This is a genomic window from Lacinutrix chionoecetis (assembly GCF_053604665.1).
The window spans coordinates 288,358-403,700 of record NZ_JBSHNQ010000086.1 but is presented as its reverse complement, the minus strand read 5'-3'; the positions used below and the strand labels follow the sequence as shown (position 1 = coordinate 403,700).

90 protein-coding genes and 2 tRNA genes (2 of these 92 only partly in view) are annotated in these 115,343 nt (G+C 33.9%); 36 read left to right on the top strand and 56 right to left on the bottom strand.

What is annotated here, in order from left to right; all coding sequences use genetic code 11:
- The 4 genes from tig to ACVC43_RS14005 all read right to left on the bottom strand — a co-directional run.
- Positions 1 to 1,086 carry the 5' portion of a trigger factor gene (gene tig, locus ACVC43_RS14020; RefSeq protein ID WP_452225159.1) on the bottom strand. The gene continues 243 nt to the left of window position 1, outside the view, so only the first 1,086 of its 1,329 coding nucleotides appear in the window; its start codon is at positions 1,084 to 1,086; its stop codon lies off the left edge, out of view.
- 103 nt (positions 1,087 to 1,189) lie between these two features.
- Complete coding sequence (locus tag ACVC43_RS14015; RefSeq protein WP_452225158.1) at positions 1,190 to 1,537, bottom strand: phage holin family protein; 348 nt, start codon at positions 1,535 to 1,537, stop codon at positions 1,190 to 1,192.
- A 63-nt stretch (positions 1,538 to 1,600) separates the two neighbouring features.
- Positions 1,601 to 2,365 (bottom strand): alpha/beta fold hydrolase, encoded by a 765-nt coding sequence (locus ACVC43_RS14010; protein WP_452225157.1) that lies wholly within the window; start codon positions 2,363 to 2,365, stop codon positions 1,601 to 1,603.
- Positions 2,365 to 3,078, bottom strand: coding sequence for a pyridoxine 5'-phosphate synthase (locus ACVC43_RS14005; RefSeq protein ID WP_452225156.1), 714 nt, complete (start codon positions 3,076 to 3,078; stop codon positions 2,365 to 2,367). The genes ACVC43_RS14010 and ACVC43_RS14005 overlap by 1 nt, the downstream gene beginning before the upstream one ends.
- A gap of 94 nt (positions 3,079 to 3,172) precedes the next feature.
- On the opposite strand from ACVC43_RS14005, the gene ACVC43_RS14000 reads away from it, so the two are divergent.
- The 8 genes from ACVC43_RS14000 (at position 3,173) to murI (ending at position 11,521) form a co-directional block, all read left to right on the top strand.
- Positions 3,173 to 3,832, top strand: a complete 660-nt coding sequence (locus ACVC43_RS14000) for an acetoin utilization protein acuB (protein ID WP_452225155.1) — start codon at positions 3,173 to 3,175, stop codon at positions 3,830 to 3,832.
- Between the two features lie 2 nt (positions 3,833 to 3,834).
- Positions 3,835 to 4,710 (top strand): NAD kinase, encoded by an 876-nt coding sequence (locus ACVC43_RS13995; RefSeq protein WP_452225154.1) that lies wholly within the window; start codon positions 3,835 to 3,837, stop codon positions 4,708 to 4,710.
- Positions 4,711 to 4,852: 142 nt separating this feature from the next.
- Positions 4,853 to 5,551 carry a type IX secretion system protein PorG gene (gene porG / locus ACVC43_RS13990; protein WP_452225153.1) on the top strand — a complete coding sequence of 233 codons (699 nt, stop codon included), beginning with the start codon at positions 4,853 to 4,855 and terminating at the stop codon, positions 5,549 to 5,551.
- Between the two features lies 1 nt (position 5,552).
- Entirely contained in the window at positions 5,553 to 6,290 is a 738-nt protein-coding gene (locus ACVC43_RS13985; protein WP_452225329.1) for an isoprenyl transferase, read from the top strand.
- On the top strand, positions 6,262 to 8,871 hold the full coding sequence (gene bamA / locus ACVC43_RS13980; protein WP_452225152.1) for an outer membrane protein assembly factor BamA: 2,610 nt from the start codon (positions 6,262 to 6,264) through the stop codon (positions 8,869 to 8,871). Before ACVC43_RS13985 ends, bamA begins: the two co-directional genes overlap by 29 nt.
- A 237-nt stretch (positions 8,872 to 9,108) precedes the next feature.
- On the top strand, positions 9,109 to 10,116 hold the full coding sequence (locus ACVC43_RS13975; RefSeq protein ID WP_452225151.1) for an OmpH family outer membrane protein: 1,008 nt from the start codon (positions 9,109 to 9,111) through the stop codon (positions 10,114 to 10,116).
- 37 nt (positions 10,117 to 10,153) lie between these two features.
- Positions 10,154 to 10,663: an OmpH family outer membrane protein gene (locus tag ACVC43_RS13970; protein WP_452225150.1), complete on the top strand. Its 510-nt coding sequence runs from the start codon at positions 10,154 to 10,156 to the stop codon at positions 10,661 to 10,663.
- 75 nt (positions 10,664 to 10,738) lie between these two features.
- A complete protein-coding gene (murI, locus tag ACVC43_RS13965) occupies positions 10,739 to 11,521 on the top strand; it encodes a glutamate racemase (protein WP_452225149.1) in 783 nt (260 codons plus the stop codon).
- A 58-nt stretch (positions 11,522 to 11,579) separates the two neighbouring features.
- On the opposite strand, the gene ACVC43_RS13960 is transcribed toward murI, so the two are convergent.
- The 4 genes from ACVC43_RS13960 to ACVC43_RS13945 all read right to left on the bottom strand — a co-directional run bounded on the left by ACVC43_RS13960 (position 11,580) and on the right by ACVC43_RS13945 (position 15,713).
- Complete coding sequence (locus ACVC43_RS13960) at positions 11,580 to 12,095, bottom strand: gamma carbonic anhydrase family protein (protein WP_452225148.1); 516 nt, start codon at positions 12,093 to 12,095, stop codon at positions 11,580 to 11,582.
- Positions 12,096 to 12,311: 216 nt separating this feature from the next.
- A complete protein-coding gene (locus ACVC43_RS13955; protein WP_452225147.1) occupies positions 12,312 to 13,049 on the bottom strand; it encodes a LytR/AlgR family response regulator transcription factor in 738 nt (245 codons plus the stop codon).
- A 2-nt stretch (positions 13,050 to 13,051) separates the two neighbouring features.
- Entirely contained in the window at positions 13,052 to 13,570 is a 519-nt protein-coding gene (locus tag ACVC43_RS13950; protein ID WP_452225146.1) for a hypothetical protein, read from the bottom strand.
- 1 nt (position 13,571) lies between these two features.
- Positions 13,572 to 15,713: a tetratricopeptide repeat-containing sensor histidine kinase gene (locus ACVC43_RS13945; protein WP_452225145.1), complete on the bottom strand. Its 2,142-nt coding sequence runs from the start codon at positions 15,711 to 15,713 to the stop codon at positions 13,572 to 13,574.
- A 278-nt stretch (positions 15,714 to 15,991) separates the two neighbouring features.
- Between ACVC43_RS13945 and ACVC43_RS13940 the strand changes: the two genes are divergently transcribed.
- From ACVC43_RS13940 to rpe, 4 genes are all read left to right on the top strand, one after another.
- Positions 15,992 to 17,008 (top strand): SIMPL domain-containing protein, encoded by a 1,017-nt coding sequence (locus tag ACVC43_RS13940; RefSeq protein ID WP_452225144.1) that lies wholly within the window; start codon positions 15,992 to 15,994, stop codon positions 17,006 to 17,008.
- Between the two features lie 5 nt (positions 17,009 to 17,013).
- On the top strand, positions 17,014 to 18,180 hold the full coding sequence (locus ACVC43_RS13935) for a vWA domain-containing protein (protein ID WP_452225143.1): 1,167 nt from the start codon (positions 17,014 to 17,016) through the stop codon (positions 18,178 to 18,180).
- A gap of 289 nt (positions 18,181 to 18,469) precedes the next feature.
- On the top strand, positions 18,470 to 19,333 hold the full coding sequence (locus tag ACVC43_RS13930; RefSeq protein ID WP_055446804.1) for a sigma-70 family RNA polymerase sigma factor: 864 nt from the start codon (positions 18,470 to 18,472) through the stop codon (positions 19,331 to 19,333).
- Positions 19,334 to 19,517: 184 nt separating this feature from the next.
- Positions 19,518 to 20,189 (top strand): ribulose-phosphate 3-epimerase, encoded by a 672-nt coding sequence (gene rpe, locus ACVC43_RS13925; protein ID WP_452225142.1) that lies wholly within the window; start codon positions 19,518 to 19,520, stop codon positions 20,187 to 20,189.
- Here the strand turns inward: rpe and ACVC43_RS13920 are convergent.
- Both ACVC43_RS13920 and ACVC43_RS13915 read right to left on the bottom strand, forming a co-directional pair.
- Positions 20,178 to 21,113: a pyridoxal-phosphate dependent enzyme gene (locus tag ACVC43_RS13920; protein WP_452225141.1), complete on the bottom strand. Its 936-nt coding sequence runs from the start codon at positions 21,111 to 21,113 to the stop codon at positions 20,178 to 20,180. The genes rpe and ACVC43_RS13920 overlap by 12 nt on opposite strands.
- 56 nt (positions 21,114 to 21,169) lie before the next feature.
- Positions 21,170 to 22,066, bottom strand: coding sequence for a hypothetical protein (locus ACVC43_RS13915; protein ID WP_452225140.1), 897 nt, complete (start codon positions 22,064 to 22,066; stop codon positions 21,170 to 21,172).
- A 136-nt stretch (positions 22,067 to 22,202) separates the two neighbouring features.
- Here ACVC43_RS13915 and ACVC43_RS13910 point away from each other — a divergent pair, with 136 nt between their 5' ends.
- Positions 22,203 to 22,703 carry a MarR family winged helix-turn-helix transcriptional regulator gene (locus ACVC43_RS13910; protein ID WP_452225139.1) on the top strand — a complete coding sequence of 167 codons (501 nt, stop codon included), beginning with the start codon at positions 22,203 to 22,205 and terminating at the stop codon, positions 22,701 to 22,703.
- A gap of 8 nt (positions 22,704 to 22,711) precedes the next feature.
- Here ACVC43_RS13910 and ACVC43_RS13905 read toward each other — a convergent pair whose 3' ends face one another.
- The 16 genes from ACVC43_RS13905 to mraZ all read right to left on the bottom strand — a co-directional run bounded on the left by ACVC43_RS13905 (position 22,712) and on the right by mraZ (position 40,125).
- On the bottom strand, positions 22,712 to 23,455 hold the full coding sequence (locus ACVC43_RS13905; protein WP_452225138.1) for a zinc-dependent peptidase: 744 nt from the start codon (positions 23,453 to 23,455) through the stop codon (positions 22,712 to 22,714).
- Between the two features lie 159 nt (positions 23,456 to 23,614).
- Positions 23,615 to 23,688: transfer RNA gene (locus tag ACVC43_RS13900), tRNA-Arg, on the bottom strand.
- Positions 23,689 to 23,698: 10 nt separating this feature from the next.
- Positions 23,699 to 24,148, bottom strand: a complete 450-nt coding sequence (locus tag ACVC43_RS13895; RefSeq protein ID WP_452225137.1) for a GatB/YqeY domain-containing protein — start codon at positions 24,146 to 24,148, stop codon at positions 23,699 to 23,701.
- Positions 24,149 to 24,311: 163 nt separating this feature from the next.
- Positions 24,312 to 26,300 (bottom strand): cell division protein FtsZ, encoded by a 1,989-nt coding sequence (gene ftsZ, locus ACVC43_RS13890; RefSeq protein WP_452225136.1) that lies wholly within the window; start codon positions 26,298 to 26,300, stop codon positions 24,312 to 24,314.
- Between the two features lie 95 nt (positions 26,301 to 26,395).
- Entirely contained in the window at positions 26,396 to 27,718 is a 1,323-nt protein-coding gene (gene ftsA / locus ACVC43_RS13885) for a cell division protein FtsA (RefSeq protein WP_452225135.1), read from the bottom strand.
- 3 nt (positions 27,719 to 27,721) lie between these two features.
- A complete protein-coding gene (locus ACVC43_RS13880; RefSeq protein ID WP_452225134.1) occupies positions 27,722 to 28,441 on the bottom strand; it encodes a cell division protein FtsQ/DivIB in 720 nt (239 codons plus the stop codon).
- Positions 28,431 to 29,822, bottom strand: a complete 1,392-nt coding sequence (murC, locus tag ACVC43_RS13875; protein WP_452225133.1) for a UDP-N-acetylmuramate--L-alanine ligase — start codon at positions 29,820 to 29,822, stop codon at positions 28,431 to 28,433. Before murC ends, ACVC43_RS13880 begins: the two co-directional genes overlap by 11 nt.
- Positions 29,823 to 29,863: 41 nt before the next feature.
- Positions 29,864 to 30,961, bottom strand: coding sequence for an undecaprenyldiphospho-muramoylpentapeptide beta-N-acetylglucosaminyltransferase (gene murG / locus ACVC43_RS13870; protein WP_452225132.1), 1,098 nt, complete (start codon positions 30,959 to 30,961; stop codon positions 29,864 to 29,866).
- Positions 30,962 to 32,161, bottom strand: a complete 1,200-nt coding sequence (locus ACVC43_RS13865) for an FtsW/RodA/SpoVE family cell cycle protein (RefSeq protein ID WP_452225131.1) — start codon at positions 32,159 to 32,161, stop codon at positions 30,962 to 30,964.
- 65 nt (positions 32,162 to 32,226) lie between these two features.
- On the bottom strand, positions 32,227 to 33,564 hold the full coding sequence (gene murD / locus ACVC43_RS13860; RefSeq protein ID WP_452225130.1) for a UDP-N-acetylmuramoyl-L-alanine--D-glutamate ligase: 1,338 nt from the start codon (positions 33,562 to 33,564) through the stop codon (positions 32,227 to 32,229).
- Positions 33,565 to 33,610: 46 nt separating this feature from the next.
- Positions 33,611 to 34,843: a phospho-N-acetylmuramoyl-pentapeptide-transferase gene (mraY, locus tag ACVC43_RS13855; protein WP_452225129.1), complete on the bottom strand. Its 1,233-nt coding sequence runs from the start codon at positions 34,841 to 34,843 to the stop codon at positions 33,611 to 33,613.
- A gap of 53 nt (positions 34,844 to 34,896) precedes the next feature.
- Positions 34,897 to 36,360, bottom strand: a complete 1,464-nt coding sequence (locus ACVC43_RS13850) for a UDP-N-acetylmuramoyl-L-alanyl-D-glutamate--2,6-diaminopimelate ligase (protein ID WP_452225128.1) — start codon at positions 36,358 to 36,360, stop codon at positions 34,897 to 34,899.
- A complete protein-coding gene (locus ACVC43_RS13845; protein ID WP_452225328.1) occupies positions 36,357 to 38,306 on the bottom strand; it encodes a penicillin-binding protein in 1,950 nt (649 codons plus the stop codon). Before ACVC43_RS13845 ends, ACVC43_RS13850 begins: the two co-directional genes overlap by 4 nt.
- 60 nt (positions 38,307 to 38,366) lie before the next feature.
- A complete protein-coding gene (locus ACVC43_RS13840) occupies positions 38,367 to 38,690 on the bottom strand; it encodes an FtsL-like putative cell division protein (RefSeq protein WP_452225127.1) in 324 nt (107 codons plus the stop codon).
- An 81-nt stretch (positions 38,691 to 38,771) separates the two neighbouring features.
- Positions 38,772 to 39,668 (bottom strand): 16S rRNA (cytosine(1402)-N(4))-methyltransferase RsmH, encoded by an 897-nt coding sequence (gene rsmH, locus ACVC43_RS13835; protein WP_452225126.1) that lies wholly within the window; start codon positions 39,666 to 39,668, stop codon positions 38,772 to 38,774.
- The gene (gene mraZ / locus ACVC43_RS13830; protein ID WP_452225125.1) at positions 39,655 to 40,125 is read right to left on the bottom strand and encodes a division/cell wall cluster transcriptional repressor MraZ; all 471 of its coding nucleotides are present in this window, start codon (positions 40,123 to 40,125) and stop codon (positions 39,655 to 39,657) included. The genes rsmH and mraZ overlap by 14 nt, the downstream gene beginning before the upstream one ends.
- 294 nt (positions 40,126 to 40,419) lie before the next feature.
- On the opposite strand from mraZ, the gene ACVC43_RS13825 reads away from it, so the two are divergent.
- The 4 genes from ACVC43_RS13825 to ACVC43_RS13810 all read left to right on the top strand — a co-directional run bounded on the left by ACVC43_RS13825 (position 40,420) and on the right by ACVC43_RS13810 (position 43,552).
- Positions 40,420 to 41,184, top strand: coding sequence for an alpha/beta fold hydrolase (locus ACVC43_RS13825; protein ID WP_452225124.1), 765 nt, complete (start codon positions 40,420 to 40,422; stop codon positions 41,182 to 41,184).
- A gap of 198 nt (positions 41,185 to 41,382) precedes the next feature.
- On the top strand, positions 41,383 to 41,994 hold the full coding sequence (gene yihA, locus ACVC43_RS13820; RefSeq protein ID WP_452225123.1) for a ribosome biogenesis GTP-binding protein YihA/YsxC: 612 nt from the start codon (positions 41,383 to 41,385) through the stop codon (positions 41,992 to 41,994).
- A 40-nt stretch (positions 41,995 to 42,034) separates the two neighbouring features.
- Entirely contained in the window at positions 42,035 to 42,670 is a 636-nt protein-coding gene (locus ACVC43_RS13815) for a hypothetical protein (protein WP_452225122.1), read from the top strand.
- Positions 42,671 to 42,688: 18 nt separating this feature from the next.
- A complete protein-coding gene (locus tag ACVC43_RS13810; RefSeq protein ID WP_452225121.1) occupies positions 42,689 to 43,552 on the top strand; it encodes an RluA family pseudouridine synthase in 864 nt (287 codons plus the stop codon).
- Between the two features lie 3 nt (positions 43,553 to 43,555).
- Here the strand turns inward: ACVC43_RS13810 and ACVC43_RS13805 are convergent, their stop codons facing one another.
- Together ACVC43_RS13805 and ACVC43_RS13800 are read right to left on the bottom strand one after the other, a co-directional pair.
- Positions 43,556 to 44,647, bottom strand: coding sequence for an ABC transporter permease (locus tag ACVC43_RS13805; RefSeq protein WP_452225120.1), 1,092 nt, complete (start codon positions 44,645 to 44,647; stop codon positions 43,556 to 43,558).
- A gap of 6 nt (positions 44,648 to 44,653) precedes the next feature.
- On the bottom strand, positions 44,654 to 46,795 hold the full coding sequence (locus ACVC43_RS13800; RefSeq protein WP_452225119.1) for a carboxy terminal-processing peptidase: 2,142 nt from the start codon (positions 46,793 to 46,795) through the stop codon (positions 44,654 to 44,656).
- A gap of 187 nt (positions 46,796 to 46,982) precedes the next feature.
- Here ACVC43_RS13800 and surE point away from each other — a divergent pair, with 187 nt between their 5' ends.
- Genes surE through ACVC43_RS13775 form a run of 5 tightly spaced genes read left to right on the top strand, consistent with a single transcriptional unit; the run spans position 46,983 to position 51,735 of the window.
- A complete protein-coding gene (surE, locus tag ACVC43_RS13795; RefSeq protein ID WP_452225118.1) occupies positions 46,983 to 47,759 on the top strand; it encodes a 5'/3'-nucleotidase SurE in 777 nt (258 codons plus the stop codon).
- Positions 47,752 to 48,039 (top strand): hypothetical protein, encoded by a 288-nt coding sequence (locus tag ACVC43_RS13790; RefSeq protein ID WP_452225117.1) that lies wholly within the window; start codon positions 47,752 to 47,754, stop codon positions 48,037 to 48,039. Before surE ends, ACVC43_RS13790 begins: the two co-directional genes overlap by 8 nt.
- 3 nt (positions 48,040 to 48,042) lie before the next feature.
- Positions 48,043 to 49,164 (top strand): lipid-A-disaccharide synthase, encoded by a 1,122-nt coding sequence (gene lpxB, locus ACVC43_RS13785; RefSeq protein WP_452225116.1) that lies wholly within the window; start codon positions 48,043 to 48,045, stop codon positions 49,162 to 49,164.
- The gene (locus ACVC43_RS13780) at positions 49,165 to 49,695 is read left to right on the top strand and encodes a C40 family peptidase (protein WP_452225115.1); all 531 of its coding nucleotides are present in this window, start codon (positions 49,165 to 49,167) and stop codon (positions 49,693 to 49,695) included.
- A gap of 21 nt (positions 49,696 to 49,716) precedes the next feature.
- Positions 49,717 to 51,735 carry a ComEC/Rec2 family competence protein gene (locus ACVC43_RS13775; protein ID WP_452225114.1) on the top strand — a complete coding sequence of 673 codons (2,019 nt, stop codon included), beginning with the start codon at positions 49,717 to 49,719 and terminating at the stop codon, positions 51,733 to 51,735.
- A 7-nt stretch (positions 51,736 to 51,742) separates the two neighbouring features.
- Here ACVC43_RS13775 and ACVC43_RS13770 read toward each other — a convergent pair whose 3' ends face one another.
- The 4 genes from ACVC43_RS13770 to ACVC43_RS13755 all read right to left on the bottom strand — a co-directional run bounded on the left by ACVC43_RS13770 (position 51,743) and on the right by ACVC43_RS13755 (position 57,805).
- On the bottom strand, positions 51,743 to 52,294 hold the full coding sequence (locus ACVC43_RS13770) for a thioredoxin family protein (RefSeq protein WP_452225113.1): 552 nt from the start codon (positions 52,292 to 52,294) through the stop codon (positions 51,743 to 51,745).
- A 92-nt stretch (positions 52,295 to 52,386) separates the two neighbouring features.
- Positions 52,387 to 53,961 (bottom strand): peptide MFS transporter, encoded by a 1,575-nt coding sequence (locus ACVC43_RS13765; protein ID WP_452225112.1) that lies wholly within the window; start codon positions 53,959 to 53,961, stop codon positions 52,387 to 52,389.
- A 37-nt stretch (positions 53,962 to 53,998) separates the two neighbouring features.
- Positions 53,999 to 55,588: a peptide MFS transporter gene (locus ACVC43_RS13760; protein ID WP_452225111.1), complete on the bottom strand. Its 1,590-nt coding sequence runs from the start codon at positions 55,586 to 55,588 to the stop codon at positions 53,999 to 54,001.
- A 15-nt stretch (positions 55,589 to 55,603) separates the two neighbouring features.
- Entirely contained in the window at positions 55,604 to 57,805 is a 2,202-nt protein-coding gene (locus tag ACVC43_RS13755; protein WP_452225110.1) for a S9 family peptidase, read from the bottom strand.
- A gap of 180 nt (positions 57,806 to 57,985) precedes the next feature.
- On the opposite strand from ACVC43_RS13755, the gene ACVC43_RS13750 reads away from it, so the two are divergent.
- Both ACVC43_RS13750 and ACVC43_RS13745 read left to right on the top strand, forming a co-directional pair.
- Complete coding sequence (locus tag ACVC43_RS13750) at positions 57,986 to 59,284, top strand: hydroxymethylglutaryl-CoA reductase, degradative (RefSeq protein ID WP_452225109.1); 1,299 nt, start codon at positions 57,986 to 57,988, stop codon at positions 59,282 to 59,284.
- The gene (locus ACVC43_RS13745; protein ID WP_452225108.1) at positions 59,284 to 60,198 is read left to right on the top strand and encodes a GYDIA family GHMP kinase; all 915 of its coding nucleotides are present in this window, start codon (positions 59,284 to 59,286) and stop codon (positions 60,196 to 60,198) included. Before ACVC43_RS13750 ends, ACVC43_RS13745 begins: the two co-directional genes overlap by 1 nt.
- Before the next feature lie 73 nt (positions 60,199 to 60,271).
- On the opposite strand, the gene ACVC43_RS13740 is transcribed toward ACVC43_RS13745, so the two are convergent.
- From ACVC43_RS13740 to ACVC43_RS13710, 7 genes are all read right to left on the bottom strand, one after another.
- Positions 60,272 to 62,413 carry a peptidylprolyl isomerase gene (locus ACVC43_RS13740; RefSeq protein ID WP_452225107.1) on the bottom strand — a complete coding sequence of 714 codons (2,142 nt, stop codon included), beginning with the start codon at positions 62,411 to 62,413 and terminating at the stop codon, positions 60,272 to 60,274.
- A gap of 157 nt (positions 62,414 to 62,570) precedes the next feature.
- Positions 62,571 to 63,863, bottom strand: coding sequence for a hemolysin family protein (locus ACVC43_RS13735; RefSeq protein WP_452225106.1), 1,293 nt, complete (start codon positions 63,861 to 63,863; stop codon positions 62,571 to 62,573).
- Positions 63,864 to 64,058 (bottom strand): hypothetical protein, encoded by a 195-nt coding sequence (locus ACVC43_RS13730; RefSeq protein ID WP_452225105.1) that lies wholly within the window; start codon positions 64,056 to 64,058, stop codon positions 63,864 to 63,866.
- A 141-nt stretch (positions 64,059 to 64,199) separates the two neighbouring features.
- Positions 64,200 to 64,754 carry an LPS export ABC transporter periplasmic protein LptC gene (gene lptC, locus ACVC43_RS13725; RefSeq protein WP_452225104.1) on the bottom strand — a complete coding sequence of 185 codons (555 nt, stop codon included), beginning with the start codon at positions 64,752 to 64,754 and terminating at the stop codon, positions 64,200 to 64,202.
- On the bottom strand, positions 64,754 to 66,085 hold the full coding sequence (locus ACVC43_RS13720) for a hypothetical protein (RefSeq protein ID WP_452225103.1): 1,332 nt from the start codon (positions 66,083 to 66,085) through the stop codon (positions 64,754 to 64,756). Before ACVC43_RS13720 ends, lptC begins: the two co-directional genes overlap by 1 nt.
- A 19-nt stretch (positions 66,086 to 66,104) precedes the next feature.
- Positions 66,105 to 67,421 (bottom strand): hypothetical protein, encoded by a 1,317-nt coding sequence (locus ACVC43_RS13715; protein ID WP_452225102.1) that lies wholly within the window; start codon positions 67,419 to 67,421, stop codon positions 66,105 to 66,107.
- Entirely contained in the window at positions 67,421 to 68,149 is a 729-nt protein-coding gene (locus tag ACVC43_RS13710) for a type III pantothenate kinase (protein ID WP_452225101.1), read from the bottom strand. Before ACVC43_RS13710 ends, ACVC43_RS13715 begins: the two co-directional genes overlap by 1 nt.
- A gap of 107 nt (positions 68,150 to 68,256) precedes the next feature.
- Between ACVC43_RS13710 and ACVC43_RS13705 the strand changes: the two genes are divergently transcribed.
- A tRNA-Phe gene (locus tag ACVC43_RS13705) sits at positions 68,257 to 68,332 on the top strand.
- Between the two features lie 110 nt (positions 68,333 to 68,442).
- On the opposite strand, the gene ACVC43_RS13700 is transcribed toward ACVC43_RS13705, so the two are convergent.
- From ACVC43_RS13700 to ACVC43_RS13665, 8 genes are all read right to left on the bottom strand, one after another.
- Positions 68,443 to 69,864 carry an alpha-amylase family glycosyl hydrolase gene (locus ACVC43_RS13700; protein WP_452225100.1) on the bottom strand — a complete coding sequence of 474 codons (1,422 nt, stop codon included), beginning with the start codon at positions 69,862 to 69,864 and terminating at the stop codon, positions 68,443 to 68,445.
- An 11-nt stretch (positions 69,865 to 69,875) separates the two neighbouring features.
- Positions 69,876 to 71,546: an alpha-amylase family glycosyl hydrolase gene (locus ACVC43_RS13695; protein WP_452225099.1), complete on the bottom strand. Its 1,671-nt coding sequence runs from the start codon at positions 71,544 to 71,546 to the stop codon at positions 69,876 to 69,878.
- Positions 71,547 to 71,553: 7 nt separating this feature from the next.
- Positions 71,554 to 75,030 carry a TIM-barrel domain-containing protein gene (locus ACVC43_RS13690; RefSeq protein WP_452225098.1) on the bottom strand — a complete coding sequence of 1,159 codons (3,477 nt, stop codon included), beginning with the start codon at positions 75,028 to 75,030 and terminating at the stop codon, positions 71,554 to 71,556.
- A gap of 49 nt (positions 75,031 to 75,079) precedes the next feature.
- A complete protein-coding gene (locus ACVC43_RS13685) occupies positions 75,080 to 76,999 on the bottom strand; it encodes a glycoside hydrolase family 13 protein (RefSeq protein WP_452225097.1) in 1,920 nt (639 codons plus the stop codon).
- A 56-nt stretch (positions 77,000 to 77,055) separates the two neighbouring features.
- Positions 77,056 to 79,362: a glycoside hydrolase family 65 protein gene (locus ACVC43_RS13680; protein ID WP_452225096.1), complete on the bottom strand. Its 2,307-nt coding sequence runs from the start codon at positions 79,360 to 79,362 to the stop codon at positions 77,056 to 77,058.
- Between the two features lie 84 nt (positions 79,363 to 79,446).
- On the bottom strand, positions 79,447 to 80,106 hold the full coding sequence (pgmB, locus tag ACVC43_RS13675) for a beta-phosphoglucomutase (protein WP_452225095.1): 660 nt from the start codon (positions 80,104 to 80,106) through the stop codon (positions 79,447 to 79,449).
- A gap of 6 nt (positions 80,107 to 80,112) precedes the next feature.
- Complete coding sequence (locus tag ACVC43_RS13670; RefSeq protein WP_452225094.1) at positions 80,113 to 81,630, bottom strand: MFS transporter; 1,518 nt, start codon at positions 81,628 to 81,630, stop codon at positions 80,113 to 80,115.
- Positions 81,631 to 81,761: 131 nt separating this feature from the next.
- The gene (locus ACVC43_RS13665) at positions 81,762 to 82,802 is read right to left on the bottom strand and encodes a LacI family DNA-binding transcriptional regulator (protein WP_452225093.1); all 1,041 of its coding nucleotides are present in this window, start codon (positions 82,800 to 82,802) and stop codon (positions 81,762 to 81,764) included.
- A gap of 270 nt (positions 82,803 to 83,072) precedes the next feature.
- Here ACVC43_RS13665 and ACVC43_RS13660 point away from each other — a divergent pair, with 270 nt between their 5' ends.
- The 4 genes from ACVC43_RS13660 to ACVC43_RS13645 all read left to right on the top strand — a co-directional run bounded on the left by ACVC43_RS13660 (position 83,073) and on the right by ACVC43_RS13645 (position 92,045).
- The gene (locus ACVC43_RS13660) at positions 83,073 to 86,180 is read left to right on the top strand and encodes a SusC/RagA family TonB-linked outer membrane protein (RefSeq protein WP_452225092.1); all 3,108 of its coding nucleotides are present in this window, start codon (positions 83,073 to 83,075) and stop codon (positions 86,178 to 86,180) included.
- 10 nt (positions 86,181 to 86,190) lie between these two features.
- Complete coding sequence (locus tag ACVC43_RS13655; RefSeq protein ID WP_452225091.1) at positions 86,191 to 87,735, top strand: RagB/SusD family nutrient uptake outer membrane protein; 1,545 nt, start codon at positions 86,191 to 86,193, stop codon at positions 87,733 to 87,735.
- A 16-nt stretch (positions 87,736 to 87,751) separates the two neighbouring features.
- Positions 87,752 to 89,083, top strand: a complete 1,332-nt coding sequence (locus ACVC43_RS13650; RefSeq protein ID WP_452225090.1) for a SusE domain-containing protein — start codon at positions 87,752 to 87,754, stop codon at positions 89,081 to 89,083.
- A gap of 79 nt (positions 89,084 to 89,162) precedes the next feature.
- On the top strand, positions 89,163 to 92,045 hold the full coding sequence (locus tag ACVC43_RS13645; RefSeq protein ID WP_452225089.1) for an alpha-amylase family glycosyl hydrolase: 2,883 nt from the start codon (positions 89,163 to 89,165) through the stop codon (positions 92,043 to 92,045).
- A 141-nt stretch (positions 92,046 to 92,186) separates the two neighbouring features.
- Here the strand turns inward: ACVC43_RS13645 and ACVC43_RS13640 are convergent, their stop codons facing one another.
- Positions 92,187 to 93,734, bottom strand: a complete 1,548-nt coding sequence (locus ACVC43_RS13640) for a hypothetical protein (RefSeq protein WP_452225327.1) — start codon at positions 93,732 to 93,734, stop codon at positions 92,187 to 92,189.
- 146 nt (positions 93,735 to 93,880) lie between these two features.
- On the opposite strand from ACVC43_RS13640, the gene ACVC43_RS13635 reads away from it, so the two are divergent.
- The 5 genes from ACVC43_RS13635 to ACVC43_RS13615 are packed head-to-tail and all read left to right on the top strand — an operon-like array spanning position 93,881 to position 100,755.
- Entirely contained in the window at positions 93,881 to 95,056 is a 1,176-nt protein-coding gene (locus ACVC43_RS13635) for a 2-isopropylmalate synthase (protein ID WP_452225088.1), read from the top strand.
- Positions 95,057 to 96,454, top strand: a complete 1,398-nt coding sequence (gene leuC / locus ACVC43_RS13630) for a 3-isopropylmalate dehydratase large subunit (protein WP_452225087.1) — start codon at positions 95,057 to 95,059, stop codon at positions 96,452 to 96,454. It abuts the gene before it with no gap.
- A complete protein-coding gene (gene leuD / locus ACVC43_RS13625) occupies positions 96,455 to 97,045 on the top strand; it encodes a 3-isopropylmalate dehydratase small subunit (protein ID WP_452225086.1) in 591 nt (196 codons plus the stop codon).
- A 5-nt stretch (positions 97,046 to 97,050) separates the two neighbouring features.
- Positions 97,051 to 98,169 carry a 3-isopropylmalate dehydrogenase gene (gene leuB, locus ACVC43_RS13620; RefSeq protein WP_452225085.1) on the top strand — a complete coding sequence of 373 codons (1,119 nt, stop codon included), beginning with the start codon at positions 97,051 to 97,053 and terminating at the stop codon, positions 98,167 to 98,169.
- 6 nt (positions 98,170 to 98,175) lie between these two features.
- On the top strand, positions 98,176 to 100,755 hold the full coding sequence (locus ACVC43_RS13615; RefSeq protein ID WP_452225084.1) for a phosphoenolpyruvate carboxylase: 2,580 nt from the start codon (positions 98,176 to 98,178) through the stop codon (positions 100,753 to 100,755).
- An 81-nt stretch (positions 100,756 to 100,836) separates the two neighbouring features.
- On the opposite strand, the gene ACVC43_RS13610 is transcribed toward ACVC43_RS13615, so the two are convergent.
- The 3 genes from ACVC43_RS13610 to ACVC43_RS13600 form a co-directional block, all read right to left on the bottom strand.
- Entirely contained in the window at positions 100,837 to 102,084 is a 1,248-nt protein-coding gene (locus tag ACVC43_RS13610; RefSeq protein WP_452225083.1) for an ammonium transporter, read from the bottom strand.
- Between the two features lie 6 nt (positions 102,085 to 102,090).
- Positions 102,091 to 102,429 carry a P-II family nitrogen regulator gene (locus ACVC43_RS13605; protein WP_111658440.1) on the bottom strand — a complete coding sequence of 113 codons (339 nt, stop codon included), beginning with the start codon at positions 102,427 to 102,429 and terminating at the stop codon, positions 102,091 to 102,093.
- A gap of 62 nt (positions 102,430 to 102,491) precedes the next feature.
- Positions 102,492 to 103,475 carry an outer membrane beta-barrel protein gene (locus ACVC43_RS13600; protein ID WP_452225082.1) on the bottom strand — a complete coding sequence of 328 codons (984 nt, stop codon included), beginning with the start codon at positions 103,473 to 103,475 and terminating at the stop codon, positions 102,492 to 102,494.
- 447 nt (positions 103,476 to 103,922) lie between these two features.
- Here ACVC43_RS13600 and gltB point away from each other — a divergent pair, with 447 nt between their 5' ends.
- Entirely contained in the window at positions 103,923 to 108,419 is a 4,497-nt protein-coding gene (gltB, locus tag ACVC43_RS13595) for a glutamate synthase large subunit (protein WP_452225081.1), read from the top strand.
- Positions 108,420 to 108,499: 80 nt separating this feature from the next.
- The gene (locus ACVC43_RS13590) at positions 108,500 to 109,966 is read left to right on the top strand and encodes a glutamate synthase subunit beta (protein WP_452225080.1); all 1,467 of its coding nucleotides are present in this window, start codon (positions 108,500 to 108,502) and stop codon (positions 109,964 to 109,966) included.
- Between the two features lie 64 nt (positions 109,967 to 110,030).
- Here ACVC43_RS13590 and argH read toward each other — a convergent pair whose 3' ends face one another.
- The 5 genes from argH to ACVC43_RS13565 form a co-directional block, all read right to left on the bottom strand.
- Positions 110,031 to 111,308, bottom strand: a complete 1,278-nt coding sequence (gene argH, locus ACVC43_RS13585; protein ID WP_452225079.1) for an argininosuccinate lyase — start codon at positions 111,306 to 111,308, stop codon at positions 110,031 to 110,033.
- A gap of 86 nt (positions 111,309 to 111,394) precedes the next feature.
- Positions 111,395 to 112,456: a M20 family metallo-hydrolase gene (locus ACVC43_RS13580; protein WP_452225078.1), complete on the bottom strand. Its 1,062-nt coding sequence runs from the start codon at positions 112,454 to 112,456 to the stop codon at positions 111,395 to 111,397.
- A complete protein-coding gene (gene argB, locus ACVC43_RS13575) occupies positions 112,453 to 113,229 on the bottom strand; it encodes an acetylglutamate kinase (RefSeq protein WP_452225077.1) in 777 nt (258 codons plus the stop codon). Before argB ends, ACVC43_RS13580 begins: the two co-directional genes overlap by 4 nt.
- Before the next feature lie 139 nt (positions 113,230 to 113,368).
- Positions 113,369 to 114,304: an N-acetylornithine carbamoyltransferase gene (locus tag ACVC43_RS13570; RefSeq protein ID WP_452225076.1), complete on the bottom strand. Its 936-nt coding sequence runs from the start codon at positions 114,302 to 114,304 to the stop codon at positions 113,369 to 113,371.
- A 93-nt stretch (positions 114,305 to 114,397) separates the two neighbouring features.
- Positions 114,398 to 115,343 carry the 3' portion of an aspartate aminotransferase family protein gene (locus ACVC43_RS13565; RefSeq protein ID WP_452225075.1) on the bottom strand. It continues 185 nt past the right edge of the window, so 946 of the gene's 1,131 nt are visible here — the last part of the coding sequence; the start codon falls outside the window, past its right edge; it ends in the stop codon at positions 114,398 to 114,400.

Here is a 115,343-nt window from a genome sequence, read left to right as displayed (position 1 = left end):
GTCTTCGAAATCTACTTTTATGCCGTTAGCTTCCATTAACTTCGCTTCTATAAGCTGGTAACGTAAACTTTTTTCAGACTTTTCGTATTCTTCTTTTGCCGTAGCATCGTCCATTGGATTTTCTCCCGCAGTTTGCATCCATTTTGTTAAAAATTCTGCTGGTAAATCGAATTTAGTATTTGCAACTAAATGCTCTGTAACATCATTTAACAATTTTTGATCAGATTGTTGTACGAATTGCTTTTCGGCATCTTCTTTAATCTTTTCTTTTAATTCTGAAACCGTTTTTACTTTGCCTTCTCCAAACAACTTATCGAATAATTCCTGATCTAAATCTGCTAATTCGCGTGTGTTAATTTCTGTGATAGTAAAAGTAACCTCTATTTCTAATCCATGTGCTTTATCGTGTTCTACTTTTAAAGCATGCATTAATTCGTGGTCGTCTTCGTAAAGGCCTTTTGTTTTTAAAGTGATAACATCGCCTACCTTAGCACCAATAAATTTCTTTTCGGTTGCTTTTCCTTTAAACTTATCTAAAGTTAACGTTACAGTATTTTCAATATCTTCCTCATCATTTTTATAAACTCCAGTAATTTCACTGTCTTTAGCAACTTCTTTTTCAGAAATTAACTTTCCGTATTGCTTCTGGATATTTTTAACCTGATCATCAATCATTTTATCGTCTGCAACGATATTATAATGTGTAATGCCTTTTTTTCCTGCTAAATCCACTTCGAATTCTGGCGCTAAACCTAATTCAAATTCAAAAGAAAACGTGTCGCCTTCCCAATCAATATCATCTTGAGGCTTTGGTAATGGCTGACCCAGTACATCTAGTTTTTCTTCAGTAAGGTATTTATTTAATCCTTCTTGAATTAATTTATTTACCTCATCAATTAATACTGCTTTACCGTATTGCTTTTTTACCATTCCCATTGGCACGTGACCTTTTCTAAATCCAGGAATGTTAGCTGTTTTTCTATAATCTGTTAAGATTTTTTCAACTTTAGTAGCATAATCATCTTTCTCAATTGCTACTGTTACTACAGCATTTAATGCATCTTTATTTTCTCTTGTAATATTCATTTTGAATAATCTATTTAATGTAACCAAAAACGGAGTGCAAAAGTACTAATTTTTTACAGTTTATCAAAGTTTTTAAGGTATTGAATCTCAATAACTATAATGCCTACTTTTTATCTTTTTTCAAGAAAGATTGCAACAGCGATTGAAGTACAGAAAGTAGAATACTAAATAAAATAGCCCACCAGATATTATTAACCGAAAAACCGTCGATTAACTTATCGGCCAACAATATTAATAACGCATTAATTACAATTAAAAACAACCCTAAGGTAACAATGGTAATGGGTAAAGTTAAAATTACAAGAATAGGTTTTACCAGAAGATTTAAAATTGAAAGCACCAATGCCACAATTATGGCAGAACCATAACCATCTACGTTAACCCCATTTAAAACATGGGCTAAAACGAATACTGCAACAGCGTTTAAGAGAAGTCTAATTATTAAATTCATAGTTTTTATATTTTAATTTATAGGGTTTGTAAGATTTTAATAACCTTACTTTACAATGTTTTTTTATTTAATGAACTGCATTACTGCTTTATAAAATGCCTCGGGATTTTCGGCATGCAACCAATGGCCTGCATTAGCAATCGTTTCTATTTTTGCATTAATAAAATGCGACGTGATTGTGGCTTCGTCCTGTGGCGAAATATATTCACTTTTATCTCCTTTTAAAAAAAGCGTATCCCCTTGAAAAACAGCATGCACTGGCAGCGCTTCGCCTACTTCGCCTACGTGCTCAGTTAGCGCTTGTAAATTTATACGTAATCCCAAGGTCCCTTTTTTTACCCAATATAAATTTTTTAATAAAAATTGTCGCGTTCCAAAATCGCTAACGTAGTTGGATAATTGCTCGTCTGCTTCTCCTCTACTTGCTAAAGTGTTAAAATCTAAGCTATTTAAACCTTCTAAAATAGCATCGTGATGCACTGGGTAAAAGCGCGGTGAAATGTCTGCCACAATTAATTTACTCACATAATCTGGATGTTGTGTTGAAAATAACATGGCTGTTTTTCCACCCATAGAATGCCCAAGTAATATAACGTCTTTTAATTTGCGTTCGTCGCAATACAGTTTTAAATCCTGTACTAAAGCATCGTAATTAAAGACGTCGCTATGGAAACTTTTACCATGGTTTCTTTGGTCTATTAAGTGCACTTCGTAGCCTGCTTTAGCAAATTGTTTTCCTAATGTTTTCCAGTTATCACTCATCCCTAAAAACCCATGAAGAATTAAAAATGGTTTTCCTGCTCCTATTATGTTAGCATGTAACTGCATTATTTAAGTTTATTTAAATACATATTAACCACATTTTCAATACCTAAATATAAACTTTCCGAAATTAATGCATGGCCAATTGAAACTTCTAATAATCCTGGAATATTATCTTTAAAAAATTTAATATTATCTAATGATAAATCATGCCCAGCGTTAACACCTAATTTTAGGTCATTAGCAACTTCAGCACAATTTTTATATGGGTTAATTGCTTCTTTATGTCCTAAACTATATTCGTGAGCAAAAGCTTCTGTATACAATTCAATTCTATCTGTTCCTGTTGCTTTAGCGCCTTCAATTTGCTTAATGTTTGGGTCTACAAAAATGGAGGTACGAATATTATTTCGTTTAAATTCATTAATTACTTCAACTAAAAAATCTTTGTTTTTAATGGTGTCCCAACCTGCGTTGCTGGTTATAGCGTCTATACTGTCTGGCACCAAAGTAACTTGTGTTGGCTTAATTTTTAAAACCATATCTACAAATTTTGGAATAGGATTACCCTCTATATTGTATTCTGTGCTAACTACTGGTTTTAAATCGTATGCGTCCTGGTAACGAATATGCCTTTCATCTGGTCTTGGATGGATAGTAACACCTTCTGCACCAAATCGTTGCACGTCTTTTGCAAACTGAACGACATTAGGCAGATCTCCTCCTCTTGAATTTCGTAAAGTTGCTATTTTATTTATGTTTACGCTTAGTTTCGTCATTTTTTAGTAAAAATATTAAATACAAAAATACAAAGTAGAAGCACGGAATTGTTCTTATTTTTAATTATTTTGCATAAAATTGAAACAGACAAGGATGAATCTTTTAGATTACGTTATAAACGACATAAAACCACTTTTAAATACTGATAAAGTAAAGGAAATTCAATTACTTTTTAATCAGCTAACCTATTCTCACATTCCTATTAAAAACAAGGAAGGTGTTTATTTAGGTTGCATATCAGAAAACGATGCGCATTGTTTTGATAGCGACAAAGCCATTGAAGATTACAGGTATGCTGGTGAAGGTTTTTTTGTTAGAGAAGATACTAACTGGCTTGATATTTTAGAGGCCTTTGCTCAAAATTCGGCTAATATTATGCCTGTTTTAAGTAATAAAAATGTGTATTTAGGCTATTATGAATTAAATGATGTTATAGGCCTTTTTAACGAAACGCCTTTTTTTGCTGAGGCTGGTGCAATATTAATTATTGAAAAAGGCACACCAGATTATTCTTTTGCAGAGGTCAGCCAAATTGTTGAGTCTAATGATGGGAAACTTTTAGGTGCTTTTCTTTCTAAAATTGAAAATGACGTGACCCAAATAACCCTTAAAATAGGGAACGCTAATCTTAATGAGATTATGCAAACCTTTAGGCGTTACAGTTATAATGTTATTTCTGGTCATGAGGATGACAGCTATTTAATAAGCTTAAAAGAACGCTCAGATTATTTAAATAAATACCTAAATATTTAAATATGAAGGTTGCTATTTATAGTCAATACCCAAAAAAACAATCTAAAGATTCTTTAGAAACATTAACAGAAGAGCTGTTAAAACTTAACGCTACTCTTTTTCTTGAAGACGAGTTTTTTAACGATATTAGAACACAACTTTCTAATCCTGAAGTTTATAAAAGTTTTACAGCCTTAGACAAAAGTTTCGATTTGTTTGTAAGTATTGGTGGAGATGGTACCATTTTAAGAGCCATTACTTTTGTTAAAGATTTAAACATTCCAATTATAGGAATTAACACTGGCAGACTTGGTTTTCTTGCGACTATCCAACCGGAAGATATAAAACAAGCCATTAAACTTATTAAAGAAAAAACTTATTCTCTTAGCAAACGCACCTTACTGTCAATTACAACCTCTCCAGAAAACGACACCATAAAAGAATTAAATTTTGCTTTAAACGAGATTGCAATCAGCAGAAAAAACACCACTTCCATGATTACGGTGGAAACCAAATTAAATGGTGAGTTTTTAACTTCTTATTGGAGCGATGGTTTAATTATTTCGACACCTACAGGTTCTACAGGCTATTCTTTAAGTTGCGCTGGACCTGTAATTACGCCAGACACCACAAGTTTGGTGCTAACACCTATTGCTCCTCATAATTTGAGTGCAAGGCCTTTGGTTATTGAAGATTCCACAACCATAGAGTTAAAGGTTAGTGGCAGAGAAGACAACTACTTAGTATCGCTGGACTCCAGAATAGCAACACTGGCTAACGAAACCATAATAACTATAAAAAAAGCTCCTTTTACTATTAGTATGATCGAATTAAATACTGAAAGTTTTCTTACTACATTGCGTAAAAAGCTACTTTGGGGAGAAGACAAACGAAATTAATTGTCCCACAATGTCCACGCTTAGCTTCAAAACATTAAATTTTTACAATAATTCCGAGTAATTACTGTTTTAACCTGTAACTAATTAGCTCAAATTGTTATAGGCTAATCTTATTTATTATATTTGCAAACTTTTAAACTTTATGAGGCATATTACGCTTTTACTAATACTATTTTTAAGCTCACAATTAAGTAGTGCTCAAATTAACGAATTTGGTGTTTTTATTGGAGGCAGTAACTTTATTGGAGATGTTGGTGCTACCAATTACATTGCACCGAAACAACTGGCTATTGGCGCACTTTACAAATGGAATAGAAGCACAAGACATTCTTACAGGATTTCATTAACATATACGGAGTTAGAAGGCATTGATAACGATTCGGACGACCCGAGCAGACAAGTAAGAGGTTATGAATTTAACAACAGCATTATCGAGCTTTCCGCAGGAATGGAATTTACTTTTTTCGATTTCGATTTACATGATGGAGGCAATGTATCTACACCTTATTTATATTCTGGCATCACTGTAGCAAAACATGATAACTTCTATTTTAATCCTACAAATGGAAATATAGTTGACGAAAACACTTCAAGCTACGCCTTTGGCATCCCTATGGTTTTAGGCTACAAAGCTGCCGTTTCTCCAGAATTTATAATTGCTTTAGAAATTGGTGCACGCTATACTTTTAGTGATGAATTAGATGGTAGTGTCCCTGATTTTGGAGGTGCAGATTCTCCAGTTAGTTTTGGAAACGTTAATAATAATGACTGGTATACCTTTACAGGTATTACAATAACATATACATTTGGCAGAAACCCTTGTTTTTGCCCAGGAAAATAAATTGGATTCTACGCAAATAAATACAAGCAAACTACCTAAACATATCGCCATAATTATGGATGGTAATGGGCGTTGGGCTAAACAAAAAGGATTAATTCGAGCTATAGGTCATGAAAACGGCACAAAATCTGTTCGCGAAACAGTTGAAGCCTCCGCAGAGTTAGGTATAGAAAACCTTACACTTTATGCCTTTTCAACAGAAAACTGGAATAGACCAAAACTTGAAGTCGATACATTAATGAAACTACTGGTGTCTTCATTAAAAAAAGAAATAAAAACATTACAGGATAATAATATAAAACTTAATGCTATAGGTAAACTTTCAACGCTGCCAAAGAAAGTTTATAAAGAATTAAACGAAGTTATCCAGCTTACTAAAAACAATAATAGAATGACATTAACTCTGGCATTAAGCTATGGATCCAGAGAAGAAATTCAAAATGCTGTCAAGGAAATAAGCGATAAAGTTAAAAATAATATAATTTCTTTAGAAAATATTGACGAATCGATTATTAATGAGCATCTTTACACGCAAAATTTACCAGATGTAGATTTGCTTATTAGAACAAGCGGAGAACAACGCATTAGTAATTTTTTGTTATGGCAAATTGCCTATGCCGAATTATACTTTACAGAAGTATTGTGGCCAGACTTTACCAAGCAGCACCTATGTGATGCTATTATAGAATATCAAAACAGAGAACGACGCTTTGGGAAAACAAGTGAACAAATTAGTTAAAATTTTACAATTGAAAACATTTTTAAAGTACACACTATCAATTCTTTTTTTAGTGTCCGGTTATTTTGCTCAAGCTCAAGATTTATCTTACGAAGACGGAAAAAAGTACACCATAGCAGAAATTAAAGTAGTTGGAAACACAAGTTTTAGTGAGCAAACCATTATCACCTTTTCTAAACTTAGAAAAGGAGACGAAATTCTAATTCCTGGAGAGGAAATTAGTGCGGCTATTAAAAAGCTATGGAATACAAACTTATTTAGTGATATTGAGGTTTACTTAGCTAAAGTTGAAGATGATGGTGCCTATCTTGAAATTAGACTATCGGATTTACCAGAATTAAACGAACTCAAAATTAACGGTGTAAAAAAGAGTAAAAAAGAAGCATTAATTAAAGAGAATAAGCTTCAAGAGGGTGTTAAAGTTACAGAAAACCTTATTACTACAACAAAAAACTATATTCAAAATAAGAATAAAAAAGCAGGCTTTTTAAATACTAAAGTTAGCATTAACACAATTCCTGTAGAAGATTCAATACAGAAAGCCCGAGTGAATATGGTGCTTAATGTAGATCGAGGAGAAAAAGTTAAAGTAAAAAATATAAATTTTGATGGCAATACAATTTTAAGTGATAAAAAGCTTAGAAAAGCCATGAAAAACACCAAACAGAAAAACCCTATCCGCATTTTAAAACGCTCGAAATTTATTGAAGCAGATTTTAAGGAAGACTTAAATAGCGTTGTAGATAAATATAAGGAAAACGGATATCGTGATGCTCGTATTATTTCCGATACATTAATAGTGAATGATGCTAAAACAGTAGATTTAAATATTAAAATTGAAGAAGGAGAAAAATATACCTTTGGTGATATTACATTTATAGGTAATACGGTTTATACAGACGAATTTTTAAAGCGCCAGTTGCGTATAGAAAAAGGAGATACTTATAATGGTGTTTTATTAGAAAAGCGCATTGCCGACAATTCCAGACCAGATGGTGATGATATTACAAATTTATACCAAGATCATGGTTACTTGTTCTCTACTATTAATCCAGTAGAAGTAAGTGCAGATGGTAATGTTATTGATATGGAAATTAGAATTATAGAAGGTAAACCCACTTATTTTAATAAAATTTCTGTAGTAGGTAATGAAAAGACTAACGACCATGTTATTTACAGAGAAATAAGAACACGTCCAGGCGAATTATACAGTAAAGCAAATGTTGTACGTACCGTTCGAGAATTAAGTCAATTAGGCTTTTTCGATGCCGAGCAAATAGATCCTCGATTTAAAAATGCCAATCCAGAAGATGGCACTATTGATATAGAGTATGGTGTAGTAGAAGCTGGATCAAGCCAAATAGAACTGCAAGGTGGTTATGGAGGAGGCGGTTTTATAGGTACTTTAGGTTTATCTTTTAACAACTTCGCATTAAAAGACATCTTTAAAAAAGATGCTTATAAACCTATTCCTACTGGTGATGGTCAAAAATTAGCACTACGTTTACAAGCAAGTCGATTTTATCAAACGTATAGCTTTCAATTTTCAGAGCCATGGATGGGTGGAAAAAAACCAGTACAATTCTCCACATCGTTATCGCATACAAAACAGTTTTTATTTAACCCACTTACTAATAACGCAGATAAAGACAGACGTTTTAATATAACAGGTATAACCTTTGGATTAGCTAAACGTCTCTCTGTTCCAGATGATTTTTTCACGTTATCGCAAGCAGTTAGTTTTCAGCATTATAACTTAAAAAATTATAATACAGGACTTTTTACATTTGGAGATGGTTACTCAAACAACCTATCTTATACTATAGGCCTAAGCAGAAACAATACCTTTAATGATCCAGTATTTCCAACAGGAGGTTCCAGTTTCTCAGCAACAGCTAAACTATCCTTACCTTATTCGCTATTTAACGGTACAGATTACGAAGCTTTAAGTAATGAAAGAGAGGTAAATCAAAATATAATTGAAACCTCTAGCGATACTGACGCTGTACTAGCTGCTCAGGCAAGACGTTCAGAAATCGACCAGGAACGTTTTAAATGGTTAGAGTTCTATAAAGTTAAATTTAAAGGAGATTGGTACACCAAGTTAGTAGATAAATTTGTTTTTAAATCTACTGTAGAATTTGGTTTCTTAGGTGCTTATAACCAAGATAGAGGTATTATTCCTTTCGAGCGTTTCTTCCTTGGAGGAGATGGGTTAGGCAGTTATAGTTTAGATGGTAGGGAAGCTATCGCATTAAGAGGATACCCAAACCAATCTTTATCTGATGTGGATGGAGGGACAATTTATAATAAATTTTCTTTAGAGTTACGTTACCCAATTACATTAAAACAATCGGCAAAAATCTATGCTTTAGGATTCTTAGATGCTGGAGCATCTTATAGCAATTTTAAAGATTATAATCCATTTAACGTACAGCGTTCGGCAGGATTAGGTATTAGAATCTTTATGCCTGCTTTTGGTTTATTAGGAATTGATTTTGGTCATGGATTCGATCCTTTACCAGGAAGCACAATTAAAAATGGGTGGGAAACACATTTTATAATTGGTCAACAATTTTAATACGTAAACAACTGCTTTGAATACTATAAAAAGACTAAAAATGTATTCAAGTTTCAATTAATTTTTATTTTTGGCACGATATTTTCAATATTGATTTTGAGGATTTGATTCGAGAATTAAAATTTTTACAATTAAAATTCGTTATTTTGAAAACTAATGCATTCAAAATAAGACAGAATAAAATCCTAAACTGTCGGTTTTTTTGAATTTATGTTATTAAATATAAAAATATACCAGATGAAATTTAAAGTTCTTTTTTTATTGATGTTAATATCAATGCTATCTTTTCAAGCCAACGCACAGCGTGGTGTAAGAATAGGATATATAGATACCGAATACATTTTACAAAACGTTCCAGAATATGCAGAGGCAACTACACAATTAGAGTCTAAAGTGCAAAAATGGAAAGGTGAAATAGAGCAGCAATTAAGTACAATTGAACAAAAACGTACGAGCTTAAATAATGAGAAAGCGCTATTAACTAAAGAATTAATTGAAGAACGCGAAGAAGATATTACTTTTGAAGAGAAAGAAATTTTAGATTATCAGCAAAAGCGATTTGGACCAAATGGTGATTTAATGATCCAGAAAAGACAATTAATGCAGCCGGTTCAAGACCAGATTTTTCAGGCTGTTCAAGATATAGCAAAAGCAAAGAAATACGATTTTGTTTTCGATAAATCTGCCGATGTTGTAATGTTGTATTCAGCAGAACGCTTCGATATTAGTGAGCAGGTTTTAAGGACGATTACACGCTCTTCAAAAAGAAAGCAACTCAACTCTAAAAAAGAGAGAAATGAGGCTAAAGAGGAAGACGTTACAGTAGAAATAGACGACAGTAAAGATGCCAGACAAGAAGCTTTGGATAAGAGAAAAGCAGAAAGAGAAGCATTAGTCGAAGCCAGAAAGAAAGCGATTGCAGAAAAAAGAGCAGCAGCAATTGAAGCAAGAGAAAAAGCTAGACAAGAAAAATTAGACGCCAGAAATAAAACTAATGATACGGAAGAGAAAAGTGCTGAGGAGCAAATGATGGAAGGCGAAACCACAAATGATAAACTAGAAGAAACTACAGAAGCTCCAAAAACAAGAGAGCAAATTTTAGAAGAACGTAGACAGAAGAAACTTGCAGATAGAGCCGCAAGAAAAAAAGAATTAGACGAAAAAAGACAGAAAATCTTAGACGATCGTAAGAAAGCAAAAGAAGAAAACAATAGTGCTCCAGACGACGAGAATCAAGACGATTAAAATTAATAATTTATAACACACAAATACTATTTTAAAAATGAAACAAATTAAAACTTTATTAATCGCAGCAGTATTATTTTTTGGAGCTACGAGTTTAACAAATGCTCAATCTAAAATTGCCCATATTAATACTACCGAGTTAATTCAGGCTATGCCACAAATGAAAACAGCTCAAGCTGAAATGGAAAAAGTTGGTAAAACCTACGAATCTGATATTGCAGCAATGCGTGCAGATTTAAAGAGTAAAATGACTCGCTATGAAAGTGAAGCGTCTAACAAAACACAAGAAGAAAACGAAAAGCGTTTAATTGAAGTGCAAACAGACCAGCAAAACATTCAGCAGTATGCTACAAATGCACAAGAACAATTACAAAAGAAAGAATTCGAGCTTTTAAAGCCAATTACAGAAAAAGCTAAAGCAGCTATTTTAAAAGTAGCAAAAGCACAAGGTTTTAACTATGTATTAGATTCTGCTCAAGGTGGTGGAGTAATCATGGCAGAAGGCAAAGACTTACTTGCAGATGTAAAAAAAGAATTAGGATTCTAAGAAACCCTAAACTTATACTACTAAAAGCCGACTTATTAAGTCGGCTTTTGTATTTTTATAAAGTGAATATTAGTTATGAATAAACAACCTATTGGCATATTCGATTCTGGTGTTGGTGGCACCTCTATCTGGAAGGAACTTCATGCAGTTTTACCTTGTGAAAACTCAATTTACCTTGCAGATAGTATAAACGCACCTTATGGCCCAAAAGGAAAAGATAAGATTATAGAGCTTAGTATTAAAAACACAGAGCTACTACTTAATAAAAACTGCAAGCTCATTGTTGTTGCCTGTAATACTGCCACTACAAATGCAATTAGCGTACTAAGAGAACGGTATAACATACCCATTATTGGTATTGAACCTGCTATAAAACCTGCCGCATTAAATACCCAAACTAAAGCTATTGGTATTTTGGCTACCAAAGGGACATTGTCGAGTGCACTGTTTCATAACACCTCAAACTTATATGCAAACGGTATAGATATTATAGAACAAGATGGCGAAGGCATTGTGCAACTTATAGAAAGTGGCGCCTTGCAATCTCAAGAAATGAAAGTGCTATTAAAACAATATTTAAAACCTATGCTTAGCGCCAATATAGACTATCTTGTTTTGGGCTGTACGCATTATCCTTATCTAATTCCTTTGCTTTTTGAATTGCTTCCTAAACACATTAAAATAATAGATTCTGGTTTAGCCGTTGCAAAACAAACAAAATCTATATTAGAAAAACACAATTTACTACATACTGAAACTATAAAACCTAAAAACCAATTCTACATTAATTTAAAAAACACTCAAGTCATGGAATCGCTTTTAGGAAAGCCTTTTGAAGTTGAATATTTAGACTTTTAATCATCAAAAATTAAAATTGGCTCGTTGTTAAAGTGCAAATACTCGCTCTCTGCCCTATTTATTCTTTAAACCACGAAGAATACTTCACATAATTCTCTGCGATACGATTTATTTCGCCGTTAATTAATTCCTTGCTAATGTCTTTTACTTTTTTGGCCGGAACACCAGTATAAATACTACCAGATTCTACTTTAGTGTTTTGTGTAACAACTGCGCCAGCGGCAATAATACTGTTGCTTTCTACTATACAATTATCCATAACTATGCTTCCCATGCCAATAAGCACATTGTCTTTAATCGTGCAACCATGTACTATGGCATTATGCCCAATAGATACGTTATTACCAATGTTAGTTGGGTGTTTTTGGTACGTACAATGCACAATTGCGCCATCTTGAACGTTCACTTTATTTCCAAGTTTTATATAATGCACATCACCTCGCAATACTGCGTTAAACCAAATGCTACATTGTTTACCTATACTTACATCGCCAACAATGGTAGCGTTTTCTGCGATATAACAATCTTTTGCTATTTGTGGTGATTTCCCGTTTACTGGTTTTATTATTGGCATATTAAAATAGGTTTTTTTATTCGCAAATTTATTTATTAGTTTTTTGTCACATTCCGATAAAAATAGGAATAATCAAAAATGACAAGATCATGCAATTTAATACTTAGTTGTCACTTCGAGTGATTTTTGAAGCATGAGAAAATTGTATCGAGAAGATATTAATAGTTCTCATATAAATGCTCCTTTGGGCTCATTAATTGAACTAACAAATTGTTGTTATTTAAAATAAGATAGTAATTCAGATTTTTTAGAAGGCGAAACCATTACTTGTTTGCCATTACTTAAAATAACACTACCTCCTTTACCTTTTACATATTTTACAACTTCGTTTACGTTTACCAGATAACTTTTGTGTACACGTGCAAAATTTGAATCTTGTAGTATTTCTTCAAAATATTTAAGTGTTTTACTTACTACTTTCTTTTTATTGGTATTAAGGTGGATTTCTGTATAATTATCATCGGCTTTACAAAACAAAATATCTGCTGTACTAATAACCTCAAAACCATCTTGTTGTGGTATAGTTATTTTGCCATCTACGTTATTGGTTGTTTTTGGTATTAAAACCTGGTCTTGAAGCGCATCTTCTTTCGTTTTAATTTCAACAACGTAGTCTACTGCTTTAATTAAATCGTCTATAGCTATTGGTTTCATTAAATAATAACTGGCGTGAGCGTTTAAAGCCTCTATGGCATAATGATTATAAGCGGTTACAAAAATGGTTTCAAAATGCCTGTCTCCTACCTTGTCGAGCAAATCGAATGCATTACCGTAAGGCATTTCTACATCTAAAAATACTAAGTCCAATGTTTCTTTTCTAATCAATTCTAGCGCATCGTTAATATTTGCAGCTTCACCAACCACATTTACATTTGGGCAGTATTTTTTAAGATAATTTTTAAGGATTTCTCTGCTGGTCTCTTCGTCTTCTACTATTATTGAGTTTAGTTTCATATCTATTTTTTTAAGCTATCAATTGTTGAAACATTAATGATGTTCATAATTGATTCGTGTACTTTTAAATTTGAAATAAAATAATCTAATCGTGTTTCATTTCTTTTTTGAGTTCTTTTGAACTCCTTCTTATTTGTGATTTTACCATCGATTAAATAAATTAATTTCGATGTGCTTTTAGATTTTTTAGCTCTTTTTGTATTTAATATAAACACTCCATCTTCTGCTTTACTTCCTAACAAAGAAATAATATATTTAGAATTTTTATTGATAGTTAGAGGTTTAGAAAATTGAATCCAAGTTGTGTCTAACTCTAAACTATCAATTTCGCTATATCTTTTATAAATGTTACCGTCTTTAATAATTAATGGATTCTCACCAAACCTTTCTAAATTTATGCTCCTTACAATAGAGCTTCTTAATTGATTTTTGACAACTGGACACTGAGACATTCTATTTAAAGAAGTTTTACAACTTATCAATACAATTGAAACTATTAAAGAAACAGCTCTAACTTTCATATTAATCTCTCTTTAAAGTCACCACAACCTTAGTTCCTGTATCGCCTTCTATTTCTCCATGATATAATTCGTCTATATAAACATCTACTTTATCTTTATACATTTCGTTTAAAATAGCAACACGTTTTTTAATATTACCCATGCCTTTAGAGTTTTGCTTTTGCTGGTTTTCGGTTTTTAATGCCTTCGATTTTTCGCGACCAATACCATTGTCTGCAATTGTAATAACAATTTCGTCTTTAAGCTTTTTACTTATAGAAATATCTAATTGCCCTTTTTCCTTTTTATAACGCAAGCCATGCCACACGGCATTTTCGATATAAGGCTGCAAAAGCATTGGTGGAATTTGGTAATCTTCTACATCTATCTCTTTATCTACGGTAATAGTATAATCAAACTTATCCTGAAATCTAAAATGCTCCAATTTAGTATACAACTCCAACAACTCTATTTCCTTTGCCAACGAAATAAAATCTTGTTCACTATTCTCCAAGACTGCTCGCATGAGTTTAGAAAAATCGCTTAAATATTTATTGGCTGTGCGCTCATCGTTATTAGCAATAAAACTATTTACAGAATTTAAGGCATTAAATATAAAATGAGGGTTCATCTGGCTTCTCAAGGATTTTAAAGCCAATAAGTTATTTGCCAAACGTTGTTGTTTTATGTATTTATACATTAAATACGCAGCAAACAATAGTAGTATTAAACCACCAATAAGCGAGTAAATAATTATTTTTTGGTTTTTATTTTGCTCCTGGTTTAAATTATATCTGCTTTCAGACAACTCACGATCGCTTTCCAGTGAAGTTATGCGGTTTTGCTGCTCGGCTATATTTTTATTAAACCGCGCTGCTTGCGTTATTTGCTGCTCTTTTTTAATGTAAAGAGCTTCTACAGATTTTGTGTATTCCTCGTAGGTTTTTAAGGCATTTTCATAATCTCCAGATTCTCTATATACTTCGGATAGTTTTCTGGTAGCATCCTTTTCTACAACTAAATCCTCACGCTCGTCTGCCTCAATTCTACTTTTCTCTAAATACGGAATTGCCTCTTCGTACTTTTTCTGCATAAAGAGCGCGTTACCAATCTTATAATTTTGCTTTTGGGTTGTAAAATCGCTTTCGTTATCGATTATAGAATCGGTTTCAATATCTTTAATATCTAAAATAGCCTCTTCTCTAAGGCGAATTTCGTCATCGAAATTTCTGTTTGAGTTATTAAAATCGGCTACCTTAACTTTTTCCTTTACGGCTCTCTTTTTGTTTTCCTGTGTTGCAAGGTTTAAGGAGTTACTGTAATATTCTTTTGCTTTGCTTGTGCGACCACTGGCATCAAAAGTCTGGGCTATCTTAGAATTTAAGTCGGTTACTTTTGGTGCAATTAAATGTTTTTGTGCCAGATCTAAACCGCTATTGTAAGCTTCGATGGAAAGCTTATAGTCTTTCATTCTAAAATAAACATCACCAAGACCTTCGTATAATTCTACCAATTGATAGTTGGATAGTTCTTTATGATTTAATTTCTTAAAAACCGAAACACTTTCCTGGTAATTATTATTGAGCATGTAGGCTTTACCTAACTTTAATTTTACATCGTTAGACTGGTAACTATTTAGGCTTATTCTATAATTAGAAACTGCTAAATCGTACTGTTTCCAGTACAAATACACATCTGCAAGTACCTCGAAAGCTTCTGAGTTTTGTTTTACAGAACGACTATTTTTTATGCTTTCGGTTACAAACTGAATACTCTTTTCGGCCGATTTCTTTTTATATACTAAGGCAGAATCTATTAAGTTATTAAAGGAATTACTTTGCGAATTTTTATACAAATTAACTCCAGAGTGTGATGTCCTTGGTAGCACGTTAACCGTAATACGCTCATCGCTTTTAATGGTATAATAAATGGTTTCAAAATCTTTATGACTAATAATTAACTCGTCTCCAATTTTTGCACGCACTCTAAACTCTCCTGCACCATTTGAAGCAGTATAAGCACCACCATTTATTTGAATATTAACATCCTCAATTGCATCGTAAGTGTCTTCCTCTCTTACCAAACCTCGAACCTCAAAAAAAGCATTGTCGTTACTTTCCTGCTCAATTTTAGAGGATGTTCTTTGTTGCGCTACTATTGCCATTGTGTTTAAGGCAAATATTATACAACTTATATATTTAAGAATTTGTTTCATTTCTAATCGATAATAATCTTAGTAATATTTTACTAAAGGATAAACTTACACACTTTAATTGGCATATTAAAATAGGTTTTACCCAAACTATGGCGTTACACACTTTAATTCTCCTTGTTTACTCATTTGGCACTGTTTGTTACTCATTATAAAGCCACCTTCCCTCATTACTGTTTTTTTTAAAAGAAGGTTGCTTATAAGTTTACGGTCTAATTAAAACAAAACACATGAAACATACAATTTACTTTACACTACTATTATTCGTCTCTTTGGCAACAGCACAAATAAGAGGAAACGCAACGACCATTTCCAGACAGAATGTTATACAAGCCGAATCGCTTGGCAATGCCAACATCTATAGCAATAATTTAAACACCTTTAGACATCAGAATCTGGTGCCAAATGCCATGCTTACTATAGATGTAAAGGCGCTCAATAATGTTATAGCAGATTCATACACCGCTGTTTTTAATCTGGTACAAGTTGGTGAAACTGCCGAAGAGACCAATAAATTAATGAATGATAGAGTAGCCAAAGTTATAAGCGAGCTTTCTGCAAAAGGAATTTTAAGTAAAGACATAATTATAGATGTTATTTCCTTTGTTCCAGTTTACGAAACTGTTGTTGAGAAAAAATTATTTAGTAAAACTTATACCGAAGTGCCCAAAGGTTTCGAGCTCCAGCAAAACCTTCATATTAAATTTACAAAGGTTAATCAGTTTGAAAAAATCTTATCTGCCTGTGCAAATAATGAAATATATAACTTGGTAAAAGTGGATTATTTTATTGAAAATATTGAAGCTGTTTACACCAAACTCAGATCCGAAATTTTAAAAGTACTTAAAGAAAAGAAACAATTTTATACTGATATGGGTTTCGATTTGGCCACCTATAAACCAACTATTGCAGATATTAAGTACTGCCACTTTCCAAGAGAGTTTTATAAAAGCTACCAGGCTTTTAATAGTATTTCTTTAGAAGCTATTAAGAAAAACAAAGGCATTGTTACCGCAAAAAAACAAACCTCTTATTATTACGACCCATTGTCTTTTAAGGAGTACGACATAGTAATTAATCCATCTATTGTAGAACCGGTAATACAAATAGGTATGGAAATAAAATTACAATACAGAGAAAAACCTAAAGAAGAAAAACCAGCAGAAAAAGAAGTAATTAAAAACAAATACTTCGTGCTTTCTAACGATGGTGATATTAAAGTTAAAGAATTAAAATTAGAAAATTAATAATTATGAGAACAACAATTAAATTAAGCCTAATCGCTTTTACAGCCTTTTTCTTTTTGGCCTGTAATGCCAACAACAAAAAGCAAACCGAGGCCTTTGCTTTAAACGAAACTATTGATCCTGTGACGCCAAAAGTGAACAAGCAGTACATTAAAGTGGCGCTTTTATTAGACACAAGTAATAGTATGGATGGCTTAATAGACCAAGCCAAAGCCCAGCTTTGGGAAATTGTAAACGAGCTGTCTTACGCAAAATGTAAAGACGACAAGCCCAATTTGCAAATTGCACTTTACGAATATGGCAACGATAATTTAAATGCCGAAGAAGGTTATATTCGTCAGGTTTTAGCGTTTAGTGACGATTTAGACGAAATCTCTAAACAGTTATTTTCTTTAACCACAAAAGGAGGCAACGAGTATTGTGGCTATGTTATAAATACTGCTTTAGACCAATTAGATTGGAAAGATAATCCAGATGATTTAAAATTTATTTTTATAGCAGGTAACGAGCCTTTTACGCAAGGTAAAATAAGCTATAAAGATGCCGCAAAGAGAGCCCATAATAAGGATGTTACTGTAAATACTATTTTTTGTGGTGATTATAATCAGGGTATTTCTGGATTTTGGAAAGATGGAGCAGATTTAGCGCATGGCGATTATATGGCAATAAACCATAATAAAGAGACTATCCATATTGCAACACCTTACGACGATGCTATTTTGCAGCAAAACCATAAACTTAACAAAACCTATGTGGCTTATGGTTCTCAAGGCAGAAAGAAAATGCAATTACAGGCAGAACAAGACGATAATGCTGAAGAATATAGTAGTGCAAATGCTGTAAGTAGAACCGTTAGTAAAAGTTCGCATTTATACAAAAATTCGTCTTGGGATTTGGTGGATGCTTCTAAAAATAAAGATTTTAAATATGAAACTTTAGAGGATAACGAATTGCCTCAGGAACTTAAAAACAAAAGCGCTAAAGAAATAGAAACCTATGTATCTGAAAAGCAAAAAGAGCGCGAAGCCATACAAAAGAACATACAGGAACTAAATAGTAAACGCAAAGATTATATTTTAAAAAATAATAAAGAAAAAGGTAATGGCTTAGAAAACGCCATGATTAAAGCGATTAAATCTCAGGCAAAAGAGAAAAATTATACCTGGAAATAGTTAATTGTTGAAAATTAGGAGTGAGCCGCATGAGTAAACGCATTAGGGATTGCAACGACATCCTTTTTTTGCTGGCATATATGGCAAAAAAAGATATAGTGGAAAGCCCGACCTTTTTAAGCCTTTTTCGGCATAAAAAGGGAATGCCCAAACAGTTAGTAAAATTTGGTAAAAAAAATAAAATTAAAATAATTAAACTTTTTTGTAACAAAATGTGTCTTTTGTGCGTATAACTATTGATAGCAAATTATTCACACCCTATTTAGGGACATAAATCACACTTTTTTAGATGAGACAACTTAAAATTACCAAGCAGGTTACCAACCGTGAGACCGCATCGTTAGATAAATATCTACAAGAAATTGGAAAAGTTGACTTAATTACCGCAGACGAAGAAGTAGAATTAGCACAACGTATTAAGGCTGGCGACCAGATTGCACTTGAGAAATTGACTAAAGCTAATTTACGTTTCGTAGTATCGGTAGCTAAGCAATACCAAAACCAAGGTTTAACATTACCAGATTTAATTAATGAAGGTAACTTAGGGTTAATAAAAGCTGCTCAACGTTTTGATGAAACGCGTGGTTTTAAATTTATCTCTTATGCTGTTTGGTGGATTAGACAATCTATTTTACAGGCATTAGCAGAGCAATCTCGTATTGTGCGTTTACCACTTAATAAAATTGGATCTATTAATAAAATAAACAAGACATTTGCTTTTCTTGAGCAAGCACACGAGCGTCCGCCAAGTGCCGAGGAAATTGCAAAAGAGTTAGATATGACTATTAATGACGTTAAGGAATCTATGAAGAATTCTGGACGTCACGTAAGTATGGATGCGCCTTTAGTTGAAGGTGAAGATTCTAACCTTTACGATGTATTAAACTCTGGTGAATCGCCAAATCCAGACCGTAACTTATTACATGAGTCTTTACGTACTGAGATTGAGCGTGCTTTGGAGACATTAACGCCTCGTGAAGCAGATGTTATTAGATTATACTTTGGTTTAGGAAACCAACACCCAATGACTTTAGAAGAAATTGGTGAAACGTTCGATTTAACTCGTGAGCGTGTAAGACAAATTAAAGAAAAAGCGATACGTAGATTAAAACACACATCGCGTAGCAAAATATTAAAAACTTACTTAGGCTAATACTTAAGTTACAGTAACAAACAGTTATTCATAACTGTTCGTTTTTTGATTGATGAAAGAACCCGAAGCTGATTACTTCGGGTTCACTCATTTTTAGTCCTATTCTCTAAATCCTTTTATAAAGCAAAGGAACTTTAACAAAGACTTTTCTATCTTTGCACCTTTAACACAAAGTAATATTAAAATGGCCGAAAAATTAATTGCTCCTTCAATGCTTGCTGCCGATTTTGGCAATCTGCAACGCGATACAGAAATGGTTAATAACAGTGATGCCGATTGGTTTCATATTGATGTTATGGATGGTCATTTTGTACCAAACATCTCGTATGGCATGCCTGTAATTGCTGCTATAAAAAAACATGCCACTAAACCATTAGATGTACATTTAATGATTGAAAAACCTGAGCGCTATATTGAAGAATTTGCAAAGGTTGGTGCCGATATCATTACAGTACATCATGAATCTACAGTACATTTACACCGCACATTAAGACAAATTAAAGATGCTGGTTGTAAAGCAGGTATTGTACTTAATATTACAACTCCAGTTTCTGTTTTAGAAGACATTTTACCAGAATGTTACATGGTATTATTAATGTCTATCAATCCAGGTTTTGGCGGACAGAAATTTGAAGAAGTTACTTACCAGCGTATTAAAAAGTTACGCAAAATGATTAATGAACAAGGTTTAGATACCAAAATTGAAATTGATGGTGGTGTTACAGATAAAAATATTGAAAAACTTGTTGAAGCAGGTGCCGATGTTTTTGTTGCTGGAAGTCATATTTTTAAAAGCGAAGACCAAACAAAAGCAACTGCCAGGTTAAAGGCTTTGGCAAATAGTTTAGAAAGGTAATTTTGTTACATCCACATTACCTCCAGATAAAATTATACCCATTTTTTTATTTTTAAACAGTTGCTTCTCTTTAATTACAGCTGCTAAAGCTGTTGCGCTTGAGGGCTCGACAACCAGTTTTAAACGCTCGTAAATTAATCGCATGGCCTCAATGATTTCGGTTTCTTCTACTCTAATAATTTTTTTTACGTGCTTATGTATTATTGGAAAATTAACATCGCCTAACTGTGTTCTTAAACCATCTGCTATAGTATTGGCTGTTGTATTTATTTCAATTGTACCACTTTTTAGAGATCGGTAAGCATCGTCTGCTTCCATTGGTTCTGCACCAATAACCTTACAACTATTTGCAAAGTAATGTGCTGCCAAAGCGGTTCCAGCTATTAAACCTCCGCCACCAACAGGACAAACAATGTATTCTAAGTCGTTGTGGTCTTCAAGAAATTCCTGTGTAGCAGTACTATTTCCCAAAATAACATCCATATCGTTTGAGGGATGAATAAAGGTGGCTCCTGTTTCATTACAAATTTTATCTGCCGTTTGCTGTCTTGATTCAATAGTAGATTCACATTCTATAATAATACCGTTGTAACCTATAACAGCATTCTTTTTAACTTGTGGTGCGTTTTCTGGCATAACAATATATGCTTTAACGTCTAAGCTTTTTGCTGCTAACGATACTGCTTGCGCAAAATTTCCTGAAGAATGAGTTACCACGCCTTTGCTTCTCTGTGCATGACTTAAATTCATGATTGCATTTGTTGCACCACGCATTTTAAAGGCTCCCATTTTTTGAAAGTTTTCACATTTAAAAAACAACTTTGCGCCTACTATGTCATTAATTAATTGTGAGCTAAAAACTGGTGTTTTGTGTATGAATGGTGTAATTCGAGCAAAAACTTCAATAAAATCTGTTTTTTTCATATAGAGAACAAACAATAATTTTTATTAAAAATTACAATTAATTTTAATAACAATTACTATAATACAATTTTTTCTGCTTTAATTAAATCTACTAATTCTCGCCACGTGTAGCCATGTTCTAATTTTGAATTGAACACTTGTGCTTTTTTAGATTTAAGGAAATTAAGTTCTTTTTCGTTTAAACCACCAACTCTTTGGTCTTTGGCACTGTAAATGTAAATGGTATTGGATAAATCTACATCTTTTAAAGCCTTGATATAGTTTACTTCACCTATTGCTGCTTTAATACGTTGTTTTGCTGTGTAATATTTAATTGCCCAGATATTATAATCGCTAAAATCTTCTACACCTTCATCTGAAATAAATGTTTTTCCATCTGTATAAGTCCCGTTGAAACCTTTTTTATGTGCTTTTACTACATCCTTAGGATCGTCTATTCTACCTGATATAATAACGTATTTATCTGCTAATGAAGGCCGTGTCGCTAAATAATGTGGTATTATATAAGCACCGTAAGAGTGTCCCATAACCCAAACCGTTTTACCTTGGTTTTTAAAATATTTAATAGCTCTATACAGCATTTCTGATGTGTTATCAACTTCTTTTCTTGCCATTTTCATAGTGAAATTACAGTCGTAAGTAAACATTTTAGGATTATAAGTATTTGCTTGGTGTAAGTGAATACTGTAATAGTCCTCAAAATTTGGCAAATATCGCCAAACAGATTTTTCTCTTTTTTCAAAATCTAATTCATCTTTTGGACCTCCTTGTAAAAATATTGCTACAATTTGTTTGGTTGAGTCACCTTCTGCCACCCAAAGTTTTGAAGTATCTTTTGGTAATATTGTTTCTGGATATGAGAAATCTGGATTACTTCCATTTGAAGGTTGCGACGTTTTACAAGCTGTAAATGCAATTAAAATTATTGACAATGTTAGGACAATGTGTTTCATAACGGTTATTTTAAATGTTGATATATCTTTTTATTTTAAATTATTAAATATATCTTTACATAAAGATACTTTGCAAATATAAAATATATCTTGATATAAAGATATATTTTTGTGTGTTATTTTAATTATAAATTATATGTGTGAAAAAACTGACGTTATAGATAGGTTAATAAAAGAATGGAAACAAGAACAACCTGAGCTGGATGCATCGGCAATGGCAGTTGTTGGAAGAATTCTTAAACTAGGAAAAACACTTGAAAAACGGGCAAGTCAAGCATTAAGAAATAGTGATATTCACTACACAGACTTAGATGTTTTAGCAACATTAAGAAGATCTGGAGAGCCATACACATTATCTCCAAAAGAATTAATGCAATCTGTTTTAATTACTTCTGGAGCAATGACAGCGTTATTAGAAAGACTCACAAAACTTAAACTTATATTTAGAGTACCAGATGAAAATGATGGTAGAATTAAACGTGCTTGTTTAACTAAAAAAGGCATTCAAGTTATAGATGTTGCTATAAAAAAACGTTTTGAAGAAGCTTCTAAATCTATACATTATTTAAGCAAAAATGAAAAAGATACTCTTTCACATTTATTAAAAAAAATGATTTTACAAATTGATATGCTATAACCTAACTCTTAATAACCAGCAAAATTAAAATTGAGCATCTCTTTAACTTTACTATAAATTCTAGGGAATTTAGAACGGAACTCACTGGGTGTTTCTATAAAATTCTCTACTAAAACCGAAACAAATTCAAACTGGTTCTCAAAAGCATAGCTTCTAAGATAACCAGAGTTTATAAGCTTCTCTTTTAATACCTCATTATTATCTAACATATGAGTGAGCTCGTAAAAGGAATCTAAAAAAATTGCAGAACTTGTACTGTATTTTCTGGTTCTTAAAAAATTAAAATGGATGGCATGAATACATTCATGTACTGCTAAGTTTAAATTATCGTTTGTTATGGCATATCCTTTTAAGAAATCTTCCCAAGAAAAAATTAAAGCTTTGTAAGCCATATTAAATTCTCCTTTATGCATTTCCTTATTAATATTAGAATAATAAATTTCGGGATATATAATTACCTTATCGATGTTTTCTATCTTATACTCTCTAAAACCAAAGGTTAACTTCGCTGCTGTTGCCGAAATAAGCAACTTCATGGTATTGGTTATTTCTATATTTTTACCAATAAACTCCCAATTTGTTAGGAAATATTGCAGTCTGTGATCAAAGTTCTTTTTTTGCGAAGCTGTTAAACGACTATAAAAATTAAATTTCTGCTTAAGAATAGACTTATAGGCTACTGGTAGCGTTTTTTTTCTAAAATAAAGGTGTGTAAAAAATTGCTTCTTAGTAAAGTGTTCTACTTGAGCCATTTCAAAAAAGTTAAAAAGAGCGCGAACCAAAAGGAACAAGAAGGAACCAACAGTAAAGGCTATTAAGACTGTAGCAACAATTTTAAAAAACAAAGGTGTCTCTTGTTCTTGCAATAAAACCATTGTCTTTAACATGTTACTTTGCATGAGGAAATTTTGTGACTGTGATAGGAGTCGAACCTACAACCGCTGGAGCCGAAATCCAGTGCTCTATCCAATTGAGCTACACAGCCAATTATTTTTCTAAGACAATTTACGTTTTACAATATTAGAAATAGTTTTACCATCTGCGCGACCAGCAACTGCTTGGTTTACCATTCCCATTACTTTTCCCATATCTTTCATGCCTTCTGCTCCTGTTTTTGCAATAGCCTCTTCTACCAGTTTACCTATAGCTTCTTCGCTCATAGCCTCTGGTAAAAATTGCTCGATAACTTTTGCTTCTGCTAATTCTGGCGCTGCTAAGTCTTCTCTCCCCTGCTCCAAATAAATAGCTGCACTATCTTTACGCTGTTTTACTTGTTTCTGTAAAATTTTCATTTCCTGCTCCTCACTAAGGTCTTGCTTGGCACCACTTTCGGTTTGTGCTAACAAGATCGCAGATTTTACTGCTCTTAATGCGGTTAAAGCGGTTTGGTCTTTACTTTTCATAGCCTCTTTTAAGGCCGTCATAATAGTTGCTGATAAGCTCATTGTATTCCTTTTTTAAGATTACGAAGATAGGGAAATTTGTCTGCATATTACAGTTGAAGTTAGAGTAGATGTATTGTGAGATAACTACATAAACAGGAATAAAAAACCCAAAAAGCGCAAGTCTTTTTGGGTTTAAAAGTGATTAAAAGTATTGTATTAGCTATTAATCGACATTATCATGTAAAAAAGAATTGTTATTTCTTAATTGAATGTCATCGTTATCGTCTATACTTAAACTGGTTTTAGAGACATTGCCTTCGGAAGATGAATGTTGGGTGTCGTCCAAATTCAAGCCTTGGCGCTTATATGCTGGTATTTTCTCGATATCATCAATTTTAGAGTTATTGAATTTATGATTGAAGGATTTCATTTTTTGCCTTCTATCGTCTGCTCTATCTTTTAAAATATCTGAAATTGAGCTATTCATTGGGTCTAAATCTTCTTCCGGAATCTCGACCACTTCTTCTTTTGCTATTACTTTTTTCTCGAAAACAATTTCCTCATCAACCACATCTTCAACTTTTACTGTTTTTTGATTGGTGTTTATCGAAGAGTTTACCTCTATATAATCATCTAAAGCATAACGTACTTCTTCGTCTTCACGAACTTCGGTTACAGGAATTAACTCAACATGATCGTTAACTTCTATGGCGTTTATATCATGAACAATCTTCGTGTCCTCTACTTCATTTTTCGTTTCAACTTCTTCTTCAATGGTATCTTCATTTATTGGTAAATCGAAACTTAATGTTATTTGTTGCTTTTCTTCTTCCTCTTCTATGTCTTTATCGCTTTTTTCTGCGGTATTGTTTTGTGTTGAAGTGATTACAAACTCTTCATCTGTATTAAAAGTAGCTACAACTTCGTCGTAAACAACATCCATATTTCTAATGACTTCGGTTGTAGGAATTAAACCAAACTCCTCTATAGACACACTGCGTTGCTTGTTAATAAGGTCCATTTCCAATTTACTTAAAGTATCTTCAGTGTCCTCGTCTATATCTAATGTATGCTTTACCACTTTTGGTGGTTCTGGTTTTTCTAAAACAATATCAGGTGTAATAATAGCTGGAGAAGCTTCACTAGGTGTTAAATCCTTTTCAATACTTTGGTCTTCCTCTAAAGCGTGTATAACCTTTTTAGTTTCGGTATTAGAAATTTCGTCTTGCTGTTCAATATTAAAGCCTGTTGCGATAATAGTTACCGCGATAGATTCTTCTAAAGCTTCGTCTTCACCAACACCCATAATAATATTAGCGCCATGTCCAGCTTCCGCTTGAATGTGGTCGTTAATTTCTCCTATCTCATCAATTGTTATTTCCTGAGACCCAGAAACGATAAGCAACAATACGTTTTTGGCTCCAGTAATTTTGTTATCGTTTAATAGTGGTGAATCTAATGCTTTAGAAATGGCTTCCTGCGCACGGTTTTGTCCAGATGCCGTAGAAGATCCCATAATAGCAGTGCCACTATTACTTAACACGGTTTTAGCATCGCGTAAATCGATGTTTTGTGTGTAATGATGGGTAATTACCTCTGCAATACCTTTGGCTGCAGTAGCTAAAACCTCGTCTGCTTTAGAGAATCCTGCTTTAAAACCAAGATTACCATAAACTTCTCGAAGTTTATTATTGTTAATTACTATTAAAGAATCTACCTCTGCACGTAGCTTTTCGATACCTTCTTGTGCTTGCTGAATACGCATTTTACCTTCAAACTGAAAAGGCATGGTTACAATTCCAACTGTTAAAACATCTAATTCCTTAGACATTTTAGCAATAATTGGCGCTGCGCCAGTTCCTGTTCCGCCACCCATTCCAGCAGTTATAAACACCATTTTAGTATTGGTACCAAGCATGGTTTTAATATCTTCAAAACTTTCTACAGCAGATTGCATACCAACTTCTGGATTGGCACCTGCACCAAGACCTTCGGTTAAATTTACACCTAACTGGATTTTATTTGGCACACCACTGTTTTGAAGGGCTTGAGCATCTGTATTACAGATTACAAAATCCACTCCATTAATGCCTTGTTGAAACATATGGTTAATAGCGTTGCTACCACCTCCACCAACACCAATAACCTTAATGACGTTAGATTGATTTTTAGGTAAATCGAAGGCGATACTTTCGAATTCTTTGTTGCTCATAAAATTCTGTTTATTTGGATCAATTAATTGCTTATTCTTTATTATTATTTAGATGTGTTTTACTACATCTTTTTTCTTCTTGTTGCTTTGCAACATTATTCCGCGTTATCTAAAAAATCTTTAACACGCTCTGTTAACGCATCTAAAAACGAGCGTTTTGGTTTTTTTATTGGTTCTTGAATTGGCGCTTCATCCTCTACTAAAAATTCTGAATCTTCTACAGCCTCTTCCTCAATTTTTATTTCTGCTTTTACGCGTTCTTGACGTTTTAACCCATCCATAACTAAACCAACTGCTGTGGCAAATAATGGGCTTGTAATAGAATCGTCACTATCTCCAGCCAAATGCTCGTTTGGATAACCAACTCTGGTATCCATTCCTGTAATATATTCTACTAATTGTTTTAGGTGTTTTAGCTGCGCGCCACCACCTGTTAACACAATGCCTGCAATGAGTTTTTTCTTCTGCTCCTCGTGACCGTAATTTTTAATTTCTACATACACCTGCTCAATAATTTCTACTACTCTGGCATGAATTATTTTAGACAGGTTTTTAAGGGTTATTTCTTTTGGATCTCTACCACGTAATCCTGGAATAGATACAATTTCGTTATCCTTATTTTCTCCTGGCCATGCCGAACCAAACTTTATTTTAAGTAATTCGGCTTGCTTTTCTATAATAGAACAGCCTTCTTTTATATCTTCTGTAATAACATTGCCGCCAAACGGAATAACTGCCGTATGTCTAATAATACCATCTCTAAAAATGGCTAAGTCTGTTGTACCACCTCCTATATCGATTAAAGCTACTCCTGCTTCTTTTTCTTCCTGACTTAACACAGCATTGGCCGAGGCCAAAGGCTCTAACGTAATACCTTCTAACTCTAAACCTGCACTTTTTACACAACGGCCTATATTTCTAATCGATGACACCTGGCCAACCACGACATGAAAATTAGCTTCTAATCTGCCACCATACATACCAATTGGCTCCTTAATTTCTGCCTGTCCATCGACTTTATATTCCTGCGGTAAAACATGAATAATCTCCTCTCCAGGTAACATGACCAATTTATGTACTTGATTGATTAATCGCTCGATATCATCGTCGTTTATTACCGTTTCAGAATCGGCTCTGGTAATATAATCGCTATGTTGTAAACTGCGTATGTGCTGTCCGGCAATACCAACGGTTACACCTTCTATTTTAGTTGCTGCTGCTGCCTCTGCTTCTTGTACAGCTAATTGAATAGACTGAATGGTTTGCGTGATATTATTAACCACACCACGATGAATACCTAAACTTTTAGACTTACCAATGCCTAAAATTTCAACTTTCCCATATTCATTTTTACGACCAATCATGGCCACAATTTTTGTGGTTCCAAGGTCTAATCCAACTGCTAAATTTTGTTCCATAATCTATACTTTAGTGCAAACAACTTGGTTTTCAAATCGCAAATTCACTGTACTGTATTTACTTAAACTTTTATCCTTTATAGCTTTTTTATAAAACGCTTTCAGGTTATTTATTTTTTTTTCTACATTTTTTAATTGTCCTAATTGAACAACAAAACTGCATTGTCTCAACTTTAAGTTGATAGAATTATCTTCATTTTCATGAATCTCGACAACATTCTTTTTAAGAAAATCGTCTGACTCAATTCTGCTAGCAATAGCAAATACATTACCCAAATTATTTTTATTCACTTTACCAGTTACCATAGGCACTCGCGCAGTGTAGTTAGACGACAAAGGCATAAAACCACCTTTACTATCTATGTAATAAGAACCTGATTTTAAGACTCTTGCTATAGGTTTTTTTTGTTTGATTTTTGCTGAAAAATCACCATTTACATTTACAAACACCTCGGCATTTTCAATCATTGCATTAGCATTTAGGACAGATTCTAACGCATTCAAATCTAAAGTTTCTTTAGGCACACTCGTAACAGGTTGTTGATTTTGTATTAACAATTTACTAACAGTCTCGTGTGTAATAAATGGTTTTTGCTCTTCTACAAATTCTATGGTTGTTTTAGGCACTTTGCGCTTACCATTTTTAGCCGAAGAAAAAGCATACAAAAACACAACTAAACCAAGTAGTCCTGCAAGTTTTATATAGTTCCAATTAATTTTCATAAGCCAATGCCTGCTTTATTTTATTTACTTCTGCACCAATATCTCCTGCACCAATGGTGAGGATAATTTTAGCTTTACTTTCTTTTATTTTCTCAATAATTTCAGATTTCTCAATTAATGCTTTCTTTGGATTGCTGATTTTATTTAACAACCAATTAGAATGGATGCCTTCTATTGGTAATTCTCTTGCTGGATAGATATCTAACAAAAGAATTTCATCGAATTTTGAAAGACTCTGTGCAAATTCATCACCAAAATCTTTTGTTCTTGAAAATAAATGCGGCTGAAAAATGGCTAACACTTTTTCGTCGGGATACATCTCCCTAACAGCTTGATGTACGGCATTTATTTCTTCGGGATGGTGCGCATAATCATCTATAAAAACAAGTTCGTCTGTTTTAATCTGGTAGGTAAAGCGACGCTTTACACCTTTGTAAGATGCTAATGCCTTAACGAGCTGTGGCTTAGGGAGACCATATTCTACAGCCATCGCTAAGGCTATTAATGCATTCGACAAATTATGTCTACCAGGTAGGTTAAATTGAACTTGTTTTAGCACTGTGTTGGGCATTTTTACGTCAAACACATAAGCGCCATTTTGTATTTTAATATTTTGAGCGGCATAATCTGAATCATCTTCAATGCCGTAAGTAATTCCTTTTAATGGTAGACCATTTTTAATAAAAAGCTTTCCATTAGGTTTTAATTTTTTCGAAAAATCCTCGAAGGATTTAATTAATTCTGATGCATCTCCATAAATATCTAAATGATCTGCATCCATTGAGGTAATGCAAGCTAAATCTGGTGACAAGGTTAAAAAAGAGCGATCAAATTCGTCGGCTTCTACAACGCTTACCTCGTTACCATTTAGTATTAAATTAGAGTTGTAATTCTCACTAATACCACCCAAAAACGCCGTTAACGGCACATTACAAGCACGCATGAGATGACCAAGAATGCTTGATGTTGTGGTTTTCCCATGCGTTCCTGCTACAGCCAGACAGAATGTGTTTTCTGTTATTAATCCTAAAATTTCCGAACGCTTAAGCACATTAAATCCGTTGTTTTTAAAATAATTGAATTCCTTACTATCTTTTGGTATGGCAGGCGTGTAAACAACTAATGTTTTTTCTGGATTTAAATAACGTGCTTCTATGTTTTCGATGGCATCGTTAAAATGAATATTAATTCCAGAATCTTCCAAGGCTTCTGTGATTTCCGTTTTGGTTTTGTCGTAGCCTGCAACATGCTTGTTTGCTGCATTAAAATAGCGTGCAACAGCACTCATTCCTATACCACCAATACCAATAAAATAAATATTATCCCATCCTAAGCCCTTACCAAAAGTATGGGCTTTTTTATTTGATGCTATGCTATCCATTTTACTCATTTTATTTTTTAATCGTTTCTTCCCTTAGGAGATTAAGCCGGGTTTAAAAGTTTTTCAACTTCGTCCGCTATTTGTTTAGTAGCATTTACTAATGCTAATTTTTTTATATTATTACTTAATTGTTTTTGCTTCTCTTCTGATGCAACCAATTGCGAGAATTTGTTCTTAAAATCGACTTCCAAATCTTCTTGGGCAATCATAATCGCTGCATTTTCGTCCACAATTGCTTTTGCATTTTTGGTTTGATGGTCTTCTGCAACATAAGGCGAAGGCACAAATAATACAGGCTTACCAACTATACACAATTCTGACACCGAGCCTGCTCCTGCTCTGGAAATAATAAAATCGGCTGCAGCATAGGCAAAATCCATATTATTAATAAATTGATGTACTTGTACGTGTTTTATATCGCCATTAATTTTATAATCGTTGTAATATAGTTTTCCCGTTTGCCAGATGATTTGAACCTGTTGGGTTTGCAGGAAATCGAGCTCTCTCTTTAATAATTCGTTAATGGCTCTGGCTCCTAAACTACCACCTAAAACCAGTAATGTTTTTTTATCTTTAACCAAATTGAAGTACTGTAAAGCTTCCTCTTTTTTAGAATGAATATCTAGCAAATCTTGACGTACAGGATTTCCTGTCTTTATAATTTTATTCTTCGGAAAAAAACGCTCTAAACCATCGTAAGCCACACAAATTTTTTGCACTTTCTTAGCTAATAACTTGTTTGTAATTCCTGGATAAGAGTTTTGCTCTTGTATTAAGCTCGGGATTCCTCTTGAGGTTGCCACCTGCAATAATGGTCCACTTGCAAAACCTCCAGTGCCAATAGCTACATCTGGTTTAAACTGGTTTATTATTTTTCTTGCATTCCACAAACTATTAACAAGTTTAAATGGAAACATTAAATTTTTAAGTGTTATTTTTCGTTGAATCCCTGTAATCCACAAGCCTTTAATTTTGTAACCTGCCTGAGGCACTTTTTCCATTTCCATGCGGTCTTTCGCTCCAACAAAAAGAAACTCGGCATCTGGAAAACGCGATTTTAATTCGTTTGCAATAGCGATTGCCGGATAGATATGTCCTCCAGTACCACCTCCTGATAATATGATTTTATAGTTGCTCATTTATAACGCTTCAGAAAGAATTTCTAACGGATTTTCTTCTGGATTTTCTTTACTTTCTTGTCCTTTTATTTCTTCTCTTTTTGCACTTACGCTTAATATTATTCCTATGGCTAAACACGTCATCCAGATCGATGTACCTCCACTACTAATTAAAGGTAAGGTTTGCCCTGTAACTGGAAATAACTCCACGGCAACAGCCATATTAATCATGGCTTGAAATACAATAGGAAATCCCACACCAAGCACTACCAGTTTACCAAAAATAGTATCAGATTTTTGAGCGACAATTACTATTCTAAACAATAGCCACATATACAATATCATTAAAAACAAACCTCCAATTAACCCATACTCTTCAATGATTATAGCGAATATAAAATCTGAAGACGATTGTGGCAGAAAGTTTTTCTGTGTGCTTTTTCCTGGTCCAACGCCTGTTAATTCACCAGATGCAATAGCTATTTTAGCTTTTTCAATTTGGTAATCGGCTTCGGTATCTCCTCCATCCGAAAAATTTTCAATACGGCTCATCCAGGTATCGATACGATTAGGCATTGCATCTGGAAACGCTTTTGCAACTAAAATAAATAACACCAAAGCTAAAATTCCAGAACCTATAATTACTGCCAGATAGCGTATTGGATAGCCTCCTAAAAACACCAATACCAAAACCATTAAAAAAATGAGTGCTGCAGTCGAGAAATTTGAGGGTAAAATTAATATTAGAATTAAAAAAACAGGAAGCCAAAGTGGTAATATAGAGTCTTTAAAAGACACTTGCTCATCTTTTATTTTCGACATGTATCTTGCCACATACACCATTAAAACAACAGCTGCTAATGTTGAGGTTTGGAAAGACATATTTACAAACGGAATACGTATCCATCGGCTTGCATTTGCACCTTCTATTGTAGTGCCTTGCATAATTGTTACGACCAAAAGCACCAGTACAATAGGTATCATAACCATAGATAAACCACGGAAATAACGATACGGCACTTTATGTACACCGTAAATAATAGCAAAGCCTAAAAATAAATGCATAAAATGCTTAATAAAGTAAGATGATGTATTCCCTCCACCAACATTTACTAAATTACTGGCAGCACTATACACAGGAAGAAATGAGAAAATAGCAAGTAATGCTGCTATTGCCCATATTAACCGATCTCCTTTTATATTTTTAAATAGTTGTTGCATAATTTTAGCTTTTAGCCTTTTGCTATTAGCTTTTAGTTGTGATTCTTTTTTTTTATTAATAAGGATTACAAATTTCTAACCGCATTTTTAAATTGGCGTCCTCTGTCTTCGTAATTTTCGAATAAATCGAAACTTGCACACGCTGGCGATAACAACACATTGTCTCCAGCTTCGGCTACTTTGTATGCTATTTTTACTGCTTCACTCATGAATTGCGTTTCTACAATAACATCTACCATATTGCCAAAGCTCTCCATTAGCTTTTCATTGTCTATGCCCAAACAAATGATCGCTTTTACTTTTTCGTTTATAAATGGAAACAACTCTGTATAATCGTTACCTTTATCTACACCTCCAACTATCCAAACTGTTGGCGCATCCATACTTTCTAACGCATAATAGGTAGCGTTTACATTTGTTGCCTTAGAGTCGTTTATATACTGTACTTTGTTTATTCTAAGCACTTGCTCTAATCTGTGTTCCACGCCATGAAAATTTTCTAAGCTCTCACGAATTGTCTGTTTTCTAATTTTAAGCAAATGTGCTACAGTCGATGCAGCCATTGCGTTTTTAATGTTGTGTTTTCCTTCTAAAGCTAAATTTTTTGTTGGCATAATTATCTGGTTGTTATCTATTGTTATCTTAATATTTTCTTTATCTAAATACGCTCCGTTTTCAACTGTTTTTGTTAGCGAAAATGGTAATAATGTGGACTGAATGGTGTTTTGTTTTAGCCAATGATCAATCACTTGGTCATCTGCATCGTAAATCAAATAATCTTCTTTTGTTTGATTTAGTGTTATCCTGAATTTTGAATCGATATAATTTTCAAATTTGTAATCATAGCGATCTAAATGATCTGGTGTAATGTTTAAAAGCACTGCTATATTTGGTTTAAAATCGACAATGCCGTCTAATTGAAAACTACTTATCTCTAACACGTAGTTAGCGAAATCCTCTTCTAAAAGCTGCTTTGCAAAACTGTCGCCAATATTACCAGCCAAACCCACATTTAATTCCTGTTTTAAAATATGATGCGTTAGCGATGCTGTTGTTGTTTTACCATTACTTCCGGTTATTCCAACAAGCGTTGCATTGGTATATTTTGAAGCAAACTCGATTTCTGAAATCACTGGAATTTTATTACTAATAAGCTTTTGAATTAAATCTACTTTATCAGGTATTCCAGGACTCTTCATTACAACATCGGCATTTAATATGTTAGCTTCAGTATGCTGTTGCTCTTCCCATTCAATCTCATTATGTATAAGAACTTCTTTGTACTTTTCTTTTATAATTCCTTTATCTGAAACAAAAACGTCGTAGCCTTTTGCAATTCCTAAAAGTGCAGTACCAATGCCACTTTCTCCTCCTCCCAGTATGACTAATCTTTGTTTTTTCAATTTTCTTTCTATTGTGAATTCCTGCCTTAGCAGAAATAACAAACTCTTATCTTAATTTCAACGTAACAATTGTTAGGATGGCCAGAAAAATTCCAACAATCCAAAACCGAGTTACTATTTTACTTTCATGATAGCCTCCCTTTTGGTAATGGTGATGCAATGGCGACATTTTAAAAATACGCCTACCTTCTCCATATTTTTTTCTTGTGTATTTAAACCAACTAACCTGTAGGATTACCGATAGCGACTCGGCGAAAAAGATGCCGCATAACAACGGAATTAACAACTCTTTCCTAACTGCAATGGCTATTACTGCTATTATTCCGCCAATAGTTAAACTTCCTGTATCTCCCATAAAAACCTGAGCTGGATACGTGTTGTACCATAAAAAACCAATAAGCGCTCCCACAAAAGCGGCTATGAACACTACTAACTCACCAAGCTCTGGTATAAACATAACATTGAGATAATCTGAAAACACAAAGTTTCCAGATACGAAAGCAAAAATGGCGAGTGTAAAGACAATGATGGCCGAACTTCCTGCTGCCAAACCATCTATACCATCTGTTAAATTAGCGCCATTAGAAACTGCGGTTACTATAAATATGACTACCGGAATAAAAATGAGCCAAGCATATTTGGTGAAATCATCGCCAAACCATGTTGCCAAAGAGGCATAATCGAATTCGTTATCTTTTACAAATGGAATGGTTGTTTTTAATGACTTTTCTTTAGGGTTAAATTCTATTGCAGAGTTTTGAGTGATTTTTTCATTTTCGTAGACAGGATTTACTTTCTCTGTTCTAATGGTCACACCAGGATGAAAGTACATAATTGCTCCCACGAAAATGCCTAATCCTACTTGCCCTAATACTTTAAACTTACCGCTTAAACCTGCCTTGTCTTTTTTAAACACTTTAATATAATCGTCTGTAAAACCAACAAGCCCCATCCATACAGTGGTGACAATGAGCATAATCACATAAATATTCTCTAATCGCGCAAATAGTAATACTGGTATTAAGGTTGAAAAAATAATAATTAAACCACCCATTGTTGGCGTACCTGCTTTTTCTACCTGTCCCTCTAAACCTAAATCTCTAACCGATTCTCCCACCTGCTTTTTTTGCAGATAGCGAATAATTTTTTTTCCAAATATTGTAGAAATCAATAACGATACAATAATCGCCAACGCAGCACGAAACGTGATAAATTGAAACACACTCGCTCCTGTTAATTGAAACTGATTTTCTAAATATTCGAATAGGTAGTAAAGCATTCTTATTTGGTTTTATTCACACTTCGATTGCACTTAGTGTGACATTCTGTAATTTATTTTTGCAATTGTTTTAATAATTCTCCAACAATCTTGAAGTCATCAAAATCGCTTCTTTCTCCATTAATTTCTTGGTAGGTTTCATGACCTTTTCCTGCTATTAAAATAATGTCACCTGCATTTGCTAATTGGCAAGCCGTTTTAATAGCCTGTTTTCTATCTACTATCGAAACCGTTTTTTTATAATTTTGAGGTTCAACACCTTTTTCTATCTGTTCTATAATTGTTTCCGGAACTTCCGTTCTTGGGTTATCGCTTGTAAAAATCACTTTTGTACTTAAAGCCGAAGCAATGTGTCCCATTTTTGGTCGCTTGGTGGTATCTCTATCTCCTCCACAGCCTACAACAGTGATTAATTCTTCATTTTTAGTACGAATACTATTTATAGTTTCCAATACATTTTTTAATGCATCTGGCGTATGTGCATAATCTACAATGGCAGTGATTTTTTCTTCAGAAATTAAATATTGAAACCTTCCGCTTACGCTTTCTAATACGCTTATAAGTCTAAGAATTTCGGTAGTTTCTAAACCTAATAATTCGGCAGTGGCATAAATAGCCAACACGTTCGATGCATTAAATTGCCCTATTAATTTTGTCCAAACTTCGTTGTTGTTAATTTTTAACAACATGCCAGTAAACGAATTTTCAAGAATTTGCGCTTTATAATCGGCATAATTTTTAAGTGCGTAGGTATATTGCTTCGCCTTCGTATTTTGCAACATAACCACTCCATTTTTATCATCGGTATTGGTAAGCGCAAACGCTTTTTTACTAAGGTTATCGAAAAATGATTTTTTAATATCACGATATTCGTCAAACGTATTGTGGTAGTCTAAATGGTCATGAGAGAGATTAGTGAAAATACCACCTGCAAACTCTAAACCTTCGGTTCTTTTTTGGTGTATGCCATGCGAACTGACTTCCATAAAGCAAAATTCGACACCCTCATTATTCATTTCCTTTAAATAATAATTAATGCTTAAAGAATCTGGCGTTGTGTGCGTTGCTTTATACTCTTTATTATCTACTTTAATTACGACTGTAGAAAGCAAACCTACTTTATAGCCTGCTTTCTTAAATAGCTGAAATAATAATGTGGCAATAGTGGTTTTTCCATTAGTTCCAGTAACACCAACTAATTTTAAATTCGCCGATGGATTACCATAAAAGTTTGATGCCATAACAGCCAATGCCACACTCGAATCTTCTACAACTATATAAGCAATACCTTCTTTTAAAATTTTTGGTAAATGCTCGCAAACCACAGCAATTGCTCCTTGTTGCACAGCATTCTCGATATAGTCGTGTCCATTTGAAACACTTCCATTTATAGCTACAAATAAATCTTTAACAGCGATGCTACGTGAGTTAAAATGTATATTTCTAATATATACATTAGTCGAACCTACTACGGCATTGATGTTAACCTTATATAATATGTCTATTAATGAAGTCACGATAATTCTAAAACTATAGTTTGATTTTTCTTTACTTTTTGTCCTTTTGGTATAGATTGGGATTTCACAACGCCATTACCTTTCATTTTCACTTTTAATCCTAAATTCTCACACAATGCAATAGCATCCATTATTGGCAATCCAACAACACTTGGCATGATGGTTAAATAGGTGTTTGCGGTATCGTAATATTGTTGAAATTCATTGTCTACCTCGACATTTTCGACTTCCAGCGATTCCACCTCATCTATTATTGGCGTATCTGTAAAAATCTTTTGTGCGATGCGTTTAAATACTGGACCAGTTACATCTGCTCCGTAATAGCCAACTTTTGTACTTGGCTTATGGATTACCACTATACACGAATACTTTGGGTTTTTTACAGGAAAATAGCCTGCGAAAGACGACACATATTTTTTATCTTTATTCCATGCTTCAAAATCGCCATAATCTGTTCTGGCTGTTCCTGTTTTTCCTGCCATAGAAAAATATTTGGAATACATCCCTTCTCCTGTTCCACGTTCCACCACATTTTCTAACAGTTTTTGCGCTTTTTTAATCGTTTCTTCTGAAGCAATTTTCTTAACACGAATTTCCTTGCCAAAACTTTCTATTTCACGATTAAGCTCCTTTACCTCCCTTAAAAATCGAGGTTTCACCATTTCTCCATTATTTGCCACAGCATTATAAAACGTTAGTGTTTGCAATGGTGTTAATTGCATATTATAACCATAAGCGATAGATGGTAAAGCGTTGCGACTCCAAATAGCGTCACCTGGTTTTGGTATCACCGGATTGCCTTCACCTACTATTGGAAGATTTAAATTTTCATGAAGCTTCCATTGTTTTAATCTGTTGATAAATTTATTGGGGTTCTTAGAATAATGCTCATCTATAATGGTAGCCAATCCAATATTTGAAGATTTCTCGAAAGCTTTAGCTGCTGAAATTTTTCCATAACCACGTGTATCTCTAATGCCTCTTCCATAAAATGTTTTATACCCATTTTTTGTATCGACAATAGTAGAGGTATCGATAACTTTGTCTTCCAGAGCTGCCATAATTGCCATTAACTTGAATGTTGATCCAGGCTCATGAGATTCCCAAACGGCATAATTTCTTTTCTCGTAATACTTTCCGGATTTCGATTTCCCTAAGTTTGAAATCGCTCTTATCTCTCCCGTTTTTACTTCCATAACAACAACACAGCCATGATCTGCATCGTACTTTTCTAACTGCTCTAATAGAGAATGGTGCGCTATATCCTGTATGTTTGTGTTTATAGTTGTGTAAATATCATAACCATCCTGTGGCTCTACTTGATTATAATCTACAATTGGTTTCCACTGTCCTTTTCCTATTTTTTGTTTTAAACGCTGCCCATCTTTACCTTTTAAATATTTTTCACCAAAAGCACCATCTAATCCAGCTCTGGTTATGTTACCATCTTCGTCTGTGCGCTCGTAACCTATGGTTCTCATAGAAATGCCTCCCATTGGGTGCTCACGTTTTGTGGTTTGTTCGACAATTAATCCACCTTTAAATGCACCTAATTTTAATAATGGGAAATTGCGTAATCTCAAATAATCGGAATACCCAATATCGCGTGCCAACAAATAATAACGGTTTTGTTTTGCTCTGGCTTTTCTTAAATTTTCTCTGTAATAACCCGATGATTTTCCTGTATATTTAGATAACGAATCGCATAAGGCGCCAATATTTTCCTGCCATACTTTTTTCTTTGGCGTTTTAGTATCGATTCTAATATCGTATTTAGGAATTGAAGTTGCCAAAAGATTACCATTAACCGAATACACATTACCTCTATTTGCAGGAATAATCTTGTTTTCGATGGTTCGTTTTTCGGCTAAATCGCGATATTTATCGCCATTTACATATTGAATGGTTAACAACTTAACAACCACAGCAAGGCCGAAGATGAACATACATCCAGCTACAAAATACAATCGGTTTAATATGTTCGTTTCGTTTACTGCCACGATTCTTTAATCCTTTTTTTGTGGTTTTACTTTTATTTTTTGAGGCGGAACTTCGGAAGTTTTCAAGCCTTTTTCTTTCATTTTTGCAGAGACGACCGATTCTTTTTTCAACTCCATTAATCGACCTCTGCCATCTATAAATGCACTTCGCAATTCTTTTGCTTCATTACTCAGCCTTGCAATTTCATGCACTTTTTTATCTGCACTGTGCGAACTTGCAATCATTACTATAGCCAACACCGAAATGAACAGAATCATTCTCCAGTTTTTAAAGGAATCTTCGTTTACCAGAAACGTTCCTCTTAATATGCTATAGATGTTTTTTTTCAAACTAAAGTTTTATTTTTTTTAACGCTTCTCGATACAATTTGCTAATGCTTCGCAAATCACTCGAAGTGACAGTGTCTATAATTATACTTTTTCAGCAATACGAAGCTTTGCACTTCTTGCTCTGTTATTCCGTTTTATTTCTTCTGCCGAAGGAATTATTAATTTTCCAACTTTTTTAAGAGGCACTTCAAAATTGCCAAAGACATCTCTTTCTGGCTCACCTTCAAACAATCCGTTTCTTATGAATCGTTTTACTAATCTATCTTCTAACGAGTGATAACTTATTAAACTCAGCCTTCCATTAGATTTTAGAATCTCTGGTGTTTGTGCTAAAAATTCTTTTAAAGCTTCAATTTCCTGATTTACCTCTATACGAATGGCCTGGTATATTTGTGCCAATATTTTATTCTCGTGTTTTGGCGATAAAAACTTTTTTAAAATGGTTTTTAACTGGTCGCTGGTTTTTATCACTTCGTTTTTACGATACTCAACAATTAATCTTGCCATTGCTGGTGCTGCACGCAATTCGCCATATTGCAACAACACATTTTTTATTTGCTCTTCGTCATATTCGTTCACCACATGAAATGCAGATAGTTGGTTTTTTTGATTCATTCGCATATCTAAATCTGCTTGAAATCGTGTTGAAAAGCCACGTTCTGCAACATCGAATTGATGTGACGATACGCCAAAATCTGCCAAAATACCATCGACTTCCTTTGCGCCATGAAATCTTAAAAAGCGTTTTACGTATCTAAAATTCTCATGAATGAGCGTAAATCTCGAATCGTCTATAGTATTTTTAAGAGCGTCTGCATCTTGATCGAATGCAAATAATTTTCCGTTTTCTCCAAGTCTGCTTAATATTTCTTTGCTATGACCTCCACCACCAAAAGTGACATCGACATAAACACCATCTGGTTTAATATTTAAACCATCGACAGTTTCTTTTAGCAAAACCGGATTATGATATTCCATCTCCATCTTCATCTTGTCCCATGACTTCTTCGGCTAAATCTGCAAAATCAACCGCTGCATCATCAATGGCTTGTTCATACTTATCTTTATCCCAGATTTCTACAATGTTTACTGCCGAAGACATCACTATATTTTTTGAAATTCCAGCAAAAACAATTAAATCTTTTGGGATTAATAATCGTCCGTTAGCATCAACCTCAACCATTTTTACTCCAGCAGTAAACCTGCGGATGAAATCGTTGTTTTTCTTTTTGAAACGATTTAGCTTATTTACTTTCTGCATTAAAACTTCCCATTCTGCCATTGGATACAGTTCTAAACACGGTTGAAAAACCGCTCGTTTCAACACAAAACCATTTTGTAATACAGGAGCCAACTGCTTTTTAAGCGCAGCAGGCAACATCAACCGTCCTTTGGCATCAGCTTTACATTCGTATGTTCCTATTAATGAGTTCAATGTGTTTTTTTTATAATAAAACGATTAAGATTCAAATATATTGAAAATTTTACCACATTTTACCACTTTTTACCACATTGTTGATAAATATCCTTTAAATCCACTGTTTTGAAGTTAATCTGCAATGAGAAACATTCTATAAACACGTTGTTATCAGCCAATTGAAGAGTGTATAAAATAGTAATTAACAGTTGTTAATATGTCTCTACCATTTGTTTTTTGAAGTATATTAAGTTTCCTATCATTTTTTATTTGAAATAACTATATTTGCTTTAACTGATTGACCAAAAATTAATGTCGTACACACTTAAAACCGAAGGAAAATATAATTATATTGAAGCTGGTGAAGGCACACCCATTATCGTGCTTCATGGTCTTATGGGTGGGTTGAGTAACTTCGACGCCGTAATAGACTATTTTAGCGAACGTGGGTATAAAGTGATTATTCCGCAACTTCCAGTTTATTCCATGTCTCTTTTAAAAACTAATGTAAAAGCATTTTCTAAATACTTACAAGAGTTTATAAAATTTAAGGGTTTTAATGATGTTATATTACTTGGTAATTCTCTTGGTGGACACATTGGTCTGTATTTTACAAAATTAAATCCTGAAAAAGTAAAAGCGCTAATTATTACAGGAAGTTCTGGATTGTACGAAAGCGCTATGGGAGGCAGCTACCCTAAACGCAGTGATTATGAAGTTATTAAGAAAAAAGCACAAGATGTTTTTTATGATCCCGCAATAGCCACAAAAGAAATTGTGGATGAAGTTTACGAAACTGTAAACGACAGAAACAAACTTATTAGAACGTTAACCATTGCTAAAAGTGCTATCAGGCACAATATGGCTAAAGATTTACCTAAAATGAATACACCAACTTGTATTATTTGGGGAAAAAATGATGCGGTAACACCTCCGGAAGTTGCTGTTGAATTTCATGAATTACTACCTGATTCTGATTTGTTCTGGATAGACAAATGTGGTCATGCTGCCATGATGGAACATCCAGACGAGTTTAACAAGATTCTTGATGGCTGGTTAAAGAAGCGTTCTTTGTAACAAGCTCTTGCAGTTAGGCTTTAGCTTTCGGCTCCTTACGTAAATTTCAAGAAACTCTTATCTTTTGCTTTTTCTTTATAAAAAACACTGTGGTGGTTGGTTTGACTAATTACGCTTGGTTACTTACTCTTATGTGCTTACTTTTGTCTTTTACTAATAATTTAAAAGCAATTTTCGCTTTCGCGGAAACACTATCGCATGAAAATTAAGTCGGCTGAATTTGTAATGAGTAATTCTGAAGTAGCAAAATGCCCAAAGGATATGCTACCTGAATATGCCTTTATAGGCAGAAGTAATGTAGGGAAATCGTCGCTAATTAATATGCTTACCAGCAGAAAGAGTTTAGCAAAAACCTCTGGCAGACCCGGAAAAACACAACTTATTAATCACTTTCTAATTAATAAAGATTGGTATCTGGTCGACTTGCCTGGCTATGGTTATGCTAAAGTTTCTAAAAGTACAAAAAAGGTATTTCAGAAGTTTATTACTAAATATTTCGAACAACGCGAGCAACTGGTTTGCGCTTTTGTTTTGGTCGATATTCGCCACAAACCGCAACCTATAGATTTAGAATTTATGCAGTATTTAGGCGAAGGCGGTATTCCTTTCTGTATTATTTTCACAAAGGCCGATAAACTTAGACCAAATGCTATAGATAATCACGTTGAAGCTTATAAACAGGTTATGCTTGAAACCTGGGAAGACATGCCACAGTATTTTATTACCTCCAGCTCTAAGGATATTGGGAAAGAAGAAGTGCTTGGGTATATTGGAGATTTAAATGATGGGATGGTAACAAATGAATTGTAATATAATGAAGCAAACTATTATAATATTTTTTCTGTTATTAATGACTCAATTTTTATACAGTCAGAAAAACATTTACATAGACGAGGTAGGTGATACTATTAGAAAAGGCAAATATTACAAGAAATGGAAGAAAAAAAAATTACTATTAAGTGCCTGGCATTACAAAGATGAGCATGGAACTAAATATCATACTTTAAAAAAGAACTTATACCTGAAGGGAACTTACAATTACGGAGAAATAAAAAGTAAAATTGAAGAACTTACCAAATACAAAATTCCCGATTCTTCAGTATTGCTTATAAGTTATAGGTTTAAAGATGATTATTGCGTGCCATCACCAATCAATAATATTACAAAAGATGAAATTAGCAAAAGGAAAGAGCATTTAAGTAACTTACAAAATAAAATGAGTAAAAAGGGTGCTTTTTACCTTTCTTTATTTGAAAACGGCATTGTACTGCATAATGAAGCAAATGAAAAACAAGAGTATTATTTTAATGACAACGATAATTTCTTCAAAGAAAAATTCTTTGTAAATCCTGCATTATGCGGTGCTTTTGCTTTAATTAAAACCAATGGAAACTATATTGTTAGAAATGGTGAGTATAGATCCGATTGGATGCTTGATCATTTAAAGCCAGAAAACTGGAAGCTCTTTTTTAATGATACCGATTAAAGTATTTGTTAAATCTTAATGCAAGAAAACAACATTCATATCGTTCCCAAACTCGCAAAACCTATTCGGCTTCAAGAGTATGGTGTTGGTCTTTTTCATTCTGCTATTACAAAATCTGCCTTAAAAAAAATATTAAAAAAGCAGTGGATTACTGTTAATGGTGTCATTGCAACTACTGCAACATTTATACGTGGTGGAGAAACCATACAATTAACGTCTCCTGAACATAAAAGCCCTAAATCCAAATTAATTTTCAAACTCAATGTCATATTTGAAGACGATTATTTAGGAATAATCCATAAACCAGCAGGAATTTTGGTGAGTGGTAACAGCTTTAAAACCATCACCCATGCTTTGCCTCAAAACTTAAAACCAAGTACGCTTCCAGATGCCACTACTCCGCAACCTGCGCACAGATTAGATTATGCTACAACAGGATTACTTTTAATAGGAAAAACAAGCAGCAGCATTATGGCTTTAAATAAATTATTTGAGAATAAAGTGATAAAAAAAACATATTACGCAATTACCATTGGCACTATGCAACCAGCTGGTAAAATAACGTCTAACATCGATGGCAAGCCATCTAAATCTCACTATAAAGTAAAAGCCAGCGTAAATTCTAAACGTTTTGGAACACTCAATTTAGTAAAACTCAAGCCCAAAACAGGACGAAAACATCAATTAAGAAAGCATTTAACGAGCATAGGCAACCCAATACTTGGAGACAAAACCTACGCTATTGATCACTTAATTTTAAATGGTAAAGGCCTGTACTTACACGCTTACGCCCTAAAGTTCATACATCCTTTTACAAAAAAAGAAATGGTTATTAAAAATGAATTACCCAAAAAATTTAAAACGATTTTTACAACTATTTAGCTATTAATTTTTAACGTCTAAAGCATCACGCAAGGCATTACCTATTAACATAAAAGCCATTACCAAAAACATAATACAAAGTCCAGGAATAATGGCTAAATACGGTTTTCCAAGAATAATATAGTTGTAATGGTCTTTTATCATGGCTCCCCAACTTGCCATTGGTGGTTGTGCGCCAATACCCAAAAAACTCAGTCCGCTTTCTATTAAAATTGCCGCAGCAAAATTTGCTGCACAAATAACAATAACTGGTGCCATTATATTTGGTAAAATATGCTTTGTGATTATTCTAAAATTATTGAAGCCTAACGCACGTGCTGCAGTTACATATTGCATTTCTTTGGCACTTATAATTTGTCCGCGCACTACTCTTGCCACTTCCACCCACATGGTTAAACCCACAGCAATAAATACTTGCCAGAAGCCTTTACCTAAGGCCAAAGTAATTGCAATAACTAATAATAAGGTTGGTATGGACCATGTTACATTAATAATCCACATAATAAGGGCATCTATTTTTCCGCCAAAATAGCCTGCCACACTTCCCATAAAAACACCAATTACCAACGAAATAAAAACAGCTACAAAACCTATAAAAAACGAGATACGCGCACCAACTAACACTCTGCTTAACAAATCGCGACCATATTTATCGGTTCCTAAATAGAATATTTTTTGTGAAATTAGTGTTTCGGGTTTCAAGCTATTGTTATTAATAACGTAGGTTTTTTCTATACCTTTTAAACCATCAGAAGCATATGCTGTATAATTAATGACGTTATTATTAATATTATATCCTGAAATTGGAATTTCGGTTACGGTATTAATTTTTCCGAAGAATATTTTATCGAGAAAAGTTTGTTTGTTTTCAATCTGCGATGGTAACGATAACATGGTTACTGTAAATCCTGGCGATTTAGAGTGAATTGACACATGCATTTGGTTGGCATATTGTGAATTATCTGGCGCAAACACATAGGCAAAAACAGAAATAACACCTACAAATACAATAAAGTAGAAACTAAAAACGCCCCAAAAATTCTTTTTAAATTTTTGGAGCGCTAATTGAGATAATGAGTTTGTTTTGCTACTCACTGTATATTATTCTTTTATAACGGCTACTTTTTTAATCTCGTAGGTCATTTTTAAATCATCTAATACATTCAATGCTTCTTCCATGTAAACATCATGACTTAAACTTTCATGCCATCTTACACGTTTTTCTTTTAAAACAGAATCTTTCTCAAAAAGGGCTGTTTCGTATGGTAAAGACTCAAAAGTCAAGTTTGTTTTGTAATCAGAAATCGCATCGTATTCTTTTGACTTTTCTTCATCTGCATTTAAGTTTTCCTTATATTTTTCATAGTTTAAAGAATATACATTCTCATCCATTTGAGATTTAATCCACTTGGCATTTTCCTCAATAAGTTTTAATTGCGGATTATTTTCCATACGTGCTTTACTATTACTAATAGTGGCATCGTAATCGAAATAACTGTTCCAGTAATCGTATTTTACGGCATCAATTTTATCCCATGCTAATGGGTTATCCTGATCACGTTCTCCTATATCTACAAAACTATATCTGTCTGGCACAACAACATCGCTTTTTACACCTTCTAATTGCGTTGAGCCTCCATTAATTCTATAAAATTTCTGACGTGTTATTTTAATGGCACCTAAATCGCCATGAGAACTGTTACGTACCATTCGGTTTAAATCTAATACGTTTTGAACGGTTCCCTTACCATAGGTTTGCTTACTACCAATAATGATAGCACGTTTATAATCTTGCATTGCTGCTGCTAAAATCTCGGAAGCAGAGGCCGACAATTCGTTTACCATAATTACTAATGGACCATCCCAAATAATAGATTCGTCTTCATCTTCTAACACTTCTTTAGGTTCGTTTGTAGAGCGTACTTGCACGATAGGTCCGTCTTTAATAAATAAACCTGCAATATCTACAACCGTTTTTAAGGAGCCACCTCCATTGTTTCTAAGGTCTAAAACAAGACCTTCCATGCCTTCCTCTTTTAATCTTTCAATTTCCTTTTTAATGTCTGAGGCTGCATTACGTTTTTTATAATCTTCAAAATCGATATAAAATTTAGGTAAGTTAATAATCCCATATTTTTTATCGTTTTTAATTACCGTAGAAGATTTAGCATACGTTTCTTCTAATTCTACTAAGTCTCTTGTAATGGTAACATCTTTAATAGAACCGTCAACTTTTTTCATGGTTAAAATAACCTTGGTTCCTTTAGGTCCTTTTATTAGTTTAATAGCATCATCAATACGCATACCTACTATACTAATAGCCGCTTTTTCATCTTCCTGACGTACTTTTAATATAATATCTCCAACTTCTATTTCCTGGCCTCTCCATGCTGGACCTCCAGATATAAGCTCGACGATTTTGGTATGGTCCATTTTCTTTTGCAGTCTTGCACCTATACCTTCTAATTTACCAGACATTTGCTGGTCGAAACGATCTTTATCTGTTGGCGCAAAGTAAGTGGTGTGTGGATCGAATTCTTCTACAATTGCATTAATATAAACAGCAAACCAATCTTTACGTTGTAAATCTTCTACATAATCTGTATAAAACATGTCCAGATTCTTTAGGGTTTCTGTACGCGCTTCAACTTCCATTTCTGTAAGTGATTTTTTCTCTTTAACGGCTACACCATCAACTGCAACCGTATCTTTTTCCTGACTTGTAATTAAATCGTCGTAATTAGCGATGGTATTAAATTTTAATAGTTGTCTCCATCTCTCTTTAAGTTTTTTCTTGGTTTTTACGTAGTCATGGTTTTCGTAATCGGTATCAAAATCTTCTTCAATAGTAAAATCGAAAGGCTCTGCTAACACTTCCTTATAGTACGCTTTAGCTTCTGCCATACGTTGTACTAAACGTTCGTTGGTAACATTAAAAAACGTAATGTCGTAGGCTTTTAATTCGTCGTCGATTTTGGTTTCAAACTTAGCAAACTCTTCGATATCCGATTTTAAAAAGAAACGTTTTAAAGGGTCGATTCTATTTAAATATGTCTTGTAAACATCCTTAGAAAATTCGTCGTTAAAATCTTTTGGCTGAAAATGTAATTGCTCTAAAGCCAATGTAATTATTTGTATAAGCAGTTTATCCTTATCTGGGTCGTTATCTACTTTAGTTGTAAAACTACACGAGCCAAATGCTAATAAAAGCACTAACATTAAAATATTATATTTCCTTTTCATAAGCTTTCTTATTCGTATTAATCATAGTTGTTAAGGGAAAATTTCCTCTAAAATAAAAGAAAAAACCGTGCCAACAATTGCAATGTGCGCTAATTTTTTGTTAAACCACTAAAATTAATAAATTCCTAAAGAAATTATGTATTTTTGTTTGTAAATAAAGAGATTACCGCTTTCGCGAAAATATAATATGACAAAAAAACCTCTAATTTTAGTAACAAACGATGATGGTATTACTGCTCCTGGTATTCGCACTTTAATTTCAATTATGAAAACGTTGGGAGACGTTGTTGTTGTTGCACCAGATAGCCCTCAAAGTGGGATGGGACATGCCATTACCTTAGATTCTACCTTACATCTTGAAAAAATTTATGTCGAGGCTGGAGATTACGAAGCTTACAGTTGCTCTGGCACACCTGCAGATTGTGTGAAAATAGCTGTAAATGAAATTCTTAATAAACGTCCAGACCTGGTGGTTTCGGGTATAAATCATGGTAGTAATTCTTCCATTAATGTTATTTATTCTGGCACCATGAGTGCTGCTATAGAAGCAGGTATTGAAGGTATTCCTGCCATAGGGTTTTCGCTTTTAGACTATAGTTGGAATGCTAATTTTGAACCCGCTACATCCTTTGTAAAAACCATAGTACAGAATGCTTTAAACCATGGTATTCCCTCAAGTACAATATTAAACGTAAATATTCCAAACGCAGATAAAAAGGATATAAAAGGTATTAAGGTTTGCAGACAAGCAAAAGCAAATTGGGAAGAAAAATTCGATAAGAGAAAGACGCCTCAAGGCAAAGATTACTATTGGCTTACAGGAGAATTTGTAAATCTTGACAAAGGCGAAGATACAGACGAATGGGCATTGGCACATGGTTACATTTCTGTGGTGCCTGTACAATTCGATTTAACGGCTCATCATGCTATACAAGAACTAAACACCTGGAATTTAAATGAATAAAAAAGCGATAATACTTGGTTTTTTTATTGGGATAATAACAACTATTATAGGTATTTCTATTTATACGCTAATTATTGGGCTTAGATTAGATCTATCTGTACATGATATTATTAATAAATTATTATCTACCAGCGTGTTAGGCAAACGTGCCAGCATTGGTATTTTGCTAAACATCCCTGTTTTTTATTATTTTTTAAATAAGAAAAAAGAAGATTATGCAAAAGGAGTGCTTTTAGCCATAGTTTTAGTAGCTTTAGTGTTTATATTGAATAGTTTTTAACCAATGAAATACTATATTATTTCTGGAGAAGCCTCAGGCGATTTGCATGGCTCGAACCTAATGAAAGCATTACAGCGCGAAGATGTTAATGCCGATTTTAGGTTTTGGGGAGGCGACCTCATGCAGGCTGTTGGTGGTACGTTAGTAAAACACTATCGCGAATTGGCGTTTATGGGTTTTGCAGAAGTAATACTTAATTTAAGAACCATTGCAAAAAACCTCTCGTTTTGCAAACAAGACATTGAAAGTTATAATCCAGACGTTATTATTTACATAGATTATCCTGGATTTAATTTACGCATTGCCAAATGGGCGAAAAAAAAGGGTTTTAAAAACCATTATTATATCTCTCCACAAATCTGGGCCTGGAAAGAGGGTAGGATAAAAGATATAAAGCGCGATGTGGACGACATGTATGTTATTTTACCTTTCGAAAAACAGTTTTATGAAGACAAACATCAATTTAATGTTCATTTTGTTGGGCATCCTTTAATAGATGCTATTGGAGATAGGCATCAAGTAGGCGAATTTGAGTTTAGAACCCAACACGGTTTAAGCGAAAAACCAATAATTGCGTTGTTACCTGGCAGCCGAAAACAGGAAATAAAAAAAATACTTGCTGTTATGCTAAGTGTGGTTGACGATTACAATGACTATCAATTTGTTATCGCTGGTGCACCTGGTCAAGATTACACATTTTACCAACAGTTTATACAAAAAACGAATGTTCACTTTATTAGCAATAAAACATACGATTTATTAAGCGTCTCTACCGCTGCACTTGTAACCTCTGGCACTGCCACGTTGGAAACGGCACTTTTTAAAGTACCACAGGTGGTTTGCTATAAAGGCAGTTGGGTATCTTACCAAATTGGAAAACGTGTGGTTAACTTAGATTATATTTCTTTGGTTAATTTAATACTTAATAAACCTTCTGTTACAGAACTTATTCAAAACGATTTTAATACCAAACAGTTAAAAAAAGAGTTAGATACTATATTGGATCCTTACGAGCGCACTAAGTTTTTTATAGATTATTACGATTTAGAAAAAGCATTAGGCGGTAAAGGTGCCAGTGAAAATACTGCTAAACTTATTTATAAAGCTATAAACACAAGTACCTAAATGCGAAAAATTGCCTTAATCCTACTTACCATTATTACACTATCCAGTTGCGGAAGCGCCAAAAACAAGCGTGTAGTTACACGAAAGTCGCCAGCAACTAAGGTGGCAAAAACAACAAGAACAACCACCTCCACTACTGCTGTACCGCAAATGGCTGCATCTATTATTAATAATGCCGAAAAATATGAAGGTACCCGATACAAATATGGTGGTACCACAAAAAAAGGCATGGATTGCTCTGGGTTAATTTATACCGCTTTTAAAGAAGAAAATTTACATGTACCACGTACCACAAGTGCCTTATCCAGTTATGGCGATTGGATAGACCTTAAAAAAGTGCGCGAAGGCGATTTGCTTTTTTTTGCTACCAAAAAAAATAGCCGTAACGTAAATCACGTTGGTTTGGTTACTAATATTTATAGCGATACGGTTGAGTTTATACATGCCTCCACCAGCAGAGGTGTTATGACCTCTAAACTCTCAGAAAAATACTGGTATTTTGCTTTTATACAGGCGAGACGTGTATTGTAAGATTTTTACTATCTTCAAGGAGTGAAACTCCTAAACTTCACCATAATTAAATTAACAGCCTGTTTAGTTCTTGGAATATTGCTCGCTTATTATTTAGCAATACCATTAACTACCTCCTTGTATGCAACAGGGTTATTGCTACTATTATTAGCAATTGTTTACCTTATTTCAAAAGCAAAAAGACAAAAAACCGTTTGGTTTGGTATTGTTAGTTTCTTAACTATGTTAAGCATTGGGACGTTGGTTACCAATTTACACAATGAAAAATTAGATGATAATAATTATAGTAATATAAATGCTGAAGGAAAACTAATTACGTTTAGAATAAGAACTACTTTAAAGTCTGGAATTTATAATGACAAGTATGTTGTTGATATTTTAAAAATTGGCAAAACTTCAGTTTCTGGAAAAGCATTACTTAATGTTTTAAAAGACAGCTTGAATGATAGTTTTAAAGTCGATAATATTTATGTGACTTCTGAAAATTTTAAACCTATTGTCTCTACTATTAATCCTTATCAATTTAATTACAAAAGTTATCTCGAAAAACAATATGTTTATGAGCAATTGTATGTGAATCCTACGAGGCTGTTCCGCGTAAGCGTAAACAAACACACTATTTTTGGTTATGCTGATTTAATTAGAGAAACCATTAATACAAAACTGAAGAAATATAATTTTGATCCAGATGTTTTAGCTATAATTAATGCCCTAATTTTAGGACAACGGCAAGATTTAAGTAAAGACATTTATGATAGTTATACAGATGCTGGAGCTGTGCATATCTTGGCAGTATCTGGTTTGCATGTTGCATTAATATTGTTCCTATTAAATTTTTTATTAAAACCTCTAAAAAGGTTTAAATATGGTAAAACCTTAACAATTATTCTATTAGTAGTTATTATGTGGTGTTTTGCTATTATCGCAGGCTTGTCTGCTTCAGTTACCCGAGCTGTTACCATGTTTAGTATTATAGCAATTGGTATGCATTTAAGGCGTCCTTCGAACATTTATAACACATTGGCAATTTCAATATTTGTTTTATTGCTTTTCAAACCTTTGTTTTTATTTGATGTAGGGTTTCAGTTGAGTTATTTAGCCGTTGTTGCTATTGTAGCCATACAACCAAGTTTATCTAGATTATGGCAACCTAAAAATTTTGTTTTAAGTAAAGTATGGGATTATTTTACAGTTGGAATAGCTGCACAGTTTGGTGTTGTACCTATAAGTTTATTTTACTTCCATCAATTTCCCGGATTGTTTTTTGTTGCTAATATTGTAATTATTCCTTTCTTAGGTTTAATCTTAGGCATAGGAATTCTAATTATTGTACTTGCGCTATTAAATGCTCTGCCACAGTTTTTAGTAGATGTTTTCAGTCTTATTATTTCGAGTATGAATAACTTAATGAAATGGTTGTCGCTACAAGAGAGTTTTCTTTTTAAAGATATCTCTTTTAATGGCTGGCAAGTTATTACAGCCTACATTTTTACTATTGCTATAGTTCAGTTTGCTTTACGCAAGAATTACAAATGGCTGCAGCTAACCTTGGTATCCATTATATTATATCAAGGTGTATTAACCTATACAAAATATGATAATAGTACAAACTCCCTCACAATATTTCACAAAAGCAGATATACCATTATTGGTAACAAAACGAATAAAAATTTGGAGGTATTTTCTGATTTAGACAGCTTAAAGCAATTTAGTAGTTTAAAGAATTTTGAAATTGGAAATACTATTAGTTCTATTTCTCAATCTTCAATACCCTCTGTTCTAAAAGCATACAATAAACATGTTTTAATAATTGATAGCTTAGGAGTTTACAATATTACACAATTTAAACCAGAATATATTTTACTTACTCAATCTCCAAAAGTTAATATTAATAGATTAATTGATTCTTTACAACCCATACAGATTATAGCAGATGGAAGCAACTATAAATCTTATGTAGCACGGTGGAAAAGCTCTTGCTTAAAACAAAAAATCCCTTTTCACTATACTGGTGAAAAGGGAGCTTTTATAATAGACTGAGCTTGTATTAACTCTGCGAAAACTCTGGTTTAAACTTTTTGTAATAGTCGTTAAATTTTGCTTGTGTATCCATATCTACATGTTCATCTTTTTTAAACATTTTTAGATACAGCTCTAATTGCTGTGGCGTTTTATAACCTTTAACTGGTGCAATAAACTCTGCCTTTTCATCTAAAAATATCATGGTTGGGTACGCTCTAATTTGAAAATATCCAGCCAGCTGGTGTGCAGAATTTCTACGTTTTGCTTTAGCAGGATCATAGTTAGGATTATTAAAGGTTTTGTCCTTAAACTTTACCACATCGTTACCTTCTGCATTAAATTTTACAGCGTAGTAGTGCTTATTTACATACGCTGCAACATCTTTATTTTGAAAAGTGTTTCTATCTAACATTTTGCAAGGGCCACACCAAGAGGTGTACATATCCATCATTATTTTTTTGGGTTTCTTCTTTTGTAGTTCTACAGCTTCCTCAAGGGTTACCCAATTAATTTCTTGTGCCGAAATAGTAATAGTAGCGAAGACTGTAAACAGTGCTAAGAATATATATTTTTTCATTTTATATTTTTTTTAATTAAATACAAATAGTGTTCCAAAGTTACAAAAAAATCAAAACTTCTCATGCGTTGGTTTTATTGTGTTTTGTGCAATTATCTTACACCATGCATTAGTTTTTTAACAATTGGTGTTAAACCAATTAAAATTAAACCTGCTAGTATTGGAACGATGGTAAAAATTAAAAAGAAAGTACTCATATCATATTCTGCAGTTATACTATCTATCATGCCACCCATAGAACCAGCGGCTTTGTTACCTAAACCAATAGCAATATACCAAAGACCAAACATAAGTCCAATTTTTGCCGCTGGAACCAATTTACTTACGTAAGATAAGCCCACTGGTGAAAGCGACAACTCTCCTAAAGTATGTAAGAGGTAAGCCAAAATTAACCAGATAATACTCACTGATGCGGTTTGAGCACCTTGTGGAATTGAGGCCGAGCCATAGGCGAGAATTCCGAAACCTAATCCTAATAATATTAAACCAATACCAAACTTAACTGTTGCTGAGGGATTGTACTTACTTTCCCAAATTTTTGAAACTAATGGTGCAAAAGCAATAATATAGAACGAATTTAAAATTCCAAACCACGATGCTGGAATTTCTGTAGATTCTTGAGTAAATTGATTTTTAAGCATCCAAATAACTATCGCCCAAATAATGGTGAAACTTAAGCCTAATGCCAAATTCGACACTTTATATTTGCTAAACGTTATTCTGAATAATTGAAACAGGACATAGGTAATAATCACCAAAGGCACCACAGTGAGTAGCGTATTTGCGATTCGGAAAATATTTGCCGAGTTTCCTATTAAAACACGATCTGTATAGTCTGCCGCAAAAATGGTCATGGAGCCACCAGCCTGCTCAAAAGCAGCCCAGAAAAATATGGTAAAGAAGGCTAAAATACCTACTACAATATAACGGTCCCTCTGCACTTTTGCTGGTACAACTTCTGCTTTAATTTCTTCTTCATCACCATTTGGAATCGCATCTACATAATCAACCGTTTCTGATGGAGACAAACCTATTTTACCAAATATTTTTTGTGCTAACCAGAATTGAATCATTCCTAAAAACATAAAAATGCCTGCTAATCCAAATCCGTAATGCCAGCCTACAGTCTCTCCAATGTAACCACATAAAAGGATACCTAAAAATGCACCTGCATTTACTCCCATGTAAAAGATAGTAAATGCACCATCTTTTTTATCTTGAGCATTAACATAGACACCATTAATTATAGAGGTAATATTTGGCTTAAACAATCCATTTCCTGCTACAAGCAGCCCAATACCTAAGTACAAACTCCATGGTGTATCCAAAGCCATAGCCGCATGTCCTAATGTCATTATTAAAGCTCCAATTGCTACAGCTCTTCGGTAGCCTAAAAATTTATCGGCTAAAAAGCCTCCTATAATAGGGGAAAAATAAACTAACATGGTATATGTTCCATATAAACCTAAAGCATCTTCTCTAGACCATGCCCAACCACCATCAATTATAGCAGAAGTTAAAAACAGTACTAAAATGGCACGCATTCCATAATAAGAAAAGCGTTCCCACATTTCAGTAAAAAATAAAACAAATAATCCCGATGGATGGCCCATTAATAATTTTCGGTTCATTTCAGAACCTTCAAACCTAAAATTGGTTGCACTCATATTAAAATAATTTAGTTTAGTTTATGACGGTTAACAGTTATTCAATGCCATGCATTTTTCTTTTTAAAATAGGGTTCAATAACATCATAATTAGAGCGGCTGCAATTGGTATGATTGTAAATATTAAAAAGAAGGTTGATAAGCCATATTCCTCTGAAATTGGATCTATAAAACTACCCGTAACACCTCCTAAAAGATTTGCAAAGAAGTTAGCTGTAAACCAAATACCAAACATTAAACTAACAAATTTAACTGGTGCTAGTTTACTAACATAAGATAATCCTACTGGAGACACACAAAGCTCTCCCATTGTATGTAAAAAATAGGCACCAACCAAAAACATTAAACTTACTGAAGCTGTTTTAGCACCATCTGGTATGCCTGAGGCTCCATAAGCTAAGATTCCAAACCCTAAGCCAACTAATAATAAACCAATAGCAAATTTAATAGGTCCTGAAGGATTAAATCTACTTTCCCAAAGTTTCGAGAATAATGGCGCAAAAAGTATGATAAATAAAGAATTTAATACCGAGAACCAAGATGCAGGTACTTCTGTAGCGTCTGATTGAAACTCTCTGTTTAGCATCCAAATTACAATACCCCAAATTATTACAAAGCTTAAGCCTAAAAGAATATTTGCCAAAGCGTATTTACTAAACGTTTGTTTAAACAGCAATACCAATACCCATGTTATAACTAACATTGGAACTACAGTAATTATAGTATTTACAATTTTAAATGTCAAAGCTGCACTACCTATTAATGCTCTGTCTGTATAATCTGCGGCAAAAACCGTCATAGAACCTCCAGCTTGCTCAAAAGCCCACCAAAAGAAGATTACAAACAAGGAGAAAACGCCAATTACTACCATTCTATCTCTAACTACTTTAGAGTGCTCTGCTTGATCTATAGCCTCTTCAATATCTTCTTCTATTTTTTCTACGCCATCTTCAATAACATCATCAAAATCTTTTGTCCCCTGAGGCGAAAGCCCTATTCTACCAAATATTTTTTGTGTAAAATAGAATTGTAACATCCCTAAAAACATAAATATACCAGCAAGTCCAAAACCATAATGCCACCCTATATTTTCACCAATGTAACCACATAAAAGAATCCCTAAAAATGCACCTGCGTTAATGCCCATATAGAAAATGGTATAACCTCCATCTTTCTCTTTACCATGAGACTTGTATAATTGCCCAACCATAGACGAAATATTTGGTTTAAAAAAGCCATTTCCAATAATTAAAAAACTTAACCCTGCATAGAAAAATATCGATGTCATACCTTCTAAAGCCATAGAGGCATGCCCTAAAGTCATTATAAAAGCACCAAGAACAACAGCTTTTCGGTAACCCATAAATTTATCTGCAATAAAGCCACCAATAATTGGTGTTAAATAAACCAATCCTGTGTACCAACCATAAAGTACTAACGCATCTGCTCTACTCCATTCCCATCCGCCATCTATTAATGTCGACACTAAAAATAAAACCAATAATGCCCTCATGCCATAGTACGAGAAACGCTCCCACATTTCTGTAAAGAATAATACAAATAACCCAGAAGGATGTCCTAAAACTGTTTTTTGGTTCTCTGCAGAACCTCCATATTTAAATTCCATGTTCATAATTGTTAGTTAGTTATTTTTTTGAATTTTATCTCCTAAAGTACGATCGATAAAATTAGTCATTTTAGTGTATAAATGTTTACGTGTATTGCCTCCATAAATGCCGTGATTATTATCTGGATAAATCATCCATTCAAACTGCTTATCGGCTTGAATTAATGCTTCAACCATACGCATGGTGTTTTGCACATGTACATTATCGTCTCCTGTGCCATGAATTAATAAAAAGTCTCCTTTTAATTTATCGACATGATTTATTGGTGAATTATCGTCATAACCACTTGCGTTTTCCTGTGGTGTCGTCATGTAACGCTCGGTATAAATAGTATCGTAAAATCTCCAGCTTGTTACTGGTGCCACTGCGATAGCCATTTTAAAAACCTCGTTGCCTTTAAATAATGCATTACTGGACATAAAACCACCATAGCTCCAACCCCAAATTCCTATTCTTGTTGCATCTACATATGGGCGTTGACCTAATTTTTTTGCTGCTTCGATTTGGTCTTCAACTTCAAGTTTTCCTAATTCCTTTTGTGTTACTTTTTTAAACTCAGCACCTTTTAATCCTGTTCCTCTTCCATCTACGCAAGCCACAATGTATCCTTTTTGAGCCAGCATTTGATACCAGTAATCGTTAGCCGAATGCCAGCGGTTTGCCACTTGCTGAGAACCAGGACCGGAATATTGATACATAAATAATGGATATTCTTTTGTTGCATCAAAATTTGCAGGCTTAATAAGCCACATATTTAAATCATTACCATTTACATTGATGGTACTAAATTCTTTTTCTGAAATTTTATAGTCTGAAACCGTATTGGCAAGGTCACTGTTATCCTTAATATTTTTTATCACCTCTCCATTAGACGCTTTATTTAAGGTGTATTTAGGAGGTGTAGTTGCATTGGAAAACGTATTGATAAAATAAGTGAAGTCCGCACTAAAATCTGCATTATTAGTGCCTGTGTTTTTTGTTAAACGTTTTTTGTTTGTACCATCGAGTGTAATAGCATAAACATCGCGATTAATAGAGCCGTTTTCTACAGATTGGTAATAGATATTATTAGATTGCTTATCGAAACCATAATAGTTAGTCACTTCCCAATTCCCTTTCGTGACTTGGTTAATGAGTTTTCCTTTTTTATCGTAGTGATAGATATGGTTATACCCATCCTTTTCACTGGTCCATATAAAACTATTATCTTCTAAAAAGGTTAGATTATCTGTAACATCGACATAAGCTTTATCTTTTTCGGCAATTGCTAAAGTCGCTTTGTTTTTCTCTGCGTCTATAAACCATAAATCTAATTCATCTTGATAGCGATTCATGTACTGCGCACTTAAAATATCGGGATTATTGGTCCATTTAATTCTTGGTATGTAGAAATCGCTATACTCTTTATTAACTTTTACTTCCCACGTTTTGCTGTTTTTTAAATTGTGCATATGCAAAGACACCACGGCATTAGCCTCGCCTGCTTTAGGATATTTAAATACGGTTTGCGTTTGGTACAACTCTTTACCATAGACATCCATAGAAAATTCCGGAACGTTAGTTTCGTCAAAACGTATGTAGGCTATTTTATCGCTATCGGCATTCCATTCGAAAGCACGTACAAATCCAAATTCTTCTTCGTAAACCCAATCGGTAATACCATTAATGACCTTGTTTTTAACACCATCTTTAGTAATTTGAGTTGTTCTACCAGAAGTTAAATCTTTAACATATAAATTATTATTTAAACCATAGGCAATCATTTTACCATTTGGTGAGAAGGTAGGCTCTTGGATTTTTTCTTCAGAGACTGAGATTAATTCGTCTGTTTTGGTATTTAAAACATAATAGTTAGCCAATGTAGAACGTCTAAAAATAGATTCTTGATTGGTTGCTAAAAGCACTTGCGTTTCGTCATCACTAAAAGTATAATCTGTAAAATATTTTATAGCTTCGAGCGTGGCAGAATTTACTAAGGTTTTTACTTTTTCAAGTGTTTTATAATCGTAAATATCTATGGTTGTAGACCCTTTTTCTCTATCAAAATTTAAGACCGCATATTGCTGTCCATTTTTTAAAGAGTGTAAAGCGTCTAATCTTTCGGTTCTAAAAGTGCCATTACTCCATATATCATCTAAGGAAATTGATTTGTTTTGTGCTGTAGTTAAAGTAGTTGCGAGAAAGCAAAATATTGCAAAAAACCTATATATCTTCATTAAGAATTAATTTTTGTTAAAATAATGTCAAGTTTACTAAAAATAAAGCAAAAAACCGTAATTATTAACAGTTAATTCGGCTCAAAACACGTTCATAAGCGTTGGATAAAAATTTCATTAAAATAACTATACAACAAAACAGTGCACATTTAGTATCTTCGCAATAATAAATTACACTCAATGAGCGCGTCGATTACTGGTTTTTCAAAATTATCAAAGTCTGAAAAAATAGATTGGATTGTAAGTAATTACCTTTCAAATTCTGAAACTGCAAAACAAACTATTACTCAGTATTTTAATGCCAATACGCAACTACAACAATTACACGACGAGTTTATAGAAAACACTATTTCTAATTATTATTTACCCTTTGGTGTGGCGCCAAATTTTGTAATTAATGGCAACACATACGCCATCCCTATGGCCATAGAAGAAAGCTCTGTAGTTGCTGCTGCAAGCAATGCTGCGAAATTCTGGATGAAACGTGGCGGCTTTAAAACCAAAGTAATTTCTACTACTAAAATAGGACAAGTGCATTTTATGTTTGATGGTGATTTTCTTACATTAAATCAGTATTTTAAGACTATAAAACCGCAATTAATTTTAGACGCTCAACCCATAACTTCTAATATGGAAAAACGAGGTGGTGGTATTTTAGATATTGAATTACGAAATAAAACGCAAGAGTTAGATAACTATTATCAATTACATGCAACCTTTGAAACTTTGGATGCCATGGGAGCTAATTTTATTAACTCCTGTTTAGAGCAATTTGCTAAAACGTTTAAAGCTGAAGCTGAAAAGCATTTGAGTTCACCAATAGAAATTGTAATGAGTATTCTTTCTAATTACGTGCCTGATTGTTTAGTTCGTGCCGAAGTTTCTTGTCATGTTGAAGATCTAAAAAACAAAGACATTTCTGGTGGAGCATTTGCCAAAAAATTTATTCAGGCAGTAAAAATAGCAGAAGTAGAACCTCACAGAGCAGTTACCCACAACAAAGGTATAATGAACGGCATTGATGCCGTTGTTTTAGCTACAGGAAACGATTTTAGAGCTGTTGAAGCAGGTGTACACGCTTATGCTGCCAAAGATGGCAAGTACACTAGCTTAACGCATGCTAAAATTGAAGATAACAAGTTTACATTTTGGATGGAAATTCCTTTGGCCTTGGGTACTATTGGAGGATTAACCGGATTACATCCTTTAGTTAAAGTTGCTTTAGATATTTTAGGAAAACCAACTGCTAAAGAGCTTATGCAAATTGTAGCAGTCGCTGGTTTAGCGCAAAATTTTGCCGCATTACGGTCGCTAACAACCACAGGCATTCAGGAAGGTCACATGAAAATGCATTTAATGAATATTCTAAATCAGTTTGATGCAACTAACAACGAGAAAGACATTATTGTGAATCATTTTAAAACAAATACGGTAACGCATAGTGCTGTAGTTTCCGAGATTGAAAAACTGAGACGATAATGCAAACCTTTTACAGCCATGGAAAATTATTACTTACAGCAGAATACGTTGTATTAGATGGTGCAAAGGCCTTAGCTTTACCTACAAAATTCGGACAATCATTAACTGTAGAAACAATTAACGAATCGAAATTAATTTGGCAAAGTTTCGATTATAAAGGCGCAGTTTGGTTTGAAGAAGCTTATACCCTTTTAAATGGCAACATTGTTATATCTCGAGCTCCTCACAATGAAATTAGCACAAAGTTATTAAACATTTTAAATAGCGCTAAAAACCTAAACGCTAATTTTTTAAATGATAAAAACGGCTATAAAGTAACCTCTGTTTTAGAATTTGCGAATAATTGGGGATTAGGCTCTTCTTCTACGCTTTTAAATAACATAGCACAATGGGCAAAAGTAGATGCCTTTGCTTTGTCTAACGCTACTTTTGGAGGAAGTGGTTATGATATTGCTTGTGCTCAAAACAACCAGCCCATAATTTATCAACTTCAGAACAAACAACCAATTATAGCACGCGTTCTGTTTAACAAAGACTTTGAGGACCAATTGTTCTTTGTCCATTTAAACCGAAAACAAGATAGTAGAGCGTCTATTAAAACTTATAGAGATAGCCAAGGAAATAGTGATGTCGCTATTTCTAAAATAAATGACATTACCTCAAAAATATTGACTTCAAAGTCTATTAAAGAGTTTAATAGTTTAGTCGAAGAACATGAAACTTTAATTGGTAAAATCACCAATCAAAAACCAATAAAAGAACGCTTATTTCCCGATTTTAAAAATGAAATTAAAAGTCTTGGTGGCTGGAATGGTGATTTTGTATTAGCCACTGGAGTAAAACATTATGTGTATTCTTATTTTACCGATAAGGGATATAATTGTATTGTTGATTATAAAGACATGATTTTTTAACACCAACAGATTATTAAAAAAACAAAAAAGCCTCGCAATGCGAAGCTTTTGTGTTTTATGTTAAGCTAACTAATTACTGGATGGTTTTAGCTCTGTAGTCTTCAATTTCTGCTGCTTCTTTTAAAGCATTATATAATCTTGTGTTAATTGAAGTTGATTTTTCTGTAGCAACCTGGTTTGCAAAAGATTGGTAATTATCTAACTCAACAGCTGGTGTCTTTTTAATAACCTCTACCATATAAACACCTTTTGTACCTGTAATTAGTTTGGAAGTCTGACCTTCGTCTAATCCAAAAGCAGTACCTACAACAATTGGCTCTAAACCTGCTCCTGCAATAGTTGGGTTTTTCATATTAATAGCTAAAGATGTTTGCACTGTTTGCTTTTCGGCAGCAGCAACATCTGCTAAGGTAGTAGCAGAAATTCTATCTTTAATTAATTTTGCTTTCTTTTCTTTTCTAATTTCTGGCAATGCTGTTACCGAAGCATCTTCAGTATTCATTAAACCAGCTTCGTTTTTACCAGTAATTTGTGCTACAATATATCCATCTGTAGTTTCAAAACGTTTTGTATCTCCTACTTTAGATCCGTCTTCAAAAGACCAACGTACTAACGGTCTTAATGGACCTACACCAGGAATATTCTCATCTAATTCTTTTACAGAACTTACTGGGTTTACTTTTAAGTTACTGGCTTTTGCTGCTTCTTGAAAATCTTGTTTCTCTAAAGATACTTCAAAATTAGTAGCCGTTCTAAATACCGCATTTTCAGTATCTACAGAAGGCTCAATTGTTCTTTCTATAGTTGCTACTTTATAAGCTGTATCTTCATTTTTCTTATCGTCTATTCTAATTATGTGATATCCAAATTGTGTTTCTACAACATCAATACTTCCCGCTTTATTAAAGAACAGGAAATTAGCAAAATCTGGATCGAAAGCTTCTGGGTTATAGTCTGTTAAACGAATCCAACCAATACTTCCATCTTTTCCTTTAGTACCATCTGTATTAATTTCGTTAGCTACTTCAGCGTACTTTGTTTTATTATTTTTAACTAATTTAAAAATACTGTCTGCTGTTGCTTTTGCCTCCTCCTTTGTTTTTGTAGTTTCCGGAGTTGCTGCCTGAGAGCCAACGAAAGGTATAATGATATGGCTCGATTGTATAGAATCTGCTAATTGTTTTCTGTCTAATAATTTAGTAATCTTAAACGTTTTACCATCTTTATATGGTCCATAGACATTACCAATGTTTAATCTTGTAATACTGTCTTTTACATTATTTGGAAACGCAGATGCATATACAAACTTATCTTGATATTTAATAACAGCATCAGTTTCTGCATTGACTAAAGCTTTTGCTTCTGCTTCATTCATATCTACAAAACCTTTGGTTTTTTCAGTTTGTTTTGTTGTCTCATTATAGGCTTCGCCTCCTGTAATAAATTGTATTAATTGCCCTGTAAGTAAATCTTCATCTGCCACAGAAGGTACATTCTCAAACTTAACGTATTGTAAATTTCTTGATCCTTCTACTTCGTATTTTTTCTTGTTTTTGTTAATGTATGCAGTAATTTCAGATTTAGAGACAGCAACAGTACTATCTGGAATTGTAGTAAATGGAATACTTACATATTTAATATCTACCTGCTCGCTCTGTAATTTGTGCTCTAATTCGCCTTCTGCTAACGTAGCATTAGACGCTGCTTTAATCATATTAATGTAGTTTTGTTGTAACGCACCAGATGCGATATTTTCTTCACCTTGAACCCATCTGTTATAAAAATCTGTATTAGAATTTTTTAAATCTAATATATATTGATTTAATAAAGACTCATCGAAAACACCATCTGCATTTATAAATTGAGGACTTGAAGCATAAGTGGTTCTTAATAAATCTCTCATTTGCTCTCTTCCAACGGTTAATCCTAATTCTTCGAATTGAGATTCCATTACTGCTTTTCTAACCTCTGCCTCATAAACCTGATTCATGATTTGAGATTGGGTTGCATTTGGATTATTACGTGCTTCTACTTGCGCCATAAATTCCTGACGCGAAATATCTTTACCGTTAATGGTTGCAACTACATCTGGAGATTTGTTAAACAACGCATCTTTATTATCGAAAAGACTCGATAGTATAAACGCAAATAATGCTAGTGCGATTACCAAAATTAATACTACTGTTTTCTGTCTAATTTTATTTAAAATTGCCATTGGTGGAATATATTATACTCTGTTATTGTTAAAATATAGTGGGCGAAAATACCATTTTCTATTTAATAATAAAAGTAGAAATTGGCAATAATTTTAGAAATTTGAAAAAGGTTGATAATTTAAGGGAAATTAGTGCTAAAACAGCCTGTTCTTGTAGCTAATCGTCTGTTTTTACTTTTAACGCAACTAAATCTATTTTTGTGTTTGACACTTCCAAGATTTTAAATTGAAAATTATCTGTAGTAACGACGTCATTTTGCTGCGGAATTTCTTCGGTATGATCTACAATTAAGCCTCCAAGTGTTTCATAATTTTCGCCTTCAGGAAGGTTCAATTTAAAGGTCTCGTTTAAATAATCGACTTCTAAACGTGCTGAAAACACATAATTTAAATCGTCTATTTTTTCTTCTGTTAAAACAATGGTATCGTGTTCGTCTTCAATTTCTCCAAAAAGTTCTTCTACAATGTCTTCTACTGTCATTATACCTGAAGTTCCACCGTATTCATCTAAAACTACCGCAATACTTTTTCTCTTTTTAATTAGCGCATTTAAAATATCGTTTGCTAACATGGTTTCTGGAACAAACTCAACAGGCAAAACCATTGCTTTAACCGTTTTAGGTTTTTTAAACAGTTCGAAAGCGTGTGCATAACCCAAAATATCGTCGATGGTATCTTTATATATAAGTATTTTAGACATCCCTGTTTCGGTAAATAACGCACTAAGGTTTTCTACAGAGTCATTAATATCTAATGCCATGATTTCTGTTCGCGGAATCATAACTTCCCGTGCTTTTACTTCTGCAAACTCCAAAGCGTTTTGAAAAATTTGAATTTCGGTATCTATATCATCATGTGCTTCTACAGATTCCATTTGCTCTGTAATGTAATTGCCCAGCTCCACTTTTGTAAAGGCTAATTGTACTTGATCGCCTTCCGTTTTAAAGAATTTTTTAAGCACAAAATCTGAAATCCAGAGCACGAAACCTGAAATATAATTAAACAGCAAATAGAAAAGATATGCTGGAAATGCAAGCACTTTTATTAAAGTGTTACTGTAAATTTGAAAAAACACCTTAGGAAGGAATTCTGCTGTAAATAATATGACTAGTGTAGAAATAATGGTTTGGGTAAGTAAACTTAAATCTGTAAGTAAATAGGTTAAAATTGGGTAGTTAACCACCAATGAAGCAAACCACTTAACTAGCAAATCTCCCATAAAAAATCCATAAATTACTAATGCAATGTTATTTCCAATAAGCATTGTAGCAATAAATTTTGAAGGTTTTGCAGTTAATTTAGATAAAATTTTTGCTAAAAAATCGTTTTGCTTTTTTTCAATTTCTATATGTATTTTATTGGCAGAAACATAGGCTATTTCCATGCCTGAAAAGAATGCCGATAGCAATAACGACACGATTATAATAACGATAATTAACGTTGTAGACATCTATTGTTTATTATTTCTATCTTCATATTTTTTATGAAAATGTCTTCTAAAGAAAAACATAAACGTTGCTAATGCAAATAAAAATAGCGATAAATATGCGTGATTTCTATCTGTATTCCAGGTATTTATGCCATCGTATAAAAAATATATACCTGCTATAATGTAAATATATTGTGAGAATTTTAGGTATTTCATGAATTTATATTATCTATTTATTTTAATAATCGCATAGATTCGACAATGATTTGTTTAATACGCTGTCTCAAAATAGAATAGTTTTGGTAAAGTAAAGATATATAAAATTTTGAAGCGCAAGATAGTTATTACTAAGTTGTATTATTCATTTACTGCAAAAAGACCACTTATTTCTAGTACTTCGGCTTTAGTAAAATCTCTATCAGAATCGAAACCTTTACCATGCGTTAGATAATCTTTAGACTTGTATTTTACAGGCAAATTAGTGAAGAGCCACTCTTTTTGCTGATTGAAATAAAGTTGTTCTGCAAACAAACTATCTCCTGCAACAGAAGACACTATAACATTGCCCTGTAAGTCTATTACATCTGTTTCACTATAGAGAATAGCATAGTCTGCCACTACTGTTGTGCGCTGGTTCTTATCATCGAAAATATGTAGCGTAACACCGTCTGGAAATTCTGAATAGCCAAAACTACGGTTTTCGAAATCTAAAATTTTGGGACTTATTAAGTTGGCAACTACGCGTCCAGAATCTGTACGCTTCGCGTTAATATTAACGCCCACACCTTGTGGTTCGTTTTCGCTAATTCCAATTTTATTTACATCTTGAAAGTTATTGGTACACGAAAAAAACAAAGTCATAACTAATGCTATGACTCCGTTTTTAATATTATGTATTTTACTTATTTTCATTAAACCTTTGGTACGGTTACACTTCTACCAATCCAACATCCAATACTAATTGTTTTACCAGACATTCCCGAAGAGAAGATATCTGTAGTAGATGGTGCTAAGGCTCTGTATTTTGCTGCAGTAGAACTACTTGCCTTTGCTGCTTCGTTAGCAGCTAACCAGTAGATAGATCTTTTTTCAAAGTTAGTATTACCACAACTTTTAACACTTGAAGCATACATAGACGCTACTTGTAAGTATCCACTTGTGTCTGATGGATTAACTTCCATAGACTTGTAATAAAACTCTCTGGCCTTACCATAGCTACCTTTAGACTTATATTCTCCAGCAATTTTTCTGTATAATTTTGCCTTCTTTACAGGATCTGTTTGCAATGATAACGATTGGTCGAAATATTGTTGTTTACCAGTAATAACATATAAGTACCAAGCTGTATCCGCATTAGGCTCCAAGCTATTTTTCTGCTCTACAATTTTAACAAACATTGGGTCTTCTTTACATCCCTTAGAGTATAAATTGTTCATGGCTCTTTGTAACCACAGTCCATCGTTTTTATTCGCTTCGTAATCTTTCTGATAAATAGGTATTAATACAGAACAGTTTGCTCTATCTCCTAATTCTTGATCTACACTACCAGAAATCTTATCTAAAGCCTCTAAAGTTTGCGTGTAAAACCTCTTGTATTTTTCATCTTTACTTGAAAGGTTTTCACCCTTTGCAATATATTTGTTAAGTTGTATAGAGTTTTCTCCTACTTCCTTTTCTAATTTGTCTACAACATCGTCATACTTATTAAATAATTCTTGCGGTGTTTTTTGTCCTTTATCGTAAAGGTTTACCATCATTTTAAAGTATACGTACAATCCTTTTGGGCTACTAAAGTTTTCTAAATCCGACTTATATACAGCATCAAATTCGTTATAAATTTGCTCATCTGTTAAGCCTAATAAGTCTCTGTTATCGAATCTAAGTTCTGCTTTTTTAGATGCGTATTTCCCTTTTGGAGATTTACTTGCGTAATTAGCCATTCTAGAGTCCCAAAGCGAAGTTAATTCATTAATATATTCTACTTTTTTAGCATCTGTAGTTGCTGCATCTAATAAGCCTTCAAACATATCTTCACCGTATTTATACAATCCGGAAAGATTGAATTTAGGACAATCTTTAATTGCTTTTCTGTAATATGGAAGCGCTTCAGCGTACTTCTTTGCCTTTACTGTTTCTGCCAATAAAGACATATTAATAGTACAATCTTCGTTACTACTTTGTGCAAAACTTGTATTTAGTCCTAAAACTAAGAATGCGATTAATAGTGTGATGTTAGTTTTCATAATCTTAATGTTTGTGTTATTAGTCATATTTTCTTTTTTGGAACCATCTGTCGTTTAAAGATAAACTTAATTTAAACCTGAAAAAATTCTCTTGAATAAGATTGGCATCTGTTGTACCTCTTTTTCCTATTTCAAAGCCTAAATTGGCATTAGAGAATGGATTTCTATTTGTTCCTATTGGTAACCCTACTCCAAAAGACATGCCAAACTCTTTAATCGATTGGTTTTGCACGTTTAACCCAGTGTTTTCAAAACGCAAACCACCTCTATAAACCACTCGATCCCAGTAACTTGAAAAAGAATTGTATTCAGGAATATAAAATCCACCAAGAGATAACGTCGAGGCGTCCTCAAAAGTAGATCCTGTATTTTGATAAAGCACGTTGCTAAATTCGCTAGTATTAAGAGTAGAATACTCAATACCTGCAAACCATTTTCTTGGCTCACCAAGCCCTCCTCCAAAAGAGATTCTTGAAGGCAATGTTAAACTCGTTCTGTCTAATCCAGCTGCCGCTAAATCTGCATCTATAGTGGTTAATGCAAATTCGGCTCCAGTAGATTCATTAATAGTTATACTTGAAAATGAACGCGTATTTGTAGAATTAATATCGCTTGAAGGCGCATAGGTAAATGCCGATTGTAATTCTAGTTTATCGCTAATTTTTGTTTGATAATGTAGTCCAAAATTAAAATTAATCCCACTTAAGTCGGAACGGTTAGTTTCTCGCGACTGAGTTTGCAATGGCTCATTATCGCTATTGTAATTAAATTGAATGGTATTATTTTGAATATTCCCAAAATTGTAATTTGTATCAATACCAAAACTTAATCCATCTGTAATTTGATAACCAAACGAAAGAAATGCCTTATTTAAACCGCCTTCTCCTCTAAATCGCGTGTCTCTGTTTCCAGCAGCGTTATTTGTTTCTAATCGATACCCAACCGAAGTATATGGTAACAATCCAAAACCAAAACCAAATTTGCCAAGTGGTATCGATAATGCCAAATAATCGAATGTAGACGAGTTTACGCGATCTTCACTATCATCTGTTTTTAATTTTGTTGTAGTATAACTTCCTCCCACTGTAAACTTAACAGGACGGCTTTCGTTGTTAAACGTCTCTATGTTAGAACCTCCATACGTAGCAGGGTTTCTTAAGTTAATATGAATACTATCCTTATAGATACTCAATCCACCCATACTCATGTTTTCTACAGTGCCTTTAAACTTTAGAGTACCAATTCCATAAAAAGAATATGGAGAAGAGGTCGTTTCCTGCGCGTAACTTTGAACTGCAATTAATGCAATAAAAACTAATAGAAGTTTTTTTATCATTAGTGTTGGTTATATTGTAAAATAAAATTTAATCCTTCTAAAAGGAAATTTGAGTTCGCAAATATGCTACTTTTTAATTGTTTAGACAACAATTTAGCATCTCCTCCTGTTAAAATTACTGTTAAATCTTGATATTTATCTTTATACTTACTTATAGTGCCATCAATTTCGTTTAAAACACCATTTATTACGCCAGAATGCATAGAAGTCGCTGTAGAATCTCCAATTATTTGTTTTGGGACTGTGGTTTCTAATAACGGTAAATTAGCCGTTTGATTATGCATGGCTAGGTAACGCATGCGAATTCCTGGAGATATGGCACCACCTAAATACTCATTTTTAGCATTTATAAAATCGTAAGTAATACAGGTTCCTGCATCAATTATAAGTACATTACTATTTGGAAATTGAGCAAAAGATGCACAAACAAGAGCTATTCTATCAATTCCCAAGGTTCTTGGTGTACAGTAGTGGTTTTTAAAAGGAAGTTTACTATTATGAGATAACTCAGTAAGCTTAAACGCCGTTTTTAAAAATTGAATGGTCTCTTTATTAAGTTTTCCAACAGATGAAACAATGGCAAAAATAATTTTTACATGTTTTTTTTGAATTTTTTTAATTTCGCTAACACAGTTTTTTGTCTCTACACGTTCTTTATCAACAAGCTTATTGTCCTTAAAAACAGCAAGTTTTGTGTAGGTATTACCAACATCTATAATTAGATTCATAGTTTTTATTGAAAAATCAAATTTACAAAAACAAAATTTTACATTTTTTCTTTTGTAGGTATTAAAATTGAAACTATATTTGCATCCGCTTTAGTAATGAAGCAACTGGTGCCTTAGCTCAGTTGGTAGAGCAAAGGACTGAAAATCCTTGTGTCCCTGGTTCGATTCCTGGAGGCACCACCACTAAAAACCCGATTCCATGGAATCGGGTTTCTTGGTTTTTATACTTAAAGCTAACTTGTTAAATTTTAAAAGTTAAACTAATTATAGAGCAAATTATTTTAAATAGTGTGTTACTTTTTAACCAAAATTTTAAACTCATTTGCCCCTAAGTTAACATCTTCTCCTGTTGATTCTATGGTTTCATTAGTTACATACTCTTTGTAAGTTCCCGTTTCAGGTATTTTAAATTTTAAATTTTTATCTGAAGGATTTGCGATAAATAAAACCTGTTCATTATCATTTGTTCTTGAAAATGCAATCACATTTTTCCCAGCATCAATTGCTTTGTATTCAGCAGCATTTTTCCCGCCATTTAATGCCGAATTGTTTTGCTTAAGCGTCGCTAATGTCTCTAACAATTTCCAAGTTTTTCCTTTGGTGTGAGGAAAGCTATCTTTTTCAAAGAATAATAATCTATGGTCTAAATCGTACTCTTGTCCCGAATAAATTAATGGCATTCCAGGCGTTAAATAACTGAGAGCTGTCATTATTTCACCATTTTCACCCATACGTTCTATAATAGTTCCGTTCCATGAATTTTCGTCGTGATTGGTAACGAAGTTCATTAAAATATCGTCTGCTTCGTAGCGCTCTGAATCTGTTGTCATCATCTCTGTCCACGCTGTTGCGTCTTTTTCACCTTTTGCAATGGCATTCATCGCATGATGCCTGTCCCAGCCATAAGCCATATCAAACAAACTATCTTTTAACAGCTCTGGCTCCCAAGCTTCTGCTAACATAAAAATATCTTTTTGAGCACGTAATTTAGGGATGGCTTGTTCCCAAAAATCTGTAGGTACAGAACCTGCGACATCACATCTAAATCCATCGATATTTTCTTTTGTTATCCAATAGCTCATGTCTTCAATCATTTCTTTTCGCATCTCCTGGTTGTCGTAGTTTAAATCGGCAACGTCTGTCCAATCGGTGTCTTTTGGATGCACAACTTCTCCCTTTTCATTTTGTGTATAGTATTCTGGATTGGTTTTTAACCACTCATGATCCCAACCTGTATGATTTGGAACCCAGTCTAAAATAACATAAATCCCATTGTCGTGTGCGGTTTTTACTAAGCTTCTAAAGTCTTCAATAGTACCGAATTCCGGATTGATTTTTGTAAAATCTGACACTGCATAGTAACTTCCTAAATATTTAGCTTGCTCGTCTTCTGGGAAATCGGTTGCAAACTTACTGTCTGCACCTCCTGTTGCTTTACGTTTAGTTTCAGAAATAGGAAAAACAGGCATTAACCAAATCACTTTTATGCCTAATTGTTTAAGCTGCGGAATGTCTTTTGTGAATTGCTCAAAAGTTCCTTCGGATGAATATTGGCGTATGTTAGCTTCGTAAATAACAGCTGTTTCCAAATCTGAAGCTGATATAGGTTGTAGTATTTTTCTATCTTCTGAAACCGTTTTAGCATCAGGTTGTTTTTGGTCGTCTTTACAACCAAAAAGGGTTATAAAAAAGCAAAGTGCGATTAGTTTTTTCATGATTATTTGTGTTATAATTTTTCTATTAAAATGAGGTTTGTATCTGCTTCAATGGTAATAGTTCCGTTATTAACTTTGTAAGTGGCTCCCGAATAAAAATCTTTAACCTGTTCTCCATCTTTAAAAACGGAAGACACGTTAATAGTATGTTCTCCTTTAAGCAAGTCTAAACCAATAATAACTTCATCTTTAAAATCATTATTAGAGTAACTTCTACTAAAAATATAAGGTTGCTCGCTAATTAGTGTATGTTGTCCTGCTCCAACCGAAGGGTGATTACTTCTAAATTGCCCTAATTTTTGCCAATGGATTAGTAAATCTTGCTTTTGTGGTATTTCATCCCAATTCATGAAACTTCTTAAAGTGGCATCTCCAACGGTTCCTTCGATAGTTAAATCGCGAGCAGTTTCATCTCCATAATAGATTTGAGATGCTCCAGGCGATAAAAGTAATCGTGTTGCTGTTTCGTAAGTTTTCTCTCTGTTTTTATCAAAAGGTTGACCATCGTCATGGGACGTTAAATAGTTTAATACTCCGTAACCTTTTAAGTCATTATTTAATATTGTATTATACCGATTAAACTGCTCTTCAAAAGACTTTTGAGACGCATTCCATTTAAATTCAAAATTGATTAAGCCATTAAATGCATCTTCAAAATAATTGACTTTTTTATCGCCAAAATCATACGCTGTTCCCGAAGAAATGCCATAACCATACACTTCTCCAACTAAATAAAAGTTGTTAGTGTCTAATACTTTATTCGGATTATTCTGCTTAAATTCTGCGAAAGCGTTATCACAAACCGCTCTTAATTCTTGCCACACAAATTCTTCGGTGTGTTTTACAGTGTCTACTCTGTAACCATCTATCCCAAAATCTGTAATATAATCGCTAAGCCATTTCATGATATAGAAACGAGGAGCTCGTAGGTGACCTGTTTTTTTGAAAAACGCATCTAATTCTGCAACCTCTTCCTCATAACGACCTTCATCTTTCCATTTTTGTATTAATTGAGGAGGTAACTCTACTTCGTCGTTGCTTTCGGTCTTAATATCTGGTAAATTTTCAACCAATGTACACGTTATTGTATTATCGTAATTATCGTAACTACATTGTGGTTCTGTTCTCACCCAGTCATTTGGCCACACAGGATCTTTTTCGGTAACTGGACCTGTATGATTTATGACAGCATCTAACAACACACGTATTCCTTTTTTGTGTGCTGCATTTACTAATTTTTCTAAGTCGTCTTTGGTTCCTAAGTTAGCATCAATTGCAGTCCAATCCTTTGTCCAGTAGCCATGAAAACCGTAAGTATTTCCTGTACCTTCATCTGTGGCACCATGAATTTGCTCTACAATTGGTGACATCCAAATGGCATTTACACCTAAATTAGAGAAGTAACCTGCTTCTATTTTTTGAGTAACACCTTTTAAATCGCCACCTTCAAAACCACGCAGTACTCCTGTTTCTTTAGTCCTGTCGTAATTAACATCGTTGGTTTTGTCGCCATTATTAAAACGATCCGTTAATAGGAAATACACATTTGCTGCTTCCCAAACAAAAGGTGTTTTGACTACTTTTTTTTGTTGATTTTCTGCGATATCTTGATTTGCTTTTTTATCTTTTTTACAACTGAAAGCAAGAATAGCTATTGCAATTAAAAGTATGCTTTTCTTCATTTTAAATTTAATATTTAATTTGTGCTTCAACTTTTTTTGAGGGATTCCAATTAACTTGAAAAGTTAATGTTTTATCAATCTCATTATAAGTGAATTCTAATTTTTTTCTATTGAATTTTATGCGTTTTGGTGACTTTGGAAAATTGTAAATTATCACATCTATTGTTTTTGTTGAAGTTGAATAGTTGACACCTATCTCTGCTTCAAATTCTAATTCTAAATTGTTGCTTGATGTTTCAGCTTCAAATTCTAAGATTTCATAATTTCCTTTTGCAAAAGCATTTTTTGTGTTTCCATCGTCATTATAGAGAGTTCGCTCGCTTTCTGTAACTGATGCATCAAAATAATAATGTAAATCGAAGGTGTTTCCGTTATATTCTACTGTGCTTTGCATTGGTTTTGCTGAAGGAATAAATGCTCCACCACGAACGTAAGTTGGAATACTATTTTCTTTTGTTTTTACGAAAAGTGTTTGTCCGCCTTCTATCTTTTCATTGGTATAAAAACTAAACCAATTGCTGTTTTTCGGAAAGTAAACCTCAACTTCCGTTTGGTTAGGATTTACAATTGGTGTCACTAAAAAATCATTTCCCCAAAGGTATGTTGAAGCCATAGTTTGCAATTTCGTATTATCTTCCTCTTCAAAAAATAATGGTCGCATTAAAGGTGCTCCAGTTTGGTTGTTTTCAAATACCAAATTGTAATTGTAAGGTAGTAGTTGGTAGCGTAATTCGATAGACTCTTTTGCTAAGGCTTTCGCTTTATCGCTTCTAAAAACAGGTTCTGCAGGCACATTTTCTTGTGCGTGTGGTCTATAAATGGGTTGAAAAACGCCATATTGCAACCAACGTGCATACAGCTCATCGTCTAAATTATTACCAGCAAATCCGCCTAAATCGCTATGCATATAAGCCAAACCTTGCAATCCCATTTGAAGCGCAATTTCTGGTTGAGATTGTAATCCTCCCCAAGTTCTGTTAACGTCTCCAGACCAAGGAATCATCCCAAAACGTTGCGAACCAGAACTACCTGCACGCATTAAAATAAATGGTCTTGTATTAGGAAAGTTTTGAGTGTACATGTCTTGCACTAATTCTGCCCAGTGGTGCCCATAAATATTATGAACTTCGTCTGCTCTTCCTGTAGCGTGAAGTAATCCTTCAGGATGTACTTCTGGCTCTCCTAAATCTCCCCAAACACCTGACACACCTAAATCTGCTAAGTCTTTATAAATATTCTGAAACCATTGTTTTCCTTTTGGACTGTAAATATCTATTAATCCTGTGTTACCAAAATAAAAATCATAAGTAAATGGATTCCCAATAGAATCTTTTCCTAAAACATCTTCTTTAACAGCTTCGTCCCAACGCTTAGAAGTGGTTAATACAAAAGGTTCTGTCACTAAAACTGTTTTCACGTTGTTATCTTTTAGCCCTTTAATCATTTGTTTAGGATTTGGAAACGAATCTCTGTAAAATTCTAAATTTCCCATAGTCCCTTGAATGGTTTTTCCGAACCAAAAAATGTCAATAATAATGGCATCTAACGGAATGTTTTCATCTCTAAATTTTTGAGCAGTTGCTTCTACTTCTTGCTGGGAATGGTAACCAAATCGACTCGAGAAATTTCCCAAAGCCCAACGTGGTGGCATAGGTTGTCTGCCAGTTAATTTTGTGTAATTTTTGGTTAAATCCAACCAAGAATCACCAACCACAATTTGATAGGTTTTTCTACCAGAAATGGTTTCGTAAGTGATGGTATTATCTGCGTTGCTGTCTAAGTCTAAAAAGCCAATTGGAGCATTGTCAAAATGAATGAGGTACTTGTTAGAAGAGATGACCATTGGCATGGTGTAGTTCATTAACTCGCTACGCTCTTCGTAACCATAATGTGCTTTGTTATATAACTCTAAACGATTACCTCGTCTGTTCATACCTAATGCTCTGGCTCCTCCACCATACAACACTTCTTCTGGTGTTAAGTTAAAACTAATGGTTTCAAAATCGTCTGTTTTTTGATGGCCATTTTTTACTGAAGTGATTTGTTGTCCTTTGTAATAATAATAAATTTTAAAAGGATCTGTTTTAATCATAACTGTTAAGTCATGTGTACCGAAAATGATAACTTTACCAACATTTTTATAAGACACTTTTACATTTTCTGGAGACATTACTACAGCATGAGAATTAGTATTATATTCTTCACCTTTAGGAATAAATGTAGTCTCTATAATTGCATTGTTAAAAGGTGTAAAAATATACTTCCCATCATTAGTTTCTACTTCAAGTTTTCCGTTCTCTTGAGAGTGTGATATATATTCTCTTTTTTGAAAAGCATCCTCAAACAACCAAGTAATGGCTTCTTCAAAATTATTTCGCCATAATTTCTCGTTATGTTTGCCTTCCGGAATAACTTTAGATTGTATGTTTTTTTCAGGAAAACCATTATCTTTTAAAATAGAAGTGATACTATTCATGTCTGTAACGGTCTGGCTAATCTCGTTATAGCCTGCGTTTTCGCCTTCTTTCCCTCCTGCTAATAAGTACATTTTTGTATTTTGAAGATTTCCATGCTTTTTAGTAAACTCATTTACTTCTGGAGCAAACCAAAATGCTGGAGAATACACACCAACTTTTCCGAAAATTTCAGGGTATTTTAAAGCGGCATAATGTGAAATTAATCCACCCATAGAGCTTCCAAAAATAGCTGTATTAGTTCTGTCTTTTTTGGTATTGTAATTGGTATCAATGTGAGGTTTTAATGTATTGACGATAAAATCGACATACGCCTCTCCCTCGCCACCACCATATTTGGCATTGGTCCAAGGAGAATACTCGTCTAAGCGTTTGGAATTCCCATTATCTATACCAACAACAATAAGCTTTAGGTTGTCTTTAAATAGCTTGTCTAAGGTTTCATCCACATTCCACTCGCCATAACCAGAGGTTTTAGCATCAAACACATTTTGTCCATCGTGCATGTAAACTACAGGATAATCTTGCTTTGAGGTATTATAATCTGGTGGTAAATAGATCCAAACACGACGTTTTCTATTTAATTGAGGAATATGAAACTCTTCAGAAAGAATGGTAACATTTTTAGAGGCTGTAGAGGCTTCTTCATTTTCAAATAAATGACTCCAACCAGCAATTTTAACTTTTAATGTTTCGTTTGGTTTTTCAAACTTATAAATACGATTATCTATAGCTTCACCTGTATTTGTACTTTCTGCAGTATCCCAATTACCTAAGGTAAACTTAAATAAAATACGCTGTTCTGTTTTTGGAAGCGTGATTTGATACTGACCATTTACTTGTTGTAATTGGTAGTCTTTATGTCCACCTGACCAACCTTCAAAATCACCTGAAATAAAAATGGAAGCGTCTTTAGGTGTATCTTCAGGAAGCTCTTCCACGATGATGGTGACTTGTGCAACTGTTACTTGGAATAGTAAAAAAGATAGTATGTATATTAATTGTTTCATATTTATTATTATAAAGCAGATTCCGCATCAAGTGCGGAATGACAAAAAATTACAACTTGGTGGTTAAGATTAGGTTTCCTCTTTCTTTTAATTGGATATTATCTTGCCAAACAAAAGTTTCACCAGTGATGATGTTTTTTAAAGTTTTTCCGTTTAAACCGACTTCTTCATAGCGTTTTAAATCGATAGTAATTGGCTCATTATTTTTACTAATAATATGTACAACTGTTTCGCCTTCAATAATTCTAAATAGAAAATACGTTCCCATAAATGGTGCAAAATGAATGGTTTTACCATCATGAATGGCAGTACTTGTTTTTCTGTAATTCAACACCTTTTTAAGGTAATTTTGCATGTCTTTTTGGTTGTCTGTTAAGCCTTCACCTGTAAATGCATTAACTGTATCGCCTTGCCAACCTCCAGGGAAATCGGTACGTATTAATCCATGGTCACCTGGTTTTGCAAAGTCATTCATTAATATTTCGGTACCATAATACAATTGCGGAATGCGAGGTAAGATTAACAAATAACTCAATGCCATTTTTGTATTAGTAATGTCTCCTTTTAGCTGTGTAAAAATGCGGCTCATGTCGTGATTATCTGGAAAAATCATGATGTCTTTTGGTGAAGTGTAGGCAAAGTCGTTTGCTAAACCTTCGTAGATTTTAACTAACCCAGTGTCCCATTGTTCTGTTTCATTTAATGCTTCAACAATATGTCTTTGCATTGCAAAATCCATGGTTGACTTGAGATTAGATTGGTAACCGTCTTTATTTTTATGTCCATCTTGCCAATAGGCAATAAGTAATGGGTTAGAACTCCACTCTTCGCCAACTATTGAAAAATTAGGGTATTCGTTCATGATTGCTCCAGCCCAATTTGCCATAAACGTTTTGTCAGGATATGGGTAAGTGTCTTGTCTAATTCCGCTTAAGTTTAGCGTTTCAATCCACCAAATACTATTCTGAATAATATAATTTGCCATAAATGGATTACGTTGATTTAAATCTGGCATTGCACTAACAAACCAACCTTCTGCCATTTCTTTTTTATCGCGATCAGCAGCATACAAATCTTGATTTGCAGTACGTCTATGATTGGAATTGTTTAATGGTTGCTTGTTCTCAAAACTTTCCTGTTGGTTCACCCAATCTTTAAATGGTAAATCATTCATCCACCAATGCTCACTTCCGCAGTGGTTAGCCACCTGGTCCATAATTAATCCAATGCCTTTTTCTTTAGCTTTAGTAGATAACTCTACATACTCTTCTAAAGTTCCAAAACGCGGATCGACTTGATAAAAATCGGTCATCGCGTAGCCATGATAGGAGGATTGTGGCATGTCGTTAATTAATACTGGACTGGACCAAATTTGGGTAAAACCCATCTCTTCGATGTAATCTAAATGTTGAATGACGCCTTGTATATCGCCACCATGCCTGCCATAATCGTTATCTCTATTTATAGTTTTTTCATTAAGATTTTCATCAATATCATTGGATGTATCTCCATTTGCAAAACGATCTGGAGTAATCAAATATACTGCATCACTACTATCAAATCCTTTAAAATCGGTAGCTACTTTTTGACGTTCTTTTATTTCATAAGTTTGAACCAATTCCTTGTCATCATTAAATATAAAATGAATGTTGAATTGTCCTGCTTTAGCACTTTCAGAAATAGTTAAATCTATAAACAAGTAGTTAGGACTATCTGCTTTATGCACTTTTTCAATAGAAACTCCTGCGTAATTAATACTTGGCTTAGCTTCCGAAATATTTGGATGTTTTACCAATAATTGCACTTGGTTATTTTTAAAACCAATCCACCAATTGGGTGGCTCTACCCTTTCAATATCGTTTCTAACTTCAGTAACGTCTTCTGAACTAAGCTTTTTTTCTTCATTATTATTGCAGGACACGTTAATAACAACAAATATTAAAATTATTATGTGCTTTAGTGTTTTCATATTATAATGTTATATACCTACAAGGTTTTTTAAACCTTGCAGGAGGTATTCTTAACTTATACTTTTACCAAATTATTTGGAGACACCGTTACTGGACTATTATTTACCACAATATTTAATTCTGTATTGCCTTCCAATTCAAAAGTGGTTTCAGACTGTGATACATTCACTTTTAAAATCTGGTCTCTAAAATTAACTTTAAACGAATAGGCGTCCCATTGTTTTGGAATACGTGGTTCAAAATGTAGCTTATCATTTTTAATACGCATACCGCCAAAACCTTCCACAATGCTCATCCAAGTACCTGCCATACTGGTGATGTGTAAGCCTTCTTCGACCTCTTTATTATAGTCATCTAAATCTAAACGAGATGTGCGTAAATAAAACGTATACGCTTGCTCCATTTGATCTAATTTAGCAGCCTGAATACTGTGCACACAAGGTGACAGTGAGCTTTCATGAACTGTAAATGGCTCGTAAAAATCGAAATGGCGTTTTAATTCTTTGGTTGAAAATTGGTCTTCAAAGAAATAAAATCCCTGTAAAGTATCTGCTTGCTTAATGTATGGCGAACGTAAAATACGGTCCCAACTCCATTTTTGGTTGATTGGCCTTTCTGCTTTAGGCAAGTCTTCAACTGTAATTAATTCTTTATCTAAAAAACCATCTTGTTGTAAATAAATCTGGTGTTTTTCGGAATATGGGAAGTACATATTCTCTGCAACTTTTTTCCAAGCGTCAAATTCTTCATGAGTGATTTTGGTTTTGCCTGCAACACGTAAATAGTCTTCATTATAACCTTCCTTTACTTTCTCTATACTTTCGATTGCAAAATTAATACACCATTTTGCTAAGTAGTTGGTATACCAGTTGTTATTAACATTATTTTCGTATTCATTTGGACCTGTAACTCCTAAAATTACAAATTGATTTTTATCTGTTGAAAATGTGGCGCGTTGGTGCCAAAACCTTGCAATAGCAATAAGAACTTCTAATCCCATTTCTGGAATATAACTGTAATCTCCTGTATAACGATAGTAGTTAAAAATAGCAAATGCTATTGCTCCGTTTCTATGGATTTCTTCGAAGGTAATTTCCCACTCATTATGGCATTCTTCACCATTCATGGTTACCATTGGATATAATGCAGCACCATTTTTGAAGCCTAATTTTTCGGCATTTTCAATTGCTTTTTCCAAATGGTTGTAACGATACTTTAAAAGATTTCTGGCTACTTGTTGATCTTTGGTAGCCATATAAAAAGGTATACAATAGGCTTCGGTATCCCAATAAGTACTACCTCCATATTTTTCGCCTGTAAAGCCTTTAGGCCCAATGTTTAATCTGTAATCTTTTCCTAAATAGGTTTGATTTAACTGAAAAATATTAAAACGGATACCTTGTTGCGCTTTAACGTCTCCATCTATGGTGATGTCGGACATTTTCCAAATCGCATGCCATGCCTGCTTTTGGTCTGCTAATAATTGAGGAAAACGCTTTGTTGAAACTGTATTTAAAACTCTTTTTGCGGCTGCAACCAACTCCTTTTTTAAATGATTTCTATCAACAGTATAGCCTCCAAACTTAACAATACTTGCTGTTTCGCCTTGTTTAACATTAAGTCTATAGGTAAAAGATACTAAATTATCTTTTTGATTAGTTTGAGGTTTCTGATCTTGTTTTTGGTTATTGATGTAAACTGAAGATTCCATAAAAGTACAGGTATAAAAACCAGTTTTCATGGTTTTAGCTTCAATAAACGCTTGCTCAGTGTCTGTAGACACGTTCAATGTATCCCAAAATTGATCATCCCAATTTGTATCCTCATTAGTTATACCAGCATCTAAATACGGTTGAAATTTTATGGTTGCCTCACCATTTAAAGGTGTTACTTGGTAATTAATGGCACCTACTTCATCTAAATCTAAACTTAAAAACCGCTTCGTCTTTACTTCAATCCTTAAGTTATTTTGAAGCGTCGCTGTAAATGATCGAGATAGCCAGCCTTCTTTCATATTTAGCTCTCTTCTAAAATTAGCCACCTCTACACAAGTATATAAATCTAATTGTTCACCATTAATTATTACATTAATACCAATCCAGTTTGGCGCATTTAACACTTTGGCAAAATACTCCGGATAGCCATTTTTCCACCAACCTACTCTGGTTTTATCTGGATAATAAACACCTGCAATGTAGCTGCCTTGAAAGGTTGGACCTGTGTATTGTTCTTCGAAATTAGCACGCTGACCCATAGCTCCATTTCCAATACTAAATAAACTTTCTGAAGATTTAACGCGATCCACATCAAAGCCTTCTTCAATTATAGACCAATTGTCTGGTTTTATATAATCTTGATTCATTATTTTATACAATTTGTCATTGCTATGAAGGAAATGACGTAATCATCTCATGATGAGATTCCTTCACTTCGTTCGTAATGACGTTTAATTTCTATTTATTAATTCTTCTATAAAGCTGTTTTCAATTTTAGTAAAATCTGAAAAAACATAATCTGCTTCGTGTAACACTTTTTCTTCACCAATACCAATCGATATCATATTTGCTGTGTTTGCTGCTTGTATGCCTGCTACAGAATCTTCAAATACTATACAATTTTCTGGTTTTGTGTTTAAATGCTTTGCAGCTATTAAAAACACTTCTGGATCTGGTTTTGCTTTGCTAACATCATTACCATCTACAATCGTGTTAAACATGGATAGCAAATTGACTTTTTCTAGAATTGGTCGTGCATTTTTACTTGCAGAACCTAAAGAAATTGGTTGACTTTTTTCTTTTAAATAATTTAATACTCTTGGCACATCTGGTAAAATTTCTTCAGCGCTCATTTTTTCAATGAAGCTTAAGTATTCTTCATTTTTTTTACCCATTAATGCTGTAAACTGTTCTTCTGAAATGGTTTTGTTTCCCCAATTCAGTATCTTTTCTAATGATTTTACTCGGCTAACGCCTTTAAGTTGTTCGTTTTGCTCGTGTGTAAAATCAATATCTATACTTTTCGCAAGGTTTTTCCAAGCTAAATAATGATACTTTGCAGTGTCTACAATAACACCGTCCAAATCAAATATAAATCCTTTATTAGTCATCTCTTGTTACTGTTGTTTATCGTTAACGGTTAGTGATAAAATTCCGGCTAAAATCATGGAGGCACCTCCAACTATTAGTGCATAAACTGGCTGATTGTTGAAAAACTTTGAAACTAAAAACCCTAAAATGGATGCTGCTACCAATTGCGGAATTACTATAAAGAAATTAAACACACCCATGTAATAACCCATTTTATTTGCCGGCAAGGAGCCAGATAACATGGCATAAGGAACAGATAATATACTTGCCCAAGCAATTCCTACTCCAATCATAGGTAGCCACTCAATCATAAAAGTGGATGGTTCTGTAATGAAATAGATGGAAATTAAACCAAAACCTCCTAAAACCAAGGCGACAAAATGGGTAAATTTTCTACTCGTTTTTTTCGCTAATAAGGGAAGTAAAAATGCTACTGCTGCTGCAACTAAATTATAATTTGCAAACATCGCACCCACTTGGTTAGCTCCTAAATTGTAAGCGTTGGATGTGGTATCTGTTGTACCATAAATATGCTCGGTCACTGCTCCTGTAGTATAAATCCACATAGAAAATAATGCAAACCACGAAAAGAATTGTACCCAAGCCAATTGTTTCATCACTTTAGGCATGGTTTGGAAGTCATTCATTATAGTAACAAAACCATTTTTGAAATTTTGTTTTGTTTGCAAGATTCCAGAAATTATTAGTGCTAAACCGGCAAGTGTAATTAAGCCCAAAGTTAATACGTATAAGTCCTTTTTCAATCCAAAATGATATACAGCATAAGTTGCTATTAATCCTAATAGTGTGGCTACAGCACCATATGCAAGGTGAGATTTACCATTTTTGGTGTACCAGAGTTCTGAGTGTTCTTCTATAGGTTTTTGGGTCTTTTCTTCGGCTTCAAAAGCTTCCATTTCTTCTGGAGAATATTCTTTAGATTTGAAGACTGTCCATAAAACGGCCAACAAAAATGCAACGCCACCAATATAAAATGAATATTTAACGCTATCGGGTATTACACCTTCTGGTGCAGTATTAGAAATTCCGATATAGGTCATAAACTCCGGCAGTCGTGAGGCTACATAAGCGCCAATACCAATAAAAAAGCTTTGCATTGCAAACCCTTTCGTTAATTGATGTTCTGGAAGATTATCGCCAACAAAAGCCCTAAATGGCTCCATAGAAATATTTATAGAAGCATCCATAATCCAGAGCATTCCCGCGGCAATCCATAGTACAGGAGAATTTGGCATAAAAAACAAAGCGAGTGAAGCTAAAATAGCACCAACCAAGAAGAATGGTCGTCTTCTACCTAATTTAGGATGCCAAGTTCTATCACTAAAGTAACCAACAATAGGTTGTACAATAAGTCCTGTAAGCGGAGCTGCAACCCATAGTATTGGGATGTCTTCAACATTAGCACCTAACGTTTGAAATATTCTACTAACATTTGCATTTTGGAGTGCAAAACCCATTTGAATTCCCAGAAAACCGAAACTCATGTTCCAAATTTCCCAAAAACCAAGCGTGCGTTTTTTCATAATAGTATGTTTAAGTTTATACTATTTGATAAGCGAAAAAACCTATCAAAACTATATTACCTGAGAAGTAAAATATAAGTTTTGATTTGCCGTAAAGATATAAAAGTTTTTAAATGTGTACTATAATTTTTTTATTTTGTAGATGAGCGCTCTATTAATTCAGTTTCAATAACAACCGTTTTGTAGTTTTCTTCCTCCTCTTCTATTTCTAAATTATCAATTAACAACTCTGCCGATTTTTCTCCCATTTGTTGGGCATGCTGGCTAACTGTTGTTAAACTTGGTGTGGCATGTTTAGACAAAACACCATCTGTAAAACCAATAATTTGTACATCTTCAGGAATCTTTAAATTTAATTTTCTGGCGACCTTCATAGCAGTAATTGCGTATAACTCATTAACTGCAAAAACACCATCTATAAATTTATTTGATTTAAATAATTGTTCTATATCTTTTTCAAGAACATCCAGATTCTCATCGGACACTAAGGTATCATCTACTTTTAAAATTAAACTACCCTTAGCCTTAATTTGATGTTCTTCTAAGGCGTTTAGATAACCTTGTGTTCTTAACTTTCCTACACTAACGTAGTCTTTAGTGGTTATTATGGCAATGCTTTTACACCCTTTTTCAATAAGCTTATTCACAGCGTTCTTAGATCCGTTTAAATCATCTACAATCACTTTATCACAGTTAACCTCATTAACAACACGATCGAACATAACAATTGGCATCCCTTGATTAATTGTTTCTATAAAATGATGATAATCCTGCTGTTGCAATGTTTCTTTGGAGATGGATAATATAAAACCATCAATACTTCCATTAGCTAACATTTCCATATTAATAACTTCTTTAGAAAACGATTCGTTAGATAAACCTACAATAACATTATAGCCTCTTTTATTTGCTACCAACTCGATACCACGAATAACTTTAGAGAAAAAATGATGTACAATTTCTGGAATAATAACACCTATGGTTTTGGTTTTTCTGTTCTGTAAACTAAGTGCAATGTTATTAGGTTTATAATTATACAGCTTTGCGAAAGCCTGCACTTTACTACGCGTATCTTCGCTTATCTCCTTGCTGTTTCTTAAAGATTTAGAGACTGTAGAGATAGAAACATCTAATTCTTTTGCTATTTGCTTGAGTGTGACTTTTCGTTTCATTTAATATAATTAAGGGATTATAATAATCTCAAAAATACGTGCTTTTATTGTTCAATTGTTAAAAACAATTCAGATTATCTGTAAAACTGCAAAAATTTGTATTTTAAATTGCAAAATTAGTAGTTTTTAAAAAAGTTGTCAACACGAAAACGTTTGCGTTGCCTTAAAAATAAGGGTCTTTTTGATTTTTAACATAAAGTTTACATAGATTTAACATCGAGAAGTAAAATATAAGCAAACAAAATTTAAAAACTAACTTAATTGTATTGTATGAAAACAACTTTTAATAGCTTACTATTTATATTATTTATGTTGCCTTTGTTTGTAATAGCACAGAATAGTGTAACCGGTAATATTACAGAACAATCTACATCGTTACCCTTACCCGGAGTTAATGTAGTTGTAAAAGGTACCAGTAATGGAGCTGCAACAGATTTTGATGGTAACTATCAGATTGAAGTTGATAATGGAGATATTTTAGAATTTTCCTATGTAGGCTATATTACTCAAGAAATAACCTACACAGGACAAACAACAATAAATGTAGCGCTAGTTGAGGATGCTTCTCAACTGGACGAAGTTGTTATTATTGGTTATGGAAGTGTAAAAAAAGAAGATTTAACAGGTTCTGTAGATTTGGTTTCAGAAAAGGAATTTAACAGAGGCGCCATAACTTCTACAGACCAATTACTGCGTGGTAAAGCTGCTGGTGTAAGAATTACAGACAGTGGTGGATCTCCAGACTCAGCACCAAACATTAGAATTAGAGGAGGAGCTTCGTTAAATGCAGATAGCAGTCCACTAATTGTAATTGATGGTGTACCAATTGGAAATCAAAATCCTGCTGGTGTTAGCAATCCACTTTCTTTAGTTAACCCTAATGATGTGGCAAGCTTCACTATATTAAAAGATGCTTCGGCAACTGCAATTTATGGATCAAGAGCTTCTAACGGTGTAATTATCATCACAACAAAAAAAGGAACGTCGGGTGAGACTCAATATAATTTTTCTACCTCTATTACATCAAGTACGCCAGGCGATGGGTTAGATATGATGGGTAGCGAGGATTATGTTAGATTTATACAGCAATACCATCCAAATTTAGTAAGCAGTTTAGGTGTTCCTGTTGGCTCTGTTAACACAAACGAACCAATAAGCCAAATTATTTCTACAGACGATGGCGATAGAGCTATTTACGACACTAATTGGAGAGATGCTATTTTAAGAACAGCGTTAACATCGAATACCAATTTTTCTGTTCGCACCAATTTGGGAGAAAACTTACCTTTTAGAGCCTCTTTAGGTTACAATAATTCTGAAGGTGTTGTTAGATCAGATGATTACGAACGTTTTAGTGCTGCATTCAGGTTATCTCCAAAATTACTTGAGGATAATTTAAAAATAGATACAAACGCAAAATTTACCCTTGCAGACAAAAATGCTGCGGATGCTGGTGGAGCTCTTGGTGGAGCTTTAGTTTTCGATCCTACAAAACCAATTTATGAAAATTCTGGAATATTTGGTGGTTTTTACACTAATACAAATGGTAATTTAATCGACGGTCAATTTAATCCTTTAGCCCTATTACAACAAAGAGATCGACCTGAAGAAGCTTTTAGATTTTTAGGAAATATTGAATTAGATTACACCATGCCTTTCTTACCAGAATTAAAAGCAGTGGTAAATTTAGGTTTAGATGCCTCTCGTTCTAAAATTGAAGAAACTTTTAGCGATGGCGCATTAGCAACGTATCAATTAGATGCTGATGGAAACCCGCTATTTAATCCAGGATTAAACTATGCCGAAAGACAACACATAACAAACACGACTTTTGATGCTTATTTGCAATATGCCAAAAGTTTAGAAGATAACTTTATTACAAGTTACGACGTTCAATTAGGTTACGCCTATCAAAATTTTGTAACAGATGGGAACAAAGATATCTTTAGATATTACATTCAAGATGATGATGACACAACAGACGATGCTGGATTAGTTGGTACGCGAGTTAGAGATATAGATCCTAACAATCCTAACGCCAGATATTTCAATAGTCAAAACTTACAATCATTCTTTGGCCGCTCTAATATAAACTTTAATAATAAATATCTTTTAACGCTTTCAGTTAGAGCAGATGCCTCTTCTTTGTTTGTTTTCGACGAGGTTTGGGATGATGGTGTTTGGGGAATTTTTCCTGCAGCAGCATTAGCATGGAAAGTAAAAGAAGAATCTTTTCTTAAAAATGTTAATTTTATAGACGACTTGAAAGTGAGAGTTGGATACGGTAAGACAGGCCAACAAAACATAACAGGTACTGCAGGGTTTTATCCTACAAGTCCGTTGTTTTCTATTGGTAGCCAGAACAGTCAATATTTACCAGGTTTTAACTTATATTCTGCCAATCCGTTTCAAACAGGTTTAACATGGGAAAAAACCTCTACTTACAATTTAGGTCTTGATTTTGCTTTTACAGAAAATAGATTTTTAACAGGATCTTTTGATATTTTTAAGAGAGAAACAACAGATTTATTGACACGTGTAAATTTACCTCCTGGTCAAGCATTAACAGACAGTTTTATTGCTAACAGAGGAACTACAGAAAGTGAAGGTTTTGAACTATCTTTAAATATTAATCCTGTAAGCAATGAGAATTTTAATTTATCGCTTAACGGTAACATTTCTTATTCTCAAACAGAAGTAACAGATTTAGGAGGTATTAACAGACTACCTATTGGAGGACAACTTTTAGGAACAGGTTCTAATTTATTGTTTAACATCTTAGGCGAAGAACCTTATCAAGCTGGTGTATTTAAACAAGTCTACGATACTAATGGCAACCCTATCCCTAATGCTTTTGTCGATTTAAATGGAGATAACGAGATAACAGAAGAAGATAAATATTACGAGTCATTAAGACCAAATTGGAACTTTGGTTTTGGTATAAATGTAAATTATAAAAACTGGGATTTAGGCGCTAGTTTTAGAGGGCAATTAGACGGCAAAGTTTACGATTTAAACGAATTGCGTTATGGAAATATTCAAAGTGCTGCACCAAACAATAATACAAGTATCACTAACGTGCTTAATTTTTATAATGGTGCTGCTAATCCAGTTTTCGATGATGCAAATGGTAATATTCAGTTTTCAGACTATTTCCTTAAAAACGCAAGTTTTATGAGGTGTGAAAATATTGTACTTGGTTATAGTTTACCACAGAACTTTATAAAAAATACGAATATGAGACTATATGCTTCGGTTAATAATCCATTTATAATAACAGAATACGATGGACAAGATCCAGAAAATTTTGGAGGTATTGATGGTGCTTTTTACCCAAGACCTCAAGCATATACTTTTGGAGTAAATATTGATTTTTAAAAAAATGACTATGAAAAAAATAATATTAACATTTTTTGGTTTGGCGTTATTCACTACAATTTCGTCATGTGTAAATGATTTAGACACAGAGCCAAAAGTGGAGTTAACACTCCAGCAATTATTAGAACAAGATCCAAATGCCATTGAAGGCGTCTTATCTAGACTCTATGCTTCTTTTGCATTGTCAGGACCAAGTGGTCCTGGAAGTTCAGACATTTCAGATGATGCCGGAGAATCTCCATTTCTAAGAGGCATTATAAACTTACAGGATTTCACTGCAGATGGCATGAAAAACCGTTGGGGAGATGATGGCTTAGACCAATTAACAACCACATCGCAATGGAACAGTAATAACAAATTTTTTAGATACCTCTATAACAGAGCTTATTATACCATTCCGCAATGTAATAACCTGTTAAACGTATTACCTAATGCAGGTGTGGAAATCCCAGAATCAATTCAAAGCGAAGTTCGCTTTTTACGCGCTTTAGCATACTTCTATGTTATTGACGCTTTTGGAAAAGGTGTTTTAGCTACTGAAGAAAATTTTGGAACTTCAGAATTTCTTCCTGAAGCTTCAAGACAAGAATTATTTGACTATGTTGAAACTGAATTATTAGCGATAGAACCAACAATAGGAAACACGAATGGTTACGGTAGAGCTAACACTTTTGTTGTAGACATGTTATTAAGTAAATTATATATTAACGCGCAGATTTATACTGGAACATCAAGATATACAGACGCAGTAATTTATTTAAATAAAGTTATAACGGAAGGTAATTATTCATTAGAAAATAATTTTCTTCAAAATTTCTCTGGAGATAACGACGTTTCTTCAGAAATAATTTATCCGTTAATTGCAGATCCTGTGGTAAGCCAAAGCTTTGGAAACACAACCTATATAGTTAATGGCAGTTTAAGTCCAGATACTATTCCAATTTTAGAATTTGGAGCAGCAGAAGGATGGCAAGGACATAGAGCAACAAGTGCATGGTATGGCTTATTTGGAGATTTAAACACTTCAAATGACGATAGAGCGAGCCTATTCTGGACAGATGGACATACTTACGAAATGACAGATTATAGAGAGTGGACAAATGGTTATCCTTCCATAAAATTTAGAAATAATGATTTAAATGAAACACCAACAAGTGGCACCTCGTTTTCTGGAACAGACTTTCCTCTGTATCGATTATCAGATGCTTATTTAATGTATGCAGAATGTGCACTTAGAGGAGCAACAAATGCTAACATGAGTGATGCGCTTAATTATGTAAATATGGTTAGAACACGCGCAAATGCCGATGCAATTTCAATGGGAGATTTAAGTTTAGATTTTATAATAGATGAAAGAGCTCGTGAATTAAATTTAGAAGGACACAGAAGAACAGATCTTATCCGTTTTGGAAGATTTACCGGTAATAGTTATATATGGCCATGGAAGGGTAATGTTGTCAATGGAACATCTATTCCAGACACTTACAGATTGTTTCCAATACCTCAATCTGCACTAGATGCAAACACTAATTTAACTCAAAACCCAGGTTACTAATTAAAAAAAAATAACAATGAAAAATTTTAAACTTTTATTTCTTTTAGTTATCGCCATAGCTGGCTTTAACTCTTGTCAAGAAGACGACGATTTAGTATTTACTGCAGTTCCACCAGGAGAATTTGCTTTTTCAAATTCTTTTTTAGAACAGTATATTTTAACACCGGAAGCTGCTAGTAATATTGCAGAACGATTTACCTGGGACAATGCAAATTTTAGTGTACCCACCAATACAACCTACGAATTACAAAGATCTTTTACAGGAGATTTTTCAGATATGGTTGAAGTAGAATCAACAAGCGCTAATGAAATAGCGGTTACCATTGGGCAAATGTTAAGTTTTGCTCAAGAAGCAGGATTAAATAATGATCCTGCGACTCCGGAATTAAACTCAGGAACTATAACATTTAGATTAAGAGCCTTTGTTGGAGATACTGGTAATGGAACAGAAACTTTTTCTATACCTCAAACTTTAACTGTTGTTTTACCTCCAGCTTCTACTGGTGGCGGATCTGCTGTCCAACCTGTAAGTTGGGGAATTGTAGGTTCTGGTTACAACAATTGGGGAGCTTATGAAGACCAAACATTTTACTCTACCAGCGAAGCCAATATTTTCGTAACATATGCAACGTTATTAGATGGTGAAATAAAGTTTAGAGAAAACGATATGTGGGATAACGATTTTGGAGATACTGGAGCAGATGGCACTTTAGATGCTGGTGGTGATAATATTGCAGTTACAGCAGGTACCTATAAAATCACTATGAATCTTAATGATAACACCTACTCTATCGAACCATTTTCATGGGGAGTTGTAGGCTCTGGATACAATGATTGGGGAGCTTCACCAGATGGAAAATTTTACTATGATTATGTTACAGACACTTTTAAAGTAGGCATTAGATTAGTTGATGGTGAAATTAAATTTCGCCAAAATAATGAATGGAATATAGATTTTGGAGATAATGGAGCAGATGGTACTTTAGATGCTGGTGGCGATAACATACCTGTTACCGCAGGACATTATGTAATTACTTTAGATTTTAACGCAAGTACATATTCTATAGAAACAGCTGATCTATACGGCATTGTAGGTTCTGGTTATAATGATTGGGGAGCAACGCAAGATTTTACACTAACACCCTTAAGTAATGATATTTGGGTTGGTGATATTGTAACACTTATTGACGGTGAAATTAAATTTAGAGTTAATGATGCCTGGGATAGCGATTTTGGAGATAATGGAGCAGATGGAACCTTAGATGCTGGTGGCGACAACATAGCTGTTACGGCCGGAAACTACAGGATTAAATTAGACTTAGCTAATGGCACTTACGCTATTAATTAGAATAATTTAACCTGATTAAAAACAACAAAAGGGCTATTCTAATTTTACGTTAGTGGCCCTTTTTTAGCAAATAAATACTATGAGAAAAAAAATAACATATCTATTTCTACTTATAACTGTTGGCGTTTTTGCACAACAACAAAACATTACTTATTCCATAACACCAACTACGTTTGAAGAAGACGAACTCATAACCATTACAGTTGATGGCAGTAGTATAAACGAGTCCACTTGGAATATTACAGATAATTCACTTTACATTTGGGCATGGTCGTTCGATTTAAATTTGCAGAACATACAAGATTGCCCTACAAATGGCGACTGGACCAATTCTAACGAAGCAAATAAATTAATTTACAACAGTGGTAACGACACCTATACCATTTCCTTTATACCTAATACATTTTATAACAGAACAGGTATTGGCAGGTTAGGCTTTCTAGTAAAAGCAAAAGATGGAACAGGTGATAAAAAATCTCAAGATAATTTAGTAGATGTAGGCGGGTTTCAAGTTATACAGAATGCACCAGAAAATAATTCTACTACAATCTTAGCATCTGGAGGAATGCTATCTGTAAACGCAAGTAATACCGGAGGCAATGCTAATTATACGCTAAAAGCAAATGGTGTGGTATTAAATACGCAATCCAATATTTCAACATACACATACTCACATACAAACATTACAGACAATCAAAACTACCAATTAGAGGTAAACCAAAATGGTAGTATTATTACAAAAACATTTACTGTTTTAATTGATCCAGGAAATAATATAGGTATTATGCCAACAGATTATCAAGATGGTATTACGTATATAGACGATAATACAGCGGTATTAGTACTGTATGCTTCAGGAAAAGATTTTACATATTTAGCTGGCAGCTTTAACAATTGGCAGCCAGATATGAGTTATGCAATGAAAAAAGATGTGACCAGAAACAACAAATTCTGGATTGAATTAACTGGGTTAACTCCTGGGCAAATAGAAACCTATCAATATTGGGTTGTAGACGAAACGCCTCCAACAAATTCTCCTATATTGGTAAAGGTTGCAGACCCATACTCTACTTTGGTGCTATCGCCTTTTGACGACCCGTATATTCCTGCATCAACATACCCTAATCTTCCTGCTTATCCAGCTGGTCAAGAAAGAGAAGTAACGGTTTTACAAACAGGCCAGACAGCCTATCCTTGGCAAGTAACAAACTTCCAGAAACCAAAAAAGGAAGACCTTATCATTTATGAGGTATTAATAAGAGATTTTGATGCCGGTAGAAATTACCAAAGTTTAATTGATAAAATCGATTATTTTAAAAACTTAAACATTAACGCTATTCAACTCATGCCAGTAATGGAATTTGAAGGTAATGAAAGTTGGGGTTACAATACGTCCTTTCATATGGCTTTAGATAAGTTTTATGGTACAGAAGATAAATTAAAAGAATTTATTGACCTATGTCACCAAAATGGAATTGCAGTGATTTTAGATGTCGCTTTAAATCATGCTTTTGGAAGAAACCCAATGGTGCGCATGTGGATGAATGATCCTGATAACGATGGTTGGGGAGAACCAAGCAGCCAAAATCCTTATTTTAACGAAGTTCCTAAACATAGCTACAATGTTGGTTCAGATTACGATCATTCTAATCCAAGAACAAAAGACTACGTAAAGCGTGTAATAGAACGTTGGGTAGAAGATTTTAAAATTGATGGTTTCCGTTGGGATTTAACTAAAGGTTTTACACAAAATTGTACAGCTAATGACGAAGGATGTACAAATAACTATCAAGCCGATAGAGTTGCAGTGCTTAAAGAATATGCAGACCATTCTTGGAGTTTAGACCCAACCCATTACGTTATTTTCGAACATTTAGGTGGTACACAAGAAGAAAAAGAATGGGCAGATTACAGAGTAAATGAGGCGGTTTCAAAAGGAATTATGCTTTGGGGTAAAATGACAGAAAATTACAATCAATTAACCATGGGCTATAACTCTAATAACGATATTAATGGTGTTGGACATGAGAGCCGTAATTTTATTGCTCCAAGATTAATAGGCTACCCAGAGAGTCATGATGAAGAAAGGTTAATGTATAAAAATCTTGAGTTTGGTAATCAATCGAACCCAGCACACGATGTACAAGATTTAAATACTGCCTTATCAAGAATGCCTGCTTTAGGCGCAGTATCTCTAACTGTACCTGGACCTAAAATGATCTGGCATTTTTCTGCATTAGGCATGGAAAATTCAATTTACACTTGTAATGATGGTAGTGTAAATACCGAAAACGATGCCACTCCCGGAAATTGTAAGTTAGACACTAAACCGCAACCACAATGGACAAACAATTGGCTGGCAGATACCAACAGAAATAAAATTTACAACGATTGGGCGCGAATAAATATTTTAAAAATAGAAGAAGATGTTTTTGAAGGTAATTACTCTATAGACTCTGGTAATTTAACACCAAGAATTTACATTTGGGATGATGCTATAGCCGCAACCGAGCTTAAAAATGTTGTTATTTTAGCAAACTTTGATGTAAGCTCGCAAAATATTGTACCTAACTTTCCTTATACAGGACAATGGTTTGATTTAATGGATCCAACCGGAAGTTCATCAATAAATGTTGCCAATGCAACAACGCCTATAACTATTGAGGCAGGCCAATTTAAGATGTATGGTAATAATCCTCCACAAACTTTATCTACCGATGTTTTTGAAATAAATAATGACTTAAAATTATATCCAAATCCTGCGCTTACATCTTTTTCTATAAGTAAGACTGCAACTAACTTGAAGATTTTTGATATATCTGGAAAGCTTATAAAAACTTATAGCGGCGAATTTACTAAAGGTCATGAATTTAATATAAACAATCTTTCAAAAGGCATGTACTTAGTACAAATAGAGAACAAATTAGGAGCAACTTTCACCACTAAACTTATTAAGTTGTAATACTAATTTTTTTAATTTTAATCTGTATTCTAAAAAGCTTCCTCTGTAGGGGAAGCTTTTTTTGTATTATTAAATTAAAATAATGTATTCACAAACAATTAAAACTAATAATGCAATCTCGAGATGCGGCATTTAACAAATTTAGCGTGCTTGTTTTGCTAAATATTTATTTCTAATGACTTCTCCCACAGGTTTATTTTCAATTTTACTTTCTAACCAGGATATAATATCTAAGTATAAAAAAGCACGACGCTCGAAGGGATGATCCTCAAATTTTATTAACGTTTCATGTAATTCTTTAAATGCTTTTTTAAGATCTTGAGGGTAAATATCCTGCAAACCTCTTATAAACTTTATCATCTCTTTTTGAACTTCGTGCAAATCGTTCATCTTTATTAAAAACTTATAAGTACTTCTTAATAAGGTCTCTAAATGATAATCTAATCCTGCTTCGTAATGTGCCACAAGACTAAGAACTCTGGAAAAACAAAGTAAATCTTCGCGCATGGATAACGTTTTATTGGATATAATTTTATCTAAATATTTAATACACTCTTTATTATTTCCTGCTCCAAAATGTAAACTTGCAAACTTATAGTAGAAAATCATTTTATGATGCGCATCTATCCTGCTGTTAAAATGAATTAATTGTGCTTCAATATCTGGAATTAGCGATAACCCATCATTAAAACTACCATCTATAAAATGAAAGTTAATTTTATGAAAATTGGTATATAAAAAAACTAAGGTCGCTACATTTTCATCCTTCGGGAAACTGGGAAGACTAATTGTATCTTCTAATTCTTTTAATTTTTTTTCGAATCTGTACTTATTACTTATAAAGAATAAAGATTCTAACAGGTAATTATTTCCTTTTAAAAAAAACACTGGATTTAAGTTTATCATTGCCGGGTTATGATAAAATAAATTAACCCATTTAGAAGCATACTTATAACAATTTAAAAAGTCTTGCAATAAAAAACTGTGCCATAAATAGGCCTTATAAAGCCAAAGTTTTTCTCTAAAACCAACGTTATTAATGTCGAATTTTGGAAGACGCTTATTAAAGTATTTAGTTACTAAAATTCCTTCTTTTTCATTTTTTACGTAACCGGTTTTTAAAATAATACTGTAGAGCTGTAGTGATAAATTAGACAGTTTACTTGCAATAACATTTAGTTCGCTTAATTCTTTTGCTTGTATGGCCAATTCATCTGCTCTGGTACTAATACTTCTTGTAATGAATTGAGCTTCTATGATTTTTTCTAATTCTACAATTTCGAATGCAGAGTTTTTTTCCTCATTTAATATGGCCATTTCCTTAGCCTTATCTAAAATTTTTAAACTTTGTTTATAGAGACCTTTATGGTATAGAATAGAAGCAAAATCCAATTGTTCTCTTATTTGCAATCGTACATTTTGATGCGAAGGATTAAGTTTTAAACTAATTAAAATCTGCTTATATAAATGAGACTTTACATTCGCTAATTGTTGTTTTTTAACAATTCCGCTTTTTAAAATTGCAGCCTCATCATAAACGTTAGATTTATCAAGTAGATTAAATAAATTTAAAAATTTAGAATTGGTATTTACTCCAAGTCTCCCTACATACAATTTAAATTGGCGCTTTTCAGACTTCGATAAAGACTTCACCAATAAAAATAAATTATCTTTTTGCTCTTTAGTTATCACTCTAAAACTTATTTAACTAATTGGTTTTTAGTGGTTTATATTTAGTTTTTAATTTTGAACATCGTATATTAAAATCAAAAAAAAAATCTAATACACATCCAAAATATAACTTCGTAATACAATACAAAAATATATTTTAATAAATGTCAAGCACTAACATACAAATTTTCGATACAACCCTACGCGATGGAGAGCAAGTTCCTGGTTGTAAACTTAACACAGAACAAAAGGTAGTTATTGCAAAACAACTCGATGTATTAGGCGTAGATGTTATCGAGGCTGGTTTTCCTGTTTCAAGTCCTGGCGATTTTAAATCTGTTGAAGCCATTTCAAAAATTGTAAAAAACGCTACAGTTTGTGGTTTAACGCGCTCTGTAGAGAATGATATTAAAATTGCTGCTCAAGCATTAGCTTATGCAAAAAAGCCAAGAATTCATACAGGAATTGGCACTTCTGACTCTCATATTATTTATAAATTCAAATCGAATAGAGAAGCTATTATCGAGCGTGCTTACAAAGCTGTTAAATATGCTAAATCATTTGTTGAAGACGTGGAGTTTTATGCAGAAGACGCTGGAAGAACAGATAACGAATATTTAGCTAGAGTTTGTGAAGCTGCTATAAAAGCAGGTGCAACGGTATTAAACATTCCCGATACTACAGGCTATTGCTTGCCAAGTGAGTATGGAGCAAAAATTAAATATTTAAAGGAGCATGTTAAAGGTATTGAAAATGCAATTTTATCTTGCCATTGCCATAATGATTTAGGTTTAGCCACTGCAAATTCTATAGAAGGTGTAATTAATGGCGCAAGGCAAATAGAGTGTACCATTAACGGTATTGGCGAACGTGCCGGAAACACAGCGCTTGAAGAAGTGGTTATGGTACTAAAACAACATCCATATCTTAATTTAGACACGAATATAAAAACAGAAATGCTTTACGGCATAAGCCAGTTAGTCTCTGATAATATGGGTATTTACACACAGCCAAACAAGGCTATTGTTGGTGCAAATGCCTTTTCGCATAGCTCTGGAATTCATCAAGATGGTGTTATTAAAAATCGTGAAACCTACGAAATTATCGACCCTAAAGATGTAGGTGTTACAGAATCTGCAATAGTCCTAACAGCAAGAAGCGGTCGAGCGGCACTTGCTTATCGCGCCAAAAATGTTGGATACGAATTAACCAAATTACAATTAGACGATGTTTATTCTAATTTTTTAAATTTTGCAGATAAAAAGAAAGAAATTAACGATAACGACATTCATCAAATTATAGAAACGAGTTCGGTTTACCAACAAATTATTTCAGCATAAATGAAAAAAACATTATTCGATAAAGTCTGGGATTCCCATGTCGTTGATTCTATTAAAAACGGTCCGCAAATTCTATATATAGACAAACACTTAATACACGAAGTAACGAGTCCGCAAGCTTTTAATGAATTAAAAGATCGCGGCATTCCTGTTTTTAGACCTAAGCAAATCGTTGCAACTGCCGACCACAACACACCTACAGAAAATCAACACTTACCCGTTAAAGATTTATTATCAAGAAATCAGTTAGCGCAATTATCTCAAAATTGCAGCGACAACAATATTACGCTGTACCAATTAGGGCATAAATATAATGGTATTGTTCATGTCATGGCTCCAGAATTAGGTATCACGCAACCAGGTATGACCATGGTTTGTGGAGACAGCCATACCTCAACACATGGTGCGTTTGGTTCTATTGCTTTTGGTATTGGCACCAGCCAAGTGGCACAGGTTTTTGCAAGCCAATGTTTATTGCTCGAAAAACCAAAAAAATTAAGGGTTATCGTTAATGGTACATTAAGAAAAGGAGTATCTCCTAAGGATGTTATTCTTTATATCATTTCAAAATTAGGCACCAATTCTGGAACAGGTTATTTTTGTGAATATGCTGGAAGCGTATTCGAAAACATGTCTATGGAAGGCAGGATGACCGTTTGCAACATGAGTATAGAAATGGGTGCTCGTGGTGGTATGATAGCGCCAGACGAAACCACATTTAATTACTTAAAAGGCAGAAAGTTTGCACCACAAAATGAAGATTTCGATAAAAAAGTAGCCCATTGGAAAACCTTACCAACAGATGATGGCGCAACATTTGATAAGGAATACACTTTTAATGCCGAGGACATAGAACCAATGATTACCTATGGTACAAATCCAGGAATGGGTATTAAAATTTCGGAAAGCATACCAAAAGATAACGATGCGTCGTTTAAAAAATCTTTGGAATATATGGGATTTCAGGCTGGCGAAAAACTAATTAACAAACCAATAAACTATGTTTTTATAGGTAGCTGTACCAACTCCCGAATTGAAGATTTTAGAATTGCAGCAAACTACGTTGAGGGCAAAAAGAAGGCCGCTAACGTTACTGCGTGGTTAGTTCCTGGAAGCAAACAAGTAGAAGCACAAATTATAGATGAAGGATTAAACACCATTTTTGAAAATGCAGGCTTCGAGTTAAGACAGCCAGGTTGCTCGGCTTGCTTAGCCATGAACGACGATAAAATACCTCAAGGCGAATATTGCGTTTCTACGTCTAACAGAAATTTCGAAGGTCGCCAAGGTCAAGGTTCAAGAACAATTTTGGCGAGTCCGCTTGTAGCTGCAGCAACAGCTGTTGCAGGAAAAATAATAGACGTTAGTAAAAAAATAGAAGAATTAGAACTCATTTAAATGGAAAAATTTACAACCCTTAAATCAACAGCCATTCCATTAAATATCGAGAATGTTGATACAGACCAAATTATTCCGGCTCGTTTTTTAAAAGCCACAGATAAAAAAGGTTTTGGCGAAAATGTTTTTAGAGATTGGCGATTTAATAAAGACGGCACTAAAAACCCTGATTTTGCCTTAAACAACTCCAACTACAGTGGCAGCATTTTAGTTGCTGGCAACAATTTTGGTTGTGGATCAAGCCGTGAGCATGCCGCTTGGGCTTTGGTCGGCTACGGTTTTAAAGTCATTGTATCAAGTTTTTTTGCCGATATTTTTAAAGGTAATGCGCTAAACAATGGTTTGTTACCTGTTCAAGTTTCAAAGCAGTTTTTATCTGAATTACTTGATACTATTGAAAAAAACCCTAACACAATTATAGAAGTTAACCTTCAATCGCAAACCATTACTATTTCAGAATATAATAAATCTGAATCTTTCGAAATAGACGCATACAAAAAAACCTGTATGATAAATGGCTACGACGATATTGATTATTTATTAAGTAAAAAAGAAATGATTACTGCTTTTGAAGCAAACAAAACATATTAAGACTTATGAAATTAAATATAGCAGTTTTACCAGGCGATGGTATAGGTCCAGAAGTTACTAATCAAGCAATAAAAGTTTTAAAAGCTATTGCTGTAGAATTTAACCATCAGTTTAAATTTAAAACAGCACCGGTTGGAGCTGTCGCTATAGATTTACATGATAACCCATTACCAGATATCACCTTAGATTTATGCAAATCAAGCGACGCTGTTTTATTTGGAGCAATTGGTCATCCTAAATACGATAATAATCCATCTGCTAAAATAAGACCCGAACAAGGCTTACTTAAATTAAGAAAAGAGTTGGGCTTGTTTGCGAATATTAGACCTGTTAAAGCTTATAATTCATTATTAGATAAATCGCCTTTAAAAAGAGACATTATTGAAAACACTGATATTTGTATCTACCGTGAGTTAATTGGAGGAATATATTTTGGAGACAAGCATCTAAGTGAAGATGGTAATACAGCTTCAGACTTATGCGAATATTCTCGAGAAGAAATTGAGAGAATTACTCATTTGGCTTTTAAAGCTGCCCAACATCGCAAAAAGAAAGTAACGTTGGTGGATAAAGCTAACGTTTTAGAAAGTTCAAGGTTGTGGCGTAAAGTTGTAACAGAAGTTAGCGCTGCGTACAAGGATGTAACTTTAGATTTTTTATTTGTAGACAATGCTGCTATGCAGATGATCTTAAATCCAAAACAGTTTGATGTTATATTAACCGAGAACATGTTTGGAGATATTATAAGTGACGAAGCGAGCGTAATTGGTGGGTCTATTGGACTGTTAGCATCTGCCTCTGTAGGTAACAAATATGCTATGTTCGAACCTATTCATGGCTCTTATCCTCAAGCAACTGGCAAAGGTATTGCAAACCCTATTGCTTCTATTTTATCGGCAGCAATGTTACTGGATCATTTCGATTTATTTAATGAAGCAGAATTAATTAGAACTGCAATCGAAAAATCATTAAAATTAAATATTACAACACCAGATATAAATGCCATGTATGATAATGTAACAACAAGTAGAGTTGGAGATTTTATAGAAGATTTTATTCATCACCCTAAAGACACAAATATGAATTTTAAAAACATACATTTAGGGCAATCTACAATCATATAATTTAAAATGTCTACACAACCTAAACTTACCAGATTTAATCAAAATGTATTGGCAAAGTATCAAATATACAACAGTATATTCATGACGTTGCCTTTCGATTCCATTACTAAAACAGGTGTGCTTTTGCCGCTCTTTCACGAAACATGTAAAAAAGGTTTTGCTAATAAAGAGGATCCCACGACCATTGTTGAAACCTTTTTTAAAAAATATCAGGGAAGTCGCTCGGCCAAAAGTCAGATTGATCTTCTATTCAGGTTTATTCAATACATAGAACGCCAAGTTGTATTATTTGACGCTATTGAGGATGCCGCTTTTCCTTTAGTTAACAACATGGATGGTATTGGTACATTGCGTAGCTTGAAAGAAAGTGCTTCCGCCGACAATAAAATGGAAACTTTAAAAAAATATTTAGAAGAATTTAAAGTTCGAATTGTTTTAACGGCTCACCCAACGCAATTCTATCCTGGCTCCGTATTAGGGATTATTACAGACCTTACTGAAGCTATACGTGAAAACGATTTGCTTCGTATTAACGATCTCTTAGCGCAATTAGGAAAAACGCCTTTTTTTAAACATGAAAAGCCAACACCTTACGATGAAGCCGTTAGCTTAATATGGTATTTAGAAAACGTATTTTATAAATCCTTCGGAAAGATTTACGATTACATTCAACAAAACATTTTTGATGCAAAACAAATAGATAACGATATCATTAATATTGGCTTTTGGCCTGGTGGAGATAGAGATGGCAACCCATTTGTAACGCCAGAAATAACTTTAAAAGTTGCTAACAGATTGCGTGCAACTATAATAAAAAATTATTATCGAGATATTAGAAAGTTAAAAAGGAAACTATCATTTCAAGGTGTGGAAGATAGAATTACAACTTTAGAGCATGAGTTGTATAATATTATCACTCATGAAAAATCTAATTTAACTTTAGAACATTTTACTTCAGAATTAAAAGACATTAAGCAATTTATAATAGACAAACACCAATCGCTATATGTAGATGAAGTTAATAGTCTCTTAAATAAAATTCACCTGTTTGGTTTCCATTTTGCAAATCTAGACATACGCCAAGACAGCCGAAAGCATAATCAATTCTTTAATGACTTGGTACAGGCTTTAATAGAAAATGGGAGTACAATCTTTCCTAAAAATTATTTCGATTTATCAGAGAAAGAACAAATAGAAATTCTATCGAAAGCAAAAGGAAAAGTAGATTTATCCATTATTAAAGATGAAGAAACATTAAAAGCTTTAAACACCATGAAAGCTATCAAAACAATTCAAGAATCAAATGGAGAAAAGGCTGCAAACCGTTATATAATTAGTAACAACCAAACAACACTTAATGTCATGCAACTTTTTGCAATGCTAAAAATAGTTGCTTTTCAAGAGGTGTTAACAGTAGATATTGGACCACTATTTGAAACCATTACAGATTTAGAAAATGCGCCAGCTGTTATGGAAGAGTTATACACCAATCCAGAATATGCTGCCCATTTAAAAACCAGAGGTAATAAGCAAACCATTATGCTTGGGTTTAGCGATGGCACAAAAGATGGTGGTTATCTCATGGCTAATTGGGCTATTTACAAGGCAAAAGAAAACTTAACTAAAATCTCTCGAAAATACGATGTTACGGTTATATTTTTTGATGGTCGTGGTGGGCCACCAGCACGAGGTGGCGGAAAAACACATAACTTTTATGCCTCTTTAGGACCAACCATAGAAGATAAAGAAGTACAACTAACCATACAAGGTCAAACCATTAGCTCTAATTTTGGCACTTTAGATTCATCACAATATAATTTAGAACAATTAATCAGCTCTGGAATTTACAACAGTATGAGCGATGTTGATTTGAGTATGTTACCTGAAAACAGAGTGGTTATGGATGATATTGCAAAACTTAGCTTTGATGCCTATTCAAGTTTTAAAGCGCATCCAAAATTTATCTCATATTTAGAAAATATGAGTACACTAAAGTACTACGCAAAAACAAATATTGGTAGTCGTCCTTCTAAAAGAGGAAAAGCTGAAGGTTTAGTGTTCGAAGATTTAAGGGCTATTCCTTTTGTTGGATCATGGAGCCAATTAAAGCAAAACGTACCTGGTTTTTTTGGAGTTGGAACAGCTTTAAAGTATTACGAAGATATAGGAGAATTTAACAAAGTACAGCATTTGTTTAAAACATCAAGCTTTTTTAAAACACTTATAGAAAATAGTATGATGTCCTTATCTAAATCGTTTTTTGATTTAACAAAATATATGGCAGAAGACCCAGAATATGGGGCTTTCTGGAAAATTATTTATAATGAGTATGAAACATCAAAACGCCTAATACTTAAATTAACAGGTTATAACGAACTCATGCAGGAAGAGCCAGCAGGAAAAGCTTCTATTGCTGTAAGAGAGTCTATTGTTTTGCCTTTATTAACCATACAGCAATTTGCATTAAAGAAGATTCAGGAGCTTGAAAAAGCAAAAGTAAGAGACGAAGAGCAAATTAAAATATTCGAAAAAATAGTCACACGCTCCTTATTCGGGAATATAAACGCGAGCCGTAATTCTGCTTAACCTAATATTTTTATTAGTCTAAATTAAAAAACCTCGAAATATAATATTTCGAGGTTTTTAACAACAAACTAAACTAAATAATTAATGCTCATTGAGTCTAAAATCTGGATACGCATCCATTCCATGCTCATGAGCATCAAGTCCTTCTAATTCTTCTTTTTCTGGAACTCTTATTCCCACGGTTTTCTTCATAATAAAAATAATTAAAAATGAAGACACTAAACAAATACCTGCATAAGACAACACTCCAATAAGCTGACTCAAAAATTGTGCACCACTTGCCAAGTTTCCTAAAAGTCCTACGGCTAAGGTTCCCCAAATTCCGCATACTAAATGCACAGCAATTGCTCCAACTGGATCATCTAATTTTAACCTGTCTATTAAAGAAACCGCAAAGACAATAATTGCTCCTGCAACAGCGCCAATAATAATAGCATCGGTTGGACTCATTTGGTCGGCACCTGCTGTAATACCTACTAAACCGCCTAAAATACCGTTAAGAAACATTGTTAAATCTAAATTTTTATATAATAAGGTAGAGATGAGGGCTGCAAAAACGCCTCCAGCTGCAGCTGCAAGGCAGGTTGTTACTAATGTTAATGAAGTTAGAGATGGGTCTGCAGATAATACAGAGCCACCGTTAAATCCAAACCATCCTAACCAAAGAATCAACACACCTGCTGTTGCTAATGGTATATTGTGTCCTGGTATGGCTTGTAATTTACCATCTTTAAATTTACCTATTCTAGAACCTAGTAAACAAACGGCTACTACAGCTGCCCAGCCACCAACAGAGTGTACTAATGTTGATCCGGCGAAGTCATAAAACGGCGTGTCTAAACTGTCTAAAAATCCGCCTCCCCATTTCCAAGAACCTGCAATTGGATAAATAAATCCAACATAAAGTATTGTAAAAATCATAAATGGGCCAATTTTCATACGTTCAGCCACGGCTCCAGAAACAATAGTAGCTGCTGTTGCTGCAAACATGCCTTGAAATAAAAAGTCCGTCCAGTAGGTATAGCCTTCATTATATGCTAAATCAAGAATAGCTTTCCCTGTTTCTGGATCGATAACTGTTGGCGATTCTAAACCAAATCCAGCAAAACCTAAGAAGCCATTAAATGTTCCTGGATACATTAAGTTAAATCCAACTAAACAGTAAAGTAAAAGACCTACTGTAATAATAAAAATGTTTTTAAAAAGTATATTTATTGTGTTTTTCTGACGTGTTAGTCCAATTTCTAAAAATGCAAATCCTAAGTGCATAAAGAAAACGAGTGCTGTACAGATCATCATCCATACATTATTTGTAGTAAGTAATTCCATGTTTTTTTATTTTAATGTGTTTCCGCCTTTTTCTCCTGTTCTTATTCTGTAAACTTCATCGATTTTTGATACGAATATTTTACCATCACCAACTTCACCTGTAGAACCGGCTTCAAGGATGGCTTTTATTGTTACTTCTTCAAAATCATCATTTACAACAATGGATAGATAGCGTCTTTGAATATCGCTCGTACTGTAAGACACTCCTCTGTAAACATGGCCTTCTTTTTCGTTACCGAGTCCTGTAACATCCCAATACGAAAAGAAATTTACACCAACTTCATGCAGTGCTTTTTTTACTGCAGAGAATTTAGATTTTCTGATAATTGCTTCAACTTTTTTCATGTAAAATTAATTTTTGGTTTTCCGTGAAAATGGAAATTTTATTAATAGTTGTTTGTCGTTTGTTAAAATTTATAAATGGCTGCTACTAAAAAAGAGGCTAAGCTTTTTGTTGGCATGAGATCTGTATCAATAAAAATATCCTCCGAGCCTGAGTCTAACCTAACTTCTGGCTTAATAATTAAATCTTCTACCGTATAACTTCCTGTTAGAGTAAGTGCAATAATATTTGGATTATCGTCCACAGCATCACTGACAATTTCAAAATACTCCCCTCTTAGTCCAATAGTGAAATCATCTATTAATTCGTATTGAGGATACAAATCCACGCCATAAAACCCTTCGCCTTCGTTGTCTGCATAGGCTGCATTAATCCCAATAAAAAAATCATCAGTTGCATCAAAACCTCCTGTATAATCAATTTCGAAACCTAAACCTGCTTTATCGTAAAGTAAATTTAAAAATTGACCATCATAACCCAATTGAGCTCCAACTGCATAACTACCGTCTGGATTAAATTCGGTGACATCTGTCTGGTTGAACACACCAAGCATAAGCGAAAAATCTTCAGATAACGTGAAGTCTGCTTTTAATCCTGTGTGCGAAAATGGACCGTTTGAAAACAAGTAAGATGTACTGTAATTAAAGTTTCCAACCGGTGAGATTACTTCATATCCCAAAAAAGTATTAAACTTCCCAAAGGTTAATGTGGTGTTTTCGCTAATATTATAAAAAGCAAATAATTGGTTTAAAACGGTTGCACTTGCTGCTTCGCCTCTTGGTCCAAATACTAAATCGGCTACGGCTCCAACTTTTCCTTTTTCATAAGAGGCTATAATATTTCCCATACCTAAAGAAAATCCTCCAGTATCTGCAAAAGATGTTGCGGGTGCAATTTGGTTTTGGTCGTTTGGAGCAGTTAAATTGGTTCTGTAATAAGCATCGACACTGCCCTCGAAAGCGAATTTTTTTTCCGGATTAGATGTATCTTCTTGAGCAAATAAAAATGTTGCCGCAAATAGTAGTGTTAGAGTAAGTAATTGTTTCATGATATTTCTATAGTTAATAATTAGTTTTCCTGCTCAAATCTATATCAAAAAATAATTAACCCCTAAAAAAAATAGGGTCTCGTACTCATTTTTATCATAATTTTATTTTTACCCCTATTTTTTATAGGGTATAATAAATTTATATTCATTTTTTTGTTAATTTCATATTCATCAATTTGCATAAATTTTAACAAAAACGCTTTTTATATAAATTATATTCAGTTTTTTTATAGATACGAAAACGTTTTAGTAAAAAAACACGTATTTTATTGAGATTTTTGCATTGTCTATTTCACAAAATAAGTACTCCTAAATTGTTCAAATACCATTTTAACACCGCACTAATTTCGAATTTCGAAAAAGTGTTTTACAAGTTTTCATAATCAAACAATTACATATATATTGAGATGATATTAGGGCTAAAAAAGCCATTAAATTTTACCAATTATGCTGAAGAAACAAGGACTTTATTTACCAGAATTTGAACACGATAATTGTGGTGCAGGATTTATATGTAGTTTAACTGGAAAACGTTCTAATGACATCATCCATAAAGCACTCGAGATTTTAGTAAAATTAGAACATCGTGGCGCTGTTAGTTCCGATGGTGTTACTGGTGATGGTGCAGGTATTTTAATTGATATTCCGCATAAGTTTTTCAAGATTTTTTGTGAGTTCGATTTGCCTGAAGCTGGAGAGTACGCAGTAAGTAATGTGTTTTTACCGCGAAAGGAAAATCAGCGTCAATATTGTATTGATGTTTTTGAAAAAGAAATTAAAAGTCAAGGTCTTAAATTAATAGGCTGGAGAGATGTACCTGTTAACAGCGAAATTTTAGGAGAAATTGCTAAAGTTACAGAACCTTTTGTAAAGCAGATTTTTATAGGAAAAGCAAACGACGAGCAAACCGAAAGAGAATTTAATCTCAAACTATTTGCAGCCCGAAAAATTGCAGAACATACTATATATGATTCAAAATTATCGGAGTCTAAGTTCTTTTACCTGCCAAGTCTATCTACCAAAATTATCATATTTAAAGGGCTTTTAATGCCAGAACACATAAATGAGTATTATTTAGACTTGTTCAATTCGGCATTAGACACGCGTTTGGCCTTAGTGCATCAGCGTTTTTCAACCAACACGTTCCCAACTTGGGATTTGGCACAACCGTTTAGATACATTTGCCACAATGGAGAAATTAACACATTAAGAGGTAACGTCTCACGTATGTTTTCTCGTGAAGAAATCATGGAAAGTCCATTATTTGGTGACGATATTAAAAAAATTATTCCAACAGTTTTAAAAGGAAAATCAGATTCTGCAACTTTAGATATGGTGGTGGAATTGTTGTTAATGACAGGCAGATCGCTACCAGAAGCCATGATGATGCTCGTGCCAGAAGCTTGGGAAAAAAACCCAAATATGTCTGACGCCAAAAAAGCATTTTACGAGTACAATTCGTGTTTAATGGAGCCTTGGGATGGACCAGCTTCAATCCCATTTACAGACGGTAATTATATTGGTGCGGTTTTAGACAGAAACGGTTTGCGTCCATCGCGATACACGGTTACAAAAAAGGGTAATGTTATTATGTCTTCGGAAACAGGAGTTGTTGACATTAAGCCAGAAAATGTAGAATATCATGGTCGTTTAGAGCCAGGAAAAATGTTTCTGGTAAATATGAATGAAGGCAGAATTGTTAACGACGAAGAAATAAAGGAAGAAATTGCAGCTAAACATCCTTACAGAAAATGGTTGAATGAAAACCTGGTGCATTTACGAGACATTTCAGCAAAAAAAGGACCTATTCAACATGATGAAATCGAGTTATCAAAACGTGAAGTGGTATTTGGTTATACTGAAGAAGATTTAAATACCATTATTCGCCCAATGGCGCAATTAGGTAAAGAACCTATTGGGTCTATGGGAAGCGATGCTCCTATTGCTATTTTGTCTGAAAGACCACAACTGGTTTACAACTATTTTAAACAGCTATTTGCACAAGTTACCAATCCGCCATTAGATGGTATTCGTGAAGAATTGATTACGGATATTAGTTTAACCTTAGGTAGCGATGTCAATATATTCGACATTAATGCAGAGCACTGTAAAAAACTAAAAATTCAAAATCCTGTCATCTCTAAACACGATTTAGATAAGATTAGAAATTACGATACTAATCCAGATTTTAAGGTCGAATCTATTTCGATGCTATATGAAGTTAATAGAGGACTAAACGAACTTGAAATTGCGCTTGAAAATTTAGTTACCAAAGCATCAAAAGCAATCGATGAAGGTGCAAACATCATTATTTTATCCGACAGATTTGTTGACGAAAATCACGCACCAATTCCAGCACTTTTAGCTTGTTCTTATGTAAATCATGCGCTTCATAAATTAGAGAAACGCTCAAAAATTAGTTTAATTATTGAATCGGCTGAGCCTCGCGAAGTGCATCACTTTGCACTACTTTTTGGTTACGGAGCAAGTGCTGTAAATCCTTATATTGTTAATGAAATTGTTCAGAAGCAAATCAATAATAAAGATGTTACCGATTTAGAGTATTTAACTGCTATAAAAAATTATAACAAAGCCATTGGAAAAGGGATTCTGAAAGTAATGAACAAAATCGGAATTTCAACCTTAAACTCATACAGAGGTTCCCAATTATTTGAGTGTATCGGAATCAACTCATCTACAGTTGAAAAATATTTCCCTAATATAACTACCAGAATCCAAGGTATCGGATTAAGGGAAATTGAACAGGAAATTGTAAAACGTCATAAAAAAGCATTCCATAAAAATATAGAACCAACAATTGAGGTTGGTGGTGATTACAGGTGGCGACGAGGACAAGAAAAACACATGTTCAACCCATTAACGGTTGCTAAACTTCAAGAATCGGTAAGAACCAATAAAGCCTCTACTTTTAAGGAATATTCAGAGTTGGTAAACAACCAATCTAAAAGTTTAATGACGATTAGAGGCTTGTTTGAATTTGATCAATTTGACCCTATTCCAATAGATGAAGTAGAACCTTGGACAGAAATCGTAAAACGATTTAAAACAGGAGCCATGTCTTACGGTTCTATTAGTAAAGAAGCGCACGAAAATTTAGCAGTTGCGATGAACAGAATTGGAGGAAAATCTAATTCTGGTGAAGGTGGCGAAGATCAAGAACGTTTTTATAAAACTTCTCAAGGTGACTGGAAAAATTCAGCAATTAAACAAGTAGCATCAGGTCGTTTTGGTGTGACTTCAAATTACCTAACAAGCGCAAACGAAATTCAAATAAAAATAGCACAAGGCGCAAAGCCTGGTGAAGGCGGACAATTACCTGGTCCAAAAGTAAATCGGGAAATTGCAAAAACCAGAAATTCCACGCCTTATGTTGGGTTGATTTCGCCTCCACCACATCACGATATTTATTCTATTGAAGATTTATCACAACTCATTTATGATGTAAAATGTGCCAATCGCGAAGCCAGAATTAACGTAAAATTAGTGTCCGAAGTTGGTGTCGGCACTGTAGCAGCAGGCGTTGCAAAAGCTAAAGCAGATGTTATTTTAGTCTCTGGTTTTGATGGTGGTACAGGTGCATCGCCTTTAACATCCTTACGTCACGCAGGATTACCTTGGGAGCTTGGTATTGCAGAAGCACAACAAACTTTAGTGATGAACGATCTTAGAAATCGTGTGGTTTTAGAGTGCGACGGACAACTAAAAACAGGTCGTGATGTCGCAATTGCGTGTTTATTGGGAGCAGAAGAATTTGGTTTTGCAACAGCACCTTTAGTGGCTTCGGGTTGTATTATGATGCGTGTTTGTCATTTAAACACATGTCCAGTTGGGATTGCAACCCAAAATCCAGAACTCCGTAAAAAGTTTAAAGGCAAGCCAGAACACGTGGTTAACTATATGTATTTTGTTGCTCAAGAATTGCGTGAGATTATGGCGAAATTAGGATTTAGAACAATTAATGAAATGGTTGGCCAATCTCAAAAACTAAACAGAAATAAAGCGATTGACCATTACAAATCTTCAGATATAGATTTAACGCCAATTCTTCATAAAGTTGAAGTTTCCGAAGATGTAAAATTATTTAATACCTATTGTCAAGACCATAATTTAAAGGTTCATTTAGATTTTAAAATAATTAAACAAGCGCATCAGGCATTATTCCGAAGACAAAAAACACATTTGGAATTACCAATTACCAATATCGATCGTGCTGTTGGTGCGATTGTTAGTAACGAGATTTCTAAAATTTATGGTGCAGATGGTTTACCAGAAGATACTATAGATATAGAATTTAGTGGTTCTGCTGGACAGAGTTTTGGTGCATTTGCCACCAAAGGTTTAAAGTTTACCGTTCACGGAAACACCAACGATTACTTAGGAAAAGGATTATCTGGAGCAAAATTAATCATTAAAGTTCCGGAAAAATGCACAATAATTCCTGAAGATAACATCATTACAGGAAACGTAACATTATATGGTGCAACCTCTGGAGAAGTATATATAAACGGAAAAGCAGGTGAACGTTTTTGTGTAAGAAACTCTGGCGCAAAAGCAGTTGTAGAAGGTATTGGAGATCATGGTTGCGAGTATATGACAGGTGGTGTTGCGGTAATTCTTGGAGCAGTTGGACGAAACTTTGGTGCAGGAATGAGTGGTGGCATTGCTTATGTTTTAGATGACAACGAGACGTTTAAACAACACTGTAATTCTGAAGATTTAAATATTGATGCTGTTGAAAATGTTGAAGATCAATTACAATTAGAACAGCTTATCGAAAACCACTTTATAGCCACTGGAAGTCCGTTAGCAAGACGTCTTTTGGACGATTGGAAAAACAGCTTACCGAAGTTTAAAAAAGTGCTGCCAGAAGAATACAGACAAGCCTTAGAGCGATTAGAAAAAGAAGAATTAGAATTGGTTTAAGATTAAAGTTGCTTTAATCTTTTAATTAAAAAAATAAATTTAGAAAGTTAGGATGAGATTCCTGCTTTCGAAGGAACGAGATGGGAAAGATAACAGGATTTTTAGAATACGAACGCCAAGACGAGAGTTACATTGAGCCAAAAAAACGAATTGAAAATTATAAAGAATTTACTGTTCCGTTAAAAGAAGAAAAACTTAAAGATCAAGGTGCACGCTGCATGGATTGCGGTATTCCGTTTTGCCATAGTGGTTGTCCACTTGGTAATTTAATTCCAGATTTTAACGATAAAGTCTACAAAGGTAAATGGAAAGAAGCTGCCGAAATTTTACATAAAACCAACAACTTTCCTGAATTTACAGGCAGATTATGTCCAGCACCTTGCGAAGAAGCTTGTGTGTTAGGTATCAATGAAGATCCAGTTACAATTGAAAATATCGAAAAAAATATTGCAGAAACCGCCTTTAATGAAGGTTGGGTGACAGCACATCCACCAAAAGTAAGAACCGAAAAAACAGTTGCAGTTATTGGCTCGGGACCAGCTGGATTAGCTGCTGCACAACAATTAAATCGTGCAGGACATACCGTTACTATATTTGAACGTGACGAGAAAGTGGGTGGATTATTACGCTACGGAATTCCAGATTTTAAAATGGAAAAGCACGTGATTGACAGACGTATTAAAGTTTTAGAAGAGGAAGGCATTATTTTTAAAACTAATGCGCATGTAGGCGAAAATGTTGATGCAAACCAGTTAAAAGACGACTTTGATGCCATTGTGTTGTGTGGAGGCGCAACTGTTAGGCGACACATTCCAATTCCAGGTGCCGATTTAAAAGGTGTCACTCAAGCTATGGATTTCTTAAAACTGAACAATCAATATGTTGATGGTTTAGTAGATTTTAAAGATGTTATTTCTGCGGAAGGAAAAGACGTTATTGTGATTGGTGGTGGAGATACAGGAAGTGATTGTATTGGGACTTCAAATCGTCATGGCGCAACATCTGTGACTAATTTTGAAATTTTAAGCAAACCAACCGAAGGTCGTCCAGCACATCAACCATGGCCTTACTGGCCAATGAAGCTAAAAACTACTTCATCGCACCAAGAAGGTGTTGAGCGATTTTTTAGTATTTCAACAAAAGCTTTTATTGGTGATAAAAACGGAAATTTAAAAGGTCTGAAAACAGTTGAAGTGGAATGGATTTTTAAACCAGGAGAAAGACCGCAATTAAAAGAAATTGAAGGCACAGAAAAAGAATGGAAATGCGACTTAGCCTTATTGGCTTTAGGATTTACAGGAGCTGAAAAAACCTTAGCAGATCAGTTTGGATTAAATATGGATTTTAGAACCAACATTGAAGCGTCAACCAAAGATTATGCTACTAATGTTCCTGGTGTGTTTGCTGCAGGAGATATGCGTCGTGGACAATCGTTAATCGTCTGGGCAATTTCCGAAGGAAGACAAGCAGCACATCATGTAGATACTTATTTAATGGGAGAATCCAGTTTGCCTTTAAAGGATGATAGCGATTTACCGAGAGCATAACAAATTCCCGCGAATACAGGAATCTTATATAAAAAAGCACCTTTTTCAATGTGCTTTTTTATTTTCATTGTTTTGGAAACTTACCTTGAATTTTCTCCAAACACAAATTCCCAATACTACCAACATGTGAATGTTTTTTTGAAGTATCTGGTTTGTACGTTCCGTTTTCTACTTCACCTCCTATTTTTTGATAGGCTTCTCTAAATGGCATGCCTTCTACTACCAAGGTGTTTATATTATCTACAGTAAAAAGGTATTGGTATTTAGCATCGTTTAAATCAATCTCTTTTACAATAACTTGCTGTATAGCATAATTAAAAATATCTAACAAGTCTTTTACATCTTCAATGGCTGCTATTATATTTTCCTTTAGCAACTGAAAATCTCTGTGGTAACCACTTGGCAAATTGTTTGTAATTAACACCATTTCGGTATGTAAGGCTTGAATTTTATTGGCTTTTCCTCTTATCAATTCAAACACATCAGGATTTTTTTTATGAGGCATGATACTGCTGCCTGTAGTTAACTCATCCGGAAAGGCAATAAAACCAAAATTCTGACTGTTATACACACAAATATCCATTGCAAATCGAGCCAAGGTATTGCATACACTTCCTAAAGCTAAAGCTATAGTTCGTTCGCTTTTTCCTCTACTCATTTGCGCAGCAACAACGTTGTATTTTAAAGTTGAAAAGTTTAATTCTTTAGTCGTTAATTCTCTATCAATAGGAAACGAACTTCCGTAACCTGCTGCAGAACCTAACGGATTTTGATCGACTGTTTTTAATGCTGCGTTTAGTAAATACACATCATCAATTAAAACCTCAGCATATGCAGAAAACCACAACCCAAAAGAGGAAGGCATAGCCACTTGCAAATGTGTATAACCAGGAAGCAAAGCGTCTTTATGGGCTTCCGCTAAGTTTAAAAGCGTATCGAAAAGAGTTTTTGTTTTAGCGTTAATCAACCTTAGGTTGTCTTTATAATATAACTGAAGCGCAACTAAAACCTGATCGTTTCTGGAGCGTGCTGTGTGGATTTTTTTTCCGACATCTCCTAAAGTTTTTGTGAGTTCGTATTCAATTTTAGAGTGTACATCTTCAAACGATTCTTCAATGACGAAAGTTCCGTTTTCAATGGTTTTCTTAATTGCTTGCAATCCATTTTTTAGTTGCTGTAATTCTTCCGAAGAAATAATACCAATGGACTCCAACATTATTGCATGTGCTAACGATGATTGTACATCGTATTTTGCAATGTGTAAGTCAATTTCTCTGTCGTTTCCAACGGTAAATTGTTCTATTTTCTTATCGATACTAATTCCTTTGTCCCAGAGTTTCATAATTTCATTTATTATTGTCATTGCGAATGAAATGAAGCAATCTCATGATGAGATAACTTCGTCATTCTTCCTCGTTATGACGTTTGCTACAATACTTTTTCTAACAATTCAATATAAATTTTAATGCCTTCTTCAATTTCATTCACGTAAATAAACTCGTCAGCAGAATGCGATCTTGTGCTATCACCTGGACCTAATTTTAAAGAAGGACAAGTTAAAACTGCTTGATCTGACAAGGTTGGAGAGCCATATGTGCTTCTACCAATTTTAATTCCTGCAATTACCAATGGATGATCGATTGGAATGGACGACGAATTTAATTTTATACTTCTTGGAATAATACTATCACAAGGTGCTTCCTTTTGTAAAATATCGACGATTTCTTGGTTGGAATATTTATCGTTTACACGCACATCAACCACCAATTTTACATCTGCAGGTACTGCATTATGTTGCTTGCCTGCGTTAATTTGTGTGACGGTTAGTTTTACTTCGCCTAAAGCATCAGAGGTTTTACTAAACGTGTAATTTTTAAACCATTCTAAAACTGGAATGGTATTATAAATGGCATTATCATTATTTGGATGTGCTGCGTGACTTGGAGTTCCTTTTACAACAGCATCAAACACTACTAAGCCTTTTTCAGCAACAGCAAGATTCATTAACGTTGGCTCTCCAACAATAGCAACATCCACTTTTGGAATTACCGACAACATACTATTTAACCCATTTTCTCCGCTACTTTCTTCTTCTGCGGAAGCGACAATAACCAGATTATAATTCAGGTCTTTTTTATCGTAGAAATAGGCAAACGTTGCCAATAAACTCACCAAGCAACCTCCAGCATCATTGCTTCCTAAACCATATAATTTTCCGTTTTCAACAATGGCTTTAAACGGATCTTTGGTATAGCCATTATTTGGTTTTACCGTATCGTGATGCGAGTTTAATAATAATGTTGGTTTACTGTCATCAAAATACTTATTGGTTGCCCACACATTATTTTTAGTTCTTTGATAAGGAATATCTTGTTCCTTAAACCATTGTTCAATGTGAAGTGCTGTTTTTTCTTCTTCGGAAGAAAACGACTGCGTTTCTATAAGTGTTTTTAACAGCTGAATAGCTCTTGTTGTTAGTTTTTCTATCATTTGGTAATGGTTGTATGTTTATTATTTACATTAAAAAGCATGTCTGATTTACCAATACACACTTTATTGACTTGATGATTCACAGCATATAAACAGTTATTTAATTTTGGTAACATGCCTTCAAAAATTACTTTATTTTCTACTAATGTTTTATACGTTTCTGTGTTTATGTTTTCGATAACAGAATGGTCATCATCAACATTTTTTAAAACACCATTTTTTTCGAAACAATAATATAATTCAGTGTTATATTTTGTTGCAAATCCTATAGCTAATTCTGAAGCAATGGTGTCTGCATTGGTGTTTAATAATTGTCCGTTTTTATCGTGTGTAATAGCACAAAACACAGGTGTGACATTGTTGTCTAAAAGCAACTCTAATGTTTCAGTATTTACTTGTTTAACATCTCCTGCAAATCCATAATCGATAGGTTTTGATGGTCTTAAATCTGAAACTATCGTGTTTCCATCTGCTCCAGAAAACCCGATTGCATTGCAATAGTTGGCTTGTAATTGCGCTACTATATTTTTATTGATTTTTCCTGCATATACCATGGTGATGATATCTAAAGTGTCTTGGTCTGTAATACGCCTTCCATCTATCATTTTAACTTCTATTTGCATTTGTTGTGCTAATTTGGTAGCTAATTTTCCGCCTCCATGCACTAATATTTTAGGAGTAGTTATAGTCGTAAAATCTTTTAGAAACTGTTGCAATGCAGCATCGTTATCGATAATATTTCCTCCTATTTTTATGATTTTTAGTGTTTTCATTTTATGCTCGCGAAAGCGGGTATTTTTTAGTTATAGACCTACAAGGTTTTTAAAACCTCGCAGGTCTTATAATCACTTCGTCAAGCTCAGTGTGACATTTAGAAACTATTTGTCAGTCTGAACTTGTCGAAGACTTTCTTTACATTTCCTCCAAAATCTGTTTCAAAACAATTTGTGCAGCAAATGTTCTATTATTAGCTTGTTGAATCACTACTGATTGTTCTCCATCTAAAACCGCGTCTTCTACCACAACATTTCGTCTTACAGGCAAGCAATGCATAAATTTGGCATTGCCAAGCTTTGCTTTGGTCATCATCCAATTGCTATCTTGATTCAAAACTTTACCGTAGTCTTTATAATTACTCCAGTTTTTCACATACACAAAATCGGCATCTTTTAAAGCCTCTTCTTGATTGTGACTTATTGGTGTATTTTTCGTAATTGCTTCACTTAATTCATAACCTTCAGGGTGTGTAATGGTTAAATCGACATCCATATTTTGCATCATTTCTACAAACGAATTCACAACTGCTTGTGGTAAAGCTTTTGGGTGTGGAGCCCAAGACAACACCACTTTTGGTTTAGATTTTTCGGTTAACTCTGTAATAGTAATTGCATCTGCCAACGCTTGTAAAGGATGTGCTGTTGCGCTTTCCATATTAATTATTGGCACAGTTGCGTATTTTACAAAGCTATTCATTACAAATTCACTTTCATCTTTTTGCTTATCTGTTAAACTCGGAAATGCTCTTACAGCTATCACATCTGCGTATTGTGAAATCACTTGTGCAGCTTCTCTAATGTGTTCCGAGGTGTTGGCATTCATGATTGTTCCGTTTTCAAACTCTAAATTCCAAGCGTCATTGACGTTTAGAATCATGACATCCATTCCTAAATGTTTTGCTGCTTTTTCGGTACTTAATCGAGTTCGTAAACTCGAATTAAAAAACAGCATGACTAAGGTTTTGTGCTTTCCTAAGTCTTGAAATTCAAACGGATTCATTTTTAATAAAATAGCTTCCTTTATGGTGTCTTGGAGATTTGAAATGTCTTTTATGTCGGTGTATTTTTTCATATTTATTTCCCACGAAAGTGGGAATCTCATTGATTAAACTTAATTTTTTTAGCCACGAATTCACGAATTTTTCATTTCTTTTCAAGCGTTAATTTATATGTTCAACTCACTTCTTAAAGCCTCAAAAAACAAATCGATATGCTCTTTTTTAATGGTTAAAGGCGGAAGAATTCTAATTAAATTCGGATTTTTAGCACTTCCTGTAAATATTTTATGGTCGAAAATTAGCTTTTTACGAAGTTCTGTAATCGGAAAATCAAATTCCAATCCTAACATTAAACCTCTTCCTTTTATATTTTTTATTGCTGAAACTTCTTTAGCTTTTTCTATAAAATAAGTAGAAATCTCTTTTGCATTTTCCATCAGTTGTTCCTCCTCTATCACTTCTAAAACGGTTAAAGACGCCATACATGCCAAGTGGTTGCCACCAAACGTGGTTCCTAATAAACCAAAGGAAGCTTTAATGTTAGGATGAATTAAAATGCCTCCTATTGGGAACCCATTTCCCATTCCTTTGGCAATAGAAATAATATCTGGCGTCAACTTATATTTCTGAAACGCAAAGAAATCGCCAGTTCTACCAAAACCTGACTGTACTTCATCTGCGATAAAGCAGGTGTTGTACTTTTTACAAAGTGCATCAACACCTTCATAGAATGTTGCAGTGCTTTCATCTAATCCACCAACACCTTGAATACACTCGATAATTACTGCGCAAACGTCATTTTTTGCTAATGCTTTTTCTAACGACTCTAAATCGCCTAAAGCTAAAATTTCTACTTCTTGCTGTGCATTTATTGGAGCAATAATTTTTGCATCATCTGTTGCTGCTACTGCTGCAGAAGTGCGACCATGAAACGAATTTTTAAAAGCGACCACCTTTTTCTTTCCATTATGAAAAGAGGCTAATTTCAACGCATTCTCATTGGCTTCTGCACCAGAATTACATAAAAACAAGTGGTAATCTTTACAACCCGATAATTGCTCTAACTTGTCGGCTAATTGTACTTGTAACGGATTCTGAATCGAGTTACTGTAA

Excerpts from the sequence above, each read along its gene's own strand:
- ACVC43_RS13770 (WP_452225113.1), bottom strand. The coding sequence starts at position 52,294 with ATGAAAAAATATATATTCTTAGCACTGTTTACAGTCTTCGCTACTATT.
- ACVC43_RS13695 (WP_452225099.1), bottom strand. The coding sequence starts at position 71,546 with ATGAAGAAAAGCATACTTTTAATTGCAATAGCTATTCTTGCTTTCAGT.
- ACVC43_RS13955 (WP_452225147.1), bottom strand. The coding sequence starts at position 13,049 with ATGAAACTAAACTCAATAATAGTAGAAGACGAAGAGACCAGCAGAGAA.
- ACVC43_RS13760 (WP_452225111.1), bottom strand. The coding sequence starts at position 55,588 with ATGGAATTTAAATATGGAGGTTCTGCAGAGAACCAAAAAACAGTTTTA.
- mraY (WP_452225129.1), bottom strand. The coding sequence starts at position 34,843 with ATGCTTTACTACCTATTCGAATATTTAGAAAATCAGTTTCAATTAACA.
- lpxB (WP_452225116.1), top strand. The coding sequence starts at position 48,043 with ATGAAATACTATATTATTTCTGGAGAAGCCTCAGGCGATTTGCATGGC.
- ACVC43_RS13680 (WP_452225096.1), bottom strand. The coding sequence starts at position 79,362 with ATGAATCAAGATTATATAAAACCAGACAATTGGTCTATAATTGAAGAA.
- ACVC43_RS13660 (WP_452225092.1), top strand. The coding sequence starts at position 83,073 with ATGAAAACAACTTTTAATAGCTTACTATTTATATTATTTATGTTGCCT.
- ACVC43_RS13615 (WP_452225084.1), top strand. The coding sequence starts at position 98,176 with ATGTCTACACAACCTAAACTTACCAGATTTAATCAAAATGTATTGGCA.
- ACVC43_RS13765 (WP_452225112.1), bottom strand. The coding sequence starts at position 53,961 with ATGAGTGCAACCAATTTTAGGTTTGAAGGTTCTGAAATGAACCGAAAA.
- ACVC43_RS13600 (WP_452225082.1), bottom strand. The coding sequence starts at position 103,475 with ATGAAACAATTACTTACTCTAACACTACTATTTGCGGCAACATTTTTA.
- leuB (WP_452225085.1), top strand. The coding sequence starts at position 97,051 with ATGAAATTAAATATAGCAGTTTTACCAGGCGATGGTATAGGTCCAGAA.
- ACVC43_RS13570 (WP_452225076.1), bottom strand. The coding sequence starts at position 114,304 with ATGAAAAAATACACCGACATAAAAGACATTTCAAATCTCCAAGACACC.
- ACVC43_RS13945 (WP_452225145.1), bottom strand. The coding sequence starts at position 15,713 with ATGGCAATAGTAGCGCAACAAAGAACATCCTCTAAAATTGAGCAGGAA.
- rpe (WP_452225142.1), top strand. The coding sequence starts at position 19,518 with ATGGCCGAAAAATTAATTGCTCCTTCAATGCTTGCTGCCGATTTTGGC.
- ACVC43_RS13970 (WP_452225150.1), top strand. The coding sequence starts at position 10,154 with ATGAAACAAATTAAAACTTTATTAATCGCAGCAGTATTATTTTTTGGA.
- ACVC43_RS13800 (WP_452225119.1), bottom strand. The coding sequence starts at position 46,795 with ATGAAAAGGAAATATAATATTTTAATGTTAGTGCTTTTATTAGCATTT.
- ACVC43_RS13670 (WP_452225094.1), bottom strand. The coding sequence starts at position 81,630 with ATGAAAAAACGCACGCTTGGTTTTTGGGAAATTTGGAACATGAGTTTC.
- argH (WP_452225079.1), bottom strand. The coding sequence starts at position 111,308 with ATGAAACTCTGGGACAAAGGAATTAGTATCGATAAGAAAATAGAACAA.
- ACVC43_RS13735 (WP_452225106.1), bottom strand. The coding sequence starts at position 63,863 with ATGTCTACAACGTTAATTATCGTTATTATAATCGTGTCGTTATTGCTA.
- ACVC43_RS14005 (WP_452225156.1), bottom strand. The coding sequence starts at position 3,078 with ATGACGAAACTAAGCGTAAACATAAATAAAATAGCAACTTTACGAAAT.
- murC (WP_452225133.1), bottom strand. The coding sequence starts at position 29,822 with ATGGATAGCATAGCATCAAATAAAAAAGCCCATACTTTTGGTAAGGGC.
- ftsZ (WP_452225136.1), bottom strand. The coding sequence starts at position 26,300 with ATGAGCAACAAAGAATTCGAAAGTATCGCCTTCGATTTACCTAAAAAT.
- ACVC43_RS13605 (WP_111658440.1), bottom strand. The coding sequence starts at position 102,429 with ATGAAAAAAGTTGAAGCAATTATCAGAAAATCTAAATTCTCTGCAGTA.
- ACVC43_RS13810 (WP_452225121.1), top strand. The coding sequence starts at position 42,689 with ATGCAAGAAAACAACATTCATATCGTTCCCAAACTCGCAAAACCTATT.
- ACVC43_RS13815 (WP_452225122.1), top strand. The coding sequence starts at position 42,035 with ATGACTCAATTTTTATACAGTCAGAAAAACATTTACATAGACGAGGTA.
- leuC (WP_452225087.1), top strand. The coding sequence starts at position 95,057 with ATGAAAAAAACATTATTCGATAAAGTCTGGGATTCCCATGTCGTTGAT.
- ACVC43_RS13935 (WP_452225143.1), top strand. The coding sequence starts at position 17,014 with ATGAGAACAACAATTAAATTAAGCCTAATCGCTTTTACAGCCTTTTTC.
- ACVC43_RS13650 (WP_452225090.1), top strand. The coding sequence starts at position 87,752 with ATGAAAAATTTTAAACTTTTATTTCTTTTAGTTATCGCCATAGCTGGC.
- ACVC43_RS13665 (WP_452225093.1), bottom strand. The coding sequence starts at position 82,802 with ATGAAACGAAAAGTCACACTCAAGCAAATAGCAAAAGAATTAGATGTT.
- surE (WP_452225118.1), top strand. The coding sequence starts at position 46,983 with ATGACAAAAAAACCTCTAATTTTAGTAACAAACGATGATGGTATTACT.
- ACVC43_RS13780 (WP_452225115.1), top strand. The coding sequence starts at position 49,165 with ATGCGAAAAATTGCCTTAATCCTACTTACCATTATTACACTATCCAGT.
- ACVC43_RS13635 (WP_452225088.1), top strand. The coding sequence starts at position 93,881 with ATGTCAAGCACTAACATACAAATTTTCGATACAACCCTACGCGATGGA.
- ACVC43_RS13740 (WP_452225107.1), bottom strand. The coding sequence starts at position 62,413 with ATGGCAATTTTAAATAAAATTAGACAGAAAACAGTAGTATTAATTTTG.
- ACVC43_RS13950 (WP_452225146.1), bottom strand. The coding sequence starts at position 13,570 with ATGAAAGTTAGAGCTGTTTCTTTAATAGTTTCAATTGTATTGATAAGT.
- ACVC43_RS13745 (WP_452225108.1), top strand. The coding sequence starts at position 59,284 with ATGCAAACCTTTTACAGCCATGGAAAATTATTACTTACAGCAGAATAC.
- lptC (WP_452225104.1), bottom strand. The coding sequence starts at position 64,754 with ATGAAAATAAGTAAAATACATAATATTAAAAACGGAGTCATAGCATTA.
- ACVC43_RS13655 (WP_452225091.1), top strand. The coding sequence starts at position 86,191 with ATGAAAAAAATAATATTAACATTTTTTGGTTTGGCGTTATTCACTACA.
- ACVC43_RS13995 (WP_452225154.1), top strand. The coding sequence starts at position 3,835 with ATGAAGGTTGCTATTTATAGTCAATACCCAAAAAAACAATCTAAAGAT.
- leuD (WP_452225086.1), top strand. The coding sequence starts at position 96,455 with ATGGAAAAATTTACAACCCTTAAATCAACAGCCATTCCATTAAATATC.
- ACVC43_RS13715 (WP_452225102.1), bottom strand. The coding sequence starts at position 67,421 with ATGATAAAAAAACTTCTATTAGTTTTTATTGCATTAATTGCAGTTCAA.
- ACVC43_RS13960 (WP_452225148.1), bottom strand. The coding sequence starts at position 12,095 with ATGCCAATAATAAAACCAGTAAACGGGAAATCACCACAAATAGCAAAA.
- murG (WP_452225132.1), bottom strand. The coding sequence starts at position 30,961 with ATGAGCAACTATAAAATCATATTATCAGGAGGTGGTACTGGAGGACAT.
- ACVC43_RS13610 (WP_452225083.1), bottom strand. The coding sequence starts at position 102,084 with ATGGAATTACTTACTACAAATAATGTATGGATGATGATCTGTACAGCA.
- porG (WP_452225153.1), top strand. The coding sequence starts at position 4,853 with ATGAGGCATATTACGCTTTTACTAATACTATTTTTAAGCTCACAATTA.
- argB (WP_452225077.1), bottom strand. The coding sequence starts at position 113,229 with ATGAAAACACTAAAAATCATAAAAATAGGAGGAAATATTATCGATAAC.
- ACVC43_RS13700 (WP_452225100.1), bottom strand. The coding sequence starts at position 69,864 with ATGAAAAAACTAATCGCACTTTGCTTTTTTATAACCCTTTTTGGTTGT.
- ACVC43_RS13910 (WP_452225139.1), top strand. The coding sequence starts at position 22,203 with ATGTGTGAAAAAACTGACGTTATAGATAGGTTAATAAAAGAATGGAAA.
- ACVC43_RS13710 (WP_452225101.1), bottom strand. The coding sequence starts at position 68,149 with ATGAATCTAATTATAGATGTTGGTAATACCTACACAAAACTTGCTGTT.
- ACVC43_RS13690 (WP_452225098.1), bottom strand. The coding sequence starts at position 75,030 with ATGAAACAATTAATATACATACTATCTTTTTTACTATTCCAAGTAACA.
- rsmH (WP_452225126.1), bottom strand. The coding sequence starts at position 39,668 with ATGGAATATCATAATCCGGTTTTGCTAAAAGAAACTGTCGATGGTTTA.
- ACVC43_RS13975 (WP_452225151.1), top strand. The coding sequence starts at position 9,109 with ATGAAATTTAAAGTTCTTTTTTTATTGATGTTAATATCAATGCTATCT.
- ACVC43_RS13580 (WP_452225078.1), bottom strand. The coding sequence starts at position 112,456 with ATGATAGAAAAACTAACAACAAGAGCTATTCAGCTGTTAAAAACACTT.
- pgmB (WP_452225095.1), bottom strand. The coding sequence starts at position 80,106 with ATGACTAATAAAGGATTTATATTTGATTTGGACGGTGTTATTGTAGAC.
- ACVC43_RS13590 (WP_452225080.1), top strand. The coding sequence starts at position 108,500 with ATGGGAAAGATAACAGGATTTTTAGAATACGAACGCCAAGACGAGAGT.
- ACVC43_RS13920 (WP_452225141.1), bottom strand. The coding sequence starts at position 21,113 with ATGAAAAAAACAGATTTTATTGAAGTTTTTGCTCGAATTACACCATTC.
- ACVC43_RS13845 (WP_452225328.1), bottom strand. The coding sequence starts at position 38,306 with ATGTTCATCTTCGGCCTTGCTGTGGTTGTTAAGTTGTTAACCATTCAA.
- ACVC43_RS13790 (WP_452225117.1), top strand. The coding sequence starts at position 47,752 with ATGAATAAAAAAGCGATAATACTTGGTTTTTTTATTGGGATAATAACA.
- ACVC43_RS13880 (WP_452225134.1), bottom strand. The coding sequence starts at position 28,441 with ATGAAAATTAATTGGAACTATATAAAACTTGCAGGACTACTTGGTTTA.
- ACVC43_RS14015 (WP_452225158.1), bottom strand. The coding sequence starts at position 1,537 with ATGAATTTAATAATTAGACTTCTCTTAAACGCTGTTGCAGTATTCGTT.
- ACVC43_RS13930 (WP_055446804.1), top strand. The coding sequence starts at position 18,470 with ATGAGACAACTTAAAATTACCAAGCAGGTTACCAACCGTGAGACCGCA.
- ACVC43_RS13915 (WP_452225140.1), bottom strand. The coding sequence starts at position 22,066 with ATGAAACACATTGTCCTAACATTGTCAATAATTTTAATTGCATTTACA.
- murI (WP_452225149.1), top strand. The coding sequence starts at position 10,739 with ATGAATAAACAACCTATTGGCATATTCGATTCTGGTGTTGGTGGCACC.
- ACVC43_RS13685 (WP_452225097.1), bottom strand. The coding sequence starts at position 76,999 with ATGAAAACACTAAAGCACATAATAATTTTAATATTTGTTGTTATTAAC.
- ACVC43_RS13750 (WP_452225109.1), top strand. The coding sequence starts at position 57,986 with ATGAGCGCGTCGATTACTGGTTTTTCAAAATTATCAAAGTCTGAAAAA.
- ACVC43_RS13755 (WP_452225110.1), bottom strand. The coding sequence starts at position 57,805 with ATGAAGATATATAGGTTTTTTGCAATATTTTGCTTTCTCGCAACTACT.
- ACVC43_RS13865 (WP_452225131.1), bottom strand. The coding sequence starts at position 32,161 with ATGCAACAACTATTTAAAAATATAAAAGGAGATCGGTTAATATGGGCA.
- ACVC43_RS14000 (WP_452225155.1), top strand. The coding sequence starts at position 3,173 with ATGAATCTTTTAGATTACGTTATAAACGACATAAAACCACTTTTAAAT.
- ACVC43_RS13895 (WP_452225137.1), bottom strand. The coding sequence starts at position 24,148 with ATGAGCTTATCAGCAACTATTATGACGGCCTTAAAAGAGGCTATGAAA.
- ACVC43_RS13720 (WP_452225103.1), bottom strand. The coding sequence starts at position 66,085 with ATGAAAACTAACATCACACTATTAATCGCATTCTTAGTTTTAGGACTA.
- yihA (WP_452225123.1), top strand. The coding sequence starts at position 41,383 with ATGAAAATTAAGTCGGCTGAATTTGTAATGAGTAATTCTGAAGTAGCA.
- gltB (WP_452225081.1), top strand. The coding sequence starts at position 103,923 with ATGCTGAAGAAACAAGGACTTTATTTACCAGAATTTGAACACGATAAT.
- ftsA (WP_452225135.1), bottom strand. The coding sequence starts at position 27,718 with ATGGAACAAAATTTAGCAGTTGGATTAGACCTTGGAACCACAAAAATT.
- ACVC43_RS13730 (WP_452225105.1), bottom strand. The coding sequence starts at position 64,058 with ATGAAATACCTAAAATTCTCACAATATATTTACATTATAGCAGGTATA.
- ACVC43_RS13825 (WP_452225124.1), top strand. The coding sequence starts at position 40,420 with ATGTCGTACACACTTAAAACCGAAGGAAAATATAATTATATTGAAGCT.
- ACVC43_RS14010 (WP_452225157.1), bottom strand. The coding sequence starts at position 2,365 with ATGCAGTTACATGCTAACATAATAGGAGCAGGAAAACCATTTTTAATT.
- ACVC43_RS13940 (WP_452225144.1), top strand. The coding sequence starts at position 15,992 with ATGAAACATACAATTTACTTTACACTACTATTATTCGTCTCTTTGGCA.
- ACVC43_RS13645 (WP_452225089.1), top strand. The coding sequence starts at position 89,163 with ATGAGAAAAAAAATAACATATCTATTTCTACTTATAACTGTTGGCGTT.
- ACVC43_RS13905 (WP_452225138.1), bottom strand. The coding sequence starts at position 23,455 with ATGGCTCAAGTAGAACACTTTACTAAGAAGCAATTTTTTACACACCTT.